Consider the following 113,686-nt stretch of genomic DNA (forward strand, 5'->3'; position numbering starts at 1 on the left):
ACCGAGGCCCCGAAGGCACCGACGAAGGCCGCGAAGCCGGCCTCGCAGGAGTAGCCGGCCCGCCGCCGCGGGGGGGGGGGGCCCCCACGCGGGGGCCCCCCCCCCCGCGGGGCCCCCCCCCGCCGGTCTCGGTCCGTACAGAGGTACGGATTACAGCGCGAGGCCCGTCAGGACCAGGACGCGCTCGTAGGTGTAGTCGTCCATCGCGTACTTGACGCCCTCGCGGCCGACGCCGGACTTCTTGGCGCCGCCGTACGGCATCTGGTCGGCTCGGTAGGACGGGACGTCGCCGATGATCACGCCGCCGACCTCCAGCGCGCGGTGGGCGCGGAAGGCGGTCTGCAGGTCGTGGGTGAAGACGCCGGCCTGGAGGCCGAAGTCCGAGTCGTTGACGGCGGCGAAGGCCTCGGCCTCGCCGTCGACCTTGGCGATGGTGAGGACCGGGCCGAAGACCTCGGCGCGGGCGAGGGTGACATCGGCCGGGAGGTCGGTGAGCACGGTCGGGGCGTAGGTCGCGCCCTCGCGCTTGCCGCCCGCCAGGAGCTTCGCACCGGCCGCGACGGCCTCGTCGACCCAGGCCTCGACGCGCTTGGCGGCGTTCTCGTCGACCAGCGGGCCGACGTCGGTGCCGGCGTCGCTCGGGTCACCGGTGACCTGGGCCTCGACGGCGGCGACGACCTTCGGGACGAGCCGGTCGTAGACCGAGGCGTCGGCGATCACGCGCTGCACGGAGATGCAGGACTGGCCGCCCTGGTAGTTGGAGAAGGTGGCGATACGGCTCGCCGCCCAGTCCAGGTCCTGCTCGGACGCCCAGTCGCCGAGGACGACGGCGGCGGCGTTGCCGCCGAGCTCCAGGGTGCAGTGCTTGTGCGGCACGGACTCCTGGATGGCGTAGCCGACCTTGTCGGAGCCGGTGAAGGAGATGACCGGGAGGCGCTCGTCCTTGACGAGGGCGGGCATCCGGTCGTTCGGCACGGTCAGGACGGACCAGGAACCGGCCGGCAGGTCGGTCTCGGCCAGCAGCTCGCCCAGGATCAGGGACGAGATGGGGGTGGCCGGGGCCGGCTTGAGGATGATCGGGGCGCCGACGGCGATGGCCGGGGCGACCTTGTGGGCGCTGAGGTTCAGCGGGAAGTTGAACGGCGCGATGCCGAGGACGACGCCCTTGGGGATACGGCGGGTGATGGCCAGCCGACCGACGCCACCGGCCTCGGTGTCGAGGCGCTGGGCCTCGCCGCCGTTGAACCGGCGGGCCTCTTCGGCGGCGAAACGGAAGACGGAGACGGCGCGGCCGACCTCGCCGCGGGCCCACTTGATGGGCTTGCCGTTCTCGGCGGAGATGACCTGGGCGATCTCCTCGGTGCGCTCGGCGAGACGCTTCGACACGTGGTCGAGGGCGGCGGCGCGGACGTGCGCCGGGGTCGCGGCGAACTCGTCGACGACGGCGTGCGCGGCGGCGACGGCCTCCTCGACCTGGGCCTCGGTGGGCACGCTGACCTTGCCGACCAGACGTCCGTCGAAGGAGTTCGTGACGTCGAAGGTGGCCTCGCCGGTGGCCTCGCGGCCGGCGAGCCAGAAGGCGTGGGTGGCAGTCATTGCGTCCCGGCCCTTTCCGTATCGGGGGTGCGAGCGATCGCTCTCGTGCCACGTTAGGGCGAAGCGGGCGGAGTGGCGCTTGTCCGCCGTGGAGTGGTGCGCGGGGACTCCTGTCCGCTTTGGCGGAAGGAGGCCCCGGCCCTCACCGGCCCACGAGGATCAACCCCGTCGTTCCGTGGAGACGATGAGACAGACGCCGGCGACGACGATCGCGCCGCCGAGCACGATGGGCCAGGTCAGGGCCTCGTTCAGAACGAGGGCGCCGAGGGCGACGGCGACGACCGGGTTGACGTACGCGTACGTGGCGACGAGCGAGAGCGGGGCGGCCTGGAGCAGCCAGGCGTACGCGGTGAAGGCGAGCAGCGAGCCGAAGACGATCAGGTACCCGAGGGCGGCCCAGGAGCGGCCGGAGACGGCGGACAGTTCAAGCCCGTGCTGCTCGCCGCGCACCAGGCCGACCCCGAGGCCCGCGAGACCGCCGGCGATCATCTCGTACGCGCTGGCGGTGAAGGGGTTGGTGGGCATCGGGATCCGCGAGGACGAGAACGACCCGACCGACCACAGCAGGGTCGCGACCACCACGAGCATCACCCCGCCGGCCTTCACGTCACCGCTGAGTCCCGGGAGCGTGAGTACCGCGAGCCCCGCGAGCCCCAGGAGCACACCGGCGACGCCGCCGGCGCTCGGGCGGTCGCCGAAGCCGGCCTTGAGGAGGACCACCCAGGCCGGGACGACGGCAATGAGCAGCGCGGCGAGCCCGGAGGGCACGGAGGTCTCGGCGAGCACGACGAGCCCGTTGCCGCCCAGGATCAGCAGCAGACCGATGACCACGGCGGAGGCGAGCTGCTTCGGGCTCACCTTGAGTGCGGCGGGGCCCTGCCGCCAGGCGATGATCCCGGCGAGGATCAGCCCGGCGGTGACGAACCGCGTACCCGCGGACAGGAACGGCGGCATCGTCTCGACGACGATCCGGATCCCGAGGTACGTGGACCCCCAGACGACGTACACGATCCCGAGCGCCGCCCACACGGCTCCGGAGATCCGCCGGGTCGCGCGTCCGGGGGCGGCGGGGTCGGGCGTGCGTTCCTGGGAGGCGGGATCGACCGCGGGGCTTGTCATGCCCAGGAGATTAGGGAATCCGGGTGCGGATGACCAAGGAATTTGCCCGGGATCGGGCAGGGGGAGCCGAATTCGGTGCGGGCGGGGCCATGCTGGGCCTCCGGGAGGCCGGGGGCGCGCCGGGCGTCGCGGCGCACGGTCTTCGCTCCCTGCGAGCCCCCGGGCCTCCGGGCCTCCGGGCCTCCGGGCAGGGCACGCCTCCGGCGCACGCCGCCCGTACCCGCTACCGCTCCTCCGCGTCCGCCCCGGTCGCCTTCAGCGCCAGCCACAGCTCCATGCGGACGTCCGGGTCGTCCAGGGAGCGGCCCAGGATTTCCTCCACGCGGCGCATCCGGTAGCGCAGGGTGTGGCGGTGGACGCCGAGGTCCGCCGCCGCCGCGTCCCACTGGCCGTGGCGGGACAGCCAGGCCCGCAGGGAGGCGACGAGGTCGCCGCGGCCCGTCGCGTCGTGCTCGTACAGCGCGCGGAGCATGCCGTCCGCGAAGGCGCGGACCGCGTCGTCGGCCAGCAGCGGCAGGACCGAGCCCGCCGCCAGGTCCTCGTGCTCGACCAGTGCCCGCCCGCGCCGCCGCGCCACCGAGAGGGCCTGCTCGGCCTGCTTGTACGCGGTCGCCGCCGCGATCGGCCCCGCCGGGGCCGAGAGGCCGACGACGACACCGGCCTCCTCCGCGTCCCGCTCGGTGTACGCCTCGCACGCCGTGACGACCGCGCCGCCGTCCCCGGCCAGGACCAGCAGCCGCTCCTCGCCCTCGGGGACGGTGAGCACGGTCTCGCCGGACCGGGCCGCCGCCGACTCCAGGGCCTCGGCGAGCGCGGGCAGCGGCGGTTCGCCCTCCCGCTCCCCCGGCACCGGCTCGGCGATCAGCAGCCGGAAGGGCGCGTCGAGGAGCCCGCCGTACAGGTCGCCCGCCACCGCCCGGGCGTGGTCCGGCTGGCCGGACAGCATCATCCGCAGCACCGCCGCGCCCAGCCGCCCCTCGGCCGCCTGCAGCGAGCGCGAGCGCTCCGTGGTCAGCGTCAGCAGGGCGATCGCCGAGTGGACGGCGTACCGTTCCGCCGTCCCGAGCGGTGCCCCCGTCCCGACCGCCAGCGCGCCACGGACCCGTCGCCCGGTCCCCAGCGACTGGAGCTCGACCCGGTCGTCCGTGCCCCCGACCACCGCGCTCGCGGGCGCGGGGCGCTCGCGGAGCCGTTCGACGTCGGGCGTCAGCCGGGCGGCCCGGCGCGCCGCCCACTCGGGCGACACGGCGATGACGCTGCCGGAGGTGTCGTACAGCGCCGCCCAGCCGTCCACATGGGCCGCGAGCCGCGCGACCACCGCGTCCGGGCCCTCCGCGAGCGCGGCGCGGGTCAGTTCCCGCTGGGCCTCGAAACCGGCCGTCACAGCCCGGTACTGGTCGGCCGCGATGGCCGCCGAGACGGCCTTGCTGATCGCCAGGAACGGCGTGCGCCGCGGTACCTCGAGCAGCGGCAGCCCCTCGGCACGGGCCGCTTCGACGAGGGTCGGCGGGATGTCCTCGTAATTGACGCCGACGGCGAAGCCGAGCCCCACGACGCCCGCGGCGAGCAGGCGCCGGACGTAGCGGTGCATCGCCTCGGAGTCCTCGGCGTCCAGGGTCAGCGCGGTGGTGAGCAGCAGCTCACCGCCCTCCATGTACGGGACGGGGTCGGCGAGCTCGCTGACGTGCGCCCAGCGCACGGGGGTGTCGAGGCGGTCCTCACCCGCGCGCACGGTGAGCTTGAGCGCCGAGTGCTGGACGAGGGAGGCGAGGGTGGGCGGCATTGGGGACCGTCGGACCTTTGAGCGAGGAGTCGCCGCTCAGCCGAGCGGCGCCCCCGATTGTGCCAGGGCACGGGAGCCCCCGCTTCAGCTCCGCAGATCCACCAGCAGCGGTGGCGTGTGCTCGCCCCGCACATGGGTGAGGGACAGCACGGCGTGCCCGGCGGGGACGGCGTGCGCGAGGTCGGAGGCCGACCAGCGCTCGCGCTCCACCTCCCGTACGGTCACGGCCTCCGCCGTCGCCGCCTTGCCGGTCACCAGCCGCCGCATGAAGTGCAGGGCCTTGGTGAGCGGCTCGTCGGAGACGATCTGCCGGTTGGTGACGTCCCGGGTCTGCACCCATTCGGTGCCCCAGGTCTCGGCGAACCGTCCGCCGTCCCAGGGCGCGATCCCGGCGAACGCCATCCGGCAGCCGACCGCTCCGAGCAGCGGCCCGCGCAGCGCCTCGGGCACGTCCTCCAGGCTGCGCAGCGCGAGGACGACGCCGGCGTTGGCGGAGCGCAGCCGCTGGACGGCCCGTACGGAGTCGCCGGTGACGGTGTACGTGGCGTCGTCGAGGACCAGGCAGGCGAAGAGGGAGCGGTCGCGGCGGGCGAGGGCGGCCTCGGCGAACTGGGCGAGCAGCAGCCGGGAGACGATCCGGGAGGCTTCGGCGTGGCCGCGTTCGGGGAGGTCGATGCGGACGCGGAGCGGGTGCTCGACGGCGCGGAGGGAGAACTGCCGCTCCGCGCCTTCCGTGCGGAAGAAGCGGGCGAAGGCGGGCCGGTCGAGGAAGGCGATGCGTTCGGCGAGGAGGACGCCGCTGTCGTCACCGCGTTCGGCCTGGCGCTGCCGGGCGTCGAGCTCGCGCAGCTGGGCGGGGTCGCCGGCGACGGCGGCGCGCAGCGCGGCGAGCGCGTCGGGCGTCCCGCCGAGCAGCTCGCGCAGCTCGGGCACACCGGGGAAGCGCCCATGGGCGACCTGGAACGGCCCGATCAGCTGGGCGAGCGCGGTGGCGGCCCGGCGGCTGTCGGCGACGAGGTCCCCGACGAGCGCCTCGGCGAGGATCCGGGCGGCCTCGTCGGGGTCGTCGGCTCCGCCGTACAGGTCGAGGTCGTGGGTGGACTCGGGCCGCCCGACGGAGACGACGACGTCGAAGGCCTCGTCGGGGCCGACGGCGGCGCCGTGGGTGGTGACGGCGACGACGGCGGCGCGGTTGGCGAGGGCCTGCAGACAGAGCGACTCGACGACGGGCCGCACGAGCCGCACGGTCTTCCCGGCCCCGGCGGGCCCGACGGCGAGCAAGGAGGTCCCGAGCAGGCCGGGATCGAGGGCGAGGCCGGTGGTGCGGCGGGCGTAGGGGTTGCGGGGGTGGTCGGCGGTGGTGCCGATGAGCACCTGGTCGGTGGCCAGGTCGTGGGTGGCGGTACGGACGGGCAGGTCGCGCAGGCCCGAGGGGTGGCCGCAGGCGGCGGCGCCGCGGGTGCGCACGGCCTCGGTGAAGGCGGCGAGCCGCTCCGGCCGCGTTCGTACGCCCTGCCAGGCGCGACGGATGCGGGCGTAGTCCACGTCGCCGAGGACACCCTGCCGGGTGGCCTCTGCGAGCTGTGCCGCGGCCTCGGTCAGCCCGGCGTCGCGCAGCTCGGGCCACTCGGCGGGGTCGGCGGCCGGTGGGGGCGGCGGGGGCGGGGTGTCCTTCGGGCGGGTGTAGCGGCGCCAGATGTCCGGCACGTGGCCGATGCGGGCGAAGAAGACGAGGAAGGCGCCGCCGACGAGGGCGTAGTAGGTGTAGCTGGCGGCGGCCCAGACATCGGCGTCGGAGCGCCAGCTGTCCGGGGTGAGGACGAGCAGGGGCCAGAGCCAGTAGCGCCCGAGGTAGCCATTCCAGAGGAGGGACCAGAGCAGCCAGCCGCTGAGCAGCGAGACGAGGGCTCCGACGAACAGCCGGCGCGCGGGCACGTCCTCGGGCTCCTCCTGGGGGCGGGGGCGGTGCCCGAGCCGCCAGACGCCGGGCTCGGCCGCCGGCCTGGGGATACGGAGCCATTCGGCGACCCCGACGCGAGTCGGCGCATGCGCCGGCGGCGGTGGGACCGCAGGTCCGTGGGCCGTGGGGCCCGGGGTCGGCGGGACCGCAGGGCCCTGGGGTGGGGGGGCGGACGGGGTCGGGGGCACGGGCGGGCCCGCCGGGCGCGGGACCGCGCCTCCCCGGGTGTCGCGTGACTCGTACGTGCCTTCGGTCTCCATGAAACCCCTGCCCCCTGACCAGCCAGGTCGCCGCATCTGTGCCACCGTCAATCTAGTGGGAGCGGACCGCCCCGGAGCGGTTTCACCCCCGCCATGTCCACCACGGACAACGACACACCCCCCAACACTCCCGATCGGCGCATGCCCGTGCCCCTCCCCCGCGCCTAGCCTGCGGAAGAAACCCACAAGTGCGTCCAGAACATCCCAGGAGCCCCGCATGAACGCTGTCCCGCAGGAGCGGCGCGTCGTCACCGCCATCCCCGGTCCGAAGTCGCAGGAGCTGCAGGCCCGCCGCCTCGACGCCGTGGCCGGCGGCGTGGGCTCCGTGCTGCCCGTCTTCACCGCGAAGGCCGGCGGCGGCATCATCGAGGACGTCGACGGCAACCGCCTGATCGACTTCGGCTCCGGCATCGCCGTGACCTCCGTCGGCGCCTCCGCCGAGGCCGTCGTCCGCCGCGCCGCCGCCCAGCTCGCCGACTTCACGCACACCTGTTTCATGGTGACGCCGTACGAGGGCTACGTCGAGGTCTGCGAGGCGCTGTCCGAGCTGACCCCGGGTGACCACGCCAAGAAGTCCGCCCTGTTCAACTCGGGCGCCGAGGCCGTCGAGAACGCGGTCAAGATCGCCCGTTCGTACACCAAGCGCCAGGCCGTCGTCGTCTTCGACCACGGCTACCACGGCCGTACGAACCTGACGATGGCGCTGACCTCGAAGAACATGCCGTACAAGCAGGGCTTCGGGCCGTTCGCGCCCGAGGTCTACCGCGTCCCGGTCGCCTACGGCTACCGCTGGCCCACCGGTGCCGAGAACTGCGGCCCCGAGGCCGCCGCCCAGGCGATCGACCAGATCAGCAAGCAGATCGGCGCCGAGAACGTCGCCGCGATCATCATCGAGCCGGTCCTCGGCGAGGGCGGCTTCATCGAGCCGGCCAAGGGCTTCCTGCCGGCGATCGTGAAGTTCGCCAACGACAACGGCATCGTCTTCGTCGCCGACGAGATCCAGTCCGGCTTCTGCCGCACCGGTCAGTGGTTCGCCTGTGAGGACGAGGGCATCGTCCCGGACCTGATCACGACCGCCAAGGGCATCGCGGGCGGTCTGCCGCTCGCCGCCGTCACCGGCCGCGCCGAGATCATGGACTCCGTCCACGGCGGCGGCCTGGGCGGCACCTACGGCGGCAACCCGGTGGCCTGCGCCGGTGCGCTCGGCTCCATCGAGACCATGAAGGAGCTCGACCTCAACGCCAAGGCGAAGAAGATCGAGTCGATCATGAAGTCCCGCCTGGTCGCCATGCAGGAGAAGTACGAGATCATCGGCGACATCCGCGGCCGCGGCGCCATGGTCGCGATCGAGCTGGTCAAGGACCCGGCGACCAAGGAGCCGAACCCGGAGGCCGCGGGCGCGCTGGCGAAGGCCTGCCACGCCGAGGGCGTGCTGGTCCTGACCTGTGGCACCTACGGCAACGTGCTGCGTTTCCTGCCGCCGCTGGTGATCGGCGAGGACCTGCTGAACGAGGGTCTCGACGTCATCGAGAGCGCGTTCGGACAGATCTGACACCCCTTCGGCACGGCGTGTGAAGAAGGTGTGGGGGGCCGATGGCGGGATGGAGATCCGGCTGTCGGTCCCCCTTTCTCTGCCGTACGGTTTCTGCAGATGAGAGAAACACCCCGCTCACAGGGAACTGCGGGCGACAACAGGGCGGAGCCTCCCCAGCCCCGCCTTGACCGTGCCTTTGCGCACACCACTGGAGCCTCTGGCTCTGGAACTCCTCACCGATCGGATGGCCGCCCGCCCCACACCCCCCGGGGCGCGCGGCAGCCCGGTCAAGGCGGCCTCCCCGGAACCACCCCCCCTGTTCCGGGGAGGCCGGCTGTTTTCTCGGCGGTCGTTCTGCTCGCCGTCGTCACCTGGCAGGTCCTCGTCGAAGGGCCGCTCGCACGGCTGGACGAGCGCGTCTCCCGCGCCGTCGTGGACACGGTCCCCCGCCGGCTCTCCGAACTCGGCGCCGATCTCGGCAATATGACGGTCGCGCTCCCGGTGCTCGCATGCGCGATGGCGTACGCGGTCTTCCGCGGCCGTCGCGCCCAGGCGCTGTACGCGGGCCTCGCGATGGCTCTCGTCCCGGCCCTGGTCATCCCTCTGAAGGAGTGGGCGGCCCGCCCGGGCCCCCTGGAACCCTGGGCCGCGGGCTACTACCCGTCGGGCCACACGGCGACGGCGATGGTGGCGTACGTCGGCGCCGCGTTCCTGGTCTCGAACCGGCTGATCCCCGTCGCCGCCGTCCTGACGGCGCTGACGGCGACGGGCCTGATCCTGCGCGGCTACCACTGGCCCTTGGACGTGCTGGCCTCGGTCGCCCTGTGCGTGCCCCTGCTCACCTGGCCTGTCGTGGCCGAGCGGTACGGTCGCCCTCCACGTTCGTGACCGACGATCCGGAGAGCAGGATGACGATTCAACGGCCGGGACTGCCGGGAGACTTGCCCTCCCCTGAGCTGCTGTGGGCGCGGTGGGCCCTGGTGGCCGTGCTGGAGGCGACGACCGAGGCGGAGGCGAGCACGGGGTACCCGACCGGCTGCTGGATCGACGACGAGGGGCTCCACCTCGACGACTGCGGCTGCACCTGGTGGACGTTCTCCCGCGTCGGCGAGGGTCGGTACGTGCTCTTCGGCGAGGACGAGTCGAGCGGCTGCAAGTGGCACCGGCCGCCGGTCGACATGCTGGCGGGCGGCCCGGACTGGCTCCCCTACGACGAGCTGCGCGACCGGCTCGAGGGGAACGAACTGGGCTGCGTCTACTGGTACGAGAACGGCGCCTGGGCGCGCGCCCCGTACCCCGAGGACCTGGACGACGACGGGCTCGACTGCGGGATGAGCCGCTTCGTCGACCGGGACGACGCCCTGAGCCTGCTGGACGAGCACGTCCGGCACGAGGGCTCGGGTGCGGAGATCCTCATGGACCACGCCGAGGGGTACCGACTGACGGCGGAGCTGCTGGAGCGCTACGCCTCCCCCGCGGACGGGAGCGCCCCGGACCTCCCGGCCATGGGCCGCGCCCTGCGCCGGGCGGAGCTGATGCCGCGTACGGCCACGGCCGGCTGAGCTCGAGCCCCGGGCGGCCCCCGCGAGCGGTCGCGTGGCCGGCCGGGCAGGTCGTCTCTGGCCGTCAGCTCCAGGGGTAGGCGTCGAAGTTCCGGCTGAACTCCCACGCGTTGAACCGGTCCCAGTTGATCGACCAGGTCATCAGGCCGCGCAGCGCGGGCCAGGTCCCGTGGGTCTGGTAGGTGCCGCAGTTCGTCTTCTTCGTCAGGCAGTCCAGGGCCTTGTTCACCTCGGACGGTGTCGTGTGGCCGTTGCCCGCCTGGGTGGAGGCGGGGAGGCCGATGGCGACCTGGTCGGGGCGGAGGGCTGGGAAGACACGGTCGGTGTTGCCGGCGACCGGGAAGCCGGTGAGGAGCATGTCGGTCATGGCGATGTGGAAGTCCGCGCCGCCCATGGAGTGGTACTGGTTGTCGAGGCCCATGATCGAGCCCGAGTTGTAGTCCTGGACGTGGAGCAGGGTGAGGTCGTCGCGCAGGGCGTGGATGACCGGGAGGTAGGCGCCGGCGCGCGGGTCCTGGCCGCCCCAGGGGCCGGAGCCGTAGAACTGGTAGCCGAGCTGGACGAAGAAGGTCTCCGGGGCCATCGTCAGCACGAAGTCGGAGCCGTACCTCGCCTTGAGGGACTTGACCGCGGAGATCAGGTTGACGATCACCGGGCTGGTCGGGTTGCGGAAGTCCGTGTCGCCGGTCTGCAGCGACAGGGAGTGGCCCTCGAAGTCGATGTCCAGGCCGTCGAGACCGTACTCGTCGATGATCTTCGAGACGGAGGAGACGAAGGTGTCGCGGGCGGCCGTCGTCGAGAGCTGCACCTGGCCGTTCTGGCCGCCGATGGAGATCAGGACCTTCTTGCCCGCCGCCTGCTTGGCCTTGATCGCCGCCTTGAAATCGGCCGCGGACTCGACGTTCGGGCATTCGGTGGCCGGGCACAGGCTGAAGCGGATGTCACCGGAGGTCACCGAGGTCGGTTCGCCGAAGGCGAGGTTGATGACGTCCCAGGAGTCGGGGACGTCGGCCATCCGGGTGTAGCCGGAGCCGTTGGCGAAGCTGGCGTGGAGGTAGCCGACGAGCGCGTGGGCGGGGAGGTCTCCGCCGTTCCCGCCGCCGGACGTCGTGGTCGCCGACACCGCCGTGGACTTCGCCGACTCGCCCGCGCTGTTCGCGGCCGAGACCTGGAAGCTGTACGAGGTGGAGGGCGCGAGGCCGGTCGCCGTGTACGAGGTGCCGGTGACGGTCGCCACCAGGACTCCGCCGCGGTAGACCTTGTAGGAGGTGGCGCCGGGGACCGCGGGCCAGGACAGCGGCACGGAGGTGGAGGTCGGGGAGCCCGCGGCCAGACCGGTGGGGGTGGCCGGGATCTGGACCTGTTCACCGCCGGGGCCGATCAGGGAGAGGTCGTCTGCGTGGTAGGCGCCGGTGCCGTACCAGCCGTGGGTGTAGATCGTCACCGAGGTCGTCGAGGCACCGGTCGTGAACGTGGTGCTCAGCTTCTGCCAGTCGGGGGCGGACTGGGTCCAGGTGGAGACATCGGTGGTGCCGGTTCCGGACGCGCCGAGGTAGACGTAGCTGCCGCGCACCCAGCCGCTCAGCGTGTAAGCGGAGTTCGGCTTGACCGTGACGGTCTGGGAGCACTTGGCGTGGTCGCTCCCGGCGGGGGTCGCCTGCAGCGCCTTCGTCCCGCCGTGCACGGGTGACGCGACGACGGCTCCGCTGCCTGCCGTACAGCTCCAGCCGTCCAGTCCGGATTCGAAGCCGCCGTTGCGTGCGAGCTCGGGGTCGGCGGCCTGGGCCACGGGGGTGAGGGCGACGAGTCCGCCGGCGGCGAGGACGCCGGCCAGCGCGAGAACGAGAGGTCTGGTGCGTGAGGGGGTGCGGTCCACAACTGCCTCCGGGCATGGGGGAATCGAGGTGGAGCGCGCCACAGCATGGTCCAGACCAATCAAGTGGTCAAGACCTCTGTTCCCGTCCCCCTCGCGCCAGTTGACCCGCCGCCTCGTGCATCGCCAGCTCCAGGAGCGAGGCGTCGTTGAGCGTCCCGCTCCCGTCGGGCGGGATCAGCCAGCGCACCCCGCCGGCCGCGCGCCCCGGGTAGGGGACGACGATCCAGGTGCCGCGACCGGCGCTGCGCACACCCGTTCCGAGCCAGCGCGCGGCCGTGCCGGGCGGCACGAAGAAGCCCGTACGGGCCTCGCCGAAGTCGGCGAGGACGGGCCCCGGCCGCGCCACGAGCCGGGTCAGCACGTCGAGCGTGGGATGGCCGAGCTCCCCCGGCAGGATCAGCACGTCCCAGCGCCTGCCGGCGGGCAGCAGCGCCACGCCGAGCGGGTTGCGCTCCCATTCCCACCGGCAGGCGTCGGGATCCGGCGCCACCGATACCAGCCATTCCACTGCGATCTTGGCCCCCGAACCAGTCATTGCCCATGGCCTCCATTCCGTGTGCGAACGCGACGTCCACACGCAGAGAGCGGGGTCGGCGACGATCATTACGCGGGTTCGGGCCACCAGTTGGTAGTGAACTGGGTCACACCGCCGTCGACTGGTGTGCGCCGGGGGCGCACACCCGGCGCATCAGCACCCCTCGGGCGCGCCCGATCGGGTGGACAGGGGCGCACGGCGTCGGCGGCCTCCCCTTCGTGCCCGTCCGCGCGTGGTCGTATGGGCCTCCGTACGCGCGCCGCACTCGCCCCGGGAGCACCCATGCCGAATCCGCAGTCACCGGGTCAGGGCAAGGGGTTGCTGTGGCGCATCGGCGCGTGGTCGGCCCGCCACTTCGTCGTCGTGATCGTCGCGTGGCTCGTCGCGCTGGGCGGCCTGATGGTCCTTCAGCACGCGTACGGCGGTGAGTACTCCGACAACTACTCGCTGCCCGGCTCCCAGTCCCAGAAGGGGCTCGACGTGCTCCGGGCCCACGAGCCGGCCGCCGGCGGGTACAGCGCCCAGGTGGTGCTGCACGACGCCGCGAAGCCGCTCACCGAGGTGAGCGACCAGGTCTCCTCGGCGGTCGCCTCCCTCGGGAAGCTGCCGCACGTCCTGAGCGCGCAGAACCCGCTGCCGCCGCCGGGCACCCCGCCCGCGACCGTCCCCCCGGGGACACCGAACCCCGGGCCGCTGTCGACCGACGGCGAGACCGGGTACATCACGGTCCGCTTCGACGTCCAGCCGTCCACTCTCGGTGACGACTACCTGGACGGCGTGGACAGCGCCGTGGAGCCGCTGCGCGCGGCCGGTGTGCAGGTCGAGTACGGCGGCTCGCTGGGTGAGCTGGCCCGGCCCGAGGCGGACGACCGGGTCAGTGAGGCGATCGGGTTCGGGGTCGCGATCGTCGTGCTCCTGATCGGCTTCGGCAGTCTGCTGGCCGCCGTGCTGCCGCTGGTCACCGCGCTGATCGCGACCATCTGCGGGCTCGGGCTGCTCGGCCTGCTCGCCGCCGTGTGGACCTTCGCGACCGTCTCGCCCACCCTCGCCACGATGATCGGCATCGGTGTCGGCATCGACTACGCGCTCTTCCTGATCACCCGGCACCGCCAGCTGCTGATGAACGGCGCGGACCCGGTGACGGCCGCCGGGAAGGCCACCGCGACCAGCGGCCGGGCCGTCCTGGTCTCCGGATGCACCGTCATCATCGCCCTGTCCGGGCTGTGGGTCAGCGGGCTGACCTTCATCGGGCTGCTCGGTCTCGCCGCGACGGCCACGGTGGTCACCGCCGTCCTCGGCGCCCTGACGCTCGTACCGGCGATGCTCGGACTCATCGGGCGCCGCATCGACCGGCTGCGGGTGCGCACTCCGGTCGCCGAGACCGACCTCGAGGCCGACGAGGCGCACGGCACCTGGCACCGGTACGCCCTGCGGGTGGAGCGCCGCCCCTGGTGGTTCCTGGCCGCGGGCGTCGTCGCGCTCGTGGTCCTCGCGCTGCCCATGTTCTTCATGCAACTGGGGCACATCGGCGACGGCGCGGACCCGGAGTCCTTCACCGACCGGCGCGCCTTCGACCTGATGTCCTCGGCCTTCGGACCCGGCTCCAACGGGCCGCTGACGCTGGTCATCGACCAGACCGCGGTGCCGGACGCCGACCGGGCAGCCCTGGCGAGCCAGGCCCAGAAGGCCCTCACCGGGGTCCCCGACGCCGTCCTCATCACCCCGCTGCAGCCGACCTCCGACGGGGACGTCCTGCTCTCCACCGCCTACTCGGTCGCCGCGCCGCAGGACGAGCGGACGACGCAGCTGGTCAACAACCTCGTCGACACCGTCCTTCCGAACGCCGTCGCCGGCACCGACGCCGCCACGTACGTCACCGGCACCACCGCCGCGCAGGTCGACTTCCTCGACATCGTCTCCAGCCGGCTGCCGCTCATCATCGCGGTGGTCGTGGCCCTGGCGTTCCTGGTCATCCTGGTCGTCTTCCGCGGGCCGCTCGTCGCCGCCAAGGCCGCGGTACTGAACCTGTTGTCGATCGGCGCCTCGTACGGAGTCGTGGTCGCCGTCTTCCAGTGGGGCTGGGGCGGCCCGGCGCTCGGCGTCTCCGGGAAGGTGCCCGTCGAGAGCTATGTGCCGATGATGATGTTCGCGATCGTCTTCGGTCTGAGCATGGACTACGAGATCTTCCTGCTGTCGCGGGTCCACGAGGCCTGGCTGCGCACCGGGGACGCGAAGGCGAGCGTCGCGCACGCGCTGGAGATCACGGCCCGTGTCATCACCTGCGCGGCGCTCATCATGGTGAGCGTCTTCGCGGCCTTCATCGTCAGCGACAACATCGTGGTGAAGATGCTGGGTCTCGGCCTGGCCGCGAGCGTGCTGATCGACGCGACGATCGCACGGCTGCTCCTGGTGCCCGCCGTGATGACGCTGCTCGGGCCGAAGGCCTGGTGGACCCCGCGCTGGCTGGACAGGATCCTGCCGCACGTGGACACCGAGGGCGAGGACGAGCTCGCCAAGTGACCGGAAGAGCGGCGGCGGGGCCACGGCACACGCCGTGACCCCGCCGGCCCCGCACTGAGCGGGTCCGACTGAGGCGGTCCGACCGAGCGGGTCTAGCTGTCGAAGCCCAGGCCCAGGCGGTCCATGGCCTTCAGCCACAGATTGCGGCGGCCGCCGTTCTCGTCGGCGCGCGCCAGCGACCACTTGGTGATGCCGATGCCGGCCCAGGCGATCGGCTCGGGCGGGAACGGCAGCGGCTTGGAGCGGACCATCTCCAGCTCCGTACGCTCCGTGCGCTCACCGGACAGCAGGTCGAGCATCACGTCACCGCCGAAGCGGGTGGCGCCGACACCGAGGCCGGTGAAGCCGGCCGCGTAGGCGACCTTGCCCTGGTACGCCGTACCGAAGAAGGCCGAGAAGCGCGAACAGGTGTCGATCGCGCCGCCCCAGGCGTGGCTGAAGCGGACCCCCTCCAGCTGCGGGAAGCAGCGGAAGAAGTGCTCGGCGAGCTTCAGATACGTCTCCGGGCGGTGGTCCATCTCGGCGTTGACCCGGCCGCCGAAGCGGTAGATCGCGTCGTAGCCGCCCCACAGGATCCGGTGGTCGGCGGTGATCCGGAAGTAGTGGAACTGGTTGGCACTGTCCCCGAGCCCCTGGCGGTTCTTCCAGCCGATGGAGGCGAGCTGCTCCGGCGACAGCGGCTCGGTCATCAGGGCGTAGTCGTACACCGGGACGGTGTAGTGCCGGACGCGCTTGACCAGCGACGGGAAGACGTTGGTGCCGAGCGCGACCCGGCGGGCGAGGACCCTGCCGTAAGGGGTGCGCACGCCCATCCCCGCGCCGACGGAGACGAGGTCGAGCCCGGGGGTGTTCTCGTAGATCCGCACCCCGAGGTCCGCGCAGGCCCGCTTCAGGCCCCACGCCAGCTTGGCGGGGTTGAGCATGGCGACGCCGCGCCGGTCCCAGAGGCCGCCGAGGAAGGTCGGGGAGTCGACCTCCGCGCGGACGGCGTCGCCGTCGAGGAGTTCGAGGCCGTCCGCGAGACCGAGGCGCTCGATCTCCGCGTACACCTCGTGCAGTTCCTCGACCTGGTACGGCTCGGTGGCGACGTCGATCTCACCCGTGCGCTCGAAGTCGCAGTCGAGGGAGTACTGGGCGACCGCGGCCTCGATGGCGTCGAGGTTGCGCTCGCCCAGCTCCTCCAGCTTCGACAGCTCGCCCGGCCAGCGGGCGAGTCCGTTGCCGAAGCCGTGGGTGAGGGAGGCGGCGCAGAAGCCGCCGTTGCGGCCCGAGGCGGCCCAGCCCACCTCGCGGCCTTCGATCAGGACGACGTCCCTGGAGGGGTCGCGTTCCTTGGCGAGGAGCGCGGTCCACAGTCCGCTGTATCCGCCGCCGACCACGAGGAGGTCGCACTTCTCGGTGCCGGTGAGGGCGGGCAGGGCTCCGGGCTTGCCGGGGTCTTCCAGCCAGAAGGGGACGGGCTGGGCGTCGGAGAGAGAGTGTGCGGCACTACGCATGGCGACTGGGGCCATGGTTTCCAACTCCTTCAGGGCTTACTGGGTCGTACTCAGCTTGTCGCTGTTTTCTTGCGCCGGTTGGTGACGATCTGTCCGGCTACCACCACCAGTACGGCAATGATGAACATGGCCGTGCCGATGACGTTGATCTGGACGGGCGTGCCGCGCTGCGCCGAGCCCCAGACGAACATGGGGAAGGTGACGGTCGAGCCCGCGTTGAAGTTGGTGATGATGAAGTCGTCGAACGAGAGCGCGAAGGCGAGCAGCGCGCCGGCGGCGATGCCGGGGGCGGCGATCGGCAGGGTGACCCGTACGAAGGTCTGCACCGGGCCCGCGTAGAGGTCGCGCGCGGCCTCCTCCAGACGGGGGTCCATCGACATCACGCGCGCCTTGACCGCCGTCACGACGAACGACAGACAGAACATGATGTGGGCGATCAGGACCGTCCAGAAGCCCAGCTCGGCGCCCATGTTGAGGAAGAGCGTGAGCAGGGAGGCGGCCATGACGACCTCGGGCATGGCCATCGGCAGGAAGATCAGCGAGTTGATCGCGCCGCGCGCCCGGAAGCGGTAGCGGACCAGCGCGAAGGCGATCATCGTGCCGAGGATCGTGGCGCCGAGGGTGGCCCAGGCCGCGATCTGCAACGACAGGGTCAGCGAGCCGCACAGGTCGGCGACGCCGCACGGGTCCTTCCAGGCGTCCAGGGAGAAGCGCTGCCAGGCGTAGTTGAAGCGCCCGTTCGGCTTGTTGAACGAGAACACCATCACGACGATGTTCGGCAGGATCATGTACGCGAGCGTCAGCAGGCCCGCGATGGCGACAAGGTTCCGACGTATCCAACGCATCAGACCAGGTCCTCCGTTCCCGCACGGCGGATGTAGACGGTGACCATGAGCAGCACGATCGCCATGAGGATGAAGGACAGCGCGGCGGCCGTCGGATAGTCGAGCACCCGCAGGAACTGCGACTGGATGACGTTGCCGACCATCTTGGTGTCGGTCGAGCCGAGGAGTTCGGCGTTGACGTAGTCGCCGCTGGCCGGGATGAAGGTGAGCAGCGTGCCCGAGACCACGCCCGGCATGGAGAGCGGGAAGGTCACCTTGCGGAAGGTGGTGGCGGGGGACGCGTACAGGTCCTTCGCGGCCTCGTGGAGTCGGCCGTCGATCCGCTCCAGGGAGGTGTAGAGCGGCAGGATCATGAACGGCAGGAAGTTGTACGTCAGACCGCAGACCACCGCCATCGGGGTGGCGAGCACGCGGTCGCCCTCGGTCCAGCCGAGCCAGCTGGTCACGTCCAGGAGGTGCAGGGCGTTCAGGGCGTCGACCACGAGGCTGTCGTCCGCGAGGATCGTCTTCCAGGCCAGCGTCCGGATGAGGAAGCTGGTGAAGAAGGGCGCGATGACGAGGACGAGCAGGAGGTTGCGCCAGCGGCCGGCCTTGAAGGCGATCAGATACGCCAGCGGGTAGCCGAGGAGCAGACACAGGAACGTGGCGGTGCCGGCGTACAGCAGGGAGCGGACGAACTGCGGCCAGTACTCCTGGAAGGCGTCCCAATAGGTCCGGAAGTGCCAGGTGACCTCGAAGCCCTTCTCCAGGGAGCCGGTCTGCACGGAGGTCGAGGCCTGGTAGACCATCGGCAGCGCGAAGAAGACGAGCAGCCAGATGATGCCGGGCAGGAGCAGCCAGTACGGGACGAGCCGCTTGCGGGTGGACGCCTTGCGGACCGGCAGGTCCTGCGCGGGCGGCGCCTCCTTCGTCAGGGTCGGGGCGCTCACGAGGCGTCCTCCACCGTCTCCACGCCCGCGTCGATGTCCTGCGCGGCATCGAGGCCGAAGGTGTGGGCCGGGTTCCAGTGCAGGACGACCTCGGCGCCCGGGGTCAGCCGGGAGTCGCGCTCGATGTTCTGCTCGTAGACCTGGAGTTCGGCGCCCGCCGGCGAGTTCACCACGTACTGGGTGGAGACGCCGATGAAGGAGGAGTCGACGATCCGACCGGTGACCTTGTTGCGGCCCTCGGATATCGTCCCCGCGTCGTCGGCGTGCGCGAGCGAGATCTTCTCGGGGCGGACGCCGACGAGGACCTTGCCTCCGGTGCGTACGGTCGCGGAACAGCGGTCCGCGGGGAGCCGGAGCTTGCCGCCGCCGGCCGTGACGACCAGCTCGGAGCCGCCGGTCTCGGCGACCTCGGCCTCGATCAGGTTGGAAGTGCCCAGGAAGTTGGCGACGAAGGTGGTCCGCGGGTTCTCGTACAGGTCGGCGGGGGCGCCGAGCTGCTCGACCCGGCCGCCGTTCATCACCGCGACCTGGTCGGCCATGGTCATGGCCTCCTCCTGGTCGTGGGTGACGTGGACGAAGGTGATGCCGACCTCGGTCTGGATGCGCTTGAGCTCCAGCTGCATCTGGCGGCGCAGCTTGAGGTCGAGGGCGCCGAGCGGCTCGTCGAGGAGGAGGACCTGCGGGTGGTTGATGAGCGCGCGGGCCACGGCGACGCGCTGCTGCTGACCGCCGGAGAGCTGGTGCGGCTTGTGCCGGGCCTTGTCGCCGAGCTGGACGAGCTCCAGCATGTCGTCGACCTGCTTCTTCACCGACTTGACGCCCCGTCGGCGCAGTCCGAACGCGATGTTCTCGTAGATGTCCATGTGCGGGAAGAGCGCGTAGGACTGGAAGACGGTGTTGACCGGCCGCTTGTACGGCGGGAGGTCGGTGACGTCGCTGTCGCCGAGGAACACGGTGCCGGTGGTGGGCTCCTCCAGGCCGGCGATCATGCGCAGGGTGGTGGTCTTGCCGCAGCCGGAGGCCCCGAGGAGGGCGAAGAACGAGCCCTGCGGGATGGTCAGGTCGAGCGGGTGGACGGCGGTGAAGGAGCCGTAGGTCTTGCTGATGCCGGTGAGACGGACGTCGCCGCCGGTGTTCTTGTCAGTCATGGGTTGCGATCCCAGGTTCGTAAGAGGTGGACGACGGTTCTCAGGCACCGATGAGCTTGGCGAACTTCTCCTCGTACGCCGTCTCCTCCGCGCTGGTCAGCGAGCGGAAGGCGCGCGACTTCCTGGCCATGGCCTTGTCGGGGAGGATCAGCGTGTTGTTCGCCAGCTCGGGGTCGATCTTGGCGAGCTCGTCCTTCACCCCGTCGACCGGGCAGACGTAGTTGATGTACGCGGCCAGCTGGGCGGCGACCGGGAGCTCGTAGTAGTAGTCGATGAGCTTCTCCGCGTTGGCCTTGTGGCGCGCGTTGGCCGGGACCAGCAGGTTGTCGCTGGAGGTGATGTAGCCGGCGGACGGGATCGCGAACTTGATGTCCGGGTTGTCGGCCTGCAGCTGGATGACGTCACCGGCCCAGGCGAGACACGCCGCCAGGTCGCCCTTGTCCAGGTCGGAGGTGTAGTCGTTGCCGGTGAAGCGCCGGATCTGCTTCTTGTCGACGCCCTTCTGCAGCCGGCCGATCGCCGCGTCGTAGTCGGCGTCCGTGAAGTTCCCGGGGTCCTTGCCCATGTCGAGCAGGGTCATGCCCACGGAGTCGCGCATCTCGGTGAGGAAGCCGACCCGGCCCTTGAGGGAGGGGTCGTCCAGGAGCTGCGAGACCGAGTCGACCTTCTTGCCGCCGGTCGCCTTCTCGTTGTACGCGATGACGGTGGAGATACCGGTCCACGGGTACGAGTAGGCGCGACCCGGGTCCCAGTCGGGGCGGCGGAACTGCGCGGAGAGGTTCGCGTACGCGGTGGGGAGGTGGGCCGCGTCGAGCTTCTGCGCCCAGCCGAGCCGGATGATCCGCGCGGCGAGCCAGTCGGTGACGCAGATGAGGTCGCGGCCGGTGTCCTGGCCGGCAGCGAGCTGCGGCTTGATCTTGCCGAAGAACTCGACGTTGTCGTTGATGTCCTCGGTGTACTTGACCTTGATCCCGGTGCGCTTGGTGAACGCCTCCAGGGTCGGGCGCGACTTCTCGTCCTCGCTGACGTCCATGTACTCGGTCCAGTTGGAGAAGCTGAGCTGCTTCTCCTTGGCCGAGAAGTCCGTGGACGCGGGCCCCTCGCCCTGCCGCTTGGCCGGCGGGATGCCACAGGCGCTCAAGGACGCGAGGCCGCCGACGGTGAGCGCGCCGACGCCCGTGGCGCGCAGCATCGAACGGCGGGTGAGGGCGCCCCGACCGCTCGTCAGACTGCGCCGCATGGCCGCTGTCTGGGCGGGGGACAGGCTGTCGGGCTCGTACTGCTCCATGCGCTGTGCCTCTCGGGGGTTGGGGAGGACTACCGGTCTCCGAAGATCGTGCGGTGCCAGTCCTTCGCTGCGACCGCGGTGTTTTCGTACATCACGTGCTTGACCTGCGTGTACTCCTCGAAGGAATACGACGACATGTCCTTTCCGAACCCGGACGCCTTGTAGCCCCCGTGCGGCATCTCGCTGATGATCGGGATGTGATCGTTGACCCAGACGCACCCGGCCTTGATCTCGCGGGTGGCCCGGCCGGCCCGGAACACGTCGTGGGTCCAGGCGGAGGCGGCGAGGCCGTAGGGGGTGTCGTTGGCGAGCCGGATGCCCTGGTCGTCGCCGTCGAAGGGCAGGGCCACCAGAACCGGTCCGAAGATCTCCGACTGCACGACCTCGCTGTCCTGCGCGGCGCCGGTGATCAGGGTCGGACGATAGTACGCGCCGTCCTTCAGGTCCCCGCCGGGAGCTTCGCCGCCGGTGACGACGGTGGCGTAGCCGCGGGCGCGGTCGACGAAGGCGGCGACGCGGTCGCGCTGGACGTGGCTGATCAGCGGGCCGAGGTCGGTGGACGGATCGAAGGGGTCGCCCAGGCGGACGGTCTCCATGAGCTCGGCGACCCGGGCGACGAAGGCGTCGAAGAGCGGGCGCTGGACGTACGCGCGGGTGGCGGCGGTGCAGTCCTGGCCGGTGTTGATGAGCGAGGCGGCGACGGCGCCGTGGGCGGCGGCCTCGAGGTCGGCGTCGTCGAAGACCACGAACGGGGCCTTGCCGCCGAGTTCGAGGTGGAGCCGCTTGACGGTGGAGGTGGCGATCTCGGCGACCCGCTTGCCGACCGGGGTGGATCCGGTGAAGGAGGTCATCGCCACGTCGGGGTGGCCGACGAGGTGTTCGCCGGCGGTGCGGCCGGCGCCGGTGACGATGTTGACGACCCCGTCGGGGATGCCGGCGTCGGTGGCCGCCTGGGCGAACATCAGCGAGGTGAGCGGGGTCAGCTCGGCCGGCTTCAGGACGATCGTGTTGCCGGCGGCGATGGCCGGGAGGATCTTCCAGGCAGCCATCTGGAGCGGGTAGTTCCAGGGGGCGATGGAACCGACGACGCCGATCGGCTCGCGCCGTACGTACGAGGTGTGGTCGCCGCTGTACTCGCCGGCGGACTGGCCCTGGAGGTGCCGGGCCGCTCCGGCGAAGAAGGCGGTGTTGTCGACCGTGCCGGGGACGTCGAACTCGGTGGACAGCTTGATGGGCTTGCCGCACTGGAGGGACTCGACGCGGGCGAAGTCCTCGGCGCGCTCGGCGAGCACCCCGGCGAACCGGTGCAGCGCGTCGGAGCGCTCGCCAGGGGTCGCTCCGGCCCACCCCGGGAACGCCTCCTTGGCGGCGGCGACCGCGTCGTCCACGTCGGCGGTGGACGCGAGGGCGTAGGTGTACACGCTCTCGCCCGTGGCCGGGTCGACGACGCTGTGCTCCTCACCCGAGGTTCCGGGCCGCAGCCGCCCGCCGATGTACTGTGCGCCGGCCGCGAAGCGGTCCGTCACCTGGAAGCGGTTGCCCATGACGCTCTCCGTTGTTCCAGCTCGAATTGAGTGCCGATCCTGACAGAGGCCTGTCGGTCCAACAAGTGATTCCGTTGTTGCCTTTTGGTTACGCGACGGAATCGGTCGACCATGTGTCGAGGACTGCGGAAAATCTCCGTACGGAGTGTCCGTGGCGGCTGCCAGACTGGCATGCATGGGGATGATCGAGGAACTGACACAGCAGGTCAGACGGGGTGAGAGGGTCAAGTTCCTGCACTTCTGGGGGCACCGCCCGGGGCCTGACGGACAGCTCTCGGCGAGCTGTCTGAGCCAATGGTGGCCGTCGCCGTTCGTGGCCGCCGACGGGGTGCGCTACGCGACGGCCGAGCACTGGATGATGGCCGAGAAGGCACGACTCTTCGGCGACGCGGAGGCGGAGCAGGCGGCGCTGGGGGCGAGGAGTCCGGCGCAGGCGAAGAAGGCCGGCCGGCTGGTCCGGGGCTTCGACGAGGCCGTGTGGGAGCGGGAACGCTTCCGGATCGTGGTCGAGGGCAGTGTCCACAAGTTCGGCTCGGACGACGCGCTGCGGGCGTTCCTGCTCGGCACCGGCGGCCGCGTCCTGGTGGAGGCGAGCCCGCTGGACCGCGTGTGGGGCATCGGACTCGCCGCCGACGACCCCCGCGCGGCGGACCCGGCCCGCTGGCGCGGGCTGAACCTGCTGGGCTTCGCGCTCATGGAGGCACGGGAGCGCCTGCGCGGCGCATGAGGAAGGGGCCCGACGCAGGCGCGGGCCCCTTCTTCGTTGTCGTCACGCCTCCGGCTAGCGGTTCTCGACCACCAGGCTCGTCGCGAACGGGTCGTCCCCGTTCTCGTAGGACTCCCCCTGCGCGATGACCCAGATCATGAAGCCCAGGAACACCGCGCTGACCAGGATGCCGATTGCGCCGAGCACGATGCCCGCGGTCGCCATCCCGCCGTTGTTCGCCTCGCCGCGCTGGACCTTCTTGCGGCCGATGATGCCGAAGACCAGCGCCAGGATGCCGAGGACGACACCGAGCCCGTACAGGCAGAAGCCGACCACGGCGACGATGCCGATCACCATCGCCGCCGTGCCCATGCCGTTGGCCGGGGCCGCCTGCCAGCCCGGCTGGCCGTACCCCGGATAGCCGGGATAGCCGGGATAGCCGTACGCCGTCGGCGCGGACGCGGCGGGCGGTGCCGCCGCCGGGTAGCCGTACGCGCCGGGCGTGGCCGCCGGCCCCCCGGGCGCGACGGGCGGCGGCGGTACGTCCCCGGCGCCCGGCATCGACGTCATCGTCGGCTGGTCGTGCACCGGCGGACGGTCCTGCGGCGTGGGCGCGGGCGTCGCCGGCTTGCTCAGTTCCACCCCGTCGCGGTTCGGCGGCGCCCACGGGTCCGTCGGGTCGTACCCGCCCCGCTGCTGGTCGCTGTTGTCAGACATGAGCCTCCCCCATCGTGGTCCCGCCATGCTACGACCTCGCCCCTGCGGCGGATCGGCCCGGCCTACGATGATCCGATGAGCGATCTCCACTCCTTCATCGCGGGACTTCCCAAGGCCGAGCTGCACGTCCACCACGTCGGCTCCGCCTCGCCGCGGATCGTCGCCGAGCTGGCCGCCCGCCACCCCGACTCGAAGGTGCCCACGGACCCCGAGGCACTCGCCGACTACTTCACGTTCACCGACTTCGCGCACTTCGTCGAGGTCTACCTCTCGGTCGTCGACCTCGTCCGCACCCCGGAGGACGTCCGGCTGCTGACCTTCGAGGTCGCCCGGGACATGGCGCGTCAGAACATCCGGTACGCCGAGCTGACCATCACCCCGTACAGCTCGACCCGCCGCGGGATCGACGAGCGCGCCTTCATGGCGGCCATCGAGGACGCCCGCAAGGCGGCCGAGGCCGAGCTGGGCGTCGTGCTGCGCTGGTGCTTCGACATCCCGGGCGAGGCCGGTCTGGAGGCGGCCGAGGAGACCGCCCGGCTCGCGGTCGACCTGCGCCCCGAGGGCCTGGTCTCGTTCGGGCTCGGCGGCCCGGAGATCGGCGTTCCGCGCCCGCAGTTCAAGCCGTACTTCGACCGGGCGATCGCGGCCGGCCTGCGCTCCGTCCCGCACGCGGGTGAGACGACGGGCCCGCAGACGATCTGGGACGCCCTGAACGAGCTGGGCGCCGAGCGCATCGGCCACGGCACCAGCGCCGTCAAGGACCCGGAGCTCCTGAAGTACCTCGCAGAGCACCGGATTCCGCTGGAGGTCTGCCCGACCTCGAACATCGCGACCCGCGCGGTCGCCGATCTGGACCAGCACCCCGTCAAGGAGATGGTGGCGGCCGGTGTCCTGGTCACGATCAACAGCGACGACCCGCCGATGTTCGGTACGGACCTGAACAACGAGTACGCGGTCGCCGCCCGGCTCCTGGAGCTCGACGAGCGCGGTCTGGCCGCCCTCGCCAAGAACGCCGTCGAGGCGTCCTTCCTGGACCCGGCCGGGAAGGCGCGGATCGCCGCCGAGATCGACAGCTACACGGACACGTGGCTCGCGCGCTGAGCGTCGCCCCAGCCGCAACAATGGCCCCATGGACCACGTCACCAGGGACCACGTCACTGTCGTAGGCCACCGCGGCGACCCGTACCGCGTCCGTGAGAACACGCTCCCCTCGATCCTCTCGGCGATCGAGGGGGGCGCGGACGCCGTCGAGATCGATGTACGGCTCACCCGCGACGGCGTCCCCGTCCTTCTCCACGACGACACGCTCAAACGGCTGTGGGGCCACGACCGACCCCTCTCCGCCCTGTCCCACGCGCAGCTGCGCGAGCTGACCCACGGCGGGGTCCCCACGCTGCGCGAGGCGCTGATCGCGGCCGGCTCGCACCGGCTGATGCTCGACCTGCCCGGCGGGAACGAGGACTCCGTGCGCACGATCGTCGGCACGGTCCGCGAGTGCGGGGCCGGCGAGCGGGTGTACTACTGCGCGGGCGGGGTCGCCATGCTCCAGGTCCGGGCCGCCGACCCGGCCGCGGAGATCGCCCTGACGTGGACGACGCTGGCACCGCCGCGCGCCGCGCTGCTGGCGGCGGTGAAGCCGCGCTGGCTCAACTACCGTTTCGGGCTGGTGAGTCGGGAGCTGGTGGAGCGGGTGCACCGCGACGGCTACCTCCTGTCGGCCTGGACCGCAGACACCCGGCACACCATGCGTAAGCTCCTGTCCCACGGGGTGGATTCGATCACCACCAACCGTGTGGACGCGCTCGCCGCCGAACTGCGAAGGGGTACGCCGAGGTGACCGGGACCGAGAGGATCCGTACCGACATCGCGCACAACGCCCGCGTGTGGAACTACTGGCTGGGCGGCAAGGACAACTACCCGGTGGACCGAGCGGTCGGTGACCAGGTCACCGGCCTCTATCCGAGCATCGGTGAAGTGGCCCGCGCGGACCGGGCGTTCCTCGGCCGGGCGGTGACGCATCTGGCGGCCGAGGCCGGGGTGCGCCAGTTCCTGGACATCGGCACGGGCCTGCCGACCGCCGACAACACCCATGAGGTCGCCCAGCGCGTCGCGCCGGAGGCCCGGATCGTCTACGTGGACAACGACCCGATCGTGCTCACGCACGCCCGCGCGCTGCTGACCAGCGCCCCGGAGGGCGTCACCGAGTACGTCGACGCGGACGCCCGGGACCCGCAGCGGATCCTGGAGGCGGCGGCGCGGACGCTGGACCTGACCCGGCCCGTCGCGGTGATGATGCTCGGCATCCTCAACTTCGTCCTCGACACCGACGAGGCCCGGTCCGTCGTCCGTACGCTGATGGACGCGGTCCCCTCCGGCTCGTACCTCGTGCTGACCCACCCCACCCTGGAGCCGGATCTGGGCGGCGAGGGGAACGTGGCCGCGATGGCGTTCTGGAACGAGAACGCGACTCCGCCGATCACAGCCCGCACGCGCGCCGAGTTCGCCTCCTTCCTGGACGGTCTCGACGTCCTGGAGCCGGGGATCGTTTCCTGCGCGAGCTGGCGGTTCGCCCCGGCGAGCGAGGTGGCGCAGTTCGGCGCGGTGGGCCGCAAGCCGTAATGGGCATACGGGGGGACGTACGGGGGTGGTGGGAGCGGGCCCGGGCCATGGGGACGGCCAATCCGCTCGCCGTGGACATCGGGATCGCGCTGCTCGTCCAGGCGGCCATGACGATGCCGTTCGTGGTGCCGCGCCCGCCGGAGCTGGAGCCGGCGACCTGGCCCGCGTACGGGCTGACGACGCTCACCGTGGTGCCGCTGATCTGGCGGCGGCGCGCGCCGACCGTCGTGCTCCTCGCGATCCTGGCGACGAGCACGCTGTACGTGCTGGCCCTGGAGGGCCCCGGCCAGCCCCTGCCGTACACCGGGCTCGTCATCGTCTACACGATCGCCGCGCTCTCGCCGCCGTGGAAGCGGCTGGCGACAGGTCTGCTGCTGGTGGTCGCGGTGCCGGTGTCGGTATGGCTGAACACCCGCTCGGCGCGTGAACTGACCTTCTCCCTCTTCGTGTTCGCGGCGGCCTACGTCTTCGGACGGCTCACCGACGCCCGGCAGCGGGCGACACGCATGGAGGCCGAGCGGGCGGCGGCGCGCGAACGGGCCCGGATCGCACGGGAGATGCACGACATCCTCTCGCACGCGGTGAGCCTGATGGTCGTGCAGGCGGAGGCCGGTCCGGTGGCGGTGCGGACCGCTCCGGAGCGGGCGGAGGCCGCGTTCGACGCGATCTCGGCGACGGGCCGGGACGCGATGATGCAGCTGCGCCGGATGCTGGGCGTGCTGCGGGAGGAGGGGGAGATCGCCGCGCCTCGCGCGCCGCAGCCGGACCTCACGGGCCTCCCCGAGCTGGTGGAGCGGGTACGGGCCAGCGGGCTCGATGTCACGTACGAGGCGACGGGCGGGGTGCGGGCGCTGCCGTCCGCCACCGGGGCGACCGTCCACCGCATCGTCCAGGAGGCACTGACGAACGTGGTCAAGCACGCCGGGGCGCGCACCGCCTCCGTACGACTGACCCACCATGCCGGCGTCCTGGAGATCGTGGTGACGGACGACGGGCGTGGTCCGCGGCGCGGTTCCGCGCAGGGCTCCGGGGGTCACGGGCTCGTCGGCATCCGCGAGCGGGCGGCCGCGCACGGCGGTACGGCGGTGATGGGCCCGGGGCCGGACGGCCGGGGCTTCGAGGTGCGGGTGGAACTCCCCGTACCGTCCGCGGCGGAGGTGACGCGGTGACGATCCGGGTGGTGGTGGCGGACGACCAGGAGCTGGTCCGCAGCGGTTTCGCGATGATCCTCGACGCCCAGCCGGACATCGAGGTGGTCGCGGAGGCCGGAGACGGGGCCGAGGCGGTCGAGGCGGTGCGCCTCCACTCCCCCGATGTGGCGCTGCTCGACATCCGGATGCCGCGGATGGACGGCATCGAGGCCTGCCGGGCGATCAGCGCGGAGTCGGCGTGCCGGACGGTGATGCTGACGACCTTCGATTCCGACGCGTACGTCTACGAGGCGCTGCACGCGGGCGCGAGCGGGTTCCTGCTGAAGGACGTGCGCCGGGACGATCTGGTGCACGCGGTACGGGTGGTGGCGCGGGGCGACTCGCTGCTCGCCCCGTCCGTGGCGCGCCGGCTGGTCGAGGAGTACACCCGCCCCACCCGCCCGGCGCCACGCCCGGACCCGCGCCTCGACGCGCTGACCGCCCGCGAGCGGGAGACCCTGTTGCTCCTCGCACGGGGTCTGTCGAACGCGGAGATCGCGGCGGAGCTGGTCGTCAGCGACCACACGGTGAAGACGCATGTGGGGAACGTGCTCGCGAAGCTGGGGCTGCGGGACCGGATCCAGGCGGTGATCTACGCGTACGAGAGCGGTCTGGTCACGGCCGGTTCTCCCCCGCCCGGGGGAGAACCGGGGCGGGCATAGATCCCCCGCTCCGGCGATCCATGGATCGCCGCAGGTCAAGAGGATGGGAGTCGTCGAGAACAACGGCTCACACCCACGGAGTTGACCATGAACGCGCGTACCCGCACCCTGCTCGCCGCAGGCATCGTCCTGGGCATCGCGGCCGGCCCGGCGGTCCTGCCGGCGACCGCCACCACCGCCTCCGCGTCCGCATCCGCCGCCCGGGCCACCGCGGACCCGGCGCTCGAGGCCGCCATCGCCGGGCTGCCGCGCGCGGACGCGACGGCCGCGCTGGTACGGGTCGGAGGCCGCGAAGGCACCTGGCACGGCAGCTCGGGCGTGCACGACCTGGAGACGATGCGCCCGGCCGATCCGGACGCCCGGTTCCGCGCCGGTTCGGTGACCAAGGTCTTCACGGCGGCGGTCGCCCTCCAACTGGCCGCCGAGGGGCGGCTCGACCTGGACCGCTCGGCCCGCTCGTATCTGCCGGAGCTGATCCCCGGCCGGTACGGGAAGGTGACGGTCCGCCAGTTGCTCAACCACACCCACGGCATCCCGGCGCCCGACTTCGCCGGTTCGACGGTCGAGGAGTGGTACGCGAACCGCTTCGAGATCCACGACCCGCGCGCGATGGTCCGCTCGGCGACGGCGAAGAAGCCGGAGTTCGCTCCCGGCACCCGGCAGCACTACCTCAACATCGGCTACACGATCGCGGGTCTGCTGATCGAGCGGGTCACGGGCGACACGTACGAGCACCAGGTCGCGGCGCGCGTCCTCGGCCCGCTCGGACTGCGCGGCACGTACCTCCCGGGGACCGACCCGCGCATCGAGGGCCCGCACAACCACGGCTACCAGACGATGAGGCTGGACGACGGCACGACCGGACTGCGCGATGTCTCGGTGTGGGGCACCACGGACGGCTGGGCGGCGGGCGACCTGGTCTCCACGACGTCCGATCTGGAGCGCTTCACGACGGCGCTGTTCCAGGGGCGGGTGGTGCGCGGGCCCCTTCTGGAGGAGATGTTCACGCTGCCGGAGGTGCCGGACTTCAAGAGCGGCGACCCGGCCGCGTACTCCGCGGGGCTCTCGATGAAGAAGCTCGGCGGGCGGGAGGTGTGCGGCAAGACGGGCGGCCGGTGGGGCTACAACGCGGCGATCGCCTCGACCCGCGACGGCTCGCGCACGCTGGTCTACAGCGTCAACTCCACGGACGCGAAGGGCCAGGACATGAACAAGGTCGCCCTGGCCCTCATGGTGGCGGCCTACGGCGCGCCGACGAGCTGAGGCGATCCGGTCGTCGCCGCTTCGAGCCGCTTGATCATCCGTCGTACGACGAGCAGCGGGATCACGCCGAAGACGCCGAACGACATGTCGATGACCGACCACCAGAAGGGGATGCCCCGGATCGGGCCGCAGATCAGGGCGAGCGGGATGATCCCCGCGCAGGCGATCATCCCGAACTCGATCACCCAGATGTTCCGCACCGGGTCGCGGTAGGGGCCGTAGAACGCGACGGCGATGACGAGGTGCGCGAAGGCGAGCCAGTCGGTGCCGTAGAGCAGGAAGGGGTACTGGGCGTCGGCGGCGTCGAGGCCGTCCCGCACGCGCTGGATCCACTCCAGGAGACCGGGGAAGAGCTCCGCGACCGGGGCCGCCCACGAGGTCAACGCTTCCTCGACGAGGTGGAGTTCGGTGACGAGCGGGAAGGCGGTGAGCCCGCTCAGCACCAGACAGACAATGAAGACGACCAGCCACACACGGATACACCTGAGAAGGGCTCTCGGCCCCTTCGTCTCGTTCATGACAGCACCCTACGCCCGTCATGAACGCGTTCAAAAATGGGGGTGGGCAGGAGGCGGCGCGGCGAACTCAGAGGCCGACGATCGAGTTCCACCTCGTGGCGAACTCCGCCCGCTCCTCCGAGGTGATGTCCCGGGCGATCGCGAGGCGTCCCCGCATCTCGTCGTCGGGGAAGATCAGCGGGTCCTCGGCGAGGGCCGCCAGCTCCTCGTCGTCGGAGTCGGCCAGGACGTCTCGGGCGGCGGGGACCGGGCAGACGTAGTTGACCCAGGCCGCGAGCTCTGCGGCGACCTCGGGCTCGTAGTAGTAGTCGATCAGCTGCTCGGCACTGGTCTTGTGCTGCGCGAGGTTGGGGATCATCAGCGACTCGGCCCAGAGCTCCGCGCCCTCCTCGGGGACGACGAACTCGATGTCGGGGTTGTCGGCCTGGAGCTGGATGATGTCGCCCGAGTACGCCTGGCAGGCCAGCACGTCGCCGGTCGACAGGTCCTTGATGTAGTCGTTGCCGGTGAAGCGCCGGATGTGCCTGTTCCGTACGAGACCTTCGATCTGCTCGCACACCGCGTGGAAGTCGTCGGCGGTCCACTTCGTCACGTCGACGCCGTTGCCCTGCATGAGCAGCGCGAAGGACTCGTCGAGCCCGGACAGCAGGGTGACCTTCCCGCGCAGTTCGCCGTCCCACAGCTCCTTGACCGAGCGGATCTCCCGGCCCAGCTCCTTGCGGTTGTACGCGATGCCGGTGATCCCGGACTGCCAGGGGACGGTGTGCAGCCGGCCCTGGTCGAAGGAGGCCGACCGCAGCTTCGGGTCCAGGTGCCGGGTGATGTTCGGCTGCTTCGCCCGGTCCATCTCCTGCACCCAGCCGAGCCGTACGAACCGAGCGGCCATCCAGTCGCTGACGACGACGAGGTCCCGACCGGTCTCCTGGTGGTTCATCAGCGCCGGGCTGATCTTGCCGAAGAACTCGTCGTTGTCGTTGATCTCCTCGGTGTAGCGGACGGAGATCCCGGTGCGCTCGGAGAAGGCGTCCAGCGTGGGTCGCTTCGAGGTGTCGTCGTCATCGGTGTCGATGTAGAGCGGCCAGTTGGCGAAGTCGAGCGTACGGTCCCGCGCGGACAGGTCCCGGCCGGCCCGCTCCCCCGGCTCGACATAGGCGGCGGGCACCCCGCAGCCGGCGGCCAGGGCGGCGGCCCCGACACCTCCCATCCCGCGCAGCAGGGACCGGCGGGACACGTGCTTCCTCGCTGTCGCTCTCATCCGAGCAGCATCCCGGGCGGGCCGGGGCGGAGCAATGGACGGTCCGTCGACCGAACGACCGCGGCCCCGACACCCTGTCGATCAAGGTGTCGGGGCCGCGGTCGGACTGCTTGGTGACTGCCTGTCGACTAGCCCAGGGACGTCATCACGTGCTTGATGCGCGTGTAGTCCTCGAAGCCGTACGCCGAGAGGTCCTTGCCGTAGCCGGACTTCTTGTAGCCGCCGTGCGGCATCTCGGCCACCAGCGGGATGTGGGTGTTGATCCACACGCAGCCGAAGTCCAGCGCGCGCGACATCCGCATCGCACGGGCGTGGTCCTTCGTCCAGACCGAGGACGCGAGGGCGAACTCGACGCCGTTGGCGTACTCGAGCGCCTGCTCCTCGTCACGGAAGGACTGCACCGTGATGACCGGGCCGAAGACCTCGTTCTGGATGATCTCGTCGTCCTGCTTGAGGCCGGAGACGACGGTCGGGGCGTAGAAGTAGCCCTTGTCGCCGACCCGGTGGCCGCCGGCCTCGACCTTGGCGTGGGCCGGGAGGCGGTCGATGAAGCCGGTGACCTGCGCCAGCTGGTTGGCGTTGTTCAGCGGGCCGTACAGCACGTCCTCGTCGTGCGGCTGACCCGTCTTGGTGTCGGCGGCGGCCTTGGCCAGCTGGGTCACGAACTCGTCGTGGATGGACTCGTGCACGAGGACACGGGTCGCGGCCGTACAGTCCTGGCCCGCGTTGAAGAAGCCAGCCACGGAGATGTCCTCGACGGCCTTGGCGATGTCGGTGTCCTCGAAGACGACGACCGGGGCCTTGCCGCCCAGCTCCAGGTGGACCCGCTTGACGTCCTTGGCCGCCGACTCGGCGACCTGCATGCCGGCGCGTACCGAACCGGTGATGGAGGCCATCGCCGGGGTCGGGTGCTCGACCATCGCCTTGCCGGTCTCGCGGTCGCCGCAGATCACGTTGAAGACGCCCTTGGGCACGATCTGCCCGATGATCTCGGCGATCAGGACGGTCGACGCGGGGGTCGTGTCGGACGGCTTGAGGACGACCGTGTTGCCCGCGGCGAGGGCCGGGGCGAACTTCCACACGGCCATCATCATCGGGTAGTTCCACGGCGCGACCTGGGCGCAGACACCCACCGGCTCGCGGCGGATGATCGAGGTCATGCCCTCCATGTACTCGCCGGCCGAACGGCCCTCGAGCATCCGGGCGGCACCCGCGAAGAAGCGGATCTGGTCCACCATGGGCGGGACCTCCTCGCTCGCGGTGAGGGCGGCAGGCTTGCCGGTGTTCTCGACCTCGGCGGCGATCAGGTCCTCGGCGCGCTCCTCGAAGGCGTCCGCGATCTTCAGCAGGACCTTCTGGCGCTCGGCCGGCGTGGTGTCACGCCAGGCCGGGAACGCGGCCGCGGCCGCGTCCATGGCGGCGTCGACGTCCGCCTGTCCGGAGAGCGGAGACGTGGCGAAGACCTCGCCCGTGGCCGGGTTGACCACATCGATGGTCCGCCCGTCGGCGGCGTCCCGGAACTCCCCGTTGATGTAGTTACGCAGCCGGCGCAGCTCGGTGGTCACTTGCCACCCCTCCTGTCGTTCAGAGATCAATCTGTCCCGATGGATGAGACACCCCCACAGTAGTCGCTCGGCGGACGCTTTCGACAGGCCCGGCACCCCCCAACTTCGGATTCAGTGTCTTCGAGAACCGAAAACAACGAATTTCATCGCTCTGGGGTTGCGAGACAGACGAGTCTCGGTGCACAGTGAAGTCGTGGCCAGTCAAAGCACGAACTCCAGAACCGGTTCCGGTTCGTCCCCGACGATCGATGCCGTCTCCCTGGCGATCATCGAACAGCTCCAGGAGGACGGTCGCCGTCCGTACGCCGCCATCGGCAAGGCCGTGGGCCTGTCCGAGGCAGCCGTACGGCAGCGCGTCCAGAAGCTGCTCGACCAGGGCGTCATGCAGATCGTCGCCGTCACCGACCCGCTCACCGTGGGCCTCCGGCGACAGGCGATGGTCGGCATCAACGTCGAGGGTGACCTCGATCCGGTGGCGGAAGCCCTGACTGCCATGTCCGAATGTGAGTACGTGGTGATGACCGCGGGCTCGTTCGACCTGATGGTGGAGGTCGTCTGTGAGGACGACGACCACCTGCTGGATGTGATCAACAAGCGCATCCGCACCCTCCCCGGCGTGCGCTCCACGGAGAGCTTCGTCTACCTCAAGCTCAAGAAGCAGACCTATATGTGGGGAACTCGATAACCGTGACCCAGGACCTGTCCAAGACCGCGTACGACCACCTGTGGATGCACTTCACCCGCATGTCGTCGTATGAGAACAACCCCGTCCCCACCATCGTGCGTGGTGAGGGCACCTACATCTTCGACGACAAGGGCAAGCGCTACCTCGACGGTCTCGCGGGTCTCTTCGTGGTCAACGCCGGACACGGCCGCAAGGAGCTGGCCGAGGTCGCGTACAAGCAGGCCCAGGAGCTCGCGTTCTTCCCCGTATGGTCGTACGCGCACCCCAAGGCCGTCGAGCTCGCCGAGCGTCTGGCCGACTACGCCCCGGGCGACCTGAACAAGGTCTTCTTCACCACCGGTGGCGGTGAGGCCGTCGAGACCGCCTGGAAGCTCGCCAAGCAGTACTTCAAGCTGCAGGGCAAGCACACCAAGTACAAGGTCATCTCGCGTGCGGTCGCCTACCACGGCACCCCGCAGGGCGCCCTGTCGATCACCGGCCTGCCGGCCCTGAAGGCCCCCTTCGAGCCGCTGGTCCCCGGCGCGCACAAGGTGCCGAACACCAACATCTACCGCGCCCCGATCCACGGCGACGACCCCGAGGCCTTCGGCCGCTGGGCCGCCGACCAGATCGAGCAGCAGATCCTCTTCGAGGGCCCCGAGACCGTCGCGGCCGTCTTCCTGGAGCCCGTGCAGAACGCCGGCGGCTGCTTCCCGCCGCCGCCCGGGTACTTCCAGCGGGTCCGCGAGATCTGCGACCAGTACGACGTGCTGCTCGTCTCGGACGAGACGATCTGCGCCTTCGGCCGCCTCGGCACGATGTTCGCCTGTGACAAGTTCGGCTACGTGCCGGACATGATCACCTGCGCCAAGGGCATGACCTCGGGCTACTCCCCGATCGGTGCCTGCATCGTCTCCGACCGCATCGCGGAGCCGTTCTACAAGGGCGACAACACCTTCCTGCACGGCTACACCTTCGGTGGCCACCCGGTGTCGTCGGCGGTCGCGATCGCCAACCTCGACATCTTCGACAAGGAAGGCCTGAACCAGCACGTCCTCGACCAGGAGGGCAACTTCTTCGACACCCTGAAGAAGCTGCACGACCTGCCGATCGTCGGCGACGTCCGCGGAAACGGCTTCTTCTACGGCATCGAGCTCGTCAAGGACAAGGTCACCAAGGAGTCCTTCACGGACGAGGAGACCGAGCGCGTGCTCTACGGCTTCCTCTCCAAGGCGCTCTTCGACAACGGTCTGTACTGCCGTGCCGACGACCGTGGCGACCCGGTCATCCAGCTGGCCCCGCCGCTCATCGCCGACCAGGGCACCTTCGACGAGATCGAAGGCATCCTGCGCTCGGTGCTCACCGAGGCGTGGACCAAGCTCTGACCGTCCCCGCCCTCCGCGGCACAGGACCTCACGCCGCCCTCACGGCGTGACCCCCGGCCCGGGCATGCCGCCATCCGAGTGGATGGCGGCGGCCCGGGCCGCGTGCTGTCCGTACAAACGGATCTGAATCCTTACGGTGCCCAGTGACCGACAGGCCCGTCCCTTCGTTCCCCCGGACGGGGGAACGCAAGAATCGGATCCGACATCGAGGTGTACGCGATGGCCCCACCGGACAACGACGTGCTCTGGGCGCGTTCCCTGCACTGCACCCTGGAGGGCTCGGACGTACTGACCGGCGTCTCCCTGGGAGTGCGCGAGGCGGAGATCCTCGCCCTGGTCGGCCCGCGCGGCAGCGGGAAGACCACACTGATGCGCTGCCTGTCGGGGCAGATGCTCGCCCAGCAGGGCGAGGTCTGGTTCAACAGCAGCCCCGTGCACACCATGAGCCAGGCCCAGCGCGAACGGCTGCGCCGGGACCGGTTCGGCTGGATCGACCCCGAGCCAGGGCTCGTCCCCGAGCTGACCACCTGGGAGAACGCGGCCCTGCCGCTCCTGCTCCGCGGGGTCTCGCACCGGACGGCCAAGGCCTCCGCCCTGGAGTGGCTGGAGCGGCTCGACATCGGCATGCACGCCCGTAAGCGTCCGCACGCCCTGACCCAGTCGCAGCGCCAGCGGGTCGCGATCGCCCGCGCCCTGGTCACCACCCCGTCGGTCCTCTTCGCCGACGAGCCGACCGCCTCGCTGCACCGCGCCGACGGGGCCCAGGTGCTGCGCACGCTCACCGCCGCCGCCCGCTCCCACCGGATCACCGTGGTCCTCGCCACCCACGACACCGAGGTCGCCGGTCTCGCCGACCGCTCGGTCGCCCTCCTCGACGGGCGCCGCGTGGGCACGGTGACGCCGACCACCGGGGCGGAGGGCGTCGCCGCGTGCTCGCTCTCCGTCTAGTCCGCGGGACCCACCCCCTCGTCCTGCTGCGGCGCCTCCTGGTCGCCGCGGCGGCCGCGGGGGTCGGGTTTCTGCTGCTGTGCACGCTGGGGTACGCCGTGGGCCACCCGGACCGGTCGGCCGCGGCGACCCTGCGCCTGCTGTGGTGCCTGATCCCGATGGCGGCGACCGTGCACTTCGCGGTGGCCGTGGCTCGTACGGATCCCAGCACACGGCCGCGGTCCGGGCTCTCGGCGATCGGCCTCGGCCCGGCCCGGCTCACGGCGCTCGCCGCCGCCTCCACGGCGGTCTCCTGCACGCTCGGCTCCATGGTCGCGCTGCTGTTCTACCTGCACCTGCGCGGGGACATCACCGGGCTGCCCTTCGACGGCGCGGCCGCCGAGCTGCTCGCCGCGGACCAGCCGATCCCGCTCGCCGCCGCGCTCACCCTGCTCGCCGTCCTGCCCGTGGCCGCCTCCACGGCGGCGGGTCTCTCCCTGCGCCCCCGGAAGACTCCCCCGGCCCCCGAGGGCGCGGAGAAGACAGCCCCCTCCGGGCTGCCGTGGGGCGTGGCGCTGCTCGCGATGGGCCTCGCGGTCGAGACGTACGCGGGCGAGGGCGGCGGGGACGGCTCGTTCCCGCTGCCGGGCCGCTTCGACGGAAGCCCCGGCGGCGTGCTCGCCGGCTGGATCCTCACCGCGCTCGGGCTCGCGATGGCGGGCCCCGGCATCACCCACTGGTGCGGCCGCCTCCTCCAGGCGGCCCGCCCGGGCGCGACCCGTCTTCTCGCCGGCCGCGTCCTGATGGACGAGTCCCGCCGCATCGGGCGCCCGCTGGGTGTGGTGTGCGCGGTGGCCTCGGGCGCCCTCGCGGCGGCGACGCTGTACGGCTCCCAGGCGGGCGGCTTCGGCCCGCTGACGGGCCTCGGGGCGGCGCTGGTGATGGCCTGCACGACGGCGACGCTGCTGACGGCGGCCCTGGAGTCCAAGCAGTGCCGCGCCCACACCACCGAGGCCCTCGTCCGCCTGGGCGCCCCACCCACGGTCCTGCGGACAGCGGCCCTGATGCGCGCGGGCATCCTGCTGGCGGTGTTCCTGCCACTGACCTGGCTGGTGGCAGAACTGGCAGCGATGCCGCTGAGGGGCTGACGCCGCCGCTCCACCCCCGTGTGGGCAATCGTCCCGCTGGGCGATGGGGGTCCCCCCTGCTCGAGCGAAGCCGAGAGCTTGGGGGAGGGTGGGCACACGGGACGGCGCCCCTGCGGGCGCGTCCGCCCCTCCGGCCCGGCACCCACGGGTTCGGCGCCCCGACAAGCCCGCGCCCCAGGGACCTAGGGTGTCCCCATGACCCGCAACGAACGCGAAATCCACACCCCCGCCGAGTTCGACGCGATCATCACCCGCGGGTCCCTCCTCGGCTACCGGATCCAGTCCGTCGACCTCACCGACCGCACCTTCGCGCTCCTCTCCGCCCCCACCACCGGCGCCGTCTTCCTCGGTTGCGCCATGCAGCCCGAGGCCGCCGCCAAGGTCCGCGCCGACGGGGCCCTCGTCTTCCCGCCCGTGCCGGATCTGCCGTTCGACCCGTACCGAGCCCGGCTCTACTCCCCCGGCGAACTGTTCGACGGCGTCCGGGACGAGGGGTACGAGGCGACCCCCGACGCCCTCGCGTACGACTGGTTCCAGCGGACGAAGGCCGACGGCGACATCTTCGCGTCGATGCTCCGCTCCATCCACGACGACGCGATCTCCGACGCCCTCGACGAACTCCTCGTCGGCAAACGGGTCGTCGGCGTCATGGGCGGGCACGCGATGGGCCGCGGCACCGACGCGTACGCCGGTGCGGCACGGCTCGGGCGCTCGCTGGCGCGCACCGGTCTCACCGTGGCGACCGGCGGCGGCCCCGGCGCGATGGAGGCCGCGAACCTTGGCGCGTACACCTCCCCGCTCGCCGACGACGTCCTCGACGAGGCGCTCGAACTCCTCGCCAAGGCGCCCTCGTTCACCCCGTCCGTCACCGACTGGGCGCGCGCCGCGTTCGAGGTCCGCGCCCGCTGGCCGAAGGGCGGCGACTCGGTCGGCATCCCCACCTGGTTCTACGGCCACGAGCCGCCGAACCCGTTCGCCGGCCACATCGCGAAGTACTTCGCCAACGCCACACGGGAGGACGGCCTGCTCGCCCGGTGCGACGCCGGCGTGATCTTCCTGCCGGGCGCGGCCGGCACGGTGCAGGAGATCTTCGACAACACGACCCCGAACTACTACGAGTCACGGGGAGAACCCACCCCGATGGTCCTGGTGAACCGCGCCCACTGGACGGACCGGCTGCCCACCTGGCCGCTGCTCCAGGCCCTCGCCGCGGAGCGCCCGATGGCCGCCCGGATCGCCCTGGTCGACTCCGTCGACGAGGCACCGGAAGCGCTCCGCCGCCTGGGCGTTCAGCGCCCCTAGAGCCGCCGGATCGCCTGCGCCTCCGCCCGCTCCACCGACGCCCTGCCGTGCACGTGAACCAGCGCCAGGTGGAACAGCGCGGGCGCCAGCGGAGCCCAGCGGTGGATCCGGTCGGGGCGGAGCAGGTACCGGGTCACGTCGGTCGAGCGGAACGGGACGTACTCGATCGTCTGGTTCTCCCAGCGGTCGGCGACGCCCCGGCTCATCCGCGTCGTGAGCTGATCACCCGTCATGTCGGTGAGCCGGGCGTAGAAGTGGGCGCTCCAGTGGCGCTTCTCCACGTCGAGGACGAAGGCGAGCAGCGCGAGTGTGTACTCGTGCGGTTCCAGGGACAGCTCCTCGCGCATGCCGCGGCGGGCGACGGACTCCACGTCGGGGGCGTTGCGGCCGGCCGAGTCGATGTGGCGCGAGAGACCTTCGTTGACGGAGGAGTTCCAGACGCCCGGCGCCATGCGGACCCGGTCGCTGCGGCGGCTCACGACGAGAAGGTGGTCGGAGGTGACCACGGCTACGTTGACGGCGAAGCTGCACTGCAGGAACGCGGGTGCGGTCAGGGGCTGTTCGGCGTCGAGGTAGCGGGACCGGGGGGTGGATCCGTCCGGCAGTCTGCGGTCCAGCTGCTGGGCCGCGAGGAAGGTGTAGTAGTCCGTCGGCCGCAGGCGCAGATGGACCTCGGACTGCTCGTCGAGGGCGCTCCGGGAGATCTCCAGGCTCTCGACGGCGTACCGCGGCCCGTTCCACACCGGCGCCCGTTCACCGGACGTCTGGGCACGGCTCTCCTCCGCCTCGATCTCGGCGCGCCAGCCCGCCATCTCCTCCGGCAGCGCGACCTCCTCGGTGAGGACCTGGACGTGGACGTCCTCGGGGGCGATCGCCCGGTCGCCGTCGCCCTCGACGATCAGCGCGGAGGTGTGCAGCGGACCGAGGGAGAACGTCGACCACGCCCCGCCCTGCTGCTCCCGGTAGGTGAGGCTGCGGACCATCCCCGCCGAACGGCGTCTGACCCTGAACCAGAGGTCCTGAGTCCACTGTTGGAACAGGGTGGCGAACACGACTCCCAGGATGGCACCGACCACTCCGTTGCCCAGATCTATTCCGCTCACTCGCAGCAGGGTAGGCCAGATGATCACCACCGGTGGCCGCGGGAGGCAACTTCGACGCCCGATCCCACGTCTGGCAGTCCGTACCAACCCTTCCGGAACGGAGCCACTCGGTGCTCATAGGACTGCTGACCGCCATCGCCGCCTCGATCTGCTACGGCACGGGCTCCGTCCTCCAGGCCGTCGGCTCGCGCAAGTCCGCCCGCCGCGAGGCGGCCGCGGCGAGCTCGGCGGGCCGGCTCACGGAGCACGGCGGGCCGAGCCTGTCCTCCACCGCGAAGGCGGCGATGACCTGGGAGTTCGTCGTCGGCACGATCCTGGACTTCGTCGGCTTCGGTCTCGGCGCGCTCGCGGCCCGGATGCTGCCGCTGTTCCTCTCCCAGACCGTGATCAGCGCGAATCTGGTCGTCACGGCGGTCCTGAGCGTCCGGCTGCTCGGGATCCGGCTCACCCGCGCGGAGTGGACGTCGATCGGTGTGGTCTGCTCCGCGCTGGTGCTCCTGGCGAGCGCGGCGGGCCCGGAGGGCAGCGGGCACACCCCTGTCTCCACGCACTGGTGGCTGCTCGCGATCTCCCTGCTGTTGATGGTGGGCGGCACGGTCGTCGTACGGCTCCTGGGCGCGCGGGCGGCGATCCTGGCCGGTCTGCTCTCCGGGCTCGGCTTCGGCGCGCTGGGCGTCGGCGTGCGGATCCTGGACGGCGTCGACCCCTTCGACCCCGGCACGCTCCTCGCCGACCCGGCGCTGTACGCGATCCTCGTCGCCGGGATCGGCGGCATGTACCTGCACACCGTCGCGCTCCAGATCGGCTCGGTGAACGGGGCGACGGCGGCGCTGGTGGTCGGCGAGACGGTGCTCCCGGGCATGATCGGCGTGTGGTGGCTGGGCGACGCCTCGCGCCCCGGTTTCGCCTGGCTCGCCGTCCTCGGCTTCGTCCTCGCGGTGGTGGGCGCGGTGGCGGTGGCCTGGTTCGGCGCACCCGAGGGCCACGCAGCGCAGGAGCCGACCACTCCGGAGCCCGAAGCCGCACCCGATCCGCGACCCGGCTCGCCCGCCCTGCGCTAGGTCGCAGCCGGCGCCGGGGGCCGACGCCCAGGCGTCGTCCGTGGGGGCGTCGGCGCAAGCGCCGCTCCGTACGCATCGCGTATCACCCGCACTCCGCCGCGCGACGGAGCGCAACCCGCCCACAGGGCGACGACCTGCGTACGGACGGCCGGGACGCTCGTTCCATGACCTCGAAGACACTCCTCTCCGCCTGGCCGTCCTGGGCCGGGCGCGCCGCACTCCTCTGGTCCGCGCTGTACGCCACCGGCGCGGCGGCCGCCGCGCTCACCGGGCCCGCGTTCGGCTACGCGCTGCTCGGCAAGGGAACGGGCACGGCGGCGGAGGCGACGGCGGCGGGGCTGTACGGGGCCGCCGCCCTCCTCGCGTACGCGATGCTGCGCCGCCCCGGCCGCCGCTGGCCGCCCCCGGCCGCCTGGACGGTCGTCGTCCTCTGTCTGACCTCGGGCTTCACCGTCCTCCTCAGCCCCACGCATCTGCTGTTCTTCCTGTCCCGCAACCAGCCGGCGATCGACTGGGCGTCCTGGGCGAACCAGGGTGCGGCGGTGCTCGGCGCGGTCCTGTGGGGCTGCGCGGCGCTCGCGTACCGGCGCCGCACGCTCGGCACCTGCCCGCACTGCGGCGGCCGCTCCGGCACTCCGTCCCCTCTGCCACCGGACACCCGGGCCGGTCTCGTGGCGGTCGCGGCCCTCGTCCCGTACGCGACGCTGAAGACGGCCTGGGCGCTCGGTGTGACGCCCGGCTTCACCGGCGAGGGGCGGCCGGGCGCCGACCCCACGTACACCAGCGACCTCGGCCTCTGGCTGTACGACCACGGCGTCGACGTCACCGCCGTACTCGCCCTGATCGGCATGGCACTGGCCCTCGCCCTCACCCGCCCCTGGGGCCGCCGACTCCCCCGCGTACCGCTGCTGGCCCTGGGGTGGGCGGGCACGGGGGCGCTCGTCCCGTTCGGCGTCTTCCTGACGGTGATGGGCACCCTGGCGTGGACGGGCGTGATCGATGCCTCCATCAGCGACCACGCACCGTGGGTGGTCGTGGTCGCGTACGGCGGCTTCTGCCTCTACGGACTGGCGCTGGGCCGGGCCACCCGCTCGTACCAGCGGACGACCCGCCGGGCCTGTACCCGCTGTTGACGATATGTCACTTCTCGCCCCCCGCGAGGACCACGACCTCGTCGGCGGCGAAGGTCACTCCCACCTCCGCGCCCTCCTCCGGAGCACCCCGGAGTGCGCACTCCGCTTCCAGGGGCGGGCCTTCGGCCGGGCGCAGCAGGACGGCGACATGCGTACCGCGGAACGTACGGGCCTCGACGGTGCAGACCAGACCGTCCGCCGGCGCCACGATGCGGACACCGCCCGGGCGTACGAGGACCTCCCTCGTACCCTGGGCCGATCCGTCCGGTACCGGGATCTTGCCCCACACGGTGTCGGCGGCCGCGCCGCTGACCGTCCCCGGCACGACGTTGTCGAATCCGAGGAAGCGCGCCACGAAGGCGGAGGCCGGCCGCTGCCAGACCTCCAGCGGGGTTCCGGACTGGGCGATCCCGCCGTCCCGCATGACCACGACCCGGTCGGCGAGTGCGAAGGCCTCGCCCTGGTCATGGGTGACGGCGAGCACCGTCGTACCCAACCGCCCGAAGAGACTGCGCAGTTCGACCACGAGCCGTTCCCGGAGGCCACGGTCGAGCTGGCCGAGCGGTTCGTCCAGCATGAGGAGCCGGGGCCGTGGGGCGAGGGCGCGGGCGAGCGCCACGCGCTGCTGCTCGCCGCCGGAGAGCGAGGCTACGGCGCGCCGTCCGGCGCCCGGCAGCCCGACGAGCTCCAGCAACTCCCCCACCCGCTCGTCCCGTTCGGCCCTGCCCACGCCGTGCATGCGCAGCCCGAAGGCGACGTTGCCGCCGACGTCCCGCTGCGGGAAGAGCTGATGGTCCTGGAACATCAGCCCGACCCCGCGCCGGTGCGCGGGCACCCCGGTCTGGTCCGTGCCGCCGAGCAGCACCCGGCCGCCGTCGAGCCTCTGCAGTCCGGCGACGGCCCGCAGCAGCGTGGACTTGCCGCTGCCGCTCGGCCCGAGCACACATACGATCTCGTGCTCGGCGACCGCCAGGTCCACCGAGTCGAGCACGGCCCGCTCTCCGAACCGTACGGTCGCGCCCTCGAGCGTCAGCATCAGAACTCCCCGGAGGTGCGGTCGGTGCGGAGCCGTTCGAGCAGCAACAGCGCCACCGCGCAGACCACCATCAGAATCGTCGAAAGGGCCATTGCCTGGCCGTAGTTGAGCTCTCCCGGCCGGCCGAGCAGCCGGGCGACGGCGACCGGCAGCGTCGGATTGTCGGGCCGGGCGATGAACACGGTCGCGCCGAACTCTCCGAGCGACACGGCGAAGGCGAACCCGGCCGCGATGAGCAACGCCCGGCGCACCAGCGGCAGATCGACCTCGCGCCAGGCCCGCAGCGGCGAGGCGCCGAGCACGGCCGCCGCCTCCCGCAGTCGTTCGTCGACCGCGCGGAGCACGGGCAGCATCGTCCGGACGACGAAGGGCACACCGACCAGCGCCTGCGCGAGCGGCACGAGGATCCAGCTGGCGCGGAGGTCGAACGGCGGCTCGTCCAGGGTGATCAGGAAGCCGAAGCCCACCGTCACCGCCGACACCCCGAGCGGCAGCATGAGCAGCGCGTCGAAGCCGCGCACGAGCCGCCCGGCTCGCCGGGTGAGGGCCGCGGCCGCGAGTCCGCCGATGACGAGGGCGATGGCGGTGGCCACGACGGCGTACCGGAGCGAGTTCCCGATCGTGTCCAGCAGGGGCACGAGGAAGGTGCCGGAGGGGTCCGTGGACTGCAGGGCCCGGTAGTAGTCGAGTCCGTATCCGTGGGAGGTGGCGAAGGACCGCTCGACGAGGACGCCGAGCGGCAGCACGAGCAGCAGCGCGACGGAGACGAGGACGCCCGCGAAGAGTGCCCACTGGCCGAGCCCACTGGGCCGACGGGCGGTCTGCTCGGGCGCGACCAGCTTCAGTGCCGTCTCCCGCCGACGTACGGTCCGGGCGTGCACGGCGAGGACCACGCCCACGGCGACGAACTGCACCATCGTCAGCACGGCGGCCGTCGTCAGGTCGAAGCGGTCGACCGTCTGCCGGTAGATCTCCGTCTCCAGCGTGGAGTACGTGGATCCGCCGAGGATCTGGACGACGGCGAAGGAGCTCGCGGTGAAGAGGAACACCATCAGCGCGGCCGCGGCGACGGAGGGCGCGAGCGCCGGCAGGGTCACGGTCCGCCAGGCGGTCCACCGCGAGGCGCCGAGGACCCGGGCGGCCTCCTCCTGGCGCGGGTCGAGCTGCGCCCACAGGCCGCCGACGGTCCGTACGACGACGGCGTAGTTGAAGAAGACATGGGCGAGGAGGATCGCCCAGACGGTGGTGTCCAGACGGACACCCCACCAGTCGTCGAGGAGCCCGCCACGCCCGACGAGCGCCAGGAAGGCCGTACCGACCATGACGGTCGGCATCACGAAGGGCACGGTGACGACGGCGCGCAGGAGCCCCTTGCCGCGGAAGTCGAAGCGGGCGAAGACGTACGCGCCGGGCAGCGCGATCAGCAGGGTCAGCCCGGTGGAGGCGAGGGCCTGCCAGAGCGTGAACCAGAGGACGTCGAGGATCTCCGGCCGGCTCAGCGTCTCGCCGAACCGGCCGAACTGCCACGTCCCGTCGACCCGCAGCCCGCGCTCGACGATCGAGGCGACGGGCCAGGCGAAGAAAAGCGCGAAGAAGGCGACGGGCAGGACCATCAGGCCGAGCCGCGCCGCGCTTCCCCGGCGGTCGGGAACTACTTCAGTACGAGCGACGACCACTGCTGGATCCACTGGTCACGGTTCGCGGCGATCTTCTCGGGCGCCATGGTCTGCGGCTTGTCGATCACGACACCGTGCTTCGTGAAGAGCTCGGGCAGTGCGGCGTCCTTCGTCACCGGGTTGACGAACATCTGCAGCGGCATGTCCTCCTGGAACTTCTTGGAGATCAGGAAGTCGATGAGCGCCTTGCCGCCCTCGGGGTTCTTCGCCCCGTTCAGCAGACCGGCGAACTCGATCTGCCGGAAGCAGGTGCCGGTGGAGACCCCGGTGGGGGCGTCCTTGGGCTGCGGCTCCGAGTAGAGGACCTCGACCGGCGGGCTGGAGGCGTACGAGACGACCAGCGGACGGTCCCCCTTCGCCTGCTTGCCGCCGGCGGAGCCGGAGAACTCCTGGTTGTAGGCGAGCTCCCAGCTGTCGACGGTCTTCACGCCGTTGGCCTTGAGCTTCTTCCAGTAGTCCTGCCAGCCCTCGTCGCCGTACTGCGCGGCGGTCCCGAGGAGGAAGCCGAGGCCCGGGGAGGACTTCTCGGGGTTCTCGACCACGAGCAGGTTCTTGTACTCCGGCTCGGCCAGGTCGTCGAAGGTCTGCGGAGGCGCGAGCTTCTTGTCGGCGAAGTACTTCTTGTCGTAGTTGACGCAGATGTCGCCGGTGTCGATCGGGGTGACGCGGTGCTCCTTGTCGAGCTGCACCGCCGCCGGCACCTGGTCCAGGCCCTTCGCCTCGTACGGGACGAAGATCCCGTTGTCGAGGGCGCGGGAGAGCAGGGTGTTGTCGACGCCGAAGAAGACGTCACCCTGCGGGGAGCCCTTGGTCAGGATCTCCTTGTTGACGGCCACGCCGGCGTCGCCGCTCTTGAGCACCTTGACGGTGTAGCCGGTCTGCTTCTTGAACTCCGCCAGGACCTCCTTGGAGGCGTTGAAGGAGTCGTGGCTGACGAGGGTGACGGTCTTGTTCGAACCCGTGCCCGTCCCCGTACCCGTCCCGCCCGGCTTCTCCTCGGATCCGCCGCATGCGGCGAGGGTGGCGACCCCCAGGGCGGCGGCGATCGCCACCGCGCCCATCTTCTTCGTGCTCACTGGAATTCCTCCTGGGTATGTCCAGGAAGAGACGCGGCCCTGCCCGCGGCCGTGATCATGGCCGCGGGCAGGGCGCTACAGCTCGAGTAACGACCGAACTTCCTACCCAGAATGACCTGGGCGAGGTTCAGAGGGTCTGCGGCCTGACGGTGCCGCACTCTCAGCGCTGTGGCGCTCCCCTGTCGGAATATGCATATGTTCGAGCTCAGACTACAAGGTCAGCGTTCCGACGCCGCCAGCTGTCCACAGGCACCGTCGATCTCCTGCCCGCGGGTGTCACGGACGGTGACCGGGACACCGTGAGCGGCGATGGCCTCGACGAAGGCCTTCTCGTCCTCGGGACGGGAGGCGGTCCACTTCGAGCCGGGCGTCGGGTTCAGCGGAATCAGGTTCACATGGACCCGCTTGCCCTTGAGAAGCCGTCCGAGCAGGTCACCACGCCAGGCCTGGTCGTTGATGTCGCGGATCAGGGCGTACTCGATGGAGATCCGGCGGCCGGACTTCTCGGCGTACTCCCAGGCGGCGTCGAGGACCTCGCGGACCTTCCAGCGCGTGTTGACGGGCACGAGGGTGTCGCGGAGCTCGTCGTCGGGCGCGTGCAGCGAGACGGCGAGACGGCACTTGAAGCCCTCGTCGGCGAAGCGCAGCATCGCGGGCACGAGACCGACCGTGGAGACGGTGATCCCGCGCTGCGAGAGCCCGAGCCCGTCCGGCTCGGGGTCGGTGAGCCGACGGATGGCGCCGACGACCCGCTTGTAGTTGGCGAGCGGCTCGCCCATGCCCATGAAGACGATGTTGGACAGCCGCGCGGGCCCGCCGGGCACCTCGCCGTCGCGCAGGGCGCGCATGCCGTCGACGATCTGGTGCACGATCTCGGCCGTCGACAGGTTCCGGTCGAGCCCGGCCTGCCCGGTGGCGCAGAACGGGCAGTTCATCCCGCAGCCGGCCTGCGAGGAGATGCACATGGTGACCCGGTCCGGGTAGCGCATGAGCACGGACTCGACGAGCGTGCCGTCGTGCAGCTTCCACAGGGTCTTACGGGTGGTGTCGTCGTCGCACGAGATGTGCCGGACCACGGACATCAGGTCGGGCAGCAGCTCCCCCTGCAGCTTCTCGCGCGCGGAGGCGGGGATGTCGGTCCACTCGGCGGGGTCGTGGGCGTACCGCGCGAAGTAGTGCGTGGACAGCTGCTTGGCGCGGAACGGCTTCTCGCCGATCGCGGCGACGGCCTCCTTGCGCTCGGCGGGCGTGAGGTCGGCAAGGTGCCGCGGCGGCTTCTTGGCTCCGCGGGGGGCGACGAAAGTGAGTTCTCCGGGCTTGGGCATGGTGGTACCAGTGTCGCAGACGGAGCGTGGTGGCCCGGGGCGGAAGCCACGGGAGGCGGTCGTCATGGGTCGTCCACCTCCCGACCGGCCCCGCGCGGCCCTGTCAGTGGCCGTGTCTACCTCGGCGGAGACATCCGACGCCGCGTCCGAGGCCCCCACCTGCTGGCGACCGGCCCGGGCCGCTCGACGCGCTGTTCCGGCCCGGGACGCGTGTGACCGACGGGTACCACCCCGAGATGACCGTCGTGGAGCCGCGCCTGGGTGACCCGTACGGACACCACGGCGGACATCACGGTGGCCGAACGTGACGTTGTGGCCGACGGCCCCCGCAGGGCGTGGTCAGTGGCCGGGGCTACTGTGCTGACGCATGAAGATCGAATCTCTTCTCGAGGACCTGGAGAGCGACGACGCCGCACGCGCGGAGGCCGCGGCCGTACGGCTGGCGGCGGAGGCCGACAGCGTGGTGCCGACGCTGCTGCGGGGTCTGGCCGGTGTGCAGCGCACCGCCGATCTGGAGCCGGTCATGCGGGTGTTGAGGCGCATCGGGCCGCCGGCCTTCGACGCCCTGCTGGCGGCGTGGCGCCGGAAGGAGGTGACGGACTGGCAGGCGGGCCGGCTCCTCGGGGTGTTCGACGAGCGCTCCGCCGACCAGTACGCGGCCCTGGCCGCCGATCCGAACTACGGCACGTCGGGCAAGGGCTTCCGGGGGCTCTTCAGGCTGCGGACGGACTCCGATGCCGGACTGCGGGCCCTGGTGGACGCCTACGCACGAGGCCGCCTCGTCCCCTACACGGCTTCCGACTACGCCCGCCTGCTGCACGACTCCTTCCGGCCGCGGCTGCGCGCCCTGCGTCGCGACCCGGCCGCGTCCCCGAGGATCCGGCGGGGTGCGATGGCGGCGCTGGTCGCGGGCGGCGGCGCCGACGCCCTCGACGGCCGCGACCGCGCGGCGATCGAGCGGCTGATCCGGGTGAAGATCCCGCACGAGACCCCGACGCTCCCCTCGTCGACCCTCAGCGGCTGCTGGATGGCCGTGCCCGGGGCGTCGTACGAGGGCGTCTTCGAGGCCCTGGACCTGCACGACCGGCAGCCCGTCACGGTCTCCGCCGGCGTCCGCGCGGCGGAGAGCCGTGGGATCCGGGTACCCGGGCAGGACGGCGCCGGCCGCACCGTGGGGCGGGCCTTCGTCACCCCGGAGGTGGACGGCTGGCGCCTTGTCTTCGGTCCCTTCGACCTGCTCGTCGGCGACTCCTGGGACGACATGATCGAGACGGTCGAGCGGGTCAGCGTCCATTGCGGCCAGGCCCAGTTCTTCTTCCTGGACGACGCGGGCGGCGCCGACGTGTGGATGGTCGCCGAGAACGGCCGGGTGATCCGTCGGTACGCCGCCGAGAGCGACCCCGAATGGGAGGGCGAGCCCCTGCCGTGGGAGACCCTCGCGGTCCACGACCCCGACTTCGACCCCGAGTACGACGAAGCCCCACCCAACGCGGGCACCACGGGCGCCCGGTCCGCCTGCGGGTACCTCTCGGTCGACCCCGGCGAGGTCGGCCCGGACACCGAGGTGCGCGGCCACGGCTGGCTGGCCCTCACCGCACCGGGCGTCGGCCACGGCGCGTTCCCGGGGACGCTCCCCATCTGAGGCGCCGTCCTCGCTCCGATTCAGGTCACTGGATTCCGATGGCTCCGGTCACCATGCGCTGATGACCGGCGCGTCGGGTTCGTGCCGCCGCCAGGCCTCGTTGAGGCGCCCGAGCCGGTCCGCGGCCGCGATACCGCGCAGGGACGCGACCTTGCCGTCGCTGACTTCGAACGCCACGGCGCCCACGACCCGGTCGTCGACCACGGCGAGGACGGCCGGGGAGCCGTTGACCAGCGCGATATGCATCGCGGGCGAGCCGCCGGCCAGCCGCCGCTTCGCCGGGGTGGGCTTGAAGCCGGCCCGCACGTAGGAGGCGATGCGCTCGCGCGTCTCGTACCGCAGCAGCCGCCTGGCCAGTCCGGCGCCGTCCGAGACCGCCGTCACGTCGTCCGTGAGCAGCGCCACCAGCCGTTCGGTGCGCCCCGACACGGCGGCGGCGAGGAACTCCTCGACGACCCGGCGCGCGGTCGCGGGGTCCACCTCGTCGCCGCCGCGGCGCTCGGCGGCGACCCGGCGACGGGCCCGGTGGACATGCTGCTGGCTGGCGGACTCGGTGATGTCGAGGATCCCGGCGATCTCGGCGTGGGGGTACGAGAAGGCCTCGCGCAGGACGTAAGCGGCCCGCTCGACCGGCGAGAGGCGCTCCATGAGGGTCAGTACGGCCAAGGACACCGATTCGCGCTGCTCGAAGGTGTCGGCTGGGCCGAGCATCGGGTCCCCCTCGAGGAGCGGCTCGGGCAGCCAGTCCCCGACAGCGCGCTCATGGCGCGCCTGCGCCGAGCGGAGCCGGTCGAGGCAGAGATGGGTGACGACCTTGGTCAGCCATGCCTCCGGCACCTCGACCTGTTCGCGGTCCGCGGCCTGCCAGCGCAGGAACGTGTCCTGCACGGCGTCCTCGGCGTCGGCCGCCGAGCCGAGCAGACGGTACGCGAGCGAGGCCAGCCGGCCCCGGCTGGCCTCGAACCGATCGAGGGCTGCGGTGTCCATGCGGAGCAGCCTATGCGGCGGCCCTCGCACCGGCCCGGTCAGGCGCGGTGGCCAGGCGGCGCTTGCGCTTCGGCATGCCGAAGGTCGGGTGGGCGATGCCGAACCCGGCTCCCTTGAGCACGCCCGACTTGAGCCGCGCGGCGGTCCGGCCGCCCAGGTACCAGGACTTCGACCGGGCGTCCTCGTCCACCATCTGGAAGATCGCGTCCCGCCGCCCGAGGCTGATGTGGTTGCCGTGGTACTTCAGCCCGGTGGTCGGGACCGCGCTGCCCGTCAGGCGCGCGATGATCGCGGCGGTCGCCTGCATGTTGGTGAAGCCGGCCGAGGCGCAGGACATCGGCAGCGGCCGGCCGTTCTCGCCGATCGCGTAGGCGCAGTCACCGGCGGCGTAGACGTCCGGGTGCGAGACCGAGCGCATGGTGCGGTCGACGACGATCTGGCCGGTCTCGGCGACCTCCAGACCGCCGGCGGCCGCGAGGGGGTGCACGGCGAAGCCGGCCGCCCACACGGTCACGTCGGCCGGGATGGACGTACCGTCGGCGGCGATCGCCCGTGTCGGCTCGACGGCTTCGATGCCGGTGTGCTCGTGGACGGTGATGCCGAGCCGGTCGAAGGCCTGGCGCAGGTGACGGCGGGCCTTCGGGGAGAGCCAGGCGCCCAGCTCGCCGCGGGCGGCGAGCGCGACCGAGAGGTCGGACCGGGACTCGGCGAACTCGGTGGCGGTCTCGATGCCGGTCAGCCCCTCACCGACGACCAGCACGGTGCCGCCCTCGCCCAGGCCGGCCAGGCGCTCGCGCAGACGCAGCGCCGAGGACCGGCCGGTCACATCGAAGGCGTACTCGGCCACGCCGGGGACGCCATGGTGGGCCACGGAGCTGCCGAGCGCGTAGAGAAGCGTGTCGTACGCGAGCTCGCCGTCGCCGTCCTCGCCGGTCAAGGCGACGGTCCTGCGCTCGGGATCGACGCCGGTGACACGCGCCAGGCGCAGCCGCACCCCGGTGCCCGCGAATACGTCGGCGAGCTTGCGGAACGCGAGGTCCTGGCCGCTGGCGAGCTGGTGGAGCCGCATCCGCTCGACGAAGTCGGGCGCGGCGTTGACGACGGTGATCTCGGTGTCGGAGGGGGAGAGCCGGCGGGCCAGGTTTCCGGCGGCGAAGGCCCCGGCGTATCCGGCGCCGAGTACGACGATGCGGTGCTTCATGGCGTTGCTCCTGTCTCGTTCGCGTGCCCCTTTGACGAGACAGCGCCCCGATTGCTGACAGGAGCCGGGTGTGACGCGGGTCACCGAGCCGAGTTGCACTTCCTGCACCCGCTCGTACGCGCAGCCGGGACGGCGTCCGGATCTTTGTGGTTTCTGCCAGTACGACGCTCTGTCGAGATGTGGAGAGACTGCCCAACAGAGGCCGCGGCGCGCCCCGAGAACGGGGGCCGAGGCCAGGACATGACCAAGCACGGGGAGGACAGCACGATGAGCAAGCAGCAGTACGACGAGATCGGTGAGGCGTTCGAGGGCTTCAAGGCCCTGCCGCTGGTGCAGTACGGGGAGGTGCCGAGCTTCCTGGCCATGGTGGGGGACGTGAGCGGCAAGTCAGTCCTCGATCTGGCCTCCGGCACCGGCTTCTACAGCAGGGAGTTCAAGCGGCGCGGTGCCACCGACGTGCTCGGAATCGACATCTCCGGCGAAATGGTGGCCGTGTCCCAGAAGTTGGAGGAGCGCGACCCGCTGGGCGTGCGCTACGAGGTCGGTGACGTGGCCGAACTGCGGCCGCTCGAGGAGCGCTTCGACGTCGCCCTGGGGGTCCAGCTGCTCAACTACGCCGAGGACATCGCCGCCCTGGAGCGGATGTGCCGCAACGTGCACCGGAGCCTGGTCCCCGGCGCCGAGTTCTTCGTGTTCTGCCAGTCGCCCGACTACCGCTTCGACGGGCCGCCCCTGGACAAGTACGGCTTTCGCACCGAGCTGACCGGCGAGGAGGCCGAGGCCGGACCGCGTGTGAGGACCACGGCGCTGCTCGAACCGCCGATCGGGCCGGTCTCGTTCGTCTCCACCCTCCCTCGCCGCGAGGTCTACGAACAGTGCCTGCGGGCGGCCGGGTTCAGCGAGGTGACCTGGGTCCCGCTCGAGATCTCCGAGGCCGGTGTGCACAAGCACGGTGCGGACTACTGGGCGGACGCTCTCGGCAACCTGCCACTGACGATGCTGCGCTGCCGCGCCTGACGGCTCCGCCTCCTGGCCCGCCCGATCGGACGCCGGGTCGCCGGGTCGCCGTCATGCGCCCGGTCGGCCCGGCTGCGTCCGGGGGATCCGCGAGGTGAAGAACAGCGCCAGGACGGAGGCGAGCGCGAGGATCGCCAGGGCGGCCCGCAGACCGTCGAGCCTGGCCTCGGCGTTCGCCTCCAGTGCCGCTCCGGCCACCTCCGGGCTCGTCCCCGCCTCGTCGAGGGCCGCCTCGAGCTGGGCGTCCGAGACGAAGGGCACCCCGCTGGCGAGTTCGACCGTGGCCTGGTTCTTGACCTCCGCCGGAATCGCCGCGTTCTGCTCGACGCTCGTCAGGAAGGACGCCGTGAGCGCGGCGATCATGAGCGACCCGGCCAGTGCCGTACCGATCGAGGCACCCAGGTTGGTGACGGCGTTCTGGACGCCGCCGACCTCCGCGCTCTGCCGGTCCGGTACGGCGGAGACGGTGACCGAGCCGAGTTGGGAGGCCAGCGCGCCCATGCCGAGGCCGATCAGCAGCAGGGGGACGGTGACGATCTCCGCTCCGGCGTCGGCGTCGAGCGCGGCCATCAGGGCGATCGCTCCCGCGAGCAGCGCGAGCACCCCGAGCCGCACGACCCGCCGCGGTGAGACGTCCGGGAAGAAACGAGGGATCAGGATCGCGGCCGCCAGCAGGGTCATCGACAGCGGCAGGATGCGGGCGCCCGTCGCGAGCGCGGACAGGCCCAGGGCGATGGACAGGTAGAGCGGTACGACGAAGAAAACGCCCATCTGCACGAGGTACTGGAAGAAGAACATCGTCAGACCCCCGGTGAGCTGCCTGTTCTCCAGCATGGCCGGATCGACGAGCGGCTCCCGGCCGCGCTTCACGAGCCGGGCTTCCCAACGGAGGAAGAGCCAGACCAGGAACAGACCCGCCAGCATCAGCCACACGGTCAGCGAGGCACCCAGCCACGAGGGCGCGTCCGGCTTCGGCCGGAACCAGCCCCACTCCCCCGAGCGGAGAACGCCGTAGACGAAGGTCCCGAGCCCGAGGGCGGACAGGAGCGCACCGACGAGGTCGATCCGCGGGCGTTCCTCGCTCACCGCCTCGGCGATGCGGCGGGCGAACACCAGAATGACGAGCACCACCAGGACCTCGCCGGCGAAGACCCAGCGCCAGGAGAAGTAGGTCGTGGCGACACCACCGATGAGCGGCCCGAGCGCGATGGCCACGGCCCCCGCGGCCGCCACGATTCCGTACGCGGCGGCGCGGCGCTCCGTGCTGAAGTTCCCCGCCACGAGACCCACGATCGCGGGCAGGATCAGCGCCGCACCGACCCCTTCGAGGAACGACCAGCCGAGCAGCAGCACGGGGAGGTTCGGTGCGAGCGCCGTGACCAGGGACCCGCAGCCGTACACCGCGCAACCGATCATGAACGCGCGCCTGCGGCCGATCAGCACCCCGACCTTGCCCCCGGGGATCATGAGCATCGCCATCACCAGCGTGTAGGCCGTGATGGCGCCCTGGATCCCGGTCACCGTCGTCCCCACGTCCTCGGCCACCGTCGCGATCGAGACGTTCATGACGGAGCTGTCGAGCGCCATCAGGAACTGGCCGGCCGCGAGCGTCAGCAGGACGGACCGCGCCCCCGCCCGCTCCCCCGCACTACCTCCCCTGACTGTCATGGGCGAATTGTTCCAGTTGCCCGCCTCGCGGACCCTCGACCCGCCGTGACCCTCCACCGCATGGCGGGCGGGAACGAGGCCGGGGCGGCCGGGGAGCAGGCGTACGAAGAAGGGCCCGCCGCCCCCAGGGGGACGACGGGCCCTTCACCAGCAGACGCGTGTCAGGTCGTACCGACGAAGACCACGAACAGCAGCCAGACCACCGGAGCCGTCGGCAGCAGCGAGTCGAGCCGGTCCATGATGCCGCCGTGCCCCGGCAGCAGCGTGCCCATGTCCTTGATGCCGAGATCGCGCTTGATCATCGACTCGCCGAGGTCGCCGAGCGTCGCACTCGCCGCCACCGCAAGGCCGAGCAGCAGACCCTGCCACCACGTGCCGTCGTCGATCAGGAACTGCATGCAGAGTGCGCCCGCCGCCATCGCGAACGTCACGGCCCCGACCAGGCCCTCACGGGTCTTGCCCGGGCTGATCCGCGGAGCCAGCTTGTGCTTGCCGAAGCGCCAGCCGATGGCGTACGCGCCGGTGTCGCTGACCACCGTCAGCACCAGGAAGGTGAGCACCCGCTGCGGCCCGTCGTCGGCCGTCAGCATCAGCGCGACGAACGTCGCCAGGAACGGTACGTAGAAAGCCGCGAAGACGCCCGCCGTGACGTCCTTCAGGTAGCCCTCGGGGGGCTCCGTCATGCGCCACACCAGCACCGCCAGGGCGGTCAGGGCCATGGCGACCCAGGCCCCCTCCGCACCGCGGACGTACCCGGCCACGACCATCGCCGCGCCGCCGACGGCGAGCGGGACGAGCGGAGCCTTGATGCCCTTGCGCTCCTGGAGACGGGTGGTGAGCTCCCACAGTCCGACCACGACCGCGACCGCTATGACTCCGACGAACGCGGCCTTCCAGATGAACAACGACGCGATGATGACGGCGCCGAGCCCGACCCCGACCCCTATGGCCGCGCCCAAATCGCGCCCCGCGCTCTTCTTCGGAGCCGGGGGCGCGGGCTGGGACGGGCTGGACATGGGCTCCTGCGGGTGCTCGTTCGGCGTCTCGTCACGGAACAGGGGACCGCTCGGCTGAGCGGCCCCCCGGTCATGGTCGTCCTGGTGATCGCCGGCGGGGACGTCGGGCACGATGGGCATGGGCCGAGTCTGCGCCGCCTGCAGCCCATCGTATGCGGGACCCGCCGGGGCAGGCCCCTGGTCGGGCCCCCAGTAGCCGGAACCGGCCGGGGCCCCCCAGGAAGAGTCGTTCATCAGACCTCGAGCAGCTCGGCTTCCTTGTGCTTGAGCAGCTCGTCCACCTGCGCGACGTACTTCGCGGTGGTGTCGTCGAGCTCCTTCTCGCCGCGGCGGCCCTCGTCCTCGCCGACCTCGCCGTCCTTGACCAGCTTGTCGATGGTCTCCTTGGCCTTGCGGCGGACGGAACGGATGGAGATCTTCGAGTCCTCGGCCTTGGACTTGGCGACCTTGATGTACTCGCGGCGGCGCTCCTCGGTGAGCTCCGGGAACACCACACGGATGATGTTGCCGTCGTTGCTCGGGTTGACGCCGAGGTCCGAGTCACGGATCGCCTGCTCGATGTTGCGCAGCGCGCTCTTGTCGAACGGGGTCACCACTGCCATGCGCGGCTCGGGCACCGAGAACGACGCCAGCTGATTGATCGGCGTGATGGCACCGTAGTAGTCGGCCACGATCTTGTTGAACATCGCCGGGTGCGCACGGCCGGTGCGGATCGCGGCGAAGTCCTCCTTGGCGACCACGACGGCCTTCTCCATCTTCTCCTCGGCCTCGAGGAGGGTCTCTTCGATCACCACTTGCTCCTGCGTGTCGTCGCGTCTTGTCCTGCACGGTGTACGACCGGCAGGGCTCTGTCCATCCCCTCGCGGGGAGGTACCCGGTTCGAGCCGAGGCTCAGGCCCGGGTGCCCTGGTCGCTCACGAGAGTGCCGATCTTCTCACCCTTCACCGCGCGCGCGATATTGCCCTCGGCGAGCAGTTCGAAGACGAGGATCGGGAGATTGTTGTCGCGGCACAGCGTGATGGCGGTGGCGTCGGCGACCTTGAGGTCGCGGGAGAGCACCTCGCCGTACTCCAGCGCGTCGAACTTCACCGCGTCGGGGTTGGTCTTCGGGTCGGAGTCGTAGACCCCGTCCACGCCGTTCTTGCCCATGAGCAGGGCCTCGGCGTCGATCTCCAGGGCACGCTGGGCGGCCGTGGTGTCGGTGGAGAAGTACGGCATGCCCATACCGGCACCGAAGATGACCACGCGGCCCTTCTCCAGGTGGCGCACGGCGCGCAGCGGGATGTACGGCTCCGCGACCTGGCCCATGGTGATGGCGGTCTGGACGCGGGAGTCGATGCCTTCCTTCTCCAGGAAGTCCTGGAGGGCGAGGCAGTTCATGACGGTGCCGAGCATGCCCATGTAGTCGGAGCGCGCGCGGTCCATGCCGCGCACCTGCAGCTCGGCGCCGCGGAAGAAGTTTCCGCCGCCGATCACGACCGCGATCTCCGCTCCGTCGCGGACGACCGCGGCGATCTCGCGCGCGATTTTGTGCACGACGTCGGGGTCGACGCCGAGCGCGCCGCCGCCGGCGAATGCCTCGCCGGACAGCTTCAGCATGAAGCGGCCGGCCTTTTTGCCGTGGATGTCATCGCCCTGTGCGGCGGACTGGTTCATGGAGCTCTCCTCGTGCACATACGACGAAGGCCATTGCCGGTGGGTCCTTGCGGTTTCCCGTACGGCAATGGCCTCCTCGTCAGATCTGCGGTCGTCCTACGCGAGCGCGGACGACTGCTTCAGACCCTACCGGGGTCCGGTGTCCGTTGCGTACGGACTCAGATGCCGACCTTGATGCGCGTGAAGCGCTTCAGGGTGACACCGGCCTCGTCCAGGATCTGCTGGACGGACTTCTTGTTGTCCAGCGCGTACGGCTGGCCGAGCAGCGTGGCGTCCTTGAAGAAGCCGTTGACGCGACCCTCGACGATCTTCGGGAGCGCGGCCTCGGGCTTGCCCTCGGCGCGGGTGGTCTCCTCGGCGACGCGACGCTCGGTCTCGACGACCTCGGCCGGAACGTCCTCACGGGTGAGGTACTTCGGCGCGAAGGCGGCGATGTGCTGCGCGACACCCTTGGCGATCTCGGCGTTCTCCTTGTCGAACTCGACGAGAACACCGATCTGCGGGGGCAGGTCGGGCATGGTGCGGTGCATGTAGGCGGAGACGTAGCCGTCGGCGTACTGCGCGAAGCGGTCGAGGACGATCTTCTCGCCGAGGTTCGCGTTGGCCTCGTCGACGTACGCCTGGACCGTCTTGCCGGGCTCGATCTCGGACGCGAGCAGCGCCTCGAGGTCGGCCGGGGAGGTGGCGGCGACGTGGGCGGCGAGCGCGTTGGCGACGGCCTGGAACTTGTCACCCTTGGCGACGAAGTCCGTCTCGCACTTCAGCTCGACGAGGACACCGGAGGTGTTGTCGTCGGCGATGAGGGAGACGACGGCGCCGTTCTCGGCAGAACGGCCCTCGCGCTTGGCGACGCCCTTCTGACCCTTGATGCGCAGGGCCTCGACGGCCTTGTCGACGTTGCCGTCGGCCTCGTCCAGAGCCTTCTTGCAGTCCATCATGCCGGCGCCGGTGAGCTCACGGAGCTTCTTGACGTCAGCGGCGGTGTAGTTCGCCATGAGTCTGAGTTTCTCTCTCGAAGTCTGAAAGATCTACGGGTGGACGGCGGGGGCAACGCGCCCCCGCCGTCGACATCCGAAACAACCAACCGGACCCGACCGGTCAAGGCCGGGCCGTGGGTCAGGCCTGCTCGGCCTCGGCGGCCGGAGCCTCGACGGCCTCGACGGCCTCGGGGGCCGCAGCAGCCTCGGCGTCGGCGACCTTCTCGGTCTCGGCAGAGGTCTGGACCTCGGCCTCGTCAGCCTTCTTCTCACCCTCGAGCAGGTCGCGCTCCCACTCGGCGAGCGGCTCGCCCGCGGCCTTCTCGCCCGGCTTCGAGTCGCCGGTCGCGGCGCCGGAGCGGGCGATGAGGCCCTCGGCGACGGCGTCGGCGATCACGCGGGTGAGCAGGGTGACGGAGCGGATCGCGTCGTCGTTGCCCGGGATCTTGTAGTCGACCTCGTCGGGGTCGCAGTTGGTGTCGAGGATCGCGACGACCGGGATGTGGAGCTTGCGCGCCTCACCGACGGCGATGTGCTCCTTCTTGGTGTCGACGATCCAGACGGCGCTCGGCACCTTCTGCATCTCGCGGATACCACCGAGGGTCTTCTCCAGCTTGGCCTTCTCGCGGGAGAGGACCAGGAGCTCCTTCTTGGTGAGGCCGGAGGCGGCCACATCCTCGAAGTCGATCTGCTCGAGCTCCTTGAGGCGCTGCAGACGCTTGTAGACGGTGGAGAAGTTGGTGAGCATGCCACCGAGCCAACGCTGGTTGACGTACGGCATGCCGACGCGCGTCGCCTGCTCGGCGATGGCCTCCTGGGCCTGCTTCTTCGTACCGACGAACATGATGGAGCCGCCGTGGGCGACGGTCTCCTTGACGAACTCGTAGGCGCGGTCGATGTACGACAGCGACTGGAGCAGGTCGATGATGTAGATGCCGTTGCGCTCGGTGAAGATGAAGCGCTTCATCTTCGGGTTCCAGCGACGGGTCTGGTGACCGAAGTGGACGCCGCTCTCCAGCAGCTCCCGCATCGTGACGACGGCCATGGCCGTATCTCCTTGATTTTCTCGGTTATGTCCTGACGCCCCGACGCGCCGTGCCACGAGGGACCGAAAAGGCGCTGCCACGACCGGTGAGGGTTGAGTGGCGGGGCGTGCGAAGTCGACCCGGTGACCCGGATCGCCATAGGAAGTGTACGGGACCCGGGGGGCGCCGGGTGACGGCGCTGTCCACAACCGGCCGGTATTCCACAGATACCGACCATGATCCCCATGAATCGGGCGCCTGCAGGAGCGTGATCCCCATGCACCTCACGACACTGCTCCTGATGGCCGCCCTGATCTGGCCGGTGGGACCACCCCGCCCCGAGATCGTCCGCGGCTGGGAACCTCCGGCCGGCCCGTACGGCCCCGGTCACCGCGGCCTCGACCTGGCCGCCCCACCGGGGACCCCGATCCACGCGGCGGCGTCCGGCACCGTCACCTTCGCGGGCCGCGTGGCGGGCCGCGGAGTCCTGACGATCACCCTGCCGGGCACCGGGGACCCACCCCTGCGCACCACCTACGAACCGGTGGACCCACTGGTCACGGCGGGCACCACGGTCACCCGCGGCGACCCGGTGGCCACCCTCGCACCCCCACCGACCGCGGACCCGCACTGCCCGGAGTCCTGCCTGCACTGGGGCCTGCTGCGCGGCGACACGTACCTGAACCCCCTGCTCCTCCTCCACCAGGGCCCGTCGAGGCTGCTGCCGGTGACAGGCGTGCCCTGACCGAGGGCGGACCGCAGTCGGGGGGGCGGGGAGGGAGGGGGCGGGGGGTCAGCCCCCGACGCCCCGGAGCGCCATGGCGACCGCGGCCTCGGCGATGTCGTCCGGGGCTTCCGCCGCTCCCAGCTCGATGCGGCGTACGGCCGCGTCCACCACACCCTGGAGGAGCATCGCGCCGAGGCGGGGCTGGGCCTGGCCCAGGTCCGCGAGGGCTTCGACGATCATGGCGACGAGGCCGCCGTGGGCGGCGCGGATCTTCTCGCGGGCGCCGTCGTCGAGCTCGCTCGCGGAGATCGCGACAACCGCCCGGTGGCGGCGGTCCCCCACGAGCTCCAGCTGCTTGCGTACGTACGCCTCGACCTTGCCCTCGGCCGTGTCGGCCTCGGCCATCGCCGCCTCGACCTCGGCCGCCCAGACGGGGAAGTCGACGGCGCACAGCTCCTCGACGACGGCCGCGCGGGAGCGGAAGTACTCGTACACCGAGGAGCGGGCGAGGCCCGTGCGCTCGGCGAGGGCGGGGAAGGTCAGCGCTTCCGTACCGCCTTCGGACAGCAGGGATCGCGCGGCGTCCAGCAGGGCGCCGCGCTGCATCGTCCGGTGCTCGGCCACACTGGCCGCTCGAATCCTGGGCACGGCTCCACTGTACGACTGGCCTCGCGGCGTCAGCGTCCTACATCGGCCAGCTTGGCGCGCAGCTGCAGGACCGACTTGGTGTGGATCTGGCTGACCCGGCTCTCGGTGACGCCGAGGACGTGGCCGATCTCGGCGAGGGTGAGGCCCTCGTAGTAGTACAGCGTGACGACGGTCTTCTCGCGCTCCGGGAGCGTGTTGATGGCCCGGGCGAGCAGCCGTCTCAGCTCGCGGTCCTCGGCGACCTCGACCGGGTTGTCGGCGGCCGTGTCCTCCAGCGTGTCCATGAGCGACAGCCGGTCGCCGCCCTCGCCGCCGACGTGCAGCAGCTCTTCGAGTGCCACGACGTTCGCCAGGGACAACTGGCTGAAAACTGCGTGCAGTTCCTCCAGCGCGATGCCCATTTCGGCGGCGACCTCACCCTCGGAGGGGGTCCGCCTCAGCTGGGCCTCGAGGGTGGCGTAGGCGCGCTCGACGTTGCGTGCCTTCTGGCGGACGGAGCGGGGAATCCAGTCCAGGGCCCGGAGTTCGTCGATCATCGCGCCGCGGATGCGGGTGATGGCGTAGGTCTCGAACTTGATCGACCGCTCGACGTCGAACTTCTCGATGGCGTCGATCAGCCCGAAGACTCCGGAGGAGACGAAGTCGGCCTGTTCCACATTGGACGGCAGTCCGACGCTGACGCGACCGGCGACGTACTTCACGAGCGGCGAGTAGTGCAGGATCAGCTGCTCCCGCAGCCGCTCGTCGCCCGTGTCCTTGTACGACCGCCACAGCTCGTCGAGCGATGTCGGTGCGGGCGGTCGCACGGTGCCCCGGGCTGCTGGGGGCACCGCAGCGCGGTCAGACCCGGAGGTGTGCTGGGGCATGCGTTGCCTTGAGCCGTTCTGCTGTGGGGTGAGTCGGTGGGTGTGTCCGGTAGGGAATCCTGGTGAGCGTAGCGTGACTGGACTGTCGCGGTGAGCGAACCTCTGCGGATCGCGCCGGTCCGGGTGGGCACCCTCGTCCACATCTTCGAACCCGGGCCGTGGCGCGCGTCGGCCCCTCGGGTGCGGCCGAGAGAACTCGATTGTTCATCGGCATCACCTTTTCACCCGAATGCTCCAGGTCAAGTACCGCCTCGCCGCAGGTTCGCCCCTTCCGGGGGGCTGTTCGTCAACTGCCAGTCATCGCCTTGCCGTTCGACGAACCCCAGGGAGTGCAGTTCGTACAGCCTGACGAGAGTGTCGTCGGGGGTGGTGCCGGCTCGGTCGGCGATCTCGGGTGCGGGGGTGGGACGGCCGGCGGGGAGGGCTTCGAGGATGCGGGCGGTGTGCGGGTCGAGGAGGTCCCTGGGCAGGACGGGTCCTCGGCGGGCCGGGGCGAGCTGACCCATGTCGCCGACGAGTTCGATCACTTCGGCGGCGTCGGTGACGAGGGTGGCCTCTCCGCGCAGGAGTTCGTGGACGCCCGCGGAGAGGCCGCTGGTGACGGCGCCGGGGATGCCCATCGTGTGGCGGCCGAGGCGGTGGGCGCTGCGGGCGGTGACGAGGGAGCCGCTGCGGTACTCGGCCTCGACGACGACGGTGCCGCGGGTGAGGGCGGCGATGACGCGGTTGCGGAGGATGAATCTGCTCGGTGTGGGGTGACTTCCGGGTGGCAACTCCCCCACGACGAGACCCTGTTCGGCGATCCGGCCGATGAGCCCGGCGTGGCCGCGCGGGTACGGGACGTCGACGCCGCAGGCGAGGACGGCGACCGTGGCGCCCCGCGCGGCGAGGGCGCCTCTGTGGGCCGCGCCGTCGATGCCGAAGGCGGCGCCGGAGACGACGACCCAGCCGCGTTCGGCGAGTCCGGAGGCGAGGGTGGTGGCCATGTGCGCGCCGTAGGGGGTGCATGCGCGGGCGCCGACGACGGCGACGGAGCGCAGTGCCCAGGCGCGCAGGTCGGCGGGGCCCCGGATCCAGAGTCCGATCGGGCGGGCGTCGCCGAGGTCGTCGAGTTGCCGTGGCCATTCGGTGTCGCCGGGGACGACGAGCCGGCCGCCGTGCCGGGCGGCGGCGTCGAGGTCTCGTCGGGGTTCGACGGCCGCGGCACGCCGCCGCCATCCGTCGACTCGTTTCTCCCCCGTGCCCGGGAAGGCGCCCTCGCTTCGACCGGCGGTCCTGGCGGGGTCCCGGAGGCGCCGGAGGAAGCCCACGGCCCCGTACCGGCGGAGCCAGCGGCCGGCGTGTTCGTCGCCGGGCTCGACGATGCGGGTCAGGGCGGCACGGGCGAGGCGCTCCTCGTCGGGGGTGGCGCGGGGTGTTTCCTCCGGGGTGGCGCGGGGTGTTCCTTCGGTGGTGCGGGGCGCTTCCTCGGTGGTGTGGTCCGCCTCCGGAGTCATGAGAAGTCCCCCGCTCCGACGGGTACGCCTCGGGCGATGCCGGTGCGCAGTTGGAGGGCGAGGTCGACGTCGTGGACGTCGGGGCGGTCGTGTCCGGCGAGGTCGGCGACGGTCCAGGCGACACGGAGGACCCGGTCGAGTCCGCGCGCGGTGAGCATTCCGCGCTCGATGTCGCGTTCGGCGGCTGCGAGGGCTCCTGGGCCGACGACGTAGCGGGTCCGCAGTTCGTGTCCGGGGACTTCGCTGTTGACGTTCCAGGGGGTGTCGGCGAGGCGGGCGGCGGCGCGGGCGCGGGCTTCGCGGACGCGGTCGGCGACGGCGGCGGTGGGTTCGCCGCGGCCGCCCTGTCCGAGGAGGTCGGATCGGGTGACGGGTTCGGCTTCGACGCGCAGGTCGATGCGGTCGAGGAGCGGTCCGGAGAGTCGCGCCTGGTAGCGGCGGATGAGGGAGGCGGGGCATTCGCATCCGGCGCCGTGCAGGGTGTGCCGTCCGCAGGGGCAGGGGTTGGCCGCGAGGGCGAGCAGGAAGCGGGCGGGGAGTCGGACGACTCCGGCGGCGCGGGCGACGACGACGTGGCCGGATTCGAGGGGCTGGCGCAGGGCGTCGAGCGCTTTTCCGGAGAATTCGGGGGCTTCGTCGAGGAAGAGGACGCCTCGATGGGCCAGGGACACCGCGCCGGGGCGTGGGAGGCCGTTGCCGCCGCCGACGAGGGACTGCATGGTCGCGGAGTGGTGGGGTGCGCAGTAGGGGGCGCGGCGGACGAGGGGTTCGCCGGGCGGGAGGATGCCGGCGACGGAGTGGACGGCGGTGACTTCGAGTGACTCCTGTCGGGTGAGTGGGGGCAGGATGCCGGGGAGCCGTTCGGCGAGCATGGTCTTTCCGGCGCCGGGTGGTCCGGAGAGCAGGAGGTGGTGGCTGCCCGCGGCGGCGACTTCCAGGGCTCGGCGGGCGTTGTGCTGTCCGGCGACGTCGGCGAGGTCGGGTCCGTCGGCGGGATCGGCGGCGAGGCCGGTGCCGACGCCCGCGCCGGGAACGAGGAGGCCGGCGAGCATGGCGTCGGGGCGGCCTTCCTCTGCCGGTTCCTCCTCGGGGACGGGTTCGTCGGAGAGGACGGCGATGAGTTGGCGCAGGCTGCGGACGCCGAGGACGGACACGCCGGGGACGAGGGCGGCTTCGCCCGCGGTCTGTTCGGGGACGACGACCTGTTGGTAGCCGGCTTCTGCGGCGGCGAGGACGGCGGGCAGGACTCCGCGGACGGGCCGGACGCGGCCGTCGAGACCCAGTTCGCCGATGAGGACGAGGTCGGCGATCACCCTGGGGTCGATGCGCTCGGCGGCGCCGAGGACGGCCGCTGCGACTGCCAGGTCGAATCCTGATCCGCCCTTGGGGACGGATGCGGGGCTGAGGCCGACGGTGAGTTTCTTCTGGGGCCATTCGGCGTCCGAGTTGACGATGGCGGCGCGGACGCGGTCGCGGCTTTCGGTGAGGCTCTTGTCCGGGAGTCCGACGAGGGTGAAGGCGGCGACTCCGGCTTCGAGGTCGGCCTGGACCTCGACGACGACGCCTTCGACACCGACGAGGGCGACGGAGCAGGTGCGGGCGAATCCCATCAGGCCACCCCCTGGGCGTGGGTGACGACGGGGGCGCCGCGGCGTGGCAGGACGATGCCGATCAGGTCGATGCGGACGCCGCCGTCGGGCGGTGGTCCGCCGTGGCGGTCGAGCCAGCAGGCGGCGAGTCGTTTGAGCCGGTCGGCCTTGGTGGGCGTGACGGCGGCCATGGGGTGCTCGAAGGCGCCTTCGCGGCGCGTCTTCACCTCGCAGATGACGACGGTGTCGCCGTCGCGGGCGACGATGTCGATCTCGCCGGTGCGCCCGCAGCGCCAGTTCCGTGCGAGGACGGACATCCCAGTCTCGGTGAGCCGTCGGACGGCCAGCTCTTCCCCGTACCGTCCGAGTGCGTTCGTCGCGTTCGTTGCGTGCGTTGCGTTCGTTGCGTTCGTTGCGTGCGTTGCGTTCGTCGAGCTTGTCGGGTTCATTCGGTACCACCTCCGGTACCGACTGTGACGCCCCGCCACGCTCCGTGTGGATCACGGTGGACGGCCGCCCACCTGTGGACAACCGCCTCACCCTCCCGGGTGGTTTCAGCTGCCGGGGAGCTCCAGGTCGCTCTTGTTGAGCTCCTCGATGTTCACGTCCTTGAACGTGAGCACGCGGACCTGCTTGACGAACCTGGCCGGCCGATACATGTCCCAGACCCAGGCGTCGGCCATGGACACCTCGAAGAACACCTCGCCCTGGACCGAGTGCACCTGCATCTCGTAGTCGTTGGTCAGGTAGAAGCGCCGCTCGGTCTCGATCACGTATTTGAACAGCCCGACGACGTCGCGGTACTCCCGGTAGAGCTTCAGCTCCATCTCGGTCTCGTACTTCTCGAGGTCCTCGGCGCTCATGGCATGTTCCCCTTCAGCCGTGCGTCCACCTATTGTGCGCCAGTCGCTCGCACCGTTAAGCGATTTCCGGGGCGAGCACCACCGGCGCACTCGGCGGTCCCTCGTCGAGGAGCCTGTGGAGCAGCTCGGCGAGTCTGGTCGGGTACACCGTCTCACGCGCCGCCGACAGTTCGGCGGAGGTCCACCACCTCAGCCCCGCGACACTGCGCGCCTCCAGCTCCGTGAGCCCGCTCGGGGCCGTAGCAGTCTGGGTGGTTCGTGCCAGGTAGTACCACTCGTCCTGGTCCCAGCGCCGCCCGTCGAAGGGGAAGGAGCAGATCCGCTGCCAGATGACCGGCCCGAGTTCGACCTCCGTGATCCCGGTCTCCTCGACCAGCTCGCGCAGCGCCGCCTCCTCGCGGGTCTCCTCGCCCTCCAGGCCCCCGCCGGGCGTGAACCACCAGGTCTGATCCGGGTCGTCGGGCTCGTACCCGTGCATGAGCAGGATGCGGTCGTCGGGGTCGAGGAGCACGACGCGCGCCACCCGCCGCAGCTCCCGCCCGGGCTCGGCCACCGACCCGACAGCCCCAGCCGGCCCAACCGACCCAGCCTGCCCAACCGACCCGGCCGGCCCGTCAGGTACCGCCCGCCCAGTCGAAGCTTCCGTACCCGTCACGTGCTCACCGTCTCCTTGCGGGACCGCCGGTCGGCCCCGCCGCCCAGCCGCTGCGCCAGCGGCCCGTACGCGGCCCCGGCCAGGATCAGTACACACCCGGCGACGACCGCGTAGAAGAGCGGCATCACGGGACCGGGCTCCGAGACCCCGCCCGGCAGTGCCGCGAAGCCCTCCGGCCGCGCCAGAACACCGTCCATGGGCCAGGCGATGGCATCGACGCGGGCGACGACCGCGGAGCGCGGTACGGAACCCTGACCGGCGTCCTCGAGGTGGACCCGGGAGTCGAGCGAGTTGTGCCGCTCGTCGCCGAGGAGGAAGAGGCTCCCCTCCGGCACGGTCGCGGAGAACTCCTGGCCCGAGGCGGGAGCTCCGGGGCGCAGATACGTCTCCTCGACCGCCTTGCCGTTGACCGTGAGCCGCCCGTCCGCGTCACAGCAGGCGACCTTGTCGCCGCCGACGCCGACGACCCGCTTCACCATCGGCGAGTCGCCCCACAGCGAGTCCTTGAAGATGACGATGTCGCCGCGCCGCACCTCGTCGCCGTCGATGCGCTCCGCGAGGACCTTGGACCCGACGGCCAGGGTCGGGGTCATCGAGTCGGAGGGGACGCTGTACGGCTGGTAGAGGACGGCTCCCCAGGCGAATCCGCCGAGGAAGAGCACACAGCCGACGGCCACGACCAGCCCCGACAGCACGCTGCCGAGGCGGCCGCGGCCGCCGTCCGTTCGTATCGTTCCGCTCATCCCAGCGCTCCCCACCCTCAAGGTCGGTTCGTCGATCTGGGACGGCACCCTACCCGCGCGTTCCTACTCGGCGGTATGCCGAGTGGCGAGCCTCTTCCTGCGCCACAGCACCAGCGGCAGTGCGCCGGCGAGTCCGGCCGCGCCCGGGGCCACGGCCAGCGCCTGGCTCAGGCCGGGCTGGTCGAAGGTCTCCGGCACCGGCAGCGTCGCCCAGCGGGTGACCGGCCAGGCCACGACGACCGCGCGTCCGACGACCTCGTCGTTCGGGACGGCGCCGCCGCCCGGGAGGTTCTGGTGGTAGCGGGAGTCCAGGGAGTTCTGCCGGTTGTCGCCCATCACCCAGATGCTGCCCTCGGGGATGGTGATCGGCCCGAAGGGCTTGTCACCGCAGGGCGAGGAGCCGGGGTAGATGTACGAGCTCTCCTCGAGCGTCTTGCCGTTGAGGATGACCTTGCCGCCCTCCTTGCAGGAGACCGTGTCGCCGCCCACCGCGATGACGCGCTTGATCAGGTCCTTCTCCGCGGGGTCGGGCATCAGGCCGATCCAGCTCAGGACCGTCTGCAGTGCGTTCGGCTCGGTGGTGGGCTCGCCCTCCAGCCAGCCGCCCGGGTCGTGGAAGACGACGACCTCGCCGCGCTCCGGCTCCGAGCCGAACCACGGGGTCAGCTTGTCCACCAGGACCCGGTCACCGCGCTGCAGCGTGTTCATCATCGAATCCGAGGGAATCGAGAACGCCTGCACCAGGAAGGTCTTGATCAGCAGCGCCAGCAGCAGCGCGATACCGATCAGCAGGGGCAGTTCCTTCCAGAAGGAACGCGGCTTCTTCGCGCCCTCGCCGGTCGGGCCCGTCTCCCCGGTCTCGTCGTCCCGCCCGGTCTCGCCCTCACCGTCGGCGGGGTCGGCGTCCTGCCGGCCGGAGGAGTCATCCCTCATGGCCACCGACGATTCGGCGAGCCGCTCGGGCCTCTCCTCCGGCTCGTCGTGTCCGGATCGTGCGCCGACGGCCACATCCCCCACATCCACTCCTCAGTCCGTGCACATGCCTGCCCCAGAACAGGGACAGGCCCACCACTCCCATAACGAGCGGGAGTTCCGCAGGGGTCGGGAGCCAGGGCAATCCGTTCAGATTCCGCGAGGACACACTATGCGACACGCCCTGTGCGGATACAGAACCCGAACGACCGTCCGGTACGGCCGCGAACGTGTCCGGTTCTTCCAGTCGGCGCCAGTGGCTCACGGGCCAGGCGATCACGACGGCCCGGCCCACCACGTCCTCCTCGGAGATCGTCCCCCGGTCCTTCTCGTCGAGATGGAAGCGGGAGTCGGCGGAGTCCGACCGGTGGTCGCCCATCACGAAGATCCGGCCGGGTGGCACGGTCACCTTGAACTTGATCTTCGAGGGCTCGTTCCCCGGGTGCAGATACGGTTCGTCAAGCGGTACGCCGTTGACCGTGATCCGGCCGTCCGCGCCGCAGCACGCGACCGTGTCGCCGCCGACCGCGACGACCCGTTTGATCAGGTCCTGCTCGTCGGCGGAGGGCAGCAGCCCGATGAAGGTCAGCGCCTGCTTGACCTGCTTGACCCCGATCGGGTCTTCGGCGACCGGCGTGGTGTCCTGCTGGAGCCAGTTCCCGGGGTCCTTGAAGACGACGACGTCGCCGCGTTGCGGCTTGGAGCCGAACCAGGGCGTGAGCTTGTCGACCAGGACCCGGTCGTCGATCCGGATCGTCTGCTCCATCGAGCCGGACGGGATGACGAACGCCTGGACGAGGAAGGTCTTCAGGACGAGCGCTATCAGCAGGGCGACGGTGATCAGGAGCGGGATCTCCTTGACCGCGGAGCGCTGTCGCCTGCGCTTGACCTTGCGGGCGAGCCTGCGCCGCTCCGCCCGGCCGGGCAGCGGACGGCCACCGCCGTCCGTCGGCCGTGTGCCGGTGGGCAGCCGGGTGTCGCCGCGGTGCCCGGCCGGCCGGCCCCGGTTACCCATGGCCGCCCGCCGCGGGAGCGGGTACGGCGTCGAAGGCTTCGGTCTCCGGCACACCGGCCCAGCGGCCGAAGGGCCAGCCGATCCAGTCCGCGCGGCCGATCACCTGCTCGACGGGCACCATTCCGCCGCCCGGCTGTCCGAGGTGGTCGCGGGAGTCGCTCGACTGACTGCGGTGGTCGCCCATCACCCACAGGGTGCCCTGCGGTACGACGATGTCGAAGGGAACCTTCGAGGGTGCGTCACCCAACTGGACGTACCACTCCTCGACGGGCACGCCGTTGACGGTCAGTCGGCCGTTCCGGTCGCAGCAGACGACGCGGTCGCCTCCCACGCCCACGACCCGCTTCACGAAGTCGGTCTCGGCGGGCTCGGCGAGGCCGAGGGCCGCGGCAGCGCCGTGCAGCAGACCGGTGACCGGGTTCTCCTCGGGGGCCTCCTGGAGGAAGGACCCGGTGCCGTCGAAGACGACGACGTCACCGCGGCGCGGCTCGTCACCGAAGCGGTACGCCAGCTTGTTCACGAGGATGCGGTCCCCGACCTGGAGGGTGGGTTCCATCGAGCGGCTGGGGATCAGGAAGGGCTGCAGCGCGAAGTGGCTCAGGAGCAGCAGGAAGACCACGCAGACGGCGCCCGCGACGCCCGTACGGCGCCAGGACCACCCCGCGACGTCCCCGCCGCGCTCCTCAAGCCCGGCTTCCGCCGCGCCCCCGGCTTCCGTCCCGGGTTCCACTGCCGCCCCGCCTTCCGCTTCCGACCCGGAAATACGCGCGGAGCGCGACCGCTCCTCCGTCGTGGAGGAGCGGTCGCGCTCCGTGTGCTGTGCTTCGGTGTCCATCGGGGGCAGAGCCTATCCGGCCGCCCTGAGAATCATCGCTCCGAAGCCCCGCGCGATCGGTGAGCCGGAGCTCAGTTGTCGCGCTTCTCCTTGATCTTGGCAGCCTTGCCGCGCAGCTCACGCAGGTAGTAGAGCTTGGCGCGACGGACGTCACCGCGGCTCACGAGCTCGATCTTCTCGAAGATCGGGCTGTTCACCGGGAAGGTGCGCTCGACGCCGACGGAGAACGAGACCTTGCGGACCGTGAAGGTCTCGCTGACGCCCGAGCCCTGGCGGCGGATGACAACGCCCTTGAACTGCTGGATACGGGAGCGGTTGCCCTCGATGACGCGCACGTGGACGTTCACGGTGTCGCCGGGACGGAAGGCGGGGAGGTCGGTGCGGAGCGAAGCCGCGTTGACCGAGTCGAGCAGGGAGGCCATGGTGGTCTCTTTCCTCGCTGATGCCACAGGTCATCAGCGGAACGTTCGAAAAGGAGTTGGAGCGCCGTACGTACCGGGCGGGCGTCGTCCCCCTGTGGCAGGGGCGCACGCCGGACACACAGCAGCGGCCTATTCTTCCACGGCGCCGGGCCTGCGCCAAAATCGGCCGCCGGGCTCGGGGGCCCAGCCCAGCATGGAGAGGATCTCCCGGTCCTTCTTGTCGAAGGCGGCGGGGTCGCAGCGTTCGATCAGGTCCGGCCGGTTCGCCGCCGTACGGCGGAAGGCCTCGTCGCGGCGCCAGCGCGCGATCTTCCCGTGGTGCCCGCTGACGAGTACGTCGGGGATGGTGCGGCCACGCCACTCGGGGGGCTTGGTGTAGACGGGGCCTTCCAGCAGGTTGGCCATGGCTCCGGGGGCGAAGGAGTCGTCGCGGTGGGATTCGGCGTTGCCGAGGACCCCGGGCAGCAGTCGGGCCACGGCCTCGGTGATCACCAGGACGGCGGCTTCCCCGCCGGCCAGGACGTAGTCGCCGATGGAGACCTCGTACACCGGCATACGGGTCGCGTACTCGTCCATGACGCGCCGGTCGATGCCCTCGTAGCGGGCGGGCGTGAAGATCAGCCAGGGGCGCTCGGAGAGCTCGACGGCGAGTTCCTGGGTGAAGGGGCGTCCGCTGGGCGTGGGGACGACGAGGACGGGGCCGTGGGCGCCCGTCTCGAAGCCGTCGGCGAGGGTCTGGTCGAGGGCGTCGCCCCAGGGGTCGGTCTTCATGACCATGCCCGGGCCCCCGCCGTAGGGGGTGTCGTCGACCGTGTTGTGCCGGTCGTAGGTCCACTCGCGCAGGTCGTGGACGTGGACGTCGAGCTGTCCACGCGCGCGTGCCTTGCCGACCAGGGAGACGTTCAGCGGTTCCAGGTACTCGGGGAAGATCGTGACGACGTCGAGCCTCATGCGTCGGCGTCCTCGGATTCCTCGTCCCGGGTAGGGCCCTCGTCCCGGGAGGAGACGATCTCGGCGCGGTCGTCGATCAGCCCGGGCGGCGGGTCGATGACGGCCCGCTGCTCCTCCAGGTCGATGTCGGTGACGATCTCCTCGACGAAGGGGATCATCAGCTCGGTGCCGTCGGGCCGCTCGACGATGAAGAGGTCCTGGGACGGCAGGTGCGAGATCTCGGTGATCCGGCCGATCTCGGTGCCGTCGGCGAGCACGACGTCCAGGTCCATGAGCTGGTGGTCGTAGTACTCGTCCTCCCCCTCCGGCGCCTCGTCGGGGTCGACGTCGGCGATCAGCAGGGTGTTGCGCAGGAGCTCGGCCGCGCTGCGGTCGCGGACGCCCTCGAAGCGGAGCAGGAGCCGTCCGCTGTGGACCCGGCCGGTCTCGATGGTCAGCGGCCCGATGGTGGCCGGGTCGGTGACCAGGACGGCTCCGGGCGCGAGCCTGAGCTCGGGCTCGTCCGTACGGACCTCGACGGTGACTTCGCCCTTGATGCCATGGGCGCGGCCGATCCGCGCGACTACCAGCTGCACGACTTCATTCTCTCCTGTTCCGACGACGACGGGCCGGGGTGGACCCGAAGGCCCTCCCCGGCCCGTGCCGGTGTGTCCAACTTGCTCAGCGGACCTGGTCCACGTCGACGAGGTCGACGCGGATGCCACGGCCGCCGATGGCGCCCACGACGGTACGCAGCGCACGCGCGGTGCGGCCGTTCCGGCCGATCACCTTGCCGAGGTCGTCGGGGTGGACCCGGACCTCCAGCACGCGGCCACGGCGCAGGTTGCGCGAGGCGACCTGCACATCGTCAGGGTTGTCGACGATGCCCTTCACGAGGTGCTCGAGAGCCTCCTCGAGCACGATCAGGCCTCGGTCGACTCGGTGGACGCGGCCTCGGCCTCGTCCGCCTTCTTGTCGGCCTTCTTCGCCTTCGGGGTGATGGCCTCACCCTTGGCGTCGTCGCCCTCGAGGGTCTTGGCGAACGCGTCGAAGGAGGCGCGCTTGTCCTCCTTCGTCGCCGGCTGCAGCAGCGGCGCCGGGGCCGGCAGGCCCTTGTGCTTCTGCCAGTCGCCGGTGAGCTTCAGGATGGCGAGGACCGGCTCGGTCGGCTGGGCGCCGACGGACAGCCAGTACTGCGCACGCTCGGAGTCGACCTCGATCTTCGACGGGTTGTACGTCGGGTGGTACAGACCGATCTCCTCGATCGCACGACCGTCCCGGCGGGTGCGGGAGTCGGCGACGACGATGCGGTAGTGCGGCTGGCGAATCTTGCCGAGGCGCTTGAGCTTGATCTTGACTGCCACTGGAGTGGTGTCTCCTGGTCTTGACGTGGTTGGGCACATGAGATGCCACGTGGGGTTGCGGTACTCGGGTGCCCGATGGACGCGTCAGCCGGAGGAGAGAGGGGTCCTGTGCGACTGTCGAGTACAGCTAGCCATTGTGCCACACGCCGGTGGCACGCCGGACCCGGCCCATGCGCCGGCTCAGCTCGCCGCACCCACCGTTTCCGGGATGCGGAAGGGCTTGCCGCAGCCGCCGCAGACGATGGGGGCCTGGGCGAGGACCGAGGGGACCACGCGGACGTTGCGGCCGCAGTCGCAGACGGCCTTCACGCGGACGCCGCCGCCGGAGGAGCCGTGGCGCGCGGCGGGGCCCCGGAAGGAGCGCTTGGTGTCCGCGGCCGTCGCGACAGTGTGGGCCTTGAGGGCGCGCTGGAGCCGCTCCATCGTGGGCCGGTACCGCCGCTTCGCCTCGGGGTTGAGCGTGACCAGGGAGAAGCCGCTGCTGGCGTGCGGCTCCTCGGGGTGGTCGAGGCCCATCTCCTCGGCGATCGCCAGGAATCTGCGGTTGTGGTAGCGGCCGGCGCGCGAGGTGTCACGGACTCCTCGGGCGGCGGCGATGCCGTGGACTGCCTCGTGGAGCAGTCGCTCGAAGGAGAGTTCGGCGCCACAGGCGGACGACGACTCTCCGATCAGGGACTCGGGCGCGGCAAGATCCGGCAGTTCGGGGTGGTGCCGCTGAATGTCGGCCCACGCCTGTGCCAGCTCTGCGGCGAGAACAGGTGGTGTCGTGCTCACGTCGCGTACAACGAGCCGAAGCGCTCCCGGGTTCCATTCCGGGGCATCCCAAATATTTTGCACGTACCCGTCAGTTGCCGTTCATGCGTCCGGACGAGGCTCAGTGCGCCGATCTGCGGAGAAGGCTCGCAGCTCGCGGCAAGGTGGTGCGTAGTGGCGCATACGCGTCGGCGCGTATGCGGTGGCGTACGCGCCCCGGGAGGCCGACGCGGCCCGATGCGGGGACAGTACCGGGCCCGGATGCAAGGCGGCGCACCGGGCCTGCCCCGAAGGGGAAGTGGTCCGGCGCGAGCACTGGACGCGGGGGCGGATGCGCAGTTCCCTGACATACGGGGGGATGCGGGCGCACGTACACGGGGGCTGTCGACCAGGCACTGATTGGGGCGCTTTCCATGACACCTACGCTCGTCCGGCACGATCCCGCGCGCGACTGGGCCGAGATCCAGGAGCGGATGCTCGTGCCGCTCTACGAGGCGGTGTACGACCGTCTCGACGTGGACAGCGACTCCCGGGTCCTCGGGCTCGGCTGCGGGTCGGGGCTCGCGCTGCTGATGGCGGCCTCGCGTGGGGCCCGGGTCACCGGTGTGGACCGGGACCACGCGCGCGTGGAGCTGGCCAGAGAGCGGCTGCCGGAGGGTGCGGGTCATGCGGTGGTCGAGGGGGAACCGGCGGAGGCGGCGGACGGCCGGTCCCGTGACCCGTACGACGTGATCACGGCCTTCCATGGCTCGGCGGGGCTCGGCCGGGAGCTGGCGGCCGTCACTCCACTGGCGCAACCGGGCACGGCGGTCGTGCTCGCGGGCTGGGGGCCGCCCGAGCGGTGCGCGACGGCGTCGGTGCTGCGGGTCGCGGCGCGGCTGACGGGCTGGCGCCCGGCGCTCCGTGACGACCTGGAGGAGGTGGTGGCGCGGGCGGGTCTGAAGCCGGACGGATCGGGCCGGGTGTCGTGCCCGTTCGGGTACGCGGACCAGGACAGTGCGGTGCGCGGGCTGCTGTCGACGGGCGAGTTCGACGCGGCGATCCGGGCGACGGACCCGTCCCAGGTCGAGAAGGAGATCACGGAGGCGCTGGATCCCTTCGTCCGCGGGGACGGGACGGTGTGGATGCCGAACGTCTTCCGGTATCTGATCGCGCGGGTCCCGTAGGCGGCGAAAGCCGCCGGGGTCCGGGCAGTGCGCCCCGGCCCGCCTACGCCTCCTTCGTCAGGCGGGTGATGCCCGCGGCGCGGTAGGCCGCGTCCTCCTCGAGGGTCTCGTTGGCCAGGAGGGCTGCCGCCAGGGCGTCGAGTTTGTCGCGGTTCTCGCGGAGTTGGCGGATGGCGCTCTCGTAGCACTCGTCGACGATCCGGCGCATCTCCTCGGCGACCATGTCGAGCGTCTCCGGGGCCGCCGAGAGGCCGTACGCCTGCTGGGCGTCGCCGGGGATGGCCGTGAGGCGGCCGACGCGTTCGCTCATGCCCCATCGTCCGGCCATGCCGCGGGCGATGTTGGTGACCTGTTCCAGATCGCTCTCGGAGCCGGTGGTGACGACCTCGAAGACGACCTGCTCGGCGGCCATTCCGCCGAGCGCGCCGATGATCCGGCCGCGCAGGTACTCCTCCGTGTACGCGTACTTGTCGGCGTCGGGCGTCGACAGCGTGACGCCCAGGGCCCGGCCGCGGGGCACGATGGTGATCTTGCGGACCGGGTCGGCGCCCGGCTGGAGCATGCCGAGCAGGGCGTGCCCGCTCTCGTGGTAGGCGGTGCGGCGCCGCTCCTCCTCCGGCATCACCAGGGGGCGTTCCGCACCGAGCTGGACCTTTTCGAGGGCGTCGGAGAGGTCGGACTGGGTGACCGCCTTCTGCTGCCGCTTGACGGCGAGGAGGGCTGCCTCGTTGGCGAGGTTGGCGAGGTCCGCGCCGGTCATGCCGGGGGTGGTACGGGCGACCTGGACCAGGTCGACGTCCTGGGCGAGCGGGATGTCCCGGGTGTGGATCTTGAGGATGGCCTCGCGGCCCCCGCGGTCGGGCGGGTTCACGTGGACGATGCGGTCGAAGCGGCCGGGCCGGGTCAGCGCCGGGTCGAGGACGTCGGCGCGGTTGGTGGCGGCGAGGACGATGACGCCCTCGGAGCCGGTGAAGCCGTCCATCTCGGTGAGGATCTGGTTGAGCGTCTGCTCGCGTTCGTCGTGTCCGCCCATGCCCGAGCCGCCGCCGCGGGCGCGGCCGATGGTGTCGATCTCGTCGATGAAGATGATCGCCGGGGCGACCTTGCGGGCCTCGGCGAAGAGTTCCCGTACGCGCGAGGCGCCGACGCCGACGATCATCTCGATGAACTCGGACGCCGAGGCCGAGAAGAACGGCACCCCTGCCTCGCCGGCCACCGCCCGCGCGAGGAGCGTCTTGCCGGTTCCGGGCGGGCCGGCGAGCAGCACGCCGCGCGGCATCTTGGCGCCCATGTCGCGGTAGGCGGAGGGGTTCTTGAGGAAGTCGACGACGTCGTTGAGCTCGCCCTCGACCTCGTCGATGCCTGCCACGTCCTCGAAGGTGGTGCGTGTGGCGCCGGGTTCGAGCTCGACGGGCTTGGGCGGGGCCTTGCGTCCGAGCATGCCGCCCGCGCCGCCCATGCCGGAGCTCATCCGGCGGGCGATGAAGATCCACAGGAAGACGAGCAGCAGCATCGGCGCGAGCGAGATCAGCAGGTTGGCGAGGAAGCTGCGCTCCTGGACGACGGGCTCGGCGGTGACCGTGACGCCTTTCGCGGTGAGCTCGTCCCAGAGGTTGTCGTCGGCGAAGGCGGGCCGCTGGGTGACGAACTTGCTGTAGTCGCCCTTGTCGCCGTTGGGCTGCGGCTGCTTGTTCTTCAGCTCGCCCTGGATGGCGTCGCCCTTGGAGTAGATCTTGGTGACGTTGCCGGCGTTCACCTGCTTGCTGAACTCGGTGTACGAGATCGTCGGCTCGTCGCCCCGGTTGAAGAACGACAGCACGAGGTTGGCGATGAGGAAGACGACCAGGGCGGCGAGGATGAGTCCTCCCCAGCCGCCGGGCATCTTCCTCTTCTGCGGCGCGGGCGGCGGGGCCCCCTCCGAGCGCCAGGGCTGGTCGGTCCGGTCGCGCGGGGGTACGGAGTTGGGCACGCTGCTCTCCTCACACCGACGTCAGGCCCGGCCCCCAGTATCGGAAAGGCTGACAATCTCGGCATTTCAGGCAGGGTGAAGGAGTGAAAAGGGGCCCGGAGCGGTTTCACACCGCTCCGGGCCCCTTCACGAACCTGCTCAGCCCATGAACTTCTTGAACTCGTCCGGGAGCTCGAAGTCGCCCGGGCCCTGGCCGGCGGCCGGCAGACCGAACGCGCCGCCCTGCTGGGCCTGCTCGCGGCGGGCCGCGGCGGCCTCCTCCTCGGCCTTGCGCTTCATCGGGTTACCGCTCTTGCGCTTGCCCTTGGCCTGCTTGACCTGCTTCTTCTGCCGGCCGGGGCCGCCGCCCATGCCGGGGATCCCGGGCATGCCCGGCATGCCGCCGCCCTGCGCCATGCGGGACATCATCTTGCGGGCCTCGAAGAACCGCTCGACCAGGCCCTTGACCGCGCTGACCTCGACACCCGAACCCTTGGCGATACGGGCACGGCGGGAGCCGTTGATGATGGTCGGGTCGTGGCGTTCGCCCGGGGTCATCGACTTGATGATCGCGGCCGTGCGGTCGACGTCCCGCTCGTCGATGTTGTTGATCTGCTCCTTCATCTGCGCCATGCCGGGGAGCATCCCGAGCAGCTTGGAGATGGAGCCCATCTTGCGGACCTGTTCCATCTGGGCGAGGAAGTCGTCGAGCGTGAACTCCTGGCCCTTCTTGGACGCCAGCTTGGAGGCCATCTTGGCGGCCTCTTCCTGGCTGAAGGTCTGCTCGGCCTTCTCGATGAGCGAGAGCATGTCGCCCATGCCGAGGATGCGGGACGCCATGCGGTCCGGGTGGAACGCGTCGAAGTCGTCCAGCTTCTCGCCGTTGGAGGCGAACATGATCTGGCGGCCGGTGACGTGCGCGATGGAGAGCGCGGCACCGCCTCGGGCGTCGCCGTCGAGCTTGGAGAGCACGACGCCGTCGAAGCCGACGCCGTCGCGGAAGGCCTCGGCGGTGTTGACCGCGTCCTGACCGATCATGGCGTCGACGACGAACAGGACCTCGTCGGGGCTGACGGCGTCGCGGATGTCCGCGGCCTGCTGCATCAGCTCCTGGTCGATACCGAGACGGCCGGCGGTGTCGACGATGACGACGTCGTACATCTTGGTCCGCGCGTACTCGATCGAGTCCTTCGCGACCTGGACCGGGTCACCGACGCCGTTGCCCGGCTGCGGGCCGTAGAACGCCACGCCCGCGCGCTCGGCGACGACACCGAGCTGGGTGACGGCGTTGGGGCGCTGGAGGTCACAGGCGACGAGCAGCGGGGAGTGGCCCTGGCTCTTGAGCCAGAGACCGAGCTTTCCGGCGAGGGTGGTCTTACCGGCACCCTGGAGACCGGCGAGCATGATCACGGTCGGCGCGGTCTTGGCGAAGCGCAGCCGCCGGGTCTCGCCGCCGAGGATGCCGATGAGCTCCTCGTTGACGATCTTGATGACCTGCTGGGCGGGGTTCAGCGCCTGGGAGACCTCGGCGCCGGTGGCCCGCTCCTTGACCTGCTTGATGAACGCCCGGACGACGGGCAGGGCGACGTCCGCCTCGAGGAGGGCGATACGGATCTCGCGCGCGGTGGCGTCGATGTCCGCCTCGGACAGGCGGCCCTTGCCCCGGAGGTTCTTGAATGTCGCTGCAAGGCGGTCGGAGAGGGTATCGAACACGGCGGTCGCGGATCCTCGGTGTCGGGGGCAGGCGGACGGATTGCCCTCAAGGGTATCTGCCCGGCCGAAGTACATGCCCCCGCCCGTCGAAACGGGCGGGAACACGGCCCCCTCACCGCAGTGCGCCCTCCAGTGCCTGCGCCAGGTCGGCGGCCTCCTCGTCCGGGAGGAGGGAGCCGTCGGGGCGGGTCACGTACAGCGTGTCCACGGCGTTGGCGCCCAGGGTGGAGACGTGGGCGCTCCTGACCCGGACGTCGGCGCCCTCCAGGGCCCGGCCGATGCGGTGCAGCAGTCCGGGGGCGTCCTGGGCGCGGACCTCGATGACGGTGGCGAGGCGGGAGTCGGCGGCCGCGACGGTGACGCGGGGCGGCGGCGCGGTGACTCCACGCCGCCGCGGATAGGCGGCCTCGCGTTCGGCCAGCCGCGCGGGGATGTCCAGGCTGCCGTCGAGGGCCCGGACGAGGTCGGCGCGGAGCCGGGCGGCCTGGGGCAGGGCGCCGTACTCCGCGGCGACGCGCCAGTTCAGGACCAGGACGGCGCCGGGGCCGAGCTCGGTGGGGAGCTCGATGGCGCGCAGGTCCGCGGCGCGGACGGTCAGCCGGTGCAGGGCGAGGACTCCGGCCGCGGCCGGCAGGACGCCCGGCTGGTCGGGCAGGGCGATGAGCAGTTCGACGCCGACCGGTTCCGGTTCGCCGTCCTGCGGTGCGGTCTCCGGCTGGGCGTGCAGGGCGAGGACGGGCTCCCCGGTCCGCAGCGCCTCGATCGCGAGGCGTTCCTGCTCCGCGCTGGGAGCGGCCGGCTCGGCTTCCGGTTCCGGCTCCCCCGCGAGGACGGCGCCGACCCGTTTGACGAGGTCGGCGACGAGCGAGCCGCGCCAGGACGACCACGCGGCCGGTCCGGTGGCCAGCGCGTCGGCCTCGGTCAGGGCGTGCAGGAGTTCCAGGGCGCCCTGCGTGCGGACGGCCGTGGCCACGGACCGTACGGTGGCCGGGTCGTCCAGGTCGCGACGGGTCGCGGTCTCGACGAGCAGCAGGTGGTGGCGTACGACGGTGGCGATGACGGCGACGTCGGCGCGGTCGAATCCGATCCGTGCGGCGACGTCGCGGGCGATGGTCTCGCCGGCCACGGAGTGGTCGCCGGGCCAGCCCTTGCCGATGTCGTGCAGGAGCGCGGCGACGAGCAGCAGGTCGGGCCGGCCGACCCGGCGGGTCAGCGAGGACGCGCGGACGGCGGTCTCGACGAGGTGCCGGTCGACGGTCCAGGTGTGGACGGGGTTGCGCTGGGGCCGGCAGCGGACCCGTTCCCAGTCCGGCAGGAGTCGGGTGATCAGCCCTTCGGCTTCGAGCGCCTCCCAGACGGGCACGGTGGGCTCCCCCGCGCCGAGCAGGGTGACCAGCTCCTCGCGCGCCTCGGCGGGCCAGGGCACCGGCAGAGGTTTGGCGGTGGCCGCGAGGCGGCGTACGGCGTGCAGGGAGAGCGGGAGTCCGGACTGGGCGGCCGCGGCGGCGGCCCGCAGGGGCAGCACGGAGTCCCGTTCGGGTTTGGCGCTGAGGGCGAGGACGACCTCGCCGTCCATCTCCACCACGCCCTCGGCGAGCGGGGTGCGTTCGATCGGGGGCTTCCCGCCCCCGGACCGGCCGCCCAGGAGGGTGCGCAGTCTGGGACGGGCCGAGCGGGCCTTGAGGACTCGGTTGACCTCGCGCCAGGTGACGTCGGTGGCGTACGAGATGATCCGCGCGGACTCGTACACCTCGCGCAGCAGGGTGTCGGCGTCGAGGAGGCCCAGCTCCTGGGCGACGGCGTCCTGCTCCTGGAGGGCGAGCCGGTCGGTGGCCCGTCCCGTGGCGAGGTGCAGCGCGTCCCGGGCGTCGAGGAGGCGGCGGCGGGCGCCGTCCAGCCCCTCCCGCGGGGCGTCGGCGAGCCAGGAGGCGGCGACGGCGCGCAGGACCTGGGCGTCGCGGAGCCCTCCGCGGGCCTCCTTCAGATCGGGTTCGAGGAGGAACTGCAGCTCCCCCATCCGTTCGGCCCGCTCCCGGCACAGCGCGTCGAGTTCGGGGAGTCGTGTGGGGGCCTGGTTGCGCCAGTCGGCGAGGACGGCGGTCCGCAGTCCGGCGACGAGTCCGAGGTCGCCGGCGACGGGCCGGGCGTCGAGGAGCCCGAGCTGGACCTTGAGGTCGTCGCCGGCGGTCTTGCGTGCCTCGGCGGGGGTGCGTACGGAGTGGTCCAGGGCGAGGCCCAGGTCCCAGATCGGGTACCAGATCCGGTCGGCGAGCGTGGCGATGGTGCCCGCGTCGGCGGTTCCGTCGTGCAGGAGCAGCAGGTCGAGATCGCTGCGTGGCGAGAGTTCGCCGCGCCCGTAGCCGCCGACGGCGACGAGCGCCACCCCTCGTGGCGGCTGGGCGGCGGCGAAGAGTCCGGTCAGCCAGTCGTCGGTGAGCCGGGCCAGGGCGGCACGGCGCGGCGGCCCGGACTGCGCCTTCTCGCTGAGAAGGCGCAGCCGGGCCGCCGCGTAACCGCTGGGTCCCGAGTCTTCCGCTTGCGTACTCGTATCGAGGCTCGTCACCCAGCAGCTCCTCAGTGCTCCGCGCTTACAGTGCGTCCGGACCGCGTTCGCCGGTGCGGACGCGTACGGCGGTCTCGACCGGGACGCTCCACACCTTGCCGTCACCGATCTTGCCGGTTCGGGCGGCCTTCACCACGACATCGATGAGCTGTTCGGCGTCCTCGTCCTCGACCAGGACCTCGATCCGGATCTTGGGGACGAGGTCGACGGTGTACTCGGCACCGCGGTAGACCTCGGTGTGACCGCGCTGGCGGCCGTAGCCGCTGGCCTCGGTGACCGTGAGGCCCTGGACCCCGAAGGCCTGGAGGGCTTCCTTGATCTCGTCCAGCCGGTGCGGCTTGACGACTGCGGTGATGAGCTTCATGCGTCCACCTTCTTGGTCTCCTGTGCGGCCGGGACGGGCACGGCGGTGGAGCGCGAGGAAGCGCCGCCGCCGGCTCCGCTGAAGTCGTACGCGGTCTCGGCGTGCTCGACCTGGTCGATGCCGGAGACCTCGTCGTCCTCGCTGACCCTCATGCCCATCGTCTTGTCGATGATCAGCGCGAGGACCGCGGAGGCGATCAGAGAGTAGGCGAGGACCGCGAAGACTCCGACGGCCTGCTTGCCGAGCTGCTCGAGGCCGCCGCCGTAGAAGAGGCCCTTCGCGTCGGACTGGACGCCGCCGGTGGCGAAGAAGCCGACGAGCAGGGAGCCGATGACACCGCCGACGAGGTGGACGCCGATGACGTCGAGGGAGTCGTCGTAGCCGAACTTGTACTTGAGGCCGACGGCCATGGCGCAGAGGAGACCGGCGATCGCGCCGATGGCGATCGCGCCGAGCGGCGAGCAGGAGCCGCCGGACGGGGTGATGGCGACGAGGCCGGCGACGGCGCCGGAGGCGGCGCCCAGGGTGGTGAAGGAGCCGTGGCGGATCTTCTCGTAGAGCAGCCAGGCGAGCATGGCGGCGGCGGTCGCGACCTGGGTGTTGACGAACATCACCGCGCCGACGCCGTCGTCGTTGCCGAGCCAGGAGCCGGCGTTGAAGCCGAACCAGCCGAACCAGAGCAGACCGGCGCCGAGCATCACCAGCGGGAGGCTGTGCGGGCGCATCGGGTCCTTCTTGAAGCCGACGCGCTTGCCGATGACGAGGATGACGCCGAGGGCCGCGGCACCGGCGTTGATGTGGACCGCCGTACCGCCGGCGAAGTCGATGACGCCCATCTCGAAGAGCCAGCCGCCGGCGCCCCAGACCCAGTGGGCCACGGGGAAGTAGACGACGGTGACCCACAGGGCGATGAACAGGGCCCAGGCGGTGAACTTCACGCGGTCGGCCAGCGCGCCGCTGATGAGGGCGGGCGTGATGATCGCGAACATCAGCTGGAAGACGGCGAAGACGTACACCGGGATGGTGTAGCCGTCCCACAGCTCGGTGATGCCGATGCCGCTGAGGCCGACGTACTCGGAGGACCAGCCGATGAGCGATCCGGAGTCGGTGCCGAAGGCGAGGCTGAAGCCGTAGAGCACCCAGAGGATCGTGACGATCCCGAGGCTGATGAAGCTCATCATCAGCATGTTGAGGGTGGACTTGACGCGGACCATGCCTCCGTAGAAGAAGGCGAGTGCCGGGGTCATCAGCATGACCAGGGCGGAGCAGATGAGCATGAACCCGGTGTTGGCGGCAGACAGCTCGGGGGCGTCTGCGGCCAGGGTCGTGATGGCTGGTGCCATCGGCGTCTCCTCGTCGTCGGTACGGCCTGTGCGGGGGCGGGGCCGGAGAGCGGCTTGGCCGTGAGGGGTGGCCGGTTATGCGCCAGAGATTGGCTCAGCGCCGTTTCCGTCGATGCCGCACGATGTTTCGCCGCAGTGACGAAGGGGTGGGGTGTGTTACGCGACTGTGAACGTCCGGGTCACGGGAAGGTAACGCGCATACCCTGCCTGCGGACGCGAACCGGCCGCGGCAGTCGTCCCGGTGTCCTGGCGGCGGGGGAGCCGAGTCGGGCAGTGGGGGACGTCTGTCGCGGCCGGAGTGTGGAGGGGGCCGGTGCTCAGACCGCCTCGGCGGTCTCGGGCAGCAGGGCCGTGAGCCGGTCGGTGAGCTGGACGACCTCGGCGACGTCCCGGAAGTCGCGGGCGGCCGTGTCGACGGTCTTGCGGAGCCGGGTGTTGACCCGCTCGGAGCGGACCCTCTTGGCGACGCCGAGGGCCTGCTCGACGAGGACGGCGGACTGCTCGGGCTCCCGCTTGAGGAGGTGCACGGTGGCCATGCCGATCAGGTTGAGTGCGTACGAACGCTGGTGCTCGGTGTCCTTCTCGAAGAGGGCGACGGCCCGCTCCATGACGGGCTCGGCGAGGGAGGCGTACGTCGGGGAGCGCCCGGCGACGTAGGCCAGGTCCCGGTAGGAGTGGGAGTTCTCGCCGTTGAGCTCGGCCTCGGAGAAGAAACGGATCCAGTCGGGCTCGGGCTCGCCGTCGAGGCCGACGTCGGCGAAGGTGTCCTCGGCCATGCGGACGGCCCGCTTGCACTTGGAGGGCTGGCCCATGTTCGCGTAGGCGCGGGCCTCCATCGCATACAGCATGGCCTGGGTGCGCGGGGTGGCGCAGTCGCGGCTGCCGTACTGGGCGAGGTGGATGAGTTCGAGGGCGTCGTCGGGCCTGCCGAGGTGGATCATCTGGCGGCTCATGGAGGAGAGGATGTACGAGCCGAGCGGCTTGTCGCCCGCCTCCTTCGCGGCGTGCAGGGCGAGGACGAAGTACTTCTGGGCGGTGGGCTGCAGGCCCACGTCGTAGCTCATCCAGCCGGCCAGTTCGGCCAGTTCGGCGGCGCACTTGAAGAGGCGCTGGGCGGTGGCGGCGGGCTGGGGCTCCTGGAGGAGGTCGGTGACCTCGTGGAGCTGGCCGACGACCGCCTTGCGGCGCAGTCCGCCGCCGCACTGGGCGTCCCACTGACGGAACATCGCCGTGGTGGATTCGAGGAGGTCGAGCTCGCCCGGGGAGAGGCGCCCGGGACGGCGGGTGTCGACGACCGGTTCGGGGCGCTCGGGTTCGGCGGCGGGGGTGGGCACGAGCCAGCGCTGCATGGGCTCGATGAGGGAGGGTCCGGCGGCGAGCGAGAGGGCGGAGCCGAGGAAGCCGCGGCGGGCGAGCATCAGGTCGCTGCGGGAGAACTCGCTGAGCAGGGCGACGGTCTGGGGTCCGGCCCAGGGCAGGTCGACACCCGACACGGACGGCGACTGGTGGGCGGTGCGCAGTCCGAGGTCCTCGATGGCCACGACCGCGCCGAAGCGCTCGGAGAACAGCTCGGAGAGGATCCGCGGGATGGGTTCGCGGGGCTGCTCGCCGTCCAGCCAGCGGCGGACGCGGGAGGTGTCGGTGGAGATGTGGTGCGCGCCCATCTGGCGTGCCCTGCGGTTCACTTGGCGCGCCAGCTCGCCCTTCGACCAGCCGCTTCGCACGAACCACGAGCTCAGCTGCTCGTTCGGGCGCTTGCCGGCAGTCGTACCGTCTGCGCCGTTGCCGTCCACAGGAACGCCCCCATCCACGTCAATGCCTCTGTGCGTGAACCCCTATCAGAATGCCGTGTGTTGCGGCGTTCGTCTGGAGCTTGCACTCCTTCGAACTGGAAAGCGGGTTGCCTCCGGCATACCCGCGCGCGCAGTGAACGCCAGGGTTCGTGCACCGAAAGTAATCCTACGATCACCCTCTCGCGAGGCCGATTCAAGAAACGCCACCATTCGCCACCCCTTCGAATGAACTCGCCTGCCGCTGAACACGATTCACTTGACATGCGACGAACCAGGGTCGGCGGAGAGTTGCGCGAGGAGGCGCGCGCGACGGGCCGCACCACCTCGCCCGCGACCGTACGCCACCCCGGGCGACGGAGCGTGACGGTGGGGCTCCGGGTCGTAACCACCGGCGCGTTCGACCCGTTGGAGGGGGCATGGGCTTCACGATCGGCGGCATTCGTGAGATGCGGTCCGGCTCACGACGCCGCGTCCGCACCACGGAGTGCACAGCGGTGGCCGAGTACACAGGGCTGTGGGGCTGGGACGTGGTCCCGGGAGCGCGTGCCGTCTCCGGCCAGTGCTCCTGCGGGGATCCGTCCTGTACGGCTCCGGGGGCGCATCCGCTCTCGTTCGCCGAGGAGGTCCCGGCGGGCGCGGGTCTGGACGACGCGACCAAGGCCTGGTCGGAGTATCCGGGGGCGGCGCTGCTGCTGCCGGTGGGCCGGACCTTCGACGTGATCGAGGTCGCCGAGCCCGCGGGACGGCGGGCGCTGGTCCGGCTGGAGCGCATGGGGCTGCCGCTGGGCCCGGTCTGCGCGACGCCGACGGGCAGGGCGTGGTTCTTCGTGGCGCCGGGCGCGGCGGCGGAGCTGCCGCAGCTGCTGTACCGGATGGGCTGGGACGACGCGGACCTGGATCTGCGGGGCCTGGGGCGCGGTGAGCACGTGACGGCGCCGCCTTCGGACCTCGGCGGCCTGGGCCCGGTCCGCTGGCTGCGCCCGCCGACCCTGGACACGGCGGGCGCGCCCCCGCAGGCGCGGCTCCTGCTCGGGACCCTGGCGTACATCTGCCACCGCACACACTTCTGACCTGCGAAGGGCCCCGCCGGATTCCGGCGGGGCCCTTCGCAGGGGTACGTGCGGCTCAGTCGCCGATCAGCGCGTCGACGAAGGCGCCCGGCTCGAAGGGGGCCAGGTCGTCCGGGCCCTCGCCCAGGCCGATCAGCTTGACCGGGACGCCCAGCTCGCGCTGGACGGCGACGACGATGCCGCCCTTGGCCGTGCCGTCGAGCTTGGTGAGCACGATGCCGGTGATGTCGACGACCTCGGCGAAGACGCGCGCCTGGACCAGGCCGTTCTGGCCGGTGGTGGCGTCCAGGACGAGCAGGACCTCGTCCAGCGGGCCGTGCTTCTCGACGACTCGCTTGACCTTGCCGAGCTCGTCCATCAGGCCGGTCTTGGTGTGCAGCCGGCCTGCGGTGTCGATGAGGACGACGTCGGCGCCCTCCGCGATGCCCTCCTTGACGGCATCGAAGGCGATCGACGCGGGGTCGCCGCCCTCGGGGCCGCGCACGGTCCGGGCGCCGACCCGCTCGCCCCAGGTCTGGAGCTGGTCCGCGGCGGCGGCACGGAAGGTGTCCGCGGCGCCGAGGACGACGGAGCGGCCGTCGGCGACCAGGACCCGGGCGAGCTTGCCGGTGGTCGTGGTCTTGCCGGTGCCGTTGACGCCGACGACCATGACGACGCCCGGGGTGCCCGGGTCGCTCTCGGTCTTCACCGTGCGGTCGAAGTCGGGACCGAGCAGCGTGATGAGCTCCTCGCGGAGCAGGCCGCGCAGCTCCTCGGGGGTGCGGGTGCCGAGGACGCGGACGCGCTCGCGCAGCCGCTCGACCAGCTCCTGGGTGGGGGCGACGCCGACGTCGGCGGTGAGCAGGGTCTCCTCGATCTCCTCCCAGGTGTCCTCGTCGAGGTTGTCGCGCGACAGCAGCGTGAGCAGCCCCTTGCCGAGCGAGTTCTGCGAGCGGGCGAGGCGGGCGCGGAGCCGTACGAGACGGCCCGCGGTCGGCTCCGGCACCTCGATCGCGGGGGCGGGCGCCTCGGCGACGACCGGGTCCTCGACGGCGGTCGGGGCCTCGACGGCCTCCTCCGCGGTCGGGAGGTCGACCTCCTCGATGGTGCGGCGTGGTTCTTCCCGCGGTGTCTCCGCCTCTTCGCCGACGTGCGGTTCGGCGGGCGGAGCGGTGATGGTCGGCGTGGTGGACGGCGCCTCGGGCGGCGGCAGCTGCTTCTTCTTGCGGCCGCTGATCACGAGCCCGCTGGTCACGGCGACGGCGACGACCAGGGCGATGACTACAGCAAGAATGAGTTCCATAACGGGTCCAGTATCGGCCACGAGAGGACGGTTGGAGGAGCACGTACGCTGGGTGGGTCCCCCACACCCCGCACGGAGTACCCCCATGCCCCCTGCCGCCGAAACCGCCGCGGAAGCCCCCGCCGAGACCGAAGGCGCAGTCGAGACCCGTGGCCTCGAACCCGTCCCCGACGCGGAGCGCACCGGCCATGTCCGCGAGCTGTTCCCGACCTGGGTCGCCGCCAACATCAGTGTGCTTCTTCTCACGATGGGCGCGGGCCTGATCGTCTTCAACGGCCTGAACTTCTGGCAGGTCCTCGTCGTCGCGACGGCCGCGCCGATCCTCTCGTACGGGATCGTCGGCCTGATATCGATCGCCGGAAAGCGCGGCGGCTCCCCCGGCATGGCCCTGTCACGGGCGGTCTTCGGCCAGCGCGGCAACCTCTTCCCCGGCTCGCTGATCTGGGTGGCCCGCTGGGGCTGGGAGACGATCAACGCGGTCACCGGCGCCTACGCCGTGCTGACCGTGCTCGATCTGCTCTTCGACATCAAGTCGAACACCGCGCTGATCATCGTCACGCTGCTGCTCTTCGTCGCCTGCACCTTCCTGGTGTCCGGGCTCGGCATCAACGCCCTGCGGGTGTGCAGCAAGTGGTCGACGTATCTCTTCGGCGCCTTCTCGGTCCTCGTGCTGGTCTATCTGATCGCCGACACCGAGTGGTCGGCGGTCTTCGACAAGCCGGCCGGTTCGACGGCGATGATGATCGCGGGCATCGGCACCATCGCGGCGGGCGGCATCAGCTGGGTCCCCTCCGGCCCGGACTTCACCCGCTATCTGCCGCGTACGGCGTCCTCGAAGGCGATGGTCGGCTCCACGATCGGCGGCGCCGGGATCGTCGTGCTGCCGATGGTCCTGATGGGCGCGGTGATGGCGGTGGCCACCCCGGACCTCGCCTCGGCGCAGGACCCGGTGTCGTTCATCGGCGAGCTGCTGCCCGCCTGGATCTCCGTCCCGTACCTGCTCATCGCGCTGATCGGGATGCTGCTGATCAACTCGATGTCCATGTACTCGGCCGGGTTCACGGCGCAGACGCTCGGCATCAAGGTCTCGCGCGCCGCGGCGGTGAGCGTGAACGCCGTGATCAGCCTGGTCTTCGGCTTCCTGCTGATGGTCGTGGCGACCAGCTTCATCGGCTCCTTCATCTCCTTCCTGACGCTGCTCGCGGTGGCCTTCTCGGCGTGGATCGGCGTCTTCGGCGTCGACATGCTGCGCCGCAGGTCGTACGACGGCGAGGCGCTGATGGACACGACGCGCACGAGCGCGTACTGGTACCGGGGCGGCTTCGCCTGGCAGGCGATGACGGCGTGGGCGGTGGCGCTCGTGGTGGGGCTGCTGTTCACCAAGGTCGACTGGTTCGCCGGTCCGCTCGCCTCGTCCTGGATCGGCGAGAACGGGCTCGGCTGGGGAGCGACGATCGTGGTGGCGGGTGTGCTGTACGCGGTGCTGCCGCGGGACCGCGCACAGACCTCCGTGGAGCCCGTCGAGGCCCGCGAGTCCGTTTCCGTCTGACGCACACCGTTCTCATCTGACGCAACGTCAGATACTGTCCCCCTTCGCCGGCTTCCCACGCGCGGAGGGGGACTTCCCATGCCCTTCACAGTCGTACGGTTCAACCTCGTCGATCCGCACGCGACCCCCGAGTCCCTCTCGGAGCGCTATCGCGCCGCCCTCGCCATGGCCGCCTACGCCGACGAGCACGGCGTCGACACCGTCCAGACCGAGGAGCACCACGGCGCGACGAACAACTGGCTGCCCTCCCCCTTCGCCTTCGCGGGCGCGGTGTTCGGGGCGACAGAGCGGATCGCGGTCACCGTCTCCGCGATCATCGGACCGCTCCACGACCCGCTGCGGCTGGCGGAGGAGATCGCCGTCCTCGACCTGTTGAGCGCGGGGCGACTGGTGACGGTCGCGGGCATCGGCTACCGGCCGGAGGAGTACGAGGAGCGCGGGGTCGACTGGGGCCGCCGCGGCAAGCTGCAGGACCTGCTCCTGGAGACCCTGCTGAAGGCCTGGTCCGGCGAGCCCTTCACGTACGAGGGCCGTACGGTACGGGTCACCCCGCGGCCCTTCACCCGGCCGCATCCGCTGCTGCTGGTGGGGGGTTCCTCGAAGGCGGCGGCGCGGCGGGCGGCCCGGCTCGGGCTGCCGTTCTTCCCGAGCGCGCATCTGCCGGAACTGGAGACGTACTACCGGCAGCTGTGCGCGGAGTACGGCACCGAGGGCTGGACGATGATGCCGGCGGAGAAGACCCCGCTGCTGCATCTCTCGGAGGACCCGGACCGGTCCTGGGAGCTGTACGGGGAGCACTTCCTGCACGAGGCGCGGACGTACGCCTCCTGGCAGTCGAAGGACATCCGCTCGGCGGTGCGCTCGACGGCGACGACGGTCGCGGAGCTGCGGGCCGAGGGGGTGTACCGGATCGTGACGCCGGACGAGTGCGTGGCGCTGGCCTCCCCCGGAGGCCTGGAGAGTCTGGTGCTGCATCCGCTGTGCGGCGGGATGCCGGTCGAGGAGGCGTGGCGGTCCGTGCGGCTGCTGGGCGAGACGGTGCTGCCCCGGCTCAAGGCATAGGGCCTGAGCCGGGGCAGTTCCGAGGTCGAGGAGAGGGGCAGCGGGGTTTAGCCCATCTCCTCCAACGCCTTGCCCTTGGTCTCCTTCACGTACCTGAGCACGAAGGGGATGGAGAGCACGGCGAAGATCGTGTAGATCACGTACGTACCGGAGAGGTTCCAGTCGGCCAGGGACGGGAAGCTCGCGGTGATGGCCCAGTTGGCGATCCACTGCGCGGAGGCGGCGACGCCGAGGGCGGCGGCGCGGATCCGGTTGGGGAACATCTCGCCGAGGAAGACCCAGACCACCACGCCCCACGAGAGGGCGAAGAAGAGCACGAAGACGTGGGCGGCGACGAGCGCCACGACGCCCTGGGTCTCGGGGAGCTTGCCGTCGACGAGGTCGGCGGAGAAGGCCCAGGCCTCGAAGGCGAGGGCGATCGCCATGCCGATGGAGCCGACGAGCGCAAGGGGCTTGCGGCCCACCCGGTCGACCAGGACCATCGCGATCACGGTGCCGATGATGTTGATGATCGACGTGGTGAACGAGTAGAAGAACGAGCTGGAGGGGTCGACGCCGACCGACTGCCAGAGCGTCGCCGAGTAGTAGAAGGCGACGTTGATGCCGACGAGCTGCTGGAAGACCGAGAGTCCGATGCCGACCCAGACGATGGGGAGCAGCTTGAAGCGGCCGCCGGCCACGAGCAGGTCCCTGAAGGTGGACTTGTGCTCGCTGCGCATGGCCTGGTCGATCTCGGCGACGCGGTGGTCGAGGTTCACCTCGTGGCCCTCGACCTCGGCGAGGACCTCCTTGGCCCGGTCGATCCTGCCGACGGAGATGAGGAAGCGCGGGGACTCCGGGATGGCGAAGGAGAGCAGACCGTAGAGCACGGCGGGGACGACCATCACGCCGAGCATCCACTGCCAGGCCTCGAGGCCGCCGATCTCGCCGCGCTGGTCGCCGTCGGCGAGCTGCAGGATGCCGTAGTTGACCAGCTGCGAGATGGCGATGCCGATGACGATCGCGGCCTGCTGGAAGGAGCCGAGGCGGCCGCGGTAGGCGGCGGGGGCGACCTCGGCGATGTACGCCGGGCCGATCACGGAGGCCATGCCGATGGCGAAGCCGCCGACGATCCGCCAGAGGGCCAGGTCCCAGAGGGCGAAGGGCAGCGCGGAGCCCACGGCGCTGACGGCGAAGAGCACCGCGGAGATCTGCATGCAGCGGATGCGGCCGATGCGGTCGGCGATCCGGCCGGCGGTCGCGGCGCCGATGGCGCAGCCGATCAGGGCGATGGCGATGACCTGGGCCAGCGTGCCGGAGCCGATGTCGTAGCGGTCTCGGATGGCCTCGACGGCGCCGTTGATGACGGAGCTGTCGTAGCCGAAGAGGAAGCCGCCCATCGCGGCCGACGCCGTGATGAAGATGACGTGGCCGAGGTGGTCCGGGTGGGCGGCTCGGCCTTCGGAAGGCGGCGGCGTGGGCGCCTGCGCGGTGCTGGTCACATGGACTCCTGGGGGCTCCGGCAGCGTCGCCGGGGCGTGGGGGGCGAGCCCTTCCAGTGGCGCACAACATCACGCCGCCCACCACGTGAAGGTAAAAGCAACGTTGCAGAGACTATGCCTTCAAGTTTCGAAGTCAATACTTGATGTCGTATGACTTAAAACAAGCTCATGCCCCTTGTTCGTTCAAGAGTTGAAGTTGATCAACGAAGTTGCTGGCTGATGACCTTCGAGACGCCGTCCCCCTGCATGGAGACGCCGTAGAGCGCGTCCGCGACCTCCATCGTCCGCTTCTGGTGCGTGATGACGATGAGCTGCGAGGACTCCTGGAGCTCCTGCATGATCCGGATCAGCCGCTGGAGGTTGGTGTCGTCCAGGGCCGCTTCCACCTCGTCCATCACATAGAACGGGCTGGGGCGGGCCTTGAAGATGGAGACCAGCATCGCGACGGCGGTCAGCGAACGCTCGCCGCCGGAGAGCAGCGAGAGGCGCTTGACCTTCTTGCCCGGCGGGCGGGCCTCGACGTCGACACCGGTGGTGAGCATGTTGTCGGGGTCGGTCAGGATCAGCCGCCCTTCGCCGCCGGGGAAGAGGCGCGAGAAGACGCCCTCGAACTCGCGGGCGGTGTCTCGGAACGCCTCGGTGAAGACCTGCTCGACGCGGAGGTCGACCTCCTTCACGACCTGAAGGAGGTCGGTCCGGGTCTTCTTGAGGTCCTCCAGCTGCTCGGAAAGGAACTTGTGGCGTTCCTCCAGCGCCGCGAACTCCTCCAGGGCCAGCGGATTCACCTTGCCGAGCTGCTGATACGCCCGTTCGGCGGCCTTCAGCCGCTTCTCCTGCTCCGTACGGACGAACGGACGCGGCTGGTTGCGCGGATGCTCTGGGTCCTCCGGCAGCTCCTCGCCCTCGGCGGGCGGCGACGGCGGTACGAGCTGATGGGGACCGTACTCGGAGACGAGGCCGGCCGGTTCGACGCCCAGCTCCTCCAGGGCCTTGGTCTCCAGCTGCTCGATCCGCATCCGCTTCTCCGCGCCGAGGACCTCGCCGCGGTGGACGGAGTCGGTGAGCTTGTCCAGCTCGGCCTTCAGATCGCGGCCCCGGTTGCGTGCGGCGGTCAGGCCCTGCTCGCGGGCGGCCTTGGCGGCGTCGGCGAGCACGCGCTCCTGCTCGGCCCGAACCAGGGAGACCTCGATGTGGGACAGGAGCTGCCGGGCGCCCGTGGCGACGGCGCCGGCGACCTCCGCCTCGTGGCGCAGCCGAGCCCGGCGCTGCTCGGCACGCGCGCGTGCCTCGCGTTCGGCGCGGGCGCCCCGGTCGAGGGAGTCGGCGCGTCCCGCGAGGCCCTTGACCCGCTCCTCGTGGGTACGGAGCTGGAGCCTGGCCTCCATCTCGGTCTGGCGCGCGTTGGCGCCGTCGGCGGCGAGCCGGTCGCGCACGGAGGTGTCGGGCTCCTCCTCGGCCGGGGTCTCCTCGGCGACGAGGAGCCGCTCGGCCAGCTCCTCGGCCTCGTACAGCGCCTTCTCCAGGGCCTCGTCCGCGCGGGCGGCCGCCGCGGTGGTCCGCTCTGCCTCGCCGGCGGCGCCGCGGGCCTGCCCGGCGAGCCGGCCGAGCTGCTGGGCGACGGCCGACTTCTCGCGGTCGGCGGCGCGGCGGCGTTCGGCCAGCTCCTCGACGAGCGCGGCGGCGGTGCGTCTGCGTTCGGTCGCCTCCTGCTGGGCGAGGGCCAGCTCCGCCCACCGCGACTCCAGCTCCTCCAGCTCGGCGGCCGCCTCGTCGACGGACGCCTGCACCTCGAGGAGGCTGGGCGCCCCGGCGGAACCGCCCTGCGCGAAGTGCGCCCCCAGCAGGTCTCCCTCGGCGGTGACGGCGGTGAGCCCCGGGTGTGCGTAGACGAGCTCCTCGGCCTCCTCCAGCGTTCCGACCACGACGATCCCGTCGAGCAACCGCCGTACGGCCCCCATGAGTTCCTCGGGTCCGCGCACGAGGTCGGCGGCGGGGCGGTGGCCCGCGGTGTCGGTCGGCCGTGCCGGGGGCTCGGTCCCGGTGAGCAGCAGGGCGGCGCGGCCGGCGTCCTGCTTGCGCAGGAGGCGCAGGGCCTCGGCGGCAGCGGCGGGGCCGGAGACGGCGATCGCGTCCGCCGCCGCGCCGAGGGCGGCGGCGAGCGGGATCTCGTATCCCGGGGTGACGGTGAGCAGTTCCGCGGCCGGACCGAGCAGTCCGCTCAGGCTGTCGCGGGCGCCGAGCAGCGCGTCCGTGCCGTCCTTGCGGCGCAGCCCCAGGGACAGGGCCTCGTGGCGGGCCCGGGTCGCGGCGCGGCTGCGGTCGGCCTCCGTGGCGGCCTCACGGGCGGCCGTCAGGGCGGACTCGGCCTCGGCGAGGTCCCGGCGGGCGGACTCGTACCGCTCCCCCAGTTCGGTGTCGTCCGCGTCGAGGCCGTCGACCTCGGCCTTGAGCTGCTCGTACTCCTCCTGGGCGGCGACGGCCCGCTCCTGGGCCTCGTCCCTCGCGGCGGCGAGCCGGTCGATCTCGGCCTGCGCGGACGCGGCGCGTGAGCGGGCGGCGTTGACCTGGCCGTGCAGCCGGGCGAGGCCCTCGCGGCGGTCGGCGATGGCGCGGGCCACGTCCTTGAGGCGGCGCTCCTCCACCGCCAGCTCGCGCTCCAGTTCGGCGCGGTGGGCGACGGTGTCCTCCAGGGCACGTTCGGCCGCTTCCAGGGCGGCCTCCAGCTCGGCCTCCTGCTCGCGGATGCGGGCGGCCTCGCGTTCCATGTCCTCGGGGTCGCGGCCGCGGCGCTCCTCCGGCGGCTGGGCGGTGGCACTCTTCACGCGCGCGTCGGCGAGCGAGACGGTGCCCCGGACCCGCTCGGCGAGCTGGGAGAGCTCGTACCAGCTCTGCTGGGCGCGCTGGAGGCGCGGGGCGAGTCTGCGCACCTCCTCCTCCAGCTCCGCCTCCTTGGCGAGCGCCGCGCGGAGCTCCGCCTCGGCGCTCTCCTTGCGCTCCTTGAGCGCGGCCTCGTCGGCGACTTCGGTCTTCAGCGCCTCCTGGAGGCGTACGAGGTCGTCGGAGAGCAGGCGCAGCCGGGCGTCGCGCAGATCGGCCTGGATGACGGCGGCCCGGCGCGCGACCGCCGCCTGCCGGCCGAGCGGCTTGAGCTGGCGGCGCAGTTCGTCGGTGAGGTCCTGCACGCGCGCGAGGTTGGCCTGCATCGCGTCGAGCTTCCGCAGCGCCTTCTCCTTGCGCTTGCGGTGCTTGAGCACGCCGGCCGCCTCCTCGATGAAGGCGCGGCGCCCCATCGGATCGGCGTGCAGGACGGAGTCGAGCTGGCCCTGGCCGACGATGACGTGCATCTCGCGGCCGATGCCGGAGTCGGAGAGCAGGTCCTGGATGTCGAGCAGCCGGCAGGTGTCGCCGTTGATCTGGTACTCGCTGCTGCCGCCCCGGAACATGATCCGGGTGATGGTGACCTCGGCGTAGTCGATGGGCAGCGCGCCGTCGGAGTTGTCGATGGTCAGCGAGACCTCGGCGCGGCCGAGCGGCGGCCGCCCGGTCGTGCCGGCGAAGATGACGTCCTCCATCTTGCCGCCGCGCAGCGACTTGGCGCCCTGCTCTCCCATGACCCAGGACAGCGCGTCCACGACATTGGACTTGCCGGAGCCGTTGGGCCCGACGACACACGTGATTCCCGGTTCGAACCGCAGCGTGGTGGCGGAGGCGAACGACTTGAAACCGCGGAGGGTCAGGGCCTTGAGATGCACGCCCCCGGACTCTACCTGTGGTTGCGCGTTTCACCCATGAAGGTGCAGGGCACACCCTCCCCTGAGGAGGGGTGGGACATGGGGGACTCAAGAAAGAAGGGACGCCGGAGCGCCCCTTGCATATCTAGCTGTGCTAGCGAGAGTGTTTCTCACCTGGCCCCGGCACGGGGCTGACTGTCAGGTGAGCGCAGGCTCCGCCTGGGGAACGTCGAGGTCGATGCTGTCGAGCAGCGACTCTCCATGCTGTGCGGCGGCAGCGTTGAGCGCGTCGTTCTCGGACTGGATCCGAACGAGCTCGGACTCCAGGTCCTGGACGCGCTGCTGAAGCCGTCGCATCTCGGCGAGGAGTCGCGGGTCGGAGCCGCCGACGTAACCGAGAAGCGCCTTTGCCATGATGGATGGTCCTCCACACTGAGTGACCGACCGAAGCGGTGTGGGTCGTGAGGGATTTCGCACCCGCGGTGCTCGGCAGCACATCTTGTCGTGCCGGTTTCCACTGCCAAACAGCTAAGGTGCGCGGGGCTTCCAGAGTCTCACCAAAAAGTTTGACGGTCAACACGATCACGCCCCGTATCAAGGGGCAACCGGGGGGTCTGCGGCCGCGGAACTCGCGACGGCGCCTCGCAACTCGGTGCCTCAGGGGGCGTAGAGATCATCCTTCCGCGCGCAGCCCGGCACGGCAAGCCCTTCTTGGCAATCCGCAGGTCATTTCCGCTTCGGCGGCCCTTCGCCGAACGTCCGCCCGAGGGTCGCGAGGGCGACCGGGCGGAGCCCTGTCGCCATGATCGTCAGCGGATCGCGAAGGTGTCGTAGCCGCCGCGCGGGGTGCCCCAGATCTCGGTGACTCCGTCCACACGCCCGGGAGTGTCGGCGGAGCGGAGCCAGTCGAGCAGACGGTGGCAATTCTCACTCGACCCCTCGGCGACGACCTGCACCCGTCCGTCGTCGAGGTTGAGCGCGAAGCCGACGAGCCCGCCGATCTCCAAGGCGTTTGCCCTGGTGAACCAGCGGAAGCCCACTCCCTGTACTCGGCCGCGCACCCATGCGGTGAGCCGTACGTCTTCGTTCATGGCTGCACGCTAACGGGCCAATTGCCGAAGGGGCACGTCGCCCCGGCGCGTCATGGCGTACAGTCCCGACCGAATGAGACTCACCCGTTCGGGCGCGTCTCAGTGGACAGGCCCTTCACAGGCCCCACAGAAGCAAAGATCAGCAAAGAGTCCAGCACAGGTCGTCAGGAAGGCAGAGCAGATGGGACGCCATCGTCGCTCCGGCGCCGCGCCCGCCGCAGAAGATTACGCGGCCGGTTCGGACCGCCGGCACCGGGGGGCCCGCAGGAAGCGCGGAGCCGTGCGCACCGGACTGCTCGGCGCCTCCGCCGCGGTCGCGGTCGGCGCGGTCGCCGTCGCCTCTGGCCTCCTGCCGGGCGGGGAAACCCTGACCGTCGGCAGCGCCGGCTCGGGTGAGCAGCAGACCGAGTCCCGCCAGGCTCCGGAGCTGACGACGCAGGGCGGCTCGTCCGCAACCCCGTCGAACCAGTCGTCGAGCCCGGCGGCGAGCGCGGGTACGGGCAAGGGCGCCGGCAAGGCCTCCACCTCCCCTTCCGCGACCCCCTCGCCGAAGCCGTCGAAGACCACCGCGTCCCCGACCCCGAAGAAGCCGGCCCCTCAGCCGACGAAGACGGCGCCGAAGACGACGGTGCCGACGACGAAGCCCAAGCCGAAGCCGGTGCCCACGACCGTGAAGCCCGTCGTGCCCACCCAGACGGCCCCGGTCCCGACCGACCGCGCCGCGGCGGCCGAGGCGGAGGTCGTACGGCTGGTCAACCAGGAGCGGGCGAAGGTGGGCTGCAGTGCGGTCCGGTCCGACGGCAGTCTCGCCGCACTGGCGGGCGCCTTCAGCAAGGACATGGCCGCACGCGGCTTCTTCGACCACACCGACCCGGACGGCGACACCCCCTGGGAGCGCGCCCGTCAGGCCGGCATCTCCGGCCTGGGCGGCGAGAACATCGCCCGCGGCCAGGTGGACGCCGCGGCCGTGATGGAGTCGTGGATGACCAGCGACGGCCACCGCGCGAACATCCTGAACTGCGACTACACGACGCTGGGTGTCGGTGTGCACTTCGCGGACGGCGGTCCGTGGTGGACGCAGGACTTCGGCTTCTGAGCCACGCACTCCGGGTCAGCGCACTCCGATAGTCAGCGCTGTGCGCGAGTACGGTGGAAGGCATGACTGACGACCTCGTGTTCGACGTGTTCGCCCGGGCCTGCACCTCGCGCGAGACGCTGGAGCATGTGACAGGCCGATGGGGCGCGCTCACGCTCGGGGCGCTCCACGAAGGCACGTTCCGCTTCAACGAGCTGCGTCGCCGGGTCGACGGGGTCAGCGAGAAGATGCTGTCGCAGACCCTGCACGCGCTGGAGCGCGACGGGCTCGTCCATCGTGAGGCACAGCCGACCAACCCGCCGCGGGTGGACTACCGGCTGACGCCGCTGGGCCGCGAGATCGCGGAGCGGCTGCGCGCGCTGATCGACCTGGTCGAGGGCCGGATGCCGGAGGTCCTCTCGGCGCGCGAGACCTACGACGAGAAGCGCACGGCTGCCGTGAGCGTCACGCCGTAGCGCGGGGCGGACGCTGGCAGCGCGGGCAGAAGTAGCTGGACCGGTTCATCCACGGGCGGCGGCGCATGGGCGTGCCGCAGCGGTGGCACGGCTCGTCCTCGCGCCCGTAGGCGTCGAGCGACCGGTCGAAGTAGCCGGACTCGCCGTTCACGTTGACGTAGAGGCTGTCGAAGCTGGTCCCGCCTGCGGCGAGGGCCGCGTTCATGACGTCCCGTACATGGCCGAGGAGCTCGGCGGAGCGCGGCCGGGTCAGCGTGGCGGTGGGGCGTTCGTAGTGCAGCTTGGCGCGCCACAGCGCCTCGTCGGCGTAGATGTTGCCGACCCCGCTGATCAGCGTCTGGTCGAGCAGCGCGCGCTTGACGGTGGTACGGCGCAGGCGGAGCGCCGTCTGGAAGGCCGCGTCGTCGAACTCCGGGTCCAGCGGGTCGCGGGCGATGTGCGCGATGACGTCGGGCAGCCCGTCGGGGGTGCTGTCGTGGAGTGAGAGACCGCCGAAGGTGCGCTGGTCGACGAAGCGCAGCTCGGTGCCGAGGCCGTCCTCGAAACGGACGCGGATCCGCAGGTGCTTCTCGTCGGGGGCGTCCTCGGGCTGGACGAGCAGTTGCCCGCTCATGCCGAGATGGCCGAGGACGGAGATGTCGGCGTCCGCGAGCGGGATCCACAGGTACTTGCCGCGGCGGCGTGCGGTCCCGAAGCGATGCCCCTTGAGCCGCGCGGCGAAGTCCGCCCCGCCGGCCGGATGCCGGCGCACGGCCCGCGGATGCAGCACCTCGACCTCGCCCACGGTTCGCCCGCCGACCCAGCGCTCAAGACCGCGCCGTACGACCTCGACCTCGGGCAACTCGGGCACGGGACTCCTCCGGAGGGGGTACGGGAAAGGGGACGCCCGAAGCCTACCGCCCGGACCGAGGCGCCCGGACGGAAGCAGAAGACCCCGCCCGGGGACCCTTGCGGGGCCCCTGGCGGGGTCGCCAAGAAGCAGTGCCGTCAGGAAGCGGAGGGGTTCAGGCCGAGGCCTGGTCCGCGGGGGAAGAGGTGTCGGCGACCTCTTCCGGCGCCGTTTCGGCCGCCACGTCCGCCGCGGCCTTCGCCGCCGCGAGACGCTCGTCCGCCGCCGCGCGGATCGCGCGCCAAGCGGATTCCGCCGCCTGCTGCTCCGCTTCCTTCTTGCTGCGGCCGGTGCCGGTGCCGTACGAGACACCACCGACGCGGGCGGCAGCAGTGAAGGTCTTCTCGTGGTCCGGACCCGTCTCGGTGACGAGGTACTCCGGAACACCCAGACCCTCGGCCGCGGTCAGTTCCTGGAGGCTGGTCTTCCAGTCCAGTCCTGCACCGAGGTTCGAGGACTTCTCGATCAGCGGGTCGAAGAGCCGGTGCACCAGCTCCGAGGCCGCGTCGAGGCCCTGGTCGAGATAGACCGCACCGATCACCGCTTCAAGGGTGTCGGCGAGGATGGACGCCTTGTCCCGGCCACCCGTGCCCTCTTCGCCCCGGCCGAGCCGGATGAAGGAGCCGAGTTCGAGGCCGCGGCCGACCTCCGCCAGCGCACGCGAGTTGACCACCGCGGCCCGCAGCTTGGCCAGCTGGCCTTCGGGCAGGTCGGGGTGGGTGCGGTACAGCGTGTCCGTGACCACCAGGCCGAGCACGGAGTCCCCGAGGAACTCGAGACGCTCGTTGGTGGGCAGACCGCCGTTCTCGTACGCGTACGAGCGATGCGTCAGCGCACGCACCAGAAGGGCGGACTCGAGCTGATACCCGAGCCGCCCTTCCAGAAGCGTGTGGGACGAGGCATTGTCCGTCTTGTTGGACTCAGACATCGCGCCTCTCACCAGCCACTCAGACCGAGAGGACCTGGCGCTTGTTGTAGGTGCCGCAGCTCGGGCACGCGATGTGCTGCTGCTTCGGCTCCTGGCAACGCTCACACGAAACCAGGGTGGGGACCGCAGCCTTCCACTGCGACCGGCGGTGGCGCGTGTTGCTGCGCGACATCTTCCGCTTCGGAACAGCCACGGCTACTTCTCCTGCTTCTCGTCGACGCCAGCTTCGGCGCCGCTCATGTTGTCCTTCTCATCGGTTCCCAGCGAACCGGCGAGTCCCTGCAGTGCCGCCCAACGCATGTCGACGGCATCGTGGTGGTGGTCCGGGTTGTCGTTCAGGTTGGTTCCGCATTGGGAACACAGCCCCGCACAGTCCTCCCGGCACACCGGCTGCATCGGCAGTGCGAGCACCACCGCATCACGCAGCACGGGTTCGAGGTCGAACATGCCGTCCTCGAGGGGGATCATGTCCTCGTCGTCCTCGGCTTCGTCGTCCGCGGCCGCCTTGGAGCGGCCCCGGTCGTCGGAGTCGGGGTACGAGAACATCTCCTGGAAGTCCACGTCGAGCTCCAGCTCGACGGGCTCCAGACACCTTACGCACTCCCCCTCGGCCGATGCACGGGCGGTGCCTGTGACAAGCACCCCTTCCATGACCGACTCGAGACGGAGATCGATCTCCACGGGCGCGCCTTCCGGCACACCGATGACCCCTTCGACACCGAGGTTCGTGGGGGCCTCGACCGAGCGGGAGAGCCGCTGAAGGGCACCAGGACGCCGCCCCAGCTCGTGCGTGTCGAACACGAGGGGGTTGCGGTGGTCAAGGCGCGTGCTCAGGGCTCTTCCTGCTTTCGGATCGTGAGAGGGGCTGCCGTGTTCGAATCGAGAGACGAAGCGGGCAGCATGGATCGCGGACATACGCGCGACCGAAGAGCCAGGATACTGGACGCTTCGCTCAGGGCCCAATCCGGCCTTGGTCGGGCCTCGGTCAGTGCCCCTGACCGTGTGCCTGGCCGTGCCCCTGCTCGTACTGCCGCAGCTGCTCCAGGTCGATCATGCTGGTGTCGAAGAAGCTGGTCTCGTCGAGCGCGGCGGCCTGCGGCTGGGCTTGGTGCTGCGGCTGCTGGTCGTAGCTGTACTGCTGCTGGTACGCGTACGGGTCGGGCTGCTGCTGGTAGCCGTACGGGTCCTGCTGGTACGCGTAGGCGTCCTGGTGCTGCGGCTGCTGCTGGTACCCGTACGGATCGGGCTGCTGCGCCGGGATCTGCGGGACCTGCTGCGCGGCCTGCTGGTGAACGGGCTGCTGGACCGGCTCCGGGTCGGCCAGCTCAGCGAGCCCCGCCAGGTAGTCCGCGTCGCTGGTGTGCACCGCGCCGCCCGCCGCGTCCTGGGCCGCCATGTGCGCGCCGAGGTCGTCGGTGGCGATCCGGCCGTGCAGCTTCTGCCGGCCGCGGCCGACCGCCTCCAGGGTCTTGGACAGCACCGCCTCGAAGGCGCCCAGCTTGGCGTCGACGTACTCGTCGGCCCGGTGGATCAGGGTCTGCGGGTCCGCGCTGTACTCGGGGGCGTCCTCGTCGGCGTACCCCTGGTCGTCCAGGCCCGGGCCGCGGCCCAGGAGCTTCTCGCGGCCGCGGTCGACGGAGCCGATGGTCTTGTTGAGGACGACCTCGAAGTTGGCGAGCTTGGAGTCGACGTAGTCGTCGGCCTCCGCCCTGATCTCCTCGGCCTCCCGGCGGGCCTCGGAGAGGATCCGGTCCGCCTCGTCCTGGGACTGGCGGGCGACCTGGGTGTCGGAGATGAGCGAGCCGCGCTCGGCGTGGGCGGCCTCGATGATCCGCTCGGCCTCCTGGCGGGCCTGCTCCACCATGTGCTCCCGGCCGCCGAGGAGCTCCTGGGCCTGGGCCAGGGAGCCCGGCAGGGCCTCCCGTACCTCTTCGAGCATGGCGAGCAGCTCGGCGCGGTTGACCACGCAGGACGCCGACATGGGCATGGAGCGGGCGTTTGTGACCGTCGAGACGATCTCGTCGAGCTTCTTCTGCACGTCCACCGGGTGCTCGCCACTCTCTACAGCTGGATGGAGACGGACGGGACGACTGTAAGGGCAGTCGTCCCCCGTCCGACACCAGGTGACGGTCCGTCAGTGACGGTCGCTCGTGGTCACTGCTCGCCGCGCTGCTCGGCGAGGCGCTGGGTGAGCCTGCCGAGGACGGCCTGCGGCACCAGGTGGGAGACATCGCCGCCCCAGGCGGCGACCTCCTTGACCAGGGAGGACGACAGGAAGCTGTACGTGGGGTTGGTCGGGACGAACAGGGTCTCGACGCCGGAGAGCCCGTTGTTCATCTGCGCCATCTGCAGCTCGTAGTCGAAGTCGCTGACCGCTCGAAGCCCCTTGACGATGGCGGGGATGTCGCGCTGCTTGCAGAAGTCGACGAGCAGGCCGTGGAAGGACTCGACCTCGACGTTGCCGAAGTCGGCGGTGACCTCACGGATCAGTTCGATCCGCTCCTCGACGGTGAACAGCCCCTTCTTGGACTGGTTGATCATCACCGCGACATGTACGACGTCGTACAGCTTGGAGGCGCGGGCGATGATGTCGAGATGTCCGTTGGTGATGGGGTCGAATGACCCCGGACAGACGGCGCGGCGCAACTTGGGTCCCTCGCTCTCCGGTCCGGTCATCGTGCGTCTTCGCACGTAGAGGCGGCGCGACCGTACCAAAACGTTCCCTCGCCGTAGCGACGGGCCCGCAGTGGTTCGAAACCGGCCGGCCAGCCGAATTCCCCGCCTCGGGTGCTGCGCTCCACGGTGACGAGCGCGTCCTCGCTGAGCCAGCCCCCAGAGCGGAGTGTGAGCAGGATCTCGCGAAGATCGTCGTCCGAGACGGCGTACGGCGGGTCGAGGAAGACCAGGTCATAAGGGGTGGCGGGGGCCGGTCCCGTCACGATCTGTTCCGCTTTGCCCGTACGGAGTTCCGCGCCGGGCAGTCCGAGCGCGCGGACGTTCTCGCGGACGGTCCGTGCCGCGCGGGCGTCGGCCTCGACCAGGAGGGCGTGGGAGGCGCCCCGGGAGAGCGCCTCCAGGCCGACGGCGCCGGAGCCCGCGTACAGGTCGGCGACCCGGGCGCCGTCGAGGGTGCCGAGGAGCGACTCCCAGGTGGAGAAGAGGCCCTCGCGCGCCCGGTCGGAGGTGGGGCGGGTGCCGTTGCCCGGGGGCACGGCCAGTCGGCGTCCGCCGGCGGTACCGGCGATCACGCGGGTCATGGGAGGTCCTTGCTCTTCTTCGGCGGCTCGGGTCTGTGCCTCCACGATATGACCGGTGAGCGGGGTGTGATGTCACCCCTTCTCCAGGAACTCCTCCCGCTCCTTGTCCAGGAGGGCGTCCAGGGCGGTGCGCAGCTCGGGGTGGTCGGTGAGGTCCGGGTCGGCGAGGACGACGGCGGTCGCCTCCTCGCGAGCGGCGGCGATGACCTCCTCGTCGTCGATGACCGTGAGCATCCGCAGCGAGGAACGGACGCCGGACTGGGCCTGGCCGAGGACGTCGCCCTCGCGGCGCTGCTCCAGGTCGATCCGGGAGAGCTCGAAGCCGTCGAGGGTGGAGGCGACGGCGCCCAGGCGCTGGCGGGCGGGGCTGGCCTCGGGCATCTCGGTGACGAGGAGGCAGAGGCCGGGGGCGGAGCCACGGCCGACGCGGCCGCGGAGCTGGTGGAGCTGGGAGACGCCGAAGCGGTCGGCGTCCATGATCACCATGGCCGTGGCGTTCGGGACGTTGACGCCGACCTCGATGACCGTGGTGGCGACCAGGACGTCGACCTCGCCGGCGGCGAAGCGGCGCATGACGCCGTCCTTGTCGTCCGGGTGCATCCGGCCGTGCAGAACCTCGATGCGGAGCCCGGCGAGGGGGCCCGAGCGGAGCTTCTCGGCGACTTCCAGGACGGCGAGCGGCGGGCGCTTCTCGGCCTCGTCCTCGGGGGACGCCTTCCGCTTCCCCTTCTGCTTCTCGTCCTCGTCGTCGCCGATGCGTGGGCAGACCACGTACGCCTGGTGCCCGTTCTCCACCTCCTCGCGCACCCGCTCCCACGCGCGCGTGAGGAAGTGCGGCTTGTCGGCGGCCGGCACGACATGGCTGGCGATCGGGGAACGCCCGGCGGGCAGCTGGTCCAGGACGGAGGTCTCCAGGTCGCCGAAGACGGTCATGGCGACCGTGCGCGGGATCGGAGTGGCGGTCATGACCAGCAGGTGCGGGGGCTGCTTGCCCTTGCCCCGCAGGGCGTCGCGCTGCTCCACGCCGAAGCGGTGCTGCTCGTCGACCACGACCAGACCGAGGTCGTGGAACTGCACCTTGTCCTCGATCAGCGCGTGCGTGCCGATGACGATCCCGGCCTCGCCGGTGACGAGGTCGAGCAGGGCCTGCCGGCGGGCGGCGACGCCCATGGACCCGGTGAGCAGCACGACCTTGGTGGCGTGCTCGGTCCCGCCGAGCATGCCTCCCTCGGCGAGCTCGCCCATCATCTCGGTGACCGACCGGTGGTGCTGTTGGGCGAGGACCTCGGTGGGGGCGAGCATCGCGGCCTGTCCCCCGGCGTCGACGACGGCGAGCATGGCCCGCAGCGCCACCATCGTCTTCCCGGAACCGACCTCTCCCTGGAGGAGGCGGTGCATGGGGTGCTCGGTGGCGAGGTCGTCGAAGATCTCGCGGGAGACCTTCTGCTGGCCGTCGGTGAGGGTGAAGGGCAGCTTGGCGTCGAAGGCGTCGCGGAGGCCGTCCGGAGCGGGCCTGCGGGCGACGGCGGGCAGTTGGGTGTCCGCGTGCCGGCGGCGGGCGAGGGCGACCTGGAGGACGAAGGCCTCGTCCCACTTCAGCCGCTGGCGGGCGTCCTCGATGTCGGCCTTCGTGCGGGGCCGGTGGACCTTCTGGAGCGCCTCGGGCAGGTCGGTGAGACCGCGGTCCTCGCGCAGGGCGGGCGGCAGCGGGTCGGCGAGCCCGGCCCAGCCGGTCGCGGCCAGGGAGTCCAGAGCGATGGAGACGGACTGCTCGATGGTCCAGGACTCCAGCTGCTTGCAGGCGGGGTAGATCGGCAACAGCTCGTTGGCGAACGCCTTGACCGTCTCGTCGCTGCTCTCGGCGTCCAGGAGCTTGTACTCGGGGTGGGTGAGCTGGAGCTTGCGGTTGAAGACCCCGACCTTGCCGGCGAACATCCCGCGGCGGCCCGGCAGCAGCTCCTTCTGGTGGAAGTGGACCGCCCGGCCGAAGAAGACCAGCTGCATCCGGCCGCTGCCGTCGGTGATCGTGACTTCCAGGCGCTGGCCCTTGCCGCGGCCGCCCTTGTTGAAGGTCAGCACGCGGGCGTCGGCCACCTGCGCGACCACCGTGACGTGCTCGTCCAGCGGCAGGTCGGCGAGGGCGGTGAGCTCGCCGCGCTCGGCGTACCGCCGGGGGTAGTGGTGGAGGAGGTCCCCGACCGTCCGCAGGTCGAGCTGCTCGGCCATCACCTTCGCGGTGGCGGCGCCGAGGAGGTTCTTGAGGGGTTCGTCGAGCACTGGCACGCGTTCCATTGCACACCACTCCACTGACACCCGTCCCGCAGGCTGTGGATATCCCCTGGTCACGTCGGCGTCGTGACCCCTAGGATGACGCGTCTTCCCCTCCTCCGTCGCGATCACCGCCCGCCGGGATCGCCCGACCCGCGCCGTCGCCCGTCCCCCCACCGGCGCAGCGACGATGACTGCTGATCAGACACCGCACACCTTCCAGGTCGATCTGCGCGGACTCGTGGATCTCCTCTCCCACCATCTCTATTCGAGCCCCCGGGTCTACCTGCGCGAACTCCTGCAGAACGCCGTGGACGCGATCACCGCGCGCCGCGCGGAGCAGCCGGACGCCCCTGCGCGGGTCCTGCTGTCCGTGGACGGCGGCGGCCTGCGCGTCGAGGACAGCGGGATCGGACTGACCGAGCACGACGTGCACCACCTGCTCGCCACCATCGGTCGCAGCTCGAAGCGGGCCGACGCCGAGGGCATCGCGAGCGCGCGGGCCGAGTTCCTCGGCCAGTTCGGCATCGGGCTGCTCGCCTGCTTCGTGGTCGCCGCCGAGATCCGGGTGGTCAGCCGCAGCGCCCGTACGCCCGCCGAACCGCCGGTGGAGTGGACGGCCCGCGACGACGGTTCGTACACCGTCCGTACGCTCCCGGACGGCGCGCGCACGGAGCCGGGCACCACGGTGCACCTCACGGCACGCCCCGGCGCCGGCGAGTGGCTGACCGAGGAGAAGGTGCTCGCGCTGGCCCGCGAGTACGGTGCCCTCCTCCCGTACGACGTACGGGTCGGGAACGAGCGGGTCACCGATCTGCCCGCCCCCTGGGACCGTTCGTACCCGAGCCCGGCCGCCCGACGGGTGGCGCTCGCAGGTCACTGCCAGGCGCTGTTCGGCTTCACCCCGCTCGACTCGATCGACCTGGATCTTCCGCTGGCCGGCATCCGGGGGGTTGCGTACGTGCTGCCGTCGGCGGTCAGCCCCGCCCAGCGCGCGGGCCACCGGGTCCATCTCAAGGGCATGTTGCTGACCGAGCGGGCGGACGGGCTGCTGCCCGACTGGGCGTTCTTCGTCCGGTGCGTGCTCGACACGGACAGCCTGCGGCCGACCGCCTCGCGCGAGTCGCTGTACGAGGACGAGACGCTGGCGGGCGTACGGGACGCCTTGGGCGCCGCGGTGCGCGACTGGCTCGGCTCACTGGCCGCGGGCGCCCCCGAGCGCCTGGAACAGTTCCTGTCGGTGCACCACCTCGGCGTGAAGTCGCTGGCCCGGCACGACGGCGAGATGCTGCGGACGATGCTTCCGTGGCTGCCGTTCGAGACGACGGCCGGCCGCCTCTCGCTGGAGGAGTTCGCCCGCCGTCACCCGGTCGTGCACTACACCCGTACCGTCGAGGAGTACCGGCAGGTCGCCGCCATCGCGACCGCGCAGGGCATCGGCGTGGTCAACGGTGGCTACACGTACGACACGGAGCTGGTCGAACGCCTCCCCGAGGTCCGGCCCGGTACTGCGATCGCCGAACTCGACGCGGACACCGTCACCGCCCATCTGGACTCCGTCGACCCGGCGCAGGAGCTGGCGCTCGCGCCGTTCCTCTCGGCGGCGCGCGCCGCTCTGGACCCTCTCGACTGCGACGTGTCCCTGCGGTCCTTCCACCCGCTGACCGTGCCCGCGCTGTACCTCGACGACCGGGCCGCGCGCCACGAACAGGCCCGGGCGGACGCCGAGGAGCAGGCCGACGACCTGTGGGCGGGCATCCTCGGCTCGCTGCGCGGCAGTGCGCCGCGGGCCCGGCTGGTCCTCAACCATCTCAACCCGCTGATCCGCCGGATCGGCTCGCTCGACGACCGTCAGCTCGCGGGGACGGCCGTCGAGGCGCTGTACGGACAGGCGCTGCTGATGGCGCAGCGGCCGCTGCGACCGGCCGACTCGGCGCTCCTCAACCGGGCGTTCGCAGGACTGCTCGAATGGGCCACTCACAACGGGGAGACCGAGGCATGACCCTGACCTTCCAGGCCCTGCGCGAGGCCATGCGGGACAACTCCGAGCAGCCCGAGGGACCCGCACGCAACGCGCGGGCCGAGCGGCTGCTCGCCGAGGCCGAGCAGATCGGCGAGCCGCTGGCCGTCATCGAGGCGCTCGGACACCAGCTGCAGGCGTACAACTACAGCTCCGAGAAGGCGAAGATGTTCGTGCCCTTCTCGCGGCTGCTGCGGATGTGGGACGAGAACCCCGCGGACTTCGACGCGTACGAGGCGCACACCCTGCACTGGGTGTTCAAGTGGGTCTCCAGCGGGATGCTCGACCAGCCGCACATCCCGCTCGCCTCGATCGAGAAGTGGCTCGGCGAGATGGAGCACCGGTACCGGCTCGCGGGGCACTCCGAGCGGGCCGTGCGGCAGGGCGAGTTCCGGGTGGCCCGCCACATCGGGGACCGGGAGCGGGCGGCCCGGGCGTACGCGGCATGGCTGGCGGCCGATCGCGACCGGATGGCGGACTGCCACGCCTGCGAGCTGCACGGGCAGGGCATGTGGTGCGCGGAGCTGGGCGAGGACGAGAAAGCCCTGGAGATCTGGGCGCCGGTCCTGTCGGGCGAACACACCTGCGCCCATGAGCCGCACGCGGTCCTGGCGTCCTCGCTGCTGCCGCTGCTCCGGCTCGGCCGGGGCGAGCATGCCCGTGCGAACCATCTGCGCGGGTACCGCCTGGTGCGGCCGATGGAGAGCATGCGCGGTGCGGTGGCGGAGCACATCGAGTTCTGCGCGCTGACCGGGAACGAGGCGCGGGGTCTGGAGATCCTCGCGGAGCGTCCGGCGTACTTCACGGACTGCGGTGACCCGGACAGCCATCTGGACTTCCTGGCCGTGACGGCGCTGCTGATGGACCGGCTGGTGGCGCTCGGGCACGGCGGACAGCCGGTGCCGGGGCCGGCGCGCCCCGCGGGCTCCTCGTGGACCGCTGCCGAACTCGCCGGCCACGCGCGCGTGGAGGCGCTGGCGGTCGCCCGCCGCTTCGACGACCGCAACGGTACGGACCGGGTGAGCGAGCTCGTCCGGGCGCGGATGGCGCGGACGCCACTGCTGGACCGGCTGCCGCTGGGGGTACGGGCGCAGGGACCGGTGCCGATCCCGGTGCCGGTGCCGTTGCCCGCCCCGGAGCCCGTGGTGGAGCCGCGCGAGCTGCTCGCGGAGGCGCGGCGGCTGTCGAAGGAGCGGAACCCGGCCGCACGGGCGGCCTGGGACGCCGTGGCGGCCGCCGAGATCGAGCTGGACGCGCTCGGGCGGGCCGAGCTCGACGACCATCGGGCGATGGCCTTCGCGGACGGCCCGGCGGAGGCGGCGCGGCTGTTCCGCGCGGCGGCCGAGGGGTACGAGTCGGCCGGTGACCGTGGCGAGGCGGAGGCGGCCCGGGCCAGGGCGGCGTACGCGCTCGCGCTCGACGAGCGGGTGGGGGAGGCGTCGGCGGCCGTCGAGGAGGCGATCGCCCGGGTGCTCGCGCTGCACGCCGAGGAGGCGGCCACGGCCCGGCAGGCGGCCGGGGCGCTGCTGAGCCGGGTCCGTATCCGGCTGCTGGTGCTGCACGAGGGGGACGGTGCGGACGCGCAGCAGCCCGCGCCCGGCAAGGACGGCGCGCCTGGTGAGCAGCCCGCGCACGCCGAAGAACTCGCGCCTGCCCAGGCGCTCGCAGGGGCCGTGGACGACCTGCTCGCCTTCACGGCGCCGTACGGCGACGATCCCGAGGTCGCGGACCGGGTCGCCATGGCCGAGGCCGTACGGGGCGACCTGGCGGCGTACGAGGGGGACGCCGAGGGGGCGGCCCGCCGGTACGCGTACGCGGCGGAGCGCTACCACCGGGCCGGGATGCCGTTCCACGCGGTCGAGCCGGAGAGCCGACTCTCGAGGGTCGCCCTGCACCTGGGTGACCTGGAGACCGCCGAGCGGGCGGCGCGGGCGGCCCTCGACCACGGCGCGGAGCACGCCGGGACGGCCGGGCAGAGCCGGCTCAGGCTCCAGCTCGCCGAAGTCATCGGCGCGGCCGGGCGGTTCGGCGAGGCGGCGGAGCACGCCCTGGAGGCGGCGCACTGGGCCGACGAGGCCGGCGAGAGCCGGGGCATCGGCGCGTACGCCCGGCATCTGCTGGGCGGTTGGCTGCTGCGGGAGGAGCGGACCGAGGAGGCGGCGACGATTCTGGAGTCGGCGCTGCTGGACCTCTCCGTGGAGGAACACGGCGACGGGACGGTGGTCCAGACACTGTGGTGGCTCGGCGACTGCCTGATGGCGCTGGACGAGCCCCGGTCGGCGGCGGAGCAGTGGCTGCGGGCGGCGGAGTTCGCGAAGGAGTGGCCGGAGCAGCGGGACCACGCGATGCTCGCGAACCTGGCGGCGCAGGCGTTGCTGCGGGCGGAGCTGAAGCCGCAGGCCGCGGCGGCGTACGAGCGGGCGGGCGAGCTGTGGCGTGCGCTGGGCGACACGTCGGCGTACGTGCGGACCCTGCGGGTCCGGGCGTGGATCGCGGGCGCGGCCGGGGAGGGGCGGGCGCTGATGGACGCGGCGGCGGAGGCGTGCGGGTCGGACGTGGTGGAGCTGGCGGACACGTGTGTCCAGGCGGCGGAGCTGCTCGCGGAGACGGACGCGGGGGTGGCGCTGTCGTACGCGGAGCGGGCGGTGTCGGCGTTCGCCTCGGCCGGTCCCGAATTCGGCGACCGGCAGGCGACGGCGGAACGGCTGGCGACGACGCTGCGGTCCCAGGCGACGGCCTGAGCCCCCGATTGCGGGCATCCGTTCCGCACCAGGGAAACGGATGCCCACACCCTTGAGGGGTGGCTACTCCACGCCGATCAGAAGCGGTGGTGCGCCCACGCCGCCGCGGTACGTCGTCGTGTCCACCGCCAGGTACGTCTCGCGGACGTGGCGTTCGAGGGCCGTCGCGAGCGACGGCGGCGTCTCGTCCGCCACGATCAGGGTCACCAGCTCGCCGCCCGCCGACAGCATGCGGTCCAGGACCGTGCGGGCCGTCGTCGTCAGGTCCTGGCCGATGACCGCGACGTCGCCCTCGATCAGGCCGAGGACGTCGCCGGCCTGGCAGACGCCGGCCGAGGTGAAGGACTGGCGTTCGGCGACGGCGAGTTCGGCGTACCGGGTCGCCCCCGCCGCCGCCGTCATCGCCACCACGTCCTCGTCGAAGCGCCGGTCCGGCTCGTGCACGGCGAGCGCCGCGATGCCCTGGACGGCGGCCCGGGTCGGGATCAGGGCGACCCTGATGCCCTCCGCGCGGGCCTGTTCGGCCGCGGCGCCCGCCGTGTGCCGCAGGTCGGTGTCGTTCGGCAGGAGCACGACCTCGCGCGCGTGGGCCCGCCGGATCGCGTCGACGAGCTCGCCGCTGGCCGGCGGCTCCCCCGGCCTGGCCAGCACCGTCGTCGCGCCGACCTCTGCGCACAGGCCCGCGAGCCCCTCCCCCGGGACGACCGCCACGACGGCGCGCTGCAGCCGCTCCCGTACCTCCGGGACGCCCGCGAAGTGCGTGATCCGGATCCGGTACGGGCGCCCCGCCTCCACGCCCGCCTCCACGGCCGCCCCCGCGTCGTCGACGTGGACGTGCACGTTCCACAGCCCGTCCCCGCCGACCACGACCAGCGAGTCGCCCAGCGCGTCCAGCCGGGCCCGCAGCCGTTCCACGGCCGCGTCCTCCGCCTCCAGGAGGTAGATCACCTCGAAGGCGGGCCCGGCGGGTCCGTCCTCCGGGGCGCACACCTCGTCGGCGAGGATCGGCCGGTGCGCCGCCACGGGCCGTACCTGTGCCTCTCCCGACACGACCTCCACCAGCGCCCCCAGGACGGCCACCAGACCCCGCCCGCCCGCGTCCACGACCCCGGCGCGCTCGAGGACGGCCAGTTGTCCGGTGGTGGCCTCCAGGGCGGTCCTGGCCCCCTCGTACGCCCCCCTGGCCACCGCCACGAGGCTGCCGCCGCTCTCACAGGCGTCGGCCGCCGCTCCCGCCACGCTCAGGATCGTTCCTTCGACGGGGTGCGCCACGGCCTCCCGAGCCGCTCGGGAGGCCGCCGCCAGGGACCGGGCGAGGTGATCGCCGTCACGGCCGTTCGCGAGTACGGACGCCATGCCGCGCAGCAGCTGCGAGAGAATCGTTCCGGAGTTGCCCCGGGCACCGATCAGGGCGCCGTGCGCCATGGCCCGTATGGCGTCGCCCGCGTCGGGGTCGTCCGCCGCGAAGACCGCCTCGACCGCCTGGGCGGCGGACTCCACCGTCAGATACAGGTTCGTGCCGGTGTCCCCGTCGGCGATCGGATAGACGTTGATCGCGTCGATCTCCTCGCGCTCCCTGCCGAGCGCGTCCAGCGCCCGTACGCACCAGGAGCGGACCGCTGCGGCGTCGAGGGTCTGCGCGGTCTGCGGCAACGGGTGATCCTCCTGCTCGGCGGCGGCTGCGGTGAAGCTCACCGCAGGGTAGACCCGCTCGTGACCTGGGGCCGGGGCGGGGGCCGCGGTGACCGTGGTAGTTTCGTTCTACGGGAGCAGCCGTTGTATGCTGCTTCGGTTGCCCGGCGAGAGTCGGGCCATTCCCCCGGCAAGCCACTTCAGAACTCTGATTCCGGTGCGCCGGATTTCACTGTAAATCTGAAGTCTTTGGAGTGACCCGTGGCTGCCAACTGCGACGTCTGCGGCAAGGGGCCGGGCTTCGGCAACAACATTTCGCACTCGCACCGCCGTACGTCTCGTCGCTGGAACCCGAACATCCAGCGTGTGCGTGCCGTGGTCGGTCGGACGCCGAAGCGGCTCAACGTCTGCACCTCGTGCATCAAGGCCGGCAAGGTCTCGCGCTAACGCCGACGTTTCGTCGTAGCGCAGCCCCTGCGGTTGCCTTGAAAGGCCGGTTCACCTTGGTGAACCGGCCTTTTGCCATGCCCGGAGACGAAACCCGCCAGGGCCTGCCCGCCGGACAGGCCCTAGGCGCGCAGTCGCCAGCCGTGGTCCACCGGGCCGATCCCCGCGCCCAGCGCGAAGCCGGCCGCGATCGCCCCGGTCACGTATTCCTTCGCCTCCCGTACCGCCTCCGGCACGGTCAGCCCCTTCGCGAGGCCCGACGCCACCGCAGAGGCCAGCGTGCAGCCCGTGCCGTGGGTGTGCCGGTTGTCGTGCCGGGGGGCGCGCAGCCAGTGCTCCTCGCTGCCGTCCGTGAGCAGGTCGACGGCGTCGCCTTCGAGATGGCCGCCCTTGATGAGCGCCCACCGCGGCCCGTACGACAGGATCGCCGCGGCCGCCTCCCGCAGATCGGACTCCCGCTCGACGACGACACCTGTGAGCTGCGCCACCTCGTCGAGGTTGGGCGTGGCCACGGTCGCCACCGGCAGCAGCTTCGTCCGTACGGAATCCAGCGCCGATGCCGCGAGCAGCGGGTCCCCGTGCTTGGAGACCCCGACCGGGTCGACGACGACGGGCGTGTCCGGCGTGCCGGCGAGCAGCTCCGCCACGGTCTCCACGAGGGCGGCGGAGGCCAGCATGCCGGTCTTCACGGCCTGGACGCCGATGTCGTCGACGACGGCCCGGTACTGGGCCCGTACGGCCTCCTCCGGCAGTTCCCACGCGCCCTGGACGCCCAGCGAGTTCTGGGCGGTGACGGCGGTCAGCACGCTCATGCCGTGGACGCCGAGGGCGAGCATCGTCTTCAGGTCGGCCTGGATGCCGGCGCCGCCGCCGGAGTCGGATCCGGCGACAGTCAGGACGAGCGGCAGCGGCGGCGTCACTCGTGGCCTCCGAAGTGGTCCCAGCCGCCCTTGCTGTGCCAGGGCGCCCCGTCCACCGTCACCTGCGGCAGCGCGGAGGGGTTCAGGACCTCGCCGATGACCTTCCAGCGGGCCGGCAGCTTCACGTCCGGCGGGAACGTGGCGACGATCGCGTGGTCCTCTCCCCCGGTGAGCACCCACTGCAGCGGGTCCACACCCACCGCCTGGCCGATGTCGTTCATCTGGGTCGGAATGTCGATGCTGCCCGAGCGCAGATCGATGCGGACCTTGCTGGCCTCGGCGATGTGGCCGAGGTCGGCGATCAGTCCGTCGCTGACGTCGCACATGGCGGTGGCGCCGAGCCCGGCGGCCGCGGGGCCCGCGTGGTACGGCGGTTCGGGCCGGCGGTGGGCCTCGACGAAGGCGCGCGGGGAGCGGAAGCCGCGGGAGAGCACCGCGTATCCGGCGGCGGACCAGCCGAGCCAGCCGGTGTACGCGACGACGTCGCCGGGCTGGGCCCCGCCCCGGGTCACCGGGTCGTGGTTGCGCAGGTCGCCGAGGGCGGTGATGGCGATGGTGATGGTGTCGCCGCGGACGACGTCGCCGCCGACGACGGCCGCGCCGGCGACCTGGCACTCGTCGCGCAGGCCGTCCATGAGTTCGACGGGCCAGGTGGCGGGGAGCTCGGCGGGGACGACCAGGCCAAGCAGCAGCGCGGTGGGGACGGCGCCCATGGCGGCGATGTCGGCGAGGTTCTGTGCGGCCGCCTTGCGGCCGACGTCGTACGCCGTCGACCAGTCGCGGCGGAAGTGACGTCCTTCGAGCAGGATGTCCGTACTGGCCACCACGCGCCGGTCGGGTGCGGAGACGACCGCGGCGTCGTCGCCGGGTCCGATCCGTACCGCCGGGGTGGAGGTGAGCCGGGAGGTGAGCTCTCTGATGAGCCCGAACTCCCCCAGTTCTCCTACTGTGCCCTTCACCGCGTCTCACCTCGTGTTGTCGTGCCGGCCGTGCGCGTCGCCCGCCGCTCGCTCTGCCGCTCGCTCTGCGGGTCGCGAGCCGTCACCGCGCTGGGTACCGTCAAGTAGACCGTCAACTTCTGTCGTGCGTACGCCACACTGTGGGCGCCTCGGGGCGCGCAGGTCTCCCCGCGGCCCTCGGCGACGCGGTACCGTGGCGTCCCTTTCTCCCACAAGATCCTCGTGGCCGCCCTGGAGGTTCCGTGGTACAGGCGTACATCCTTATTCAGACCGAGGTGGGCAAGGCGTCGACCGTCGCCGAGACCATCTCCAAGATCCCGGGGGTGATCCAGGCGGAAGACGTGACGGGCCCGTACGACGTGATCGTCCGTGCCCAGGCCGACACGGTCGACGAGCTGGGCCGCATGGTGGTCGCCAAGGTCCAGCAAGTGGACGGCATCACGCGGACCCTCACCTGCCCGGTCGTGCATCTGTAGCCCCCGTCTACCCTTGGCCGGTGAAGTCTTCCCACCGGCCCTTCGGCCTGCCCGCCGCCGCGTCAGCCGCCGTGCTGCTGCTGACCGCCGCGGGCTGCTCCTCCACGGACGCGAAGGCGTCGATCCCGGTTCCCAGCCCTCCGGCGGAGGAGGCCGTCCTCTGCCAGGCGCTGGCGAAGGAGCTTCCGGACACCGTGGCGGGGCTGGAACGGAACGATCCGGAGCCCGAGTCCGAGCTGACCGCCGGGTGGGGGGACGCGGCGATCGTACTGCGCTGCGGCGTTCCCCGGCCCGAAAAGATGACCGATCCCCAGTCCCAGGGCATCTCCGTGAACGGCGTGCGCTGGATGCTGGAACGGCCGGAGGGCGGCGGGCCCCGCTTCACCTCGGTGTACAGGGAGACGTACGTCGAGGTGACGCTGGACGAGCGGTACGCGCACGACGCCTCACCGCTCGCGGATCTCGCCGCCCCCGTGGAGAAGGCCGTTCCGTGCGCTCTGGAACCGGAGTGCGACTAGGGGGTGCCCCTAGCGCAGGCCCGTGGAGCGGGTCAGCGCGGCCTGGATCAGCCGGTCGACGAGCTCCGGGTAGCTGACGCCGCTCTCCTGCCACATGCGCGGGTACATGGAGATCGGGGTGAAGCCCGGCATCGTGTTGATCTCGTTGATCACGAACTCGCCGTCCTCGGTGAGGAAGAAGTCCGCACGGACCAGGCCCTCGCAGGACACGGCCTCGTACGCGGCGACCGCGAGCCGCTGGACCTCGGCGGTGGCCTCGTCGCCGATCGGCGCGGGCACGATCCCGGAGGCCGAGTCGATGTACTTGGCCTCGAAGTCGTAGAAGTCGTGGTCGGTGACGGGCGGGATCTCGGCCGGCACGCTGGCGCGCGGGCCGTCCTCGAACTCCAGGACGCCGCACTCGATCTCGCGGCCGCGCAGCAGCGACTCGACGAGGATCTTGGGGTCGTGGCGCCGCGCCTCCTCGATGGCCTCGTCCAGGCCGGAGAGGTCGTCGACCTTGGTGATGCCCATGGAGGAGCCGCCACGGGCGGGCTTCACGAAGAGCGGCCAGCCGTGCTCGGCGGCGAACTCGACGATCTTCTTGCGGGCGGCCGCGGGATTCTGCTCCCACTCACGCGGCCGGATCACCTCGTACGGGCCGACGGGCAGCCCGAAGGAGGTGAACACCCGCTTCATGTACTCCTTGTCCTGGCCGACGGCGGAGGCGAGGACGCCCGCGCCGACGTAGGGGACGCCGGAGAGCTCCAGGAGGCCCTGGAGGGTGCCGTCCTCGCCGTACGGGCCGTGCAGCATCGGGAAGACGACGTCGACCTCGCCGAGCGCCTTGGGCACGGAGCCGGGCTCGGTGTACACGACCTCGCGGTTGGCCGGGTCGACGGAGAGGACGACGCCGCCCTGCTCGGACTCGGCGAGGTCGGAGACGTTCGGCAGCGCGCGGTCGGCGATGGCCATCCGCTCGGGGGCGTCGGCGGTCAGCGCCCAGCGCCCGTCCGTCGTGATGCCGATGGGCAGCACGTCGTACTTGGTCCGGTCGATGGCGCGCAGGACGGCGCCGGCCGTGACGACGGAGATGGCGTGCTCGGAGCTGCGTCCGCCGAAGACGACGGCCACGCGCGGCTTGCGGGGGCTCTGGGTGTTCTCGCTCATAACGCGTTGAGCGTACCTTGCGTGTTCGATGCGCTTAAGAGCCCCGGCCCGCCGCGCGCGTCCGGCGTAGTGCGCGCCTCGGCGGCGGGCCCGGGGGCGGACTCAGCGGCGCTCGGACTTGGCGCTGCGCGACATCAGTTCCTTGAGGGCGACGATCGGCGGCTTGCCCTCGTGGACGATGGAGACGACCGTCTCGGTGATCGGCATGTCGACACCGTGGCGGCGGGCCAGATCGAGCACGGACTCGCAGGACTTGACGCCCTCCGCGGTCTGCTTGGTCGCCGCGATGGTCTCCTCCAGGGTCATTCCGCGGCCCAGGTTGGTGCCGAAGGTGTTGTTCCGGGAGAGCGGCGAGGAACAGGTGGCCACCAGGTCGCCGAGT

Annotated in this window: 101 protein-coding genes, 1 pseudogene and 1 riboswitch (1 of these 103 cut by a window edge); of the genes and pseudogenes, 32 read left to right on the forward strand and 70 right to left on the reverse strand. The window is 71.4% G+C overall.

The genetic code is table 11. The features are described 5' to 3' along the window. Window positions 1–150: 150 nt before the first annotated feature. The 4 genes from ACFV9D_RS26395 to ACFV9D_RS26410 form a co-directional block, all read right to left on the reverse strand. On the reverse strand, window positions 151–1,596 hold the full coding sequence (locus tag ACFV9D_RS26395) for an aldehyde dehydrogenase family protein (RefSeq protein WP_385151078.1): 1,446 nt from the start codon (window positions 1,594–1,596) through the stop codon (window positions 151–153). 159 nt (window positions 1,597–1,755) lie between these two features. Then, window positions 1,756–2,715 (reverse strand): EamA family transporter, encoded by a 960-nt coding sequence (locus ACFV9D_RS26400; protein ID WP_385151081.1) that lies wholly within the window; start codon window positions 2,713–2,715, stop codon window positions 1,756–1,758. Window positions 2,716–2,938: 223 nt separating this feature from the next. Next, entirely contained in the window at window positions 2,939–4,498 is a 1,560-nt protein-coding gene (locus ACFV9D_RS26405) for a PucR family transcriptional regulator (RefSeq protein WP_385151083.1), read from the reverse strand. 84 nt (window positions 4,499–4,582) lie between these two features. After that, a complete protein-coding gene (locus ACFV9D_RS26410; RefSeq protein WP_385151086.1) occupies window positions 4,583–6,718 on the reverse strand; it encodes an ATP-binding protein in 2,136 nt (711 codons plus the stop codon). A gap of 217 nt (window positions 6,719–6,935) precedes the next feature. On the opposite strand from ACFV9D_RS26410, the gene gabT reads away from it, so the two are divergent. The 3 genes from gabT (at window position 6,936) to ACFV9D_RS26425 (ending at window position 9,814) form a co-directional block, all read left to right on the forward strand. Further along, window positions 6,936–8,270 carry a 4-aminobutyrate--2-oxoglutarate transaminase gene (gabT, locus tag ACFV9D_RS26415; protein WP_385151088.1) on the forward strand — a complete coding sequence of 445 codons (1,335 nt, stop codon included), beginning with the start codon at window positions 6,936–6,938 and terminating at the stop codon, window positions 8,268–8,270. Window positions 8,271–8,684: 414 nt separating this feature from the next. Continuing rightward, window positions 8,685–9,140, forward strand: a complete 456-nt coding sequence (locus ACFV9D_RS26420) for a phosphatase PAP2 family protein (protein ID WP_385151091.1) — start codon at window positions 8,685–8,687, stop codon at window positions 9,138–9,140. A 53-nt stretch (window positions 9,141–9,193) separates the two neighbouring features. Then, window positions 9,194–9,814, forward strand: a complete 621-nt coding sequence (locus ACFV9D_RS26425) for a hypothetical protein (protein ID WP_385151094.1) — start codon at window positions 9,194–9,196, stop codon at window positions 9,812–9,814. A gap of 64 nt (window positions 9,815–9,878) precedes the next feature. Here ACFV9D_RS26425 and ACFV9D_RS26430 read toward each other — a convergent pair whose 3' ends face one another. Together ACFV9D_RS26430 and ACFV9D_RS26435 are read right to left on the reverse strand one after the other, a co-directional pair. Next, window positions 9,879–11,690 carry a chitinase gene (locus tag ACFV9D_RS26430; RefSeq protein ID WP_385151097.1) on the reverse strand — a complete coding sequence of 604 codons (1,812 nt, stop codon included), beginning with the start codon at window positions 11,688–11,690 and terminating at the stop codon, window positions 9,879–9,881. 67 nt (window positions 11,691–11,757) lie between these two features. After that, window positions 11,758–12,225: a hypothetical protein gene (locus ACFV9D_RS26435; RefSeq protein ID WP_385151099.1), complete on the reverse strand. Its 468-nt coding sequence runs from the start codon at window positions 12,223–12,225 to the stop codon at window positions 11,758–11,760. A gap of 282 nt (window positions 12,226–12,507) precedes the next feature. Here ACFV9D_RS26435 and ACFV9D_RS26440 point away from each other — a divergent pair, with 282 nt between their 5' ends. Further along, a complete protein-coding gene (locus ACFV9D_RS26440; protein ID WP_385151102.1) occupies window positions 12,508–14,745 on the forward strand; it encodes an MMPL family transporter in 2,238 nt (745 codons plus the stop codon). 92 nt (window positions 14,746–14,837) lie between these two features. On the opposite strand, the gene ACFV9D_RS26445 is transcribed toward ACFV9D_RS26440, so the two are convergent. Genes ACFV9D_RS26445 through ACFV9D_RS26470 form a run of 6 tightly spaced genes read right to left on the reverse strand, consistent with a single transcriptional unit; the run spans window position 14,838 to window position 21,995 of the window. Next, window positions 14,838–16,256, reverse strand: a complete 1,419-nt coding sequence (locus ACFV9D_RS26445) for an NAD(P)/FAD-dependent oxidoreductase (protein ID WP_385151105.1) — start codon at window positions 16,254–16,256, stop codon at window positions 14,838–14,840. Between the two features lie 35 nt (window positions 16,257–16,291). Continuing rightward, complete coding sequence (locus tag ACFV9D_RS26450; protein ID WP_385151108.1) at window positions 16,292–17,086, reverse strand: ABC transporter permease; 795 nt, start codon at window positions 17,084–17,086, stop codon at window positions 16,292–16,294. Beyond that, window positions 17,086–18,000 carry an ABC transporter permease gene (locus ACFV9D_RS26455; RefSeq protein ID WP_385151372.1) on the reverse strand — a complete coding sequence of 305 codons (915 nt, stop codon included), beginning with the start codon at window positions 17,998–18,000 and terminating at the stop codon, window positions 17,086–17,088. Before ACFV9D_RS26455 ends, ACFV9D_RS26450 begins: the two co-directional genes overlap by 1 nt. An 11-nt stretch (window positions 18,001–18,011) precedes the next feature. Further along, window positions 18,012–19,163 (reverse strand): ABC transporter ATP-binding protein, encoded by a 1,152-nt coding sequence (locus ACFV9D_RS26460; protein ID WP_385151111.1) that lies wholly within the window; start codon window positions 19,161–19,163, stop codon window positions 18,012–18,014. A 40-nt stretch (window positions 19,164–19,203) separates the two neighbouring features. Next, window positions 19,204–20,451 (reverse strand): PotD/PotF family extracellular solute-binding protein, encoded by a 1,248-nt coding sequence (locus tag ACFV9D_RS26465; protein ID WP_385151114.1) that lies wholly within the window; start codon window positions 20,449–20,451, stop codon window positions 19,204–19,206. 29 nt (window positions 20,452–20,480) lie between these two features. Then, window positions 20,481–21,995 carry a gamma-aminobutyraldehyde dehydrogenase gene (locus tag ACFV9D_RS26470; RefSeq protein ID WP_385151117.1) on the reverse strand — a complete coding sequence of 505 codons (1,515 nt, stop codon included), beginning with the start codon at window positions 21,993–21,995 and terminating at the stop codon, window positions 20,481–20,483. Window positions 21,996–22,170: 175 nt separating this feature from the next. Between ACFV9D_RS26470 and ACFV9D_RS26475 the strand changes: the two genes are divergently transcribed. Then, window positions 22,171–22,722, forward strand: a complete 552-nt coding sequence (locus ACFV9D_RS26475) for an NADAR family protein (protein WP_385151120.1) — start codon at window positions 22,171–22,173, stop codon at window positions 22,720–22,722. 54 nt (window positions 22,723–22,776) lie between these two features. Here the strand turns inward: ACFV9D_RS26475 and ACFV9D_RS26480 are convergent, their stop codons facing one another. Further along, window positions 22,777–23,418, reverse strand: a complete 642-nt coding sequence (locus tag ACFV9D_RS26480; RefSeq protein ID WP_385151123.1) for a DUF4190 domain-containing protein — start codon at window positions 23,416–23,418, stop codon at window positions 22,777–22,779. 75 nt (window positions 23,419–23,493) lie between these two features. On the opposite strand from ACFV9D_RS26480, the gene ACFV9D_RS26485 reads away from it, so the two are divergent. The 6 genes from ACFV9D_RS26485 to ACFV9D_RS26510 all read left to right on the forward strand — a co-directional run bounded on the left by ACFV9D_RS26485 (window position 23,494) and on the right by ACFV9D_RS26510 (window position 29,152). Then, window positions 23,494–24,519, forward strand: a complete 1,026-nt coding sequence (locus tag ACFV9D_RS26485; protein WP_385151126.1) for an adenosine deaminase — start codon at window positions 23,494–23,496, stop codon at window positions 24,517–24,519. A 28-nt stretch (window positions 24,520–24,547) separates the two neighbouring features. Beyond that, entirely contained in the window at window positions 24,548–25,255 is a 708-nt protein-coding gene (locus tag ACFV9D_RS26490; protein ID WP_385151129.1) for a glycerophosphodiester phosphodiesterase, read from the forward strand. After that, window positions 25,252–26,037: an SAM-dependent methyltransferase gene (locus ACFV9D_RS26495; protein ID WP_385151132.1), complete on the forward strand. Its 786-nt coding sequence runs from the start codon at window positions 25,252–25,254 to the stop codon at window positions 26,035–26,037. The genes ACFV9D_RS26490 and ACFV9D_RS26495 overlap by 4 nt, the downstream gene beginning before the upstream one ends. After that, window positions 26,037–27,206 carry a sensor histidine kinase gene (locus ACFV9D_RS26500; RefSeq protein WP_385151135.1) on the forward strand — a complete coding sequence of 390 codons (1,170 nt, stop codon included), beginning with the start codon at window positions 26,037–26,039 and terminating at the stop codon, window positions 27,204–27,206. The genes ACFV9D_RS26495 and ACFV9D_RS26500 overlap by 1 nt, the downstream gene beginning before the upstream one ends. Further along, window positions 27,203–27,889 carry a response regulator gene (locus ACFV9D_RS26505; protein ID WP_385151138.1) on the forward strand — a complete coding sequence of 229 codons (687 nt, stop codon included), beginning with the start codon at window positions 27,203–27,205 and terminating at the stop codon, window positions 27,887–27,889. Before ACFV9D_RS26500 ends, ACFV9D_RS26505 begins: the two co-directional genes overlap by 4 nt. 87 nt (window positions 27,890–27,976) lie before the next feature. Continuing rightward, entirely contained in the window at window positions 27,977–29,152 is a 1,176-nt protein-coding gene (locus ACFV9D_RS26510; protein WP_385151141.1) for a serine hydrolase domain-containing protein, read from the forward strand. Here ACFV9D_RS26510 and ACFV9D_RS26515 read toward each other — a convergent pair. The 3 genes from ACFV9D_RS26515 to ACFV9D_RS26525 all read right to left on the reverse strand — a co-directional run bounded on the left by ACFV9D_RS26515 (window position 29,131) and on the right by ACFV9D_RS26525 (window position 32,490). Beyond that, a complete protein-coding gene (locus tag ACFV9D_RS26515; RefSeq protein WP_385151144.1) occupies window positions 29,131–29,670 on the reverse strand; it encodes a hypothetical protein in 540 nt (179 codons plus the stop codon). The genes ACFV9D_RS26510 and ACFV9D_RS26515 overlap by 22 nt on opposite strands. 67 nt (window positions 29,671–29,737) lie before the next feature. Further along, the gene (locus tag ACFV9D_RS26520) at window positions 29,738–30,901 is read right to left on the reverse strand and encodes a spermidine/putrescine ABC transporter substrate-binding protein (RefSeq protein WP_385151147.1); all 1,164 of its coding nucleotides are present in this window, start codon (window positions 30,899–30,901) and stop codon (window positions 29,738–29,740) included. Window positions 30,902–31,053: 152 nt separating this feature from the next. Continuing rightward, window positions 31,054–32,490: a gamma-aminobutyraldehyde dehydrogenase gene (locus tag ACFV9D_RS26525; RefSeq protein ID WP_385151150.1), complete on the reverse strand. Its 1,437-nt coding sequence runs from the start codon at window positions 32,488–32,490 to the stop codon at window positions 31,054–31,056. Window positions 32,491–32,668: 178 nt separating this feature from the next. Between ACFV9D_RS26525 and ACFV9D_RS26530 the strand changes: the two genes are divergently transcribed. From ACFV9D_RS26530 to ACFV9D_RS26550, 5 genes are all read left to right on the forward strand, one after another. Beyond that, window positions 32,669–33,175, forward strand: a complete 507-nt coding sequence (locus ACFV9D_RS26530) for an Lrp/AsnC family transcriptional regulator (protein ID WP_385151154.1) — start codon at window positions 32,669–32,671, stop codon at window positions 33,173–33,175. Continuing rightward, entirely contained in the window at window positions 33,160–34,539 is a 1,380-nt protein-coding gene (locus tag ACFV9D_RS26535) for an aspartate aminotransferase family protein (protein WP_385151157.1), read from the forward strand. The genes ACFV9D_RS26530 and ACFV9D_RS26535 overlap by 16 nt, the downstream gene beginning before the upstream one ends. Window positions 34,540–34,758: 219 nt before the next feature. After that, a complete protein-coding gene (locus ACFV9D_RS26540; protein ID WP_385151159.1) occupies window positions 34,759–35,487 on the forward strand; it encodes an ABC transporter ATP-binding protein in 729 nt (242 codons plus the stop codon). Beyond that, the gene (locus ACFV9D_RS26545; protein ID WP_385151161.1) at window positions 35,469–36,614 is read left to right on the forward strand and encodes a hypothetical protein; all 1,146 of its coding nucleotides are present in this window, start codon (window positions 35,469–35,471) and stop codon (window positions 36,612–36,614) included. Before ACFV9D_RS26540 ends, ACFV9D_RS26545 begins: the two co-directional genes overlap by 19 nt. Window positions 36,615–36,809: 195 nt before the next feature. After that, window positions 36,810–37,916 (forward strand): LOG family protein, encoded by a 1,107-nt coding sequence (locus tag ACFV9D_RS26550; protein ID WP_385151164.1) that lies wholly within the window; start codon window positions 36,810–36,812, stop codon window positions 37,914–37,916. Here ACFV9D_RS26550 and ACFV9D_RS26555 read toward each other — a convergent pair. Further along, window positions 37,913–39,019, reverse strand: coding sequence for a hypothetical protein (locus ACFV9D_RS26555; protein ID WP_385151167.1), 1,107 nt, complete (start codon window positions 39,017–39,019; stop codon window positions 37,913–37,915). The genes ACFV9D_RS26550 and ACFV9D_RS26555 overlap by 4 nt on opposite strands. Before the next feature lie 110 nt (window positions 39,020–39,129). On the opposite strand from ACFV9D_RS26555, the gene ACFV9D_RS26560 reads away from it, so the two are divergent. Next, window positions 39,130–40,080: a hypothetical protein gene (locus ACFV9D_RS26560; RefSeq protein WP_385151169.1), complete on the forward strand. Its 951-nt coding sequence runs from the start codon at window positions 39,130–39,132 to the stop codon at window positions 40,078–40,080. A 164-nt stretch (window positions 40,081–40,244) separates the two neighbouring features. Continuing rightward, window positions 40,245–41,213: a hypothetical protein gene (locus ACFV9D_RS26565; RefSeq protein WP_385151172.1), complete on the forward strand. Its 969-nt coding sequence runs from the start codon at window positions 40,245–40,247 to the stop codon at window positions 41,211–41,213. A 7-nt stretch (window positions 41,214–41,220) separates the two neighbouring features. Here the strand turns inward: ACFV9D_RS26565 and ACFV9D_RS26570 are convergent, their stop codons facing one another. From ACFV9D_RS26570 to rlmN, 4 genes are all read right to left on the reverse strand, one after another. Continuing rightward, the gene (locus ACFV9D_RS26570) at window positions 41,221–42,249 is read right to left on the reverse strand and encodes an ABC transporter ATP-binding protein (protein WP_385151175.1); all 1,029 of its coding nucleotides are present in this window, start codon (window positions 42,247–42,249) and stop codon (window positions 41,221–41,223) included. Further along, window positions 42,249–43,862: an ABC transporter permease gene (locus ACFV9D_RS26575; RefSeq protein WP_385151375.1), complete on the reverse strand. Its 1,614-nt coding sequence runs from the start codon at window positions 43,860–43,862 to the stop codon at window positions 42,249–42,251. Before ACFV9D_RS26575 ends, ACFV9D_RS26570 begins: the two co-directional genes overlap by 1 nt. A gap of 38 nt (window positions 43,863–43,900) precedes the next feature. Beyond that, window positions 43,901–44,986, reverse strand: a complete 1,086-nt coding sequence (locus tag ACFV9D_RS26580) for a thiamine ABC transporter substrate binding subunit (RefSeq protein ID WP_385151378.1) — start codon at window positions 44,984–44,986, stop codon at window positions 43,901–43,903. A gap of 96 nt (window positions 44,987–45,082) precedes the next feature. Further along, window positions 45,083–45,192: riboswitch (TPP riboswitch) on the reverse strand. A gap of 27 nt (window positions 45,193–45,219) precedes the next feature. Further along, on the reverse strand, window positions 45,220–46,326 hold the full coding sequence (gene rlmN, locus ACFV9D_RS26585; RefSeq protein ID WP_385151178.1) for a 23S rRNA (adenine(2503)-C(2))-methyltransferase RlmN: 1,107 nt from the start codon (window positions 46,324–46,326) through the stop codon (window positions 45,220–45,222). 367 nt (window positions 46,327–46,693) lie between these two features. On the opposite strand from rlmN, the gene ACFV9D_RS26590 reads away from it, so the two are divergent. Further along, window positions 46,694–47,968: a hypothetical protein gene (locus ACFV9D_RS26590; RefSeq protein WP_385151181.1), complete on the forward strand. Its 1,275-nt coding sequence runs from the start codon at window positions 46,694–46,696 to the stop codon at window positions 47,966–47,968. 48 nt (window positions 47,969–48,016) lie between these two features. Here ACFV9D_RS26590 and ACFV9D_RS26595 read toward each other — a convergent pair whose 3' ends face one another. Both ACFV9D_RS26595 and ACFV9D_RS26600 read right to left on the reverse strand, forming a co-directional pair. Continuing rightward, window positions 48,017–48,955 (reverse strand): sigma-70 family RNA polymerase sigma factor, encoded by a 939-nt coding sequence (locus tag ACFV9D_RS26595; protein ID WP_385151184.1) that lies wholly within the window; start codon window positions 48,953–48,955, stop codon window positions 48,017–48,019. Between the two features lie 10 nt (window positions 48,956–48,965). Continuing rightward, window positions 48,966–50,156, reverse strand: a complete 1,191-nt coding sequence (locus ACFV9D_RS26600; protein ID WP_385151187.1) for an NAD(P)/FAD-dependent oxidoreductase — start codon at window positions 50,154–50,156, stop codon at window positions 48,966–48,968. Between the two features lie 267 nt (window positions 50,157–50,423). On the opposite strand from ACFV9D_RS26600, the gene ACFV9D_RS26605 reads away from it, so the two are divergent. Next, complete coding sequence (locus ACFV9D_RS26605) at window positions 50,424–51,173, forward strand: class I SAM-dependent methyltransferase (protein WP_385151381.1); 750 nt, start codon at window positions 50,424–50,426, stop codon at window positions 51,171–51,173. Between the two features lie 51 nt (window positions 51,174–51,224). Here the strand turns inward: ACFV9D_RS26605 and ACFV9D_RS26610 are convergent, their stop codons facing one another. The 6 genes from ACFV9D_RS26610 to rpsB form a co-directional block, all read right to left on the reverse strand. Further along, window positions 51,225–52,841, reverse strand: a complete 1,617-nt coding sequence (locus tag ACFV9D_RS26610; protein WP_385151190.1) for an MFS transporter — start codon at window positions 52,839–52,841, stop codon at window positions 51,225–51,227. A gap of 161 nt (window positions 52,842–53,002) precedes the next feature. Then, window positions 53,003–54,091: a phosphatidate cytidylyltransferase gene (locus ACFV9D_RS26615; RefSeq protein WP_385151193.1), complete on the reverse strand. Its 1,089-nt coding sequence runs from the start codon at window positions 54,089–54,091 to the stop codon at window positions 53,003–53,005. Continuing rightward, window positions 54,091–54,648 carry a ribosome recycling factor gene (frr, locus tag ACFV9D_RS26620; RefSeq protein ID WP_137993093.1) on the reverse strand — a complete coding sequence of 186 codons (558 nt, stop codon included), beginning with the start codon at window positions 54,646–54,648 and terminating at the stop codon, window positions 54,091–54,093. The genes ACFV9D_RS26615 and frr overlap by 1 nt, the downstream gene beginning before the upstream one ends. A gap of 100 nt (window positions 54,649–54,748) precedes the next feature. Beyond that, the gene (pyrH, locus tag ACFV9D_RS26625; protein WP_329115390.1) at window positions 54,749–55,513 is read right to left on the reverse strand and encodes a UMP kinase; all 765 of its coding nucleotides are present in this window, start codon (window positions 55,511–55,513) and stop codon (window positions 54,749–54,751) included. A 158-nt stretch (window positions 55,514–55,671) separates the two neighbouring features. Further along, a complete protein-coding gene (gene tsf, locus ACFV9D_RS26630; RefSeq protein ID WP_385151196.1) occupies window positions 55,672–56,508 on the reverse strand; it encodes a translation elongation factor Ts in 837 nt (278 codons plus the stop codon). A gap of 121 nt (window positions 56,509–56,629) precedes the next feature. Further along, window positions 56,630–57,535 carry a 30S ribosomal protein S2 gene (rpsB, locus tag ACFV9D_RS26635; RefSeq protein WP_385151199.1) on the reverse strand — a complete coding sequence of 302 codons (906 nt, stop codon included), beginning with the start codon at window positions 57,533–57,535 and terminating at the stop codon, window positions 56,630–56,632. A 257-nt stretch (window positions 57,536–57,792) separates the two neighbouring features. On the opposite strand from rpsB, the gene ACFV9D_RS26640 reads away from it, so the two are divergent. Then, window positions 57,793–58,260, forward strand: coding sequence for a M23 family metallopeptidase (locus ACFV9D_RS26640; RefSeq protein WP_385151202.1), 468 nt, complete (start codon window positions 57,793–57,795; stop codon window positions 58,258–58,260). A gap of 48 nt (window positions 58,261–58,308) precedes the next feature. Here the strand turns inward: ACFV9D_RS26640 and ACFV9D_RS26645 are convergent, their stop codons facing one another. The 17 genes and pseudogenes from ACFV9D_RS26645 to ACFV9D_RS26725 form a co-directional block, all read right to left on the reverse strand. Beyond that, window positions 58,309–58,866, reverse strand: coding sequence for a TetR/AcrR family transcriptional regulator (locus ACFV9D_RS26645; RefSeq protein ID WP_385151384.1), 558 nt, complete (start codon window positions 58,864–58,866; stop codon window positions 58,309–58,311). Window positions 58,867–58,919: 53 nt separating this feature from the next. Beyond that, a complete protein-coding gene (whiG, locus tag ACFV9D_RS26650; RefSeq protein ID WP_385151205.1) occupies window positions 58,920–59,756 on the reverse strand; it encodes an RNA polymerase sigma factor WhiG in 837 nt (278 codons plus the stop codon). Window positions 59,757–59,995: 239 nt separating this feature from the next. Then, window positions 59,996–61,252, reverse strand: coding sequence for a DNA-processing protein DprA (gene dprA / locus ACFV9D_RS26655; RefSeq protein ID WP_385151208.1), 1,257 nt, complete (start codon window positions 61,250–61,252; stop codon window positions 59,996–59,998). Then, window positions 61,249–62,862, reverse strand: coding sequence for a YifB family Mg chelatase-like AAA ATPase (locus tag ACFV9D_RS26660; protein ID WP_385151211.1), 1,614 nt, complete (start codon window positions 62,860–62,862; stop codon window positions 61,249–61,251). Before ACFV9D_RS26660 ends, dprA begins: the two co-directional genes overlap by 4 nt. Further along, window positions 62,862–63,224, reverse strand: a pseudogene (locus ACFV9D_RS26665) (YraN family protein); the annotation flags it as partial. The gene ACFV9D_RS26660 and the pseudogene ACFV9D_RS26665, both read right to left, overlap by 1 nt. Before the next feature lie 171 nt (window positions 63,225–63,395). Further along, window positions 63,396–63,704 carry a DUF2469 domain-containing protein gene (locus tag ACFV9D_RS26670; RefSeq protein ID WP_005311352.1) on the reverse strand — a complete coding sequence of 103 codons (309 nt, stop codon included), beginning with the start codon at window positions 63,702–63,704 and terminating at the stop codon, window positions 63,396–63,398. 55 nt (window positions 63,705–63,759) lie between these two features. After that, complete coding sequence (locus tag ACFV9D_RS26675) at window positions 63,760–64,257, reverse strand: NUDIX hydrolase (protein ID WP_385151214.1); 498 nt, start codon at window positions 64,255–64,257, stop codon at window positions 63,760–63,762. A gap of 98 nt (window positions 64,258–64,355) precedes the next feature. Next, window positions 64,356–65,102 (reverse strand): signal peptidase I, encoded by a 747-nt coding sequence (gene lepB / locus ACFV9D_RS26680; protein ID WP_385151217.1) that lies wholly within the window; start codon window positions 65,100–65,102, stop codon window positions 64,356–64,358. A gap of 63 nt (window positions 65,103–65,165) precedes the next feature. After that, window positions 65,166–66,110, reverse strand: coding sequence for a signal peptidase I (gene lepB, locus ACFV9D_RS26685; protein WP_385151387.1), 945 nt, complete (start codon window positions 66,108–66,110; stop codon window positions 65,166–65,168). Next, entirely contained in the window at window positions 66,025–67,089 is a 1,065-nt protein-coding gene (lepB, locus tag ACFV9D_RS26690) for a signal peptidase I (protein ID WP_385151220.1), read from the reverse strand. The genes lepB (ACFV9D_RS26685) and lepB (ACFV9D_RS26690) overlap by 86 nt, the downstream gene beginning before the upstream one ends. Continuing rightward, window positions 67,082–67,924, reverse strand: coding sequence for a signal peptidase I (lepB, locus tag ACFV9D_RS26695; RefSeq protein WP_385151223.1), 843 nt, complete (start codon window positions 67,922–67,924; stop codon window positions 67,082–67,084). The genes lepB (ACFV9D_RS26690) and lepB (ACFV9D_RS26695) overlap by 8 nt, the downstream gene beginning before the upstream one ends. Before the next feature lie 71 nt (window positions 67,925–67,995). Further along, window positions 67,996–68,346, reverse strand: coding sequence for a 50S ribosomal protein L19 (rplS, locus tag ACFV9D_RS26700; RefSeq protein WP_356894105.1), 351 nt, complete (start codon window positions 68,344–68,346; stop codon window positions 67,996–67,998). Between the two features lie 129 nt (window positions 68,347–68,475). Beyond that, window positions 68,476–69,297 carry a tRNA (guanosine(37)-N1)-methyltransferase TrmD gene (gene trmD / locus ACFV9D_RS26705; RefSeq protein ID WP_385151228.1) on the reverse strand — a complete coding sequence of 274 codons (822 nt, stop codon included), beginning with the start codon at window positions 69,295–69,297 and terminating at the stop codon, window positions 68,476–68,478. Next, window positions 69,294–69,872 (reverse strand): ribosome maturation factor RimM, encoded by a 579-nt coding sequence (rimM, locus tag ACFV9D_RS26710; protein ID WP_385151231.1) that lies wholly within the window; start codon window positions 69,870–69,872, stop codon window positions 69,294–69,296. The genes trmD and rimM overlap by 4 nt, the downstream gene beginning before the upstream one ends. An 85-nt stretch (window positions 69,873–69,957) precedes the next feature. Then, window positions 69,958–70,197: an RNA-binding protein gene (locus ACFV9D_RS26715; protein ID WP_005311361.1), complete on the reverse strand. Its 240-nt coding sequence runs from the start codon at window positions 70,195–70,197 to the stop codon at window positions 69,958–69,960. Between the two features lie 2 nt (window positions 70,198–70,199). Then, entirely contained in the window at window positions 70,200–70,640 is a 441-nt protein-coding gene (gene rpsP / locus ACFV9D_RS26720; RefSeq protein WP_137993109.1) for a 30S ribosomal protein S16, read from the reverse strand. A gap of 180 nt (window positions 70,641–70,820) precedes the next feature. Then, the gene (locus ACFV9D_RS26725; protein WP_150232028.1) at window positions 70,821–71,414 is read right to left on the reverse strand and encodes a hypothetical protein; all 594 of its coding nucleotides are present in this window, start codon (window positions 71,412–71,414) and stop codon (window positions 70,821–70,823) included. A gap of 392 nt (window positions 71,415–71,806) precedes the next feature. Between ACFV9D_RS26725 and ACFV9D_RS26730 the strand changes: the two genes are divergently transcribed. Beyond that, window positions 71,807–72,559: an SAM-dependent methyltransferase gene (locus tag ACFV9D_RS26730; protein ID WP_385151235.1), complete on the forward strand. Its 753-nt coding sequence runs from the start codon at window positions 71,807–71,809 to the stop codon at window positions 72,557–72,559. 43 nt (window positions 72,560–72,602) lie between these two features. Here the strand turns inward: ACFV9D_RS26730 and ftsH are convergent, their stop codons facing one another. The 6 genes from ftsH to ACFV9D_RS26760 all read right to left on the reverse strand — a co-directional run bounded on the left by ftsH (window position 72,603) and on the right by ACFV9D_RS26760 (window position 82,283). Then, a complete protein-coding gene (gene ftsH, locus ACFV9D_RS26735) occupies window positions 72,603–74,528 on the reverse strand; it encodes an ATP-dependent zinc metalloprotease FtsH (protein ID WP_385151238.1) in 1,926 nt (641 codons plus the stop codon). 138 nt (window positions 74,529–74,666) lie between these two features. Next, on the reverse strand, window positions 74,667–76,220 hold the full coding sequence (gene ffh, locus ACFV9D_RS26740) for a signal recognition particle protein (RefSeq protein ID WP_385151241.1): 1,554 nt from the start codon (window positions 76,218–76,220) through the stop codon (window positions 74,667–74,669). 112 nt (window positions 76,221–76,332) lie between these two features. Then, window positions 76,333–78,783: a [protein-PII] uridylyltransferase gene (locus ACFV9D_RS26745; protein WP_385151244.1), complete on the reverse strand. Its 2,451-nt coding sequence runs from the start codon at window positions 78,781–78,783 to the stop codon at window positions 76,333–76,335. 25 nt (window positions 78,784–78,808) lie between these two features. Further along, window positions 78,809–79,147, reverse strand: coding sequence for a P-II family nitrogen regulator (locus ACFV9D_RS26750; protein WP_069170469.1), 339 nt, complete (start codon window positions 79,145–79,147; stop codon window positions 78,809–78,811). Beyond that, entirely contained in the window at window positions 79,144–80,490 is a 1,347-nt protein-coding gene (locus ACFV9D_RS26755) for an ammonium transporter (RefSeq protein ID WP_385151247.1), read from the reverse strand. Before ACFV9D_RS26755 ends, ACFV9D_RS26750 begins: the two co-directional genes overlap by 4 nt. Before the next feature lie 317 nt (window positions 80,491–80,807). Continuing rightward, entirely contained in the window at window positions 80,808–82,283 is a 1,476-nt protein-coding gene (locus ACFV9D_RS26760; RefSeq protein WP_385151250.1) for a hypothetical protein, read from the reverse strand. A gap of 416 nt (window positions 82,284–82,699) precedes the next feature. Here ACFV9D_RS26760 and ACFV9D_RS26765 point away from each other — a divergent pair, with 416 nt between their 5' ends. Further along, a complete protein-coding gene (locus tag ACFV9D_RS26765) occupies window positions 82,700–83,353 on the forward strand; it encodes a bifunctional DNA primase/polymerase (RefSeq protein ID WP_385151253.1) in 654 nt (217 codons plus the stop codon). A 55-nt stretch (window positions 83,354–83,408) separates the two neighbouring features. Here ACFV9D_RS26765 and ftsY read toward each other — a convergent pair whose 3' ends face one another. After that, window positions 83,409–84,635, reverse strand: coding sequence for a signal recognition particle-docking protein FtsY (gene ftsY, locus ACFV9D_RS26770; protein WP_385151256.1), 1,227 nt, complete (start codon window positions 84,633–84,635; stop codon window positions 83,409–83,411). 85 nt (window positions 84,636–84,720) lie between these two features. On the opposite strand from ftsY, the gene ACFV9D_RS26775 reads away from it, so the two are divergent. Then, a complete protein-coding gene (locus ACFV9D_RS26775) occupies window positions 84,721–86,184 on the forward strand; it encodes a cytosine permease (RefSeq protein ID WP_385151259.1) in 1,464 nt (487 codons plus the stop codon). 78 nt (window positions 86,185–86,262) lie between these two features. Then, a complete protein-coding gene (locus ACFV9D_RS26780) occupies window positions 86,263–87,246 on the forward strand; it encodes an LLM class flavin-dependent oxidoreductase (RefSeq protein WP_385151261.1) in 984 nt (327 codons plus the stop codon). A 47-nt stretch (window positions 87,247–87,293) separates the two neighbouring features. On the opposite strand, the gene ACFV9D_RS26785 is transcribed toward ACFV9D_RS26780, so the two are convergent. The 4 genes from ACFV9D_RS26785 to ACFV9D_RS26800 form a co-directional block, all read right to left on the reverse strand. Then, window positions 87,294–88,727 carry a sugar porter family MFS transporter gene (locus ACFV9D_RS26785; protein ID WP_385151264.1) on the reverse strand — a complete coding sequence of 478 codons (1,434 nt, stop codon included), beginning with the start codon at window positions 88,725–88,727 and terminating at the stop codon, window positions 87,294–87,296. Between the two features lie 200 nt (window positions 88,728–88,927). Next, a complete protein-coding gene (gene smc / locus ACFV9D_RS26790) occupies window positions 88,928–92,479 on the reverse strand; it encodes a chromosome segregation protein SMC (protein WP_385151267.1) in 3,552 nt (1,183 codons plus the stop codon). A gap of 177 nt (window positions 92,480–92,656) precedes the next feature. Further along, window positions 92,657–92,872, reverse strand: coding sequence for a hypothetical protein (locus ACFV9D_RS26795; protein WP_215066520.1), 216 nt, complete (start codon window positions 92,870–92,872; stop codon window positions 92,657–92,659). A 395-nt stretch (window positions 92,873–93,267) separates the two neighbouring features. After that, window positions 93,268–93,549, reverse strand: coding sequence for an acylphosphatase (locus tag ACFV9D_RS26800; RefSeq protein WP_385151270.1), 282 nt, complete (start codon window positions 93,547–93,549; stop codon window positions 93,268–93,270). Between the two features lie 181 nt (window positions 93,550–93,730). Between ACFV9D_RS26800 and ACFV9D_RS26805 the strand changes: the two genes are divergently transcribed. After that, window positions 93,731–94,645 carry a CAP domain-containing protein gene (locus ACFV9D_RS26805; RefSeq protein WP_385151273.1) on the forward strand — a complete coding sequence of 305 codons (915 nt, stop codon included), beginning with the start codon at window positions 93,731–93,733 and terminating at the stop codon, window positions 94,643–94,645. Window positions 94,646–94,707: 62 nt separating this feature from the next. Beyond that, a complete protein-coding gene (locus ACFV9D_RS26810; RefSeq protein ID WP_385151276.1) occupies window positions 94,708–95,100 on the forward strand; it encodes a winged helix-turn-helix transcriptional regulator in 393 nt (130 codons plus the stop codon). Here ACFV9D_RS26810 and mutM read toward each other — a convergent pair. From mutM to recG, 8 genes are all read right to left on the reverse strand, one after another. Beyond that, window positions 95,090–95,950, reverse strand: a complete 861-nt coding sequence (mutM, locus tag ACFV9D_RS26815) for a bifunctional DNA-formamidopyrimidine glycosylase/DNA-(apurinic or apyrimidinic site) lyase (protein ID WP_385151279.1) — start codon at window positions 95,948–95,950, stop codon at window positions 95,090–95,092. The genes ACFV9D_RS26810 and mutM overlap by 11 nt on opposite strands. A gap of 154 nt (window positions 95,951–96,104) precedes the next feature. Beyond that, window positions 96,105–96,917 (reverse strand): ribonuclease III, encoded by an 813-nt coding sequence (gene rnc, locus ACFV9D_RS26820; protein WP_385151282.1) that lies wholly within the window; start codon window positions 96,915–96,917, stop codon window positions 96,105–96,107. 19 nt (window positions 96,918–96,936) lie between these two features. Continuing rightward, the gene (gene rpmF / locus ACFV9D_RS26825; protein WP_030496967.1) at window positions 96,937–97,110 is read right to left on the reverse strand and encodes a 50S ribosomal protein L32; all 174 of its coding nucleotides are present in this window, start codon (window positions 97,108–97,110) and stop codon (window positions 96,937–96,939) included. 2 nt (window positions 97,111–97,112) lie between these two features. Continuing rightward, on the reverse strand, window positions 97,113–97,832 hold the full coding sequence (locus tag ACFV9D_RS26830; RefSeq protein WP_385151390.1) for a YceD family protein: 720 nt from the start codon (window positions 97,830–97,832) through the stop codon (window positions 97,113–97,115). A gap of 70 nt (window positions 97,833–97,902) precedes the next feature. Then, window positions 97,903–98,961 carry a cell division initiation protein gene (locus ACFV9D_RS26835; protein WP_385151285.1) on the reverse strand — a complete coding sequence of 353 codons (1,059 nt, stop codon included), beginning with the start codon at window positions 98,959–98,961 and terminating at the stop codon, window positions 97,903–97,905. Window positions 98,962–99,071: 110 nt separating this feature from the next. Beyond that, complete coding sequence (coaD, locus tag ACFV9D_RS26840; protein WP_385151393.1) at window positions 99,072–99,563, reverse strand: pantetheine-phosphate adenylyltransferase; 492 nt, start codon at window positions 99,561–99,563, stop codon at window positions 99,072–99,074. A 26-nt stretch (window positions 99,564–99,589) separates the two neighbouring features. Beyond that, on the reverse strand, window positions 99,590–100,174 hold the full coding sequence (gene rsmD / locus ACFV9D_RS26845; RefSeq protein WP_385151288.1) for a 16S rRNA (guanine(966)-N(2))-methyltransferase RsmD: 585 nt from the start codon (window positions 100,172–100,174) through the stop codon (window positions 99,590–99,592). A 72-nt stretch (window positions 100,175–100,246) separates the two neighbouring features. Beyond that, complete coding sequence (gene recG / locus ACFV9D_RS26850; RefSeq protein WP_385151291.1) at window positions 100,247–102,466, reverse strand: ATP-dependent DNA helicase RecG; 2,220 nt, start codon at window positions 102,464–102,466, stop codon at window positions 100,247–100,249. Between the two features lie 166 nt (window positions 102,467–102,632). Here recG and ACFV9D_RS26855 point away from each other — a divergent pair, with 166 nt between their 5' ends. Continuing rightward, on the forward strand, window positions 102,633–104,444 hold the full coding sequence (locus tag ACFV9D_RS26855) for an HSP90 family protein (protein ID WP_385151294.1): 1,812 nt from the start codon (window positions 102,633–102,635) through the stop codon (window positions 104,442–104,444). Beyond that, window positions 104,441–107,203, forward strand: a complete 2,763-nt coding sequence (locus ACFV9D_RS26860; RefSeq protein WP_385151297.1) for a tetratricopeptide repeat protein — start codon at window positions 104,441–104,443, stop codon at window positions 107,201–107,203. The genes ACFV9D_RS26855 and ACFV9D_RS26860 overlap by 4 nt, the downstream gene beginning before the upstream one ends. A gap of 63 nt (window positions 107,204–107,266) precedes the next feature. On the opposite strand, the gene ACFV9D_RS26865 is transcribed toward ACFV9D_RS26860, so the two are convergent. Further along, the gene (locus ACFV9D_RS26865; protein ID WP_385151396.1) at window positions 107,267–108,856 is read right to left on the reverse strand and encodes a DAK2 domain-containing protein; all 1,590 of its coding nucleotides are present in this window, start codon (window positions 108,854–108,856) and stop codon (window positions 107,267–107,269) included. A gap of 240 nt (window positions 108,857–109,096) precedes the next feature. On the opposite strand from ACFV9D_RS26865, the gene rpmB reads away from it, so the two are divergent. Beyond that, complete coding sequence (gene rpmB, locus ACFV9D_RS26870; protein WP_003957616.1) at window positions 109,097–109,282, forward strand: 50S ribosomal protein L28; 186 nt, start codon at window positions 109,097–109,099, stop codon at window positions 109,280–109,282. Between the two features lie 122 nt (window positions 109,283–109,404). Here rpmB and thiD read toward each other — a convergent pair whose 3' ends face one another. Both thiD and ACFV9D_RS26880 read right to left on the reverse strand, forming a co-directional pair. Then, window positions 109,405–110,202: a bifunctional hydroxymethylpyrimidine kinase/phosphomethylpyrimidine kinase gene (gene thiD, locus ACFV9D_RS26875; RefSeq protein ID WP_385151300.1), complete on the reverse strand. Its 798-nt coding sequence runs from the start codon at window positions 110,200–110,202 to the stop codon at window positions 109,405–109,407. Then, window positions 110,199–111,161, reverse strand: coding sequence for a thiamine-phosphate kinase (locus tag ACFV9D_RS26880; protein ID WP_385151303.1), 963 nt, complete (start codon window positions 111,159–111,161; stop codon window positions 110,199–110,201). The genes thiD and ACFV9D_RS26880 overlap by 4 nt, the downstream gene beginning before the upstream one ends. 242 nt (window positions 111,162–111,403) lie before the next feature. Between ACFV9D_RS26880 and ACFV9D_RS26885 the strand changes: the two genes are divergently transcribed. Continuing rightward, entirely contained in the window at window positions 111,404–111,637 is a 234-nt protein-coding gene (locus tag ACFV9D_RS26885) for an Lrp/AsnC family transcriptional regulator (protein WP_028802415.1), read from the forward strand. Between the two features lie 20 nt (window positions 111,638–111,657). Then, complete coding sequence (locus ACFV9D_RS26890) at window positions 111,658–112,155, forward strand: DUF3515 domain-containing protein (RefSeq protein ID WP_385151306.1); 498 nt, start codon at window positions 111,658–111,660, stop codon at window positions 112,153–112,155. A gap of 9 nt (window positions 112,156–112,164) precedes the next feature. Here the strand turns inward: ACFV9D_RS26890 and ACFV9D_RS26895 are convergent, their stop codons facing one another. Together ACFV9D_RS26895 and ACFV9D_RS26900 are read right to left on the reverse strand one after the other, a co-directional pair. Next, window positions 112,165–113,304, reverse strand: a complete 1,140-nt coding sequence (locus tag ACFV9D_RS26895) for a D-alanine--D-alanine ligase family protein (RefSeq protein WP_385151309.1) — start codon at window positions 113,302–113,304, stop codon at window positions 112,165–112,167. A gap of 102 nt (window positions 113,305–113,406) precedes the next feature. Beyond that, window positions 113,407–113,686 carry the 3' end of an NAD(P)H-dependent glycerol-3-phosphate dehydrogenase gene (locus ACFV9D_RS26900; RefSeq protein WP_385151312.1) on the reverse strand. The gene runs 722 nt beyond the window's last position, so only the last 280 of its 1,002 coding nucleotides appear in the window; its start codon lies beyond the right edge, outside the window; its stop codon occupies window positions 113,407–113,409.

Source organism: Streptomyces sp. NPDC059875 (genome assembly GCF_042731085.1).
GTDB lineage: Bacteria > Actinomycetota > Actinomycetes > Streptomycetales > Streptomycetaceae > Streptomyces.

Excerpts from the sequence above, each read along its gene's own strand:
- ACFV9D_RS26395 (WP_385151078.1), bottom strand. The coding sequence starts at position 1,596 with ATGACTGCCACCCACGCCTTCTGGCTCGCCGGCCGCGAGGCCACCGGC.
- ACFV9D_RS26400 (WP_385151081.1), bottom strand. The coding sequence starts at position 2,715 with ATGACAAGCCCCGCGGTCGATCCCGCCTCCCAGGAACGCACGCCCGAC.
- ACFV9D_RS26405 (WP_385151083.1), bottom strand. The coding sequence starts at position 4,498 with ATGCCGCCCACCCTCGCCTCCCTCGTCCAGCACTCGGCGCTCAAGCTC.
- ACFV9D_RS26410 (WP_385151086.1), bottom strand. The coding sequence starts at position 6,718 with ATGGAGACCGAAGGCACGTACGAGTCACGCGACACCCGGGGAGGCGCG.
- gabT (WP_385151088.1), top strand. The coding sequence starts at position 6,936 with ATGAACGCTGTCCCGCAGGAGCGGCGCGTCGTCACCGCCATCCCCGGT.
- ACFV9D_RS26435 (WP_385151099.1), bottom strand. The coding sequence starts at position 12,225 with ATGACTGGTTCGGGGGCCAAGATCGCAGTGGAATGGCTGGTATCGGTG.
- ACFV9D_RS26440 (WP_385151102.1), top strand. The coding sequence starts at position 12,508 with ATGCCGAATCCGCAGTCACCGGGTCAGGGCAAGGGGTTGCTGTGGCGC.
- ACFV9D_RS26445 (WP_385151105.1), bottom strand. The coding sequence starts at position 16,256 with ATGGCCCCAGTCGCCATGCGTAGTGCCGCACACTCTCTCTCCGACGCC.
- ACFV9D_RS26450 (WP_385151108.1), bottom strand. The coding sequence starts at position 17,086 with ATGCGTTGGATACGTCGGAACCTTGTCGCCATCGCGGGCCTGCTGACG.
- ACFV9D_RS26460 (WP_385151111.1), bottom strand. The coding sequence starts at position 19,163 with ATGACTGACAAGAACACCGGCGGCGACGTCCGTCTCACCGGCATCAGC.
- ACFV9D_RS26465 (WP_385151114.1), bottom strand. The coding sequence starts at position 20,451 with ATGGAGCAGTACGAGCCCGACAGCCTGTCCCCCGCCCAGACAGCGGCC.
- ACFV9D_RS26470 (WP_385151117.1), bottom strand. The coding sequence starts at position 21,995 with ATGGGCAACCGCTTCCAGGTGACGGACCGCTTCGCGGCCGGCGCACAG.
- ACFV9D_RS26475 (WP_385151120.1), top strand. The coding sequence starts at position 22,171 with ATGGGGATGATCGAGGAACTGACACAGCAGGTCAGACGGGGTGAGAGG.
- ACFV9D_RS26480 (WP_385151123.1), bottom strand. The coding sequence starts at position 23,418 with ATGTCTGACAACAGCGACCAGCAGCGGGGCGGGTACGACCCGACGGAC.
- ACFV9D_RS26485 (WP_385151126.1), top strand. The coding sequence starts at position 23,494 with ATGAGCGATCTCCACTCCTTCATCGCGGGACTTCCCAAGGCCGAGCTG.
- ACFV9D_RS26490 (WP_385151129.1), top strand. The coding sequence starts at position 24,548 with ATGGACCACGTCACCAGGGACCACGTCACTGTCGTAGGCCACCGCGGC.
- ACFV9D_RS26500 (WP_385151135.1), top strand. The coding sequence starts at position 26,037 with ATGGGCATACGGGGGGACGTACGGGGGTGGTGGGAGCGGGCCCGGGCC.
- ACFV9D_RS26510 (WP_385151141.1), top strand. The coding sequence starts at position 27,977 with ATGAACGCGCGTACCCGCACCCTGCTCGCCGCAGGCATCGTCCTGGGC.
- ACFV9D_RS26515 (WP_385151144.1), bottom strand. The coding sequence starts at position 29,670 with ATGAACGAGACGAAGGGGCCGAGAGCCCTTCTCAGGTGTATCCGTGTG.
- ACFV9D_RS26540 (WP_385151159.1), top strand. The coding sequence starts at position 34,759 with ATGGCCCCACCGGACAACGACGTGCTCTGGGCGCGTTCCCTGCACTGC.
- ACFV9D_RS26550 (WP_385151164.1), top strand. The coding sequence starts at position 36,810 with ATGACCCGCAACGAACGCGAAATCCACACCCCCGCCGAGTTCGACGCG.
- ACFV9D_RS26565 (WP_385151172.1), top strand. The coding sequence starts at position 40,245 with ATGACCTCGAAGACACTCCTCTCCGCCTGGCCGTCCTGGGCCGGGCGC.
- ACFV9D_RS26570 (WP_385151175.1), bottom strand. The coding sequence starts at position 42,249 with ATGCTGACGCTCGAGGGCGCGACCGTACGGTTCGGAGAGCGGGCCGTG.
- ACFV9D_RS26575 (WP_385151375.1), bottom strand. The coding sequence starts at position 43,862 with ATGGTCCTGCCCGTCGCCTTCTTCGCGCTTTTCTTCGCCTGGCCCGTC.
- ACFV9D_RS26580 (WP_385151378.1), bottom strand. The coding sequence starts at position 44,986 with ATGGGCGCGGTGGCGATCGCCGCCGCCCTGGGGGTCGCCACCCTCGCC.
- rlmN (WP_385151178.1), bottom strand. The coding sequence starts at position 46,326 with ATGCCCAAGCCCGGAGAACTCACTTTCGTCGCCCCCCGCGGAGCCAAG.
- ACFV9D_RS26590 (WP_385151181.1), top strand. The coding sequence starts at position 46,694 with ATGAAGATCGAATCTCTTCTCGAGGACCTGGAGAGCGACGACGCCGCA.
- ACFV9D_RS26595 (WP_385151184.1), bottom strand. The coding sequence starts at position 48,955 with ATGGACACCGCAGCCCTCGATCGGTTCGAGGCCAGCCGGGGCCGGCTG.
- ACFV9D_RS26600 (WP_385151187.1), bottom strand. The coding sequence starts at position 50,156 with ATGAAGCACCGCATCGTCGTACTCGGCGCCGGATACGCCGGGGCCTTC.
- ACFV9D_RS26605 (WP_385151381.1), top strand. The coding sequence starts at position 50,424 with ATGAGCAAGCAGCAGTACGACGAGATCGGTGAGGCGTTCGAGGGCTTC.
- ACFV9D_RS26610 (WP_385151190.1), bottom strand. The coding sequence starts at position 52,841 with ATGACAGTCAGGGGAGGTAGTGCGGGGGAGCGGGCGGGGGCGCGGTCC.
- ACFV9D_RS26615 (WP_385151193.1), bottom strand. The coding sequence starts at position 54,091 with ATGAACGACTCTTCCTGGGGGGCCCCGGCCGGTTCCGGCTACTGGGGG.
- pyrH (WP_329115390.1), bottom strand. The coding sequence starts at position 55,513 with ATGAACCAGTCCGCCGCACAGGGCGATGACATCCACGGCAAAAAGGCC.
- tsf (WP_385151196.1), bottom strand. The coding sequence starts at position 56,508 with ATGGCGAACTACACCGCCGCTGACGTCAAGAAGCTCCGTGAGCTCACC.
- rpsB (WP_385151199.1), bottom strand. The coding sequence starts at position 57,535 with ATGGCCGTCGTCACGATGCGGGAGCTGCTGGAGAGCGGCGTCCACTTC.
- ACFV9D_RS26640 (WP_385151202.1), top strand. The coding sequence starts at position 57,793 with ATGCACCTCACGACACTGCTCCTGATGGCCGCCCTGATCTGGCCGGTG.
- whiG (WP_385151205.1), bottom strand. The coding sequence starts at position 59,756 with ATGCCCCAGCACACCTCCGGGTCTGACCGCGCTGCGGTGCCCCCAGCA.
- dprA (WP_385151208.1), bottom strand. The coding sequence starts at position 61,252 with ATGACTCCGGAGGCGGACCACACCACCGAGGAAGCGCCCCGCACCACC.
- ACFV9D_RS26660 (WP_385151211.1), bottom strand. The coding sequence starts at position 62,862 with ATGGGATTCGCCCGCACCTGCTCCGTCGCCCTCGTCGGTGTCGAAGGC.
- ACFV9D_RS26670 (WP_005311352.1), bottom strand. The coding sequence starts at position 63,704 with ATGAGCGCCGAGGACCTCGAGAAGTACGAGACCGAGATGGAGCTGAAG.
- lepB (WP_385151217.1), bottom strand. The coding sequence starts at position 65,102 with ATGAGCGGAACGATACGAACGGACGGCGGCCGCGGCCGCCTCGGCAGC.
- lepB (WP_385151220.1), bottom strand. The coding sequence starts at position 67,089 with ATGGGTAACCGGGGCCGGCCGGCCGGGCACCGCGGCGACACCCGGCTG.
- lepB (WP_385151223.1), bottom strand. The coding sequence starts at position 67,924 with ATGGACACCGAAGCACAGCACACGGAGCGCGACCGCTCCTCCACGACG.
- rplS (WP_356894105.1), bottom strand. The coding sequence starts at position 68,346 with ATGGCCTCCCTGCTCGACTCGGTCAACGCGGCTTCGCTCCGCACCGAC.
- trmD (WP_385151228.1), bottom strand. The coding sequence starts at position 69,297 with ATGAGGCTCGACGTCGTCACGATCTTCCCCGAGTACCTGGAACCGCTG.
- ACFV9D_RS26730 (WP_385151235.1), top strand. The coding sequence starts at position 71,807 with ATGACACCTACGCTCGTCCGGCACGATCCCGCGCGCGACTGGGCCGAG.
- ACFV9D_RS26750 (WP_069170469.1), bottom strand. The coding sequence starts at position 79,147 with ATGAAGCTCATCACCGCAGTCGTCAAGCCGCACCGGCTGGACGAGATC.
- ACFV9D_RS26755 (WP_385151247.1), bottom strand. The coding sequence starts at position 80,490 with ATGGCACCAGCCATCACGACCCTGGCCGCAGACGCCCCCGAGCTGTCT.
- ACFV9D_RS26765 (WP_385151253.1), top strand. The coding sequence starts at position 82,700 with ATGGGCTTCACGATCGGCGGCATTCGTGAGATGCGGTCCGGCTCACGA.
- ftsY (WP_385151256.1), bottom strand. The coding sequence starts at position 84,635 with ATGGAACTCATTCTTGCTGTAGTCATCGCCCTGGTCGTCGCCGTCGCC.
- ACFV9D_RS26775 (WP_385151259.1), top strand. The coding sequence starts at position 84,721 with ATGCCCCCTGCCGCCGAAACCGCCGCGGAAGCCCCCGCCGAGACCGAA.
- ACFV9D_RS26780 (WP_385151261.1), top strand. The coding sequence starts at position 86,263 with ATGCCCTTCACAGTCGTACGGTTCAACCTCGTCGATCCGCACGCGACC.
- ACFV9D_RS26795 (WP_215066520.1), bottom strand. The coding sequence starts at position 92,872 with ATGGCAAAGGCGCTTCTCGGTTACGTCGGCGGCTCCGACCCGCGACTC.
- ACFV9D_RS26800 (WP_385151270.1), bottom strand. The coding sequence starts at position 93,549 with ATGAACGAAGACGTACGGCTCACCGCATGGGTGCGCGGCCGAGTACAG.
- ACFV9D_RS26805 (WP_385151273.1), top strand. The coding sequence starts at position 93,731 with ATGGGACGCCATCGTCGCTCCGGCGCCGCGCCCGCCGCAGAAGATTAC.
- ACFV9D_RS26810 (WP_385151276.1), top strand. The coding sequence starts at position 94,708 with ATGACTGACGACCTCGTGTTCGACGTGTTCGCCCGGGCCTGCACCTCG.
- rnc (WP_385151282.1), bottom strand. The coding sequence starts at position 96,917 with ATGTCTGAGTCCAACAAGACGGACAATGCCTCGTCCCACACGCTTCTG.
- ACFV9D_RS26830 (WP_385151390.1), bottom strand. The coding sequence starts at position 97,832 with ATGTCCGCGATCCATGCTGCCCGCTTCGTCTCTCGATTCGAACACGGC.
- rsmD (WP_385151288.1), bottom strand. The coding sequence starts at position 100,174 with ATGACCCGCGTGATCGCCGGTACCGCCGGCGGACGCCGACTGGCCGTG.
- recG (WP_385151291.1), bottom strand. The coding sequence starts at position 102,466 with ATGGAACGCGTGCCAGTGCTCGACGAACCCCTCAAGAACCTCCTCGGC.
- ACFV9D_RS26855 (WP_385151294.1), top strand. The coding sequence starts at position 102,633 with ATGACTGCTGATCAGACACCGCACACCTTCCAGGTCGATCTGCGCGGA.
- ACFV9D_RS26860 (WP_385151297.1), top strand. The coding sequence starts at position 104,441 with ATGACCCTGACCTTCCAGGCCCTGCGCGAGGCCATGCGGGACAACTCC.
- ACFV9D_RS26895 (WP_385151309.1), bottom strand. The coding sequence starts at position 113,304 with ATGAGCGAGAACACCCAGAGCCCCCGCAAGCCGCGCGTGGCCGTCGTC.